The sequence below is a fragment of the Blautia sp. BCRC 81119 genome (assembly GCF_003184505.1).
Lineage (GTDB): Bacteria > Bacillota > Clostridia > Lachnospirales > Lachnospiraceae > Blautia_A > Blautia_A fusiformis.
This window is the reverse complement of record NZ_QJHD01000021.1, coordinates 1-89174: the sequence shown is the minus strand read 5'-3', so window position 1 is coordinate 89174 and position 89174 is coordinate 1. Positions and strand designations below refer to the sequence as shown.

Genomic DNA, 89174 nt, shown 5'->3' with positions numbered 1-89174 from the left:
CATTCAGCTGGAAAAGTATCGTTATCTTTTTCAATGCGCAAAGGAAAGCAATGATTTTGATTCATTTATGAAATTCGCAGTGTAGTTTTGTGCAATTTTTCAAATTTGCTCATTTATAGCTTATGAGATAATCACAAGGGAAATAAGGGAATTTTTTTAATCATTGCCTACCACTTTATCAAGAAGCCTAACTGATTTTCGTTTAGCATCTCTTGTGGAGTGAGCATAGACATTCATTGTGGTACTTACATCTGAGTGTCCTAACAGTTCCTGCACATCTTTTGGGGCAGCTCCATTTGCTAAAAGGTTGCTTGTATAGGTGTGACGTAACTGGTGGAAATGAAAGCCTTCAAATCCCTCTAATGTTTTTGCCACCTTTCTGCAAACAGTCCCCAAAGTAGTTGGAAGTTCCAGACAACCATCCGGTCTTAAACAGACGAAAGAAATTTCTTTATAATCTGCCGGGACTTCCTCTGTTCTGTCTAAGCAATAATATTCGTAGTACACTCTGTTTTTCTCTTTGACCGCTTTGTAGTAGTTCGTGTGATAAAGTTCTCCGTACTGCATTCGATTTTTTAACTGCTCTTTCCGGGCATTACGGAAAATCTCTACCAGCGTATCTCCAAAATCAACAATCCTCACTTTTTTCCGCTTGGTTGGTCCGATGATATATTTGCGCTTTGAGCCATCGTATCGGATGCTACGTCTTATGGTAAGGCATTGTTCTTCCAGATTTACGTCCTGCCACGCCAAACCGCAGGCTTCTCCAATACGAAGCCCGGCATAATAGGCTATCTGGATTGGAAGTATTGCGGCTGGGTTCTTTTTTTTCAGATAAGCAAGCAATCTTTCATAATCTTCTCGTGAAATTGGTTGGATATTTCCGTCCATGTCCTCGTCTGAAAACAAATCAACTTCATCCGTCTGATACCGCAGTTTAATATACTGCATGGGATTAAACGTAATATACTGTTTTGGAAATACTGCAAAGCGGAAGGACTGCTGCATGACTGCGGAAAAAGAATGGATGTAATCTTTGCTGTAACCCTTTCTCTCTTTTCCGTCGGGATGAACTCCCCCGAAGGAAAGCAAATCAAAAAAGGATTGCAAATGCTCAGAGGTTACATTTTTTAATTTCCGTTCTGCCAGCGGATGTTTCTTAATATTTCGGATTGTTCCGAGGTAATTCTCCACAGTACCATTGCTGAGCGTACCTGTTTTTAATTCCTCCTCTGCCCACACATCCAAAAGTTGTCCGACTGTGAGATTTTCCGCTTTGGCAACAAATTTCTTTTTCTCATAATCATCCATTGCCTGACGGAGCAGTTTTTCAGTTTCACTTTTGCTTTCTGTTCCAACGCATTCTTTCTGAACAAGATTGCCGCTTGCGTCCTCTACATAGAAGCGGTAGTACCATTTCTTTCCTTTTTTTCTTACAGATCCTTTTGCCATAATCGTATGTCTCCTTTCGATATTAGACAATCGGAACTGATGAAATGCTTCGTGCGTGTAAGTATATCATAACTCCGGCTGTCTTACTATACCGATTCGGAATCTTCGTATAAGACTTCTGATAAAAGATTTGCAAGCCTTTGCTCTGCTGTTTTGGGTTTCTTGGAATAGAGCCTTACGATGTCTGCCATCTCATTAAAAGCATTGATGGTGTGAGTGATTTCCCTTAAGAACATAATCTCATTATATTCATCATTCGATTCAAACCCTATTGTTTTGGCAATATCCGTCTGACCATCATTCCCCTTAAAGTTTTTGCAGGCGAACTGAAAGGAATCCAAAAACAGACCATATTGTTTTAACATCAGCAGTAATAAATCTTTTGAAAAAGCATCTTCTTCTTTGGTAAGGGCAAGTGGTAACTGTTCCAGAATATCTCCCATCGCATCACGAATCTGTAATTCTCTCTTATCCGTAATATCGGTTTCATATTCATCTGTTTCCCCTTTGAGCCATTCCACAGATACATGGAGTGCTTCCGAAAGACCTTCCAACACCATTTTTTTCGTATTGTCAATCGAACCATTCTCATAACGCAGGATTGTAGAAGCGGTAACACCCATCTTTTCTGCGACATAAGGCTGTGTCAGATTCAATTCCAGACGGCGCTGTTTTACTCTGCTCCCTATCAGCTTGCGTAATTCTTTATCTTTCATGCTGACTGCCTCCTTTTTCGGTATGTATGAATTATAGCATTGTTTTTCTGAAATTGCAATATGCAATATAAAGTTTATTTTTAACATTTCGTAACGCTTGACAAAAAGATGTGAAAAGGATATACTTACATCACAAGAATTGCATAATGCAATTTGTAAGGAGGTGATTATATGACGCAAAGAAAAATTGCATTATCCATCGAAGAAGCTGCTGACTATACGGGAATCGGCAGAAACACCTTAAGACAGCTTGTAGAATGGAAGAAACTTCCAGTATTAAAGGTTGGTCGCAAAGTCCTGATTAAAACCGATATTCTGGAAATGTTTATGGAAGCTAATGAAGGTCGTGATTTGAGGGATAGAGGAAATGTAAAAGCTGTAACAAGAACTGTGGCAAATTAAAAAGGCGGCTTCCAAAGAAACCGCCAAAGGTTCTATCAGACCAAAGCCATGATATACCTACACGCAAGAAGATTATACCATGTGCTTCTTCTGATACGCAACCGAGAACTTATGTTTGCAAAAGAAAGGAGAATGTAATAATGGCAAAATCAACAAAAAGTTATGAAGAACGAATGCTTGAAATGGAAAAAAGGGAACAGGAAAGCCTTGAAAAAGCAAAACGATATGCAGCACAGAAGAAAGAACTTCTGAAACGAAAGAAAACCGAGGAAAGTAAAAAACGAACCCATAGGCTCTGTCAGATTGGCGGTGCGGTGGAATCCGTTCTTGGTGCTCCTATTGAGGAAAAAGACATCCCAAAGCTGATTGTTTTTCTGAAAAGGCAGGAAGCCAATGGGAGATTTTTCTCAAAAGCAATGCAGAAAGAAACCAATACCGATATGGAGGAAGTGTAATGGCAGAGGGGATGAGTTTTTCATTCCCTTCATTGCTTTTTCATGAAGGGCGCACTTATGGACAACCAGAGGTCGTCCCAATAAGTTTGCCACAAGTGTCAACCGGTCTGCGCTCACGCTTGCCGGGCTCGTTCCGTCGGCGGGGCTTTCAGCCAGACCTGCTCATGCCGCAGGAGGCACTCTTCGCCAGAGAGGCGCATTCCATGCAGGCTGCTATGCGCAGGGCACTCTTACGCAGAGGGAGTTCCGGCAATGCTGCTTTTTCTAAAACTGAAAGCAATGTTGCCGGAAATCTATGCCGGATACGTCAGAAAGGAGGAATCCAGACATGGCGATTTTTCATTACACAATCAAAATAGTCGGACGAAGTAAAGGGAAATCTGTTATCTCCGCTTCCGCATATCTCAATGGGGATGTGATGAAAAACGAGGAAACAGGGAGAATCAGTTATTACACTTCTAAAAAAGAAGTGGTCTACACCCGGCTGATGATGTGCGAAAACGCACCTCCTGAATGGCAGATAGTACCAGAAGAAAATATAAAACGCTTTCAAAAATCTGTCCGATACAAAAGGTCAGAAGATAAAGAAGCTGCTTTAAAAAAATTCAAAATCACATTTCAGAAACAGAGGTTATGGAATGAGGTATTGAAGATTGAAAAAAATGCAGATGCCCAACTTGGCAGGTCATTTGAATTTGCCCTCCCCAAAGAATGGAGCAGACAGGAACAAATTCAATATACAACCGACTATATCCAAAAAACTTTTGTAGATAGAGGAATGTGCGCTGATTGGAGTATCCACGACAAAGGGGATGGCAACCCCCATGTCCATCTGCTTCTAACTATGCGTCCTTTTAACCCGGATCATTCTTGGGGAAAGAAAGAAGTCAAGGATTGGGATTTTGTCAGAGATAAAAACGGAAATATCGTGATTGATGAATCCCATCCGAACTGGTGGCAGGATAAGAAAAACCCTGACCGTCATGGAATCCGTATCCCTGTATTAGACGAAAACGGAATTCAGAAGATTGGAGCAAGAAACCGCCTGCAATGGAAACGGGTGCTGACCGATGCTACTGGATGGAACAATCCAAAAAATTGTGAACTGTGGCGGAGTGAATGGGCAAAGGTATGTAATGAACATCTGCCTTTGCATAATCAAGTTGATCATCGTTCTTATGAAAAGCAGGGAAAACTCCAGATTCCTACCATCCATGAAGGAGCTGACGCAAGAAAGATTGAACAAAAGTTTTTTGCCGGGCAGGAAATAAAAGGCTCGTGGAAAGTAGCGGAAAATCAAATCATAAAACAACAAAACACGTTATTGCAAAAGATACTAAACACCTTTGGGAAAGTATCGGGTGCATTATCATTATGGAAGGAGCGATTAAATGACATTAGAAGAAAGCCGGGAAATTATACCCTTAATGGAATCCATGATTGGTCAAATCGAAGAACAGCAGAACCTAATGGCAGAAATGATTCTGGAAATGCAGAACCGGGACACTCAACTCTCTCTTATGCAAAAACAGAATCAGAAATTACAAAAATTAAACAACGAGTTATCCGAGCTGCTCAACATTTTGCCAAATACCGAGGAACTGCTTTCCAAGATGGAAGAACAGAAAACGAAGATAGAGCTTTTGGAAAACGAAAATCAGCAATGGCAGAAATTGGCACAGAAGCTGAACAGCGAAAACAGTTTATTACTGAAACAGAACACCGAATTGCTGAACTGGAACAGCAGATAGAGAAAGGACGTGATATAGATGAACGAATCCAGAGAATCAAAGAACGCCGAACAGTTGGAAGAACTTCTGCTCTTGACCGAGGAGATACAAGAAGAACTAGAACAGAAAGAACAGCTTATCGTGGAACTGAAGACGCAGCTCAGCGAATCTCTGACCTTGAACGAGAAATTAAACAAAGAGAACAGAGCCGGGAATATTCAAGCATTAAAGAACGACTTGAAGCTGGCAGACAGAGCATTGCGGATCGAGAAAGAGAAGTTGCGAAGCGCAAACGTCATGATAGAGGAATGTCAAGATAAAATATGCTATTTAACACAGGAACGGGATTATGCCCGGACACATCAGAAAATCGTAGAAATACCGGTAGAAAAGCCGGTACTCTATGAAAAATGTGAAGCCTGTAACCGGACAGCCTATCAGAATGCAAAAGCAAAATACGAAACACAAAAAGAGCGACTTGCAGGACAGTATAAAGCAAAAACGGTAATGTTCCAAACAACCTTGTTCCTTCTTGCATGGTATTCGTTGACAACCACTCTTTTTCAGGCAGTACAGTCAGATATGTTCCTTGTCGATTGTAAATCATTCTTCAATGATTTAGCATCATTCATACAAACCTTTGTCGGATGGACGATTGATGCCGGGCATTCTGCGGCACAGATTAGTACAAAAATTCCAAATGCTTTTATAGCCGGAATGGTATATTGGTTATTGCTAATATTGATTGTAGGAATATGTATGGCAGGAACAGAGATGCTGGCGATACTGATAGAAATAAAGGTTATAGAATTATATAAGAAAAACTGTTGGGATGTTATTACTCTACTAATGATACTGACAAGTGTTGCTATTGTCATTTATTTTGGAGAATCAATCAAAAAAGTACTGTCAGTAAATCTTCTATTGCTTTTCGTACTTTCGCAGGGCGCATATGTTGGAATTAGATGTTATCTTAAAGTTTGGTTAGAAAAAAGACCATATTAGTATTTTCAACTTACTGTATAGACAGTAAAATTACTCCATACCAGCCTAGTGAAAATTTACTGTATGAAAAGAAGTATTACAGAGAAAAAAGGCTGTAAAAACAGGAACAGCCAGCCCGAAAGAATTTACGGACTGGCTGTATCAGCAGAGTAATGTAATTGTGGAGCTGACCGAGATATGAAAAGCTTTCTATCATCAATTTCGCATTATTGCAATAACAGATTGCTTCTTCCATGAATGAATAAGCAATATTGTCATCAAACTTTCAAGCATAAACATAGCAACAGCAAAAAGAGTAAAAGCAACAACCGGAAATACAAATCCCGTAGACATGCCTGCATTTTTCAAAAATATACCGATTGCATATCCGCCGGGGATTCCAACAACAGCAGTTATAAGCAATGCAATCAAAGTAGTAAAAAGACCTTCCATCATAAATGCTTGCTTCAACTGCTTATTTGTCATACCAATAGATTTTAGTGTGCCCATTTCCTGTTTCTGTGATAAAAGATTTGTCACAGTAAGATTGATTTGATTGATGACCGCAAATATCCACAAGATGGCTGCAATCGCATAAGCTAATGTAAAACCTGCACGATTGTCTGATTGGTGTTCTACAATAAAATCTTGAAGGGTTTGTAAGCGAACATCCCTATTGTCAGAAACGAGTAATTTGAGTTCTTGCTCGATTATCTCCTGATATTCAGCTTCTGCTTGTATTTCGATTGCGTATGTACAGTCATAACCTGCAAGTTCTTTGAGCATATTTTCCGGCATTCTGAAAATATAGCCACCCATTCCATCATTGCTGGAAGTGATTGCACCAATTTTGAATGCTTTTGTTATTGTTTTACCACTATGATTTTTGAAATTAAAGGTCACAGTATCCCCAATTTGAGGTTTCCAATGGTAAACATCATAAATACGTTCGGGATCACTTACAACTAATTCTGTATCATCAGTAATATTTCCAGACAAAACCGCTGCATTTAGCGACGCCAAATCCTTTTCATTATAGCCGAGCATCAAGGTGCTATCTGAAATATCATTGTCTGTTGAGAAATCAACTGGTACGGTAGCATAAGTAAATATATTGCTAACTCCCTCTATATCTCCAACACGCTTTACATAATCAGAAAAATATTCTTTCTGCAAGAGAGCATCCAAATTTTCACTTTCGTTTTCTAAATCAATGCTGATTTTGAAATCTCCGTACTTCATATCCCAATAACGAGCCATACTCTCGGCATTAAAAGAACTCTGATAACTTGCTGCAAGGAAAAATATAACTCCGCACAGTCCCAATGATAAAATGGTCAATAGAGATTTTTTTCTGTTTCTGGAAAAGCTGATTTTCGCTAAATATACAGGCGTAATACGATGTCTTTTGTGAGTGCGGTAATTTACAATTCCCACTGGATTTTTCAGGGCGGAAATTGGAGAAGTATTCGCTGCAATTTTTGCTGGTTTACGAACACTAATATAAACAAGCAGTATTCCAAAAAGGCATGCGCCACATAGAGAAACAATAAATGCAAATACTGACCAGCCTTTTGATTGCAGACAATAGCTGATGATCGTTCCCATGATACTACCAATTAAAATCCCCGGAACTGCAAGCATATAACCCTGTTTAAGAACTATTTTATAAATTTGCTTTTTACTTGCCCCTATTGTCCGAAGCTGTCCGAACTCAGCAACTTTTTGTCCAACCGAAATATAGAAAATGCTGTAAATTACAAGTGCGGCAGCTAAAAACAAAATGGCAGCAACTACACCATATACCGCATAATTACTGAAGGACAAAGTTGTATTTACATAATCATAGTAACTGCTGACTGTCCAATTATTCAGTCCAGTCTCCTCTGAAATTTGAGATAATATTTCTGTTGCTTCGTCTTTTGTAAGGGTATCTGCATTTTCAAGCCAAACATATCCATTAAGCAGGTTATTTCCACGTAATTCCCGGCATTTTTCAAGTGAAACAAAAACAGGATAAGCGGTAGAAGTTTTATCATGATAAATACCAACAATAGTATAATTCTTCAAAGTACCATCCAGATTCAACTGAACTATGGCGTTGATTTCCGGAGACTTATTTTCACTGGCAAAAAAGGCATCTGTAACAGCAATTTCACTTGCTTTCTCTGGATATTTTCCGTCAAAGGCAGGAATCAAACTAAGCATGTCATCATCATAATAAATCAGAGACAGTTCTTTAGAATTTTCTTTCACTGTTTTGATATTACAGGAAAGTCCTACACTTTTTACTTCTTCGTTTGCTAACAACTTTTCTTTACTGTCCTGCGTAATGTCAAAGAAAATCCCTTGATGTAATCCTTCGATTTCTTTCTGATTTTGATAAATGATATTTTGCACTGTGAGCAACGACATCATTATCATAGCAACGGCTACAATAATTGCCGAAAGGCAAAATAAGTTTTTCTTCTTATCAAAACGCACACTTTTTCGTGCTAATTTTTTAATTACTGCACTGGTATCATTTTCAAAAGGATAATTCATAATTCCCACCTCCTTTAGCCAACAATTTTACCATCTTCAATCCGTACAATGCGGTCTGCGAGTTGAGCGATCTCGTTGTTGTGAGTAATCATTACAATGGTCTGATTAAATTCTCCGCTGGTATGCTTCAAAAGCCCTAACACATCTGCACTGGTCTTGCTATCAAGATTTCCGGTCGGTTCATCAGCAAGGATAATCGCAGGCTTCGTAATTAAAGCTCGTGCAATCGCTACACGTTGCTGTTGACCGCCTGAAAGATTGTTCGGCATATTTTCCAGTTTATCTTCTAAAGCCAACATATACACAACTTCGTCCATAAATTTCTGGTCTACTGTATCGCCATCCAGTTCCACAGGCAGGACGATATTTTCATATACATTCAAAATCGGAACCAGATTATAATTTTGGAAGATAAATCCGATGTTACGACGGCGGAAAATTGTCAATTCATCATCATTCTTTTTTGCGAGTTCTTCTCCCCGTACAATCACGCTGCCGGAAGTGGGGGTATCAAGTCCTCCCATCATGTGAAGCAATGTAGACTTACCGCTGCCGGAAGTTCCAACTACGGCAACAAATTCTCCCTGTTCCACAGTAAAATTTACACCATTAAGGGCACGAGTAATATTTGGTTCTGTGCCGTAATACTTCTTTAAGTCGATTGTTTGTAAAATGCTCATATTCAAATGCTCCTTTCAAGGCTTTCTATCTGTTGATAAAGCCATTGTAAACCACAAATGTTACACAAATGTCCGAGATAGAAAAAATTTTTATCGAAAATCAGAGTGAAATGTTACAACGCTCGGACATTTCAAAAAAAGTGGTTATATCTTACCTTACAGGAAGCATAATAGAAAATTCTGAGCCTTGCCTCAGCTCTGAAACAACCTTGATATAGCCCCCTTGCCTTGTTACAATCTCACGAGCCAAATACAAACCTATTCCCACACCCTGTTGATCGTGTACTTCTTCCTCACGATAGAAGCGCCGGAAGATGGCAGCCTGATTGCTTTCTGAAATGCCCTTGCCGGTGTCGGTCACTTTGACCTCTACGTACATTTCCCACTGAACCACTGATACAGAAATCTTTCCACCTGACGGAGTGTATTTTACTGCATTGTCCAGCAGATTGAAAAGGGCTTCGCTTGTCCACTTGCTGTCATGGGAGATTATCAAATTTTCCGGGCAATCCACGGATACAGCAATTTCTTTTTTCTCTGCGGCATATACAATACTGCTCATGGCTTGTGCAAGCGTATGGAATAAGCTGCTGTCTTTCTTTTCTAATCGTATTGCTCCGGTTTCCAACCGGGACGTTTTAACCAGTGCTTGGAACAGAAAATCCAGTTTATCAGTCTGACTACGTATGCCTTGTAAAAAGTCCATCCGTTCTTCTTCTGAAACAGGCTTTGTTAAAAGTGTGTCCGTTACCATTTGCAAATTGCTGACAGGCGTTTTAACTTGATGTGAAATATCAGAAATCAGCATTTGAAGCTCCTGTCGTTCCATGTCTACCTTGTGCCGGTTTTTCTGCATAATCTCATACAACCGAATTAAGCGGTGGTTGATACGGGCAAAAAGAGTTTCACTATCATTTGACTTTTGTAATTCCTCGTTTCCATCAATCATGTTGTCCAGCGTCCGGCACAAATTAGAAGTAAAATGAGAAAGGCGTTTTCCAAAAATCAGCACCAATAGCCAAATCCAGAAAAACGCACAGAGTGTCAATGTTCCACCCACTATAAAAATTCGTATATCCTGCATTATACCGCCGAAAATACCGGTAATTACCAGCATAGAGAAAACCATGCCAGCACTAACCAGTCTACAAATTTTCTTAGCAGAAAGGTTATTCAGATTCATTTCTTTTCGCCTCCTGTCCATTGATACCCCATACCATAAACCGTTTTGATATATGTGTCGCCATCCGCTTCAATCTTACTGCGAATACGGCTGATAGAAGTAGTAAGGGTATGTTCATCTACATATTTTTCATCAACATCCCACAGTTTTTCTAAAAATTGTTGGCGAGTAAGTACCTGCTTCGGATTTTTAAGAAATAGGTTCAACATTTTATATTCCATCGCAGAAAGTGCTAATGGTTTCCCGTTCAAACTTGCAAATTGTTCCGAAAAATCCAGAAACAAGCTACCATCCTCGTAAATATCCTTAGCTGGTTTGTGATGCTCCAACATAGCGAACATGGCTTTGATTTTTCGCTGCAAAGCACTAATCGAAAAAGGTTTCGTGATATAATCCACTGCACCAGCTTCATATCCCCGTATCTGATTGCTTTCCTGATCGTTGGCAGTTAGAAATATAACTACTGTATCAGGATGCTCTGGCTTGATAAGACGGCATAGGTCATAACCATTTCCGTCTGGTAAATTTATATCCAGCAATACCAAATCAAAAATGTTTGTTTTTAATGATTCAGCGGCTGTCCTTGCATTCAGAACAGAAGTTATTGTGTAACCGTCCAATTCCAAATTATAAGTAAGCGTTTTATTCAAAAGATTATCATCTTCGACAATTAAAATATGCTTCATATTATCACTTCCTTTTCTTTTTGCAGATAGTATAACAGGCAAATGTCCGAGAATTGTTACAAGGACAAATATATTTTTCATTTTACAGCTTTTTTCTGTGTACTGCAATTTTATAAAAGAAAGGACAGCAGTGTCAAATTGCTGTCCTTTCTTTTATCATAGCTGGTAGTGTAGAAGCGTGGGTTCATCATATCGGGTGTGGTATCTTTAACTACAGGAAACTCCCTACAACACTATCTCACTTCTTGCTTAATAAAGTTCTAATGAATCTTCTGTATCCACCCACATCTGTAAATTGCCATCAAGATATAATCTTGCATATTCCAAAGGCTCATCCACAGCCAATGAAGTAAGCGCACATTCTGATCCATATGTGGTTTTTAAATTTTTTTCAGCTTCCCAGCAATCAATGCGAAGCATATATCCAGCACTTGTGTAAACATCAATACTATCGTGGTTTATATTATATTCTGCATAAATTGTTCTCATCGTATCTTATCTCCATTTTCTTTTGATAATCAGTTACAGAGTTAAATATCGAAAACATTTCAATCAGTTCACCATGTCGTTATTGTTATATGTTATATTGTGTTATGAAATTTTCTTTCCCTTAATTTTTCCCATATTAAGGTTCATGAAAAGCAATGGGAAAATGTAACACAAGGGAAAGAGTAAGGGAAAGTTCACTTGCTACAAACTTAGTATTTTCAAGGGTTTGCGAAGAATTTGATAATCAAATATAACAGTTATTAAATTTCCTAAAATATGTGAAATATCAACTGGAATTTGACTTGCCTATTTTCTTAAAATCTCATGTGGAGCTTCTATTTCATTTGCCAAGGTATGCTCTGTTAACTCTGACATTCCATTGTGCATTGTTGATTTCAAAACATTGGAAATTTACTCACTACATGATTACTGGAGATCATATTTTGTCCGAGATTATTATGTAGAAATGGATTTTGATGATAATATAGTAAGAACAGAAGTATTTTATTTGCCAGAACGTCAATAACAAATATGGGAAAGAGATGGTACTACATGGGAATAATTAAATATTTTAGAAAAAAGTACTGGGAAGCAGCCATTTTCAGAGGTGGGCGACGTATACCATTTACCTGTGATGGATTAACAGCTGTTCCTGATAGCGCCTATGCATTGTTTACTGAAAAAGAGTTAGAAAAAATTTACGAAGAAAGAGATATTTTTCATGAGCGGCTAATGCATATGATTGATTCTTTTTAATCACATGTACATCAGAGTTTTATATATTACTTATGATATTGTGCCGGCTTTGTCGCTTTGTATCAGCCGAATGAATACAAGAAAAGGAGCTGTCGGGAAATAGACAGCTCCTTCAAAGAAAATCTGCAGGATACCTTTCTTCTTTCCTTCTGTAAGTTCATTCCACCCACACTTTTCTCTGGATCTTTTCACCTGTTCACTTGTAAGCCCAGATTTCTTGCCATTCACCCTTTCAAGAACCTCTTCTACCGTCTGCTGATAAATTTCCTTCATCACTTCCGCCTCATCGTTTCTAAGTATTTACTACCTGAATTTCTTATGCAATGAAAGACCTCTTTGAAAAAAATATAAAAAAAAGACCTTCATTGCATAATAAAAAATGCAATAAAAGTCTCACCATTTCCTTATGATACCGGATGCTTCCACCGTACTGACAACATCACAAACGCAATTTGTTAAGCGCAGGTTACTCCCCTTTATTGGATAAAATCATATACCCAAAGTAACATGATTGTCAAGATACTTTATCATTACTTTTTCATTTTATGTTATACTTTTTACATCGTTAACACTATTAAAATAAATTCTCCGGAGGTGAATCAAATGGATCATACGAATAATTCCTGTTGTTGTGGTGAAGCGGAACATTTTTCCGGATGTCTGATTTGTGGTGCTCCTATTACGTATCGTGCTGAAAGCTCTATTCAGACGTGTAGTATCTGCCATAAAGAGCAATTAACCAATGCGGTCTGTGAAAATAGTCACTTTATCTGTGATGCCTGTCACAGCTATGGCACATATGCTCCGGTAATCGCAGCGCTCAGAGACAGTACCGAAAAAGATGCTTTGCTTCTTCTGGAAAAAATTATGGATCTTCCATCTGTACATATGCATGGACCAGAGCATCATGCAATTGTTCCGTGCGTTCTTCTGACAGCGTTTCGCAATAATGGAGAACATATGGATTACGATGCTGCACTATCTGAAATCTGTAAAAGAGCGAAGCAGGTTCCGGGCGGTACCTGTGGTTACTGGGGTGTCTGTGGAGCTGCTGCCGGAGCCGGTATTTTCATGTCCGTTATGACTGGATCCAGTCCACTTCACAAAGATGCATGGCCGTTTCCTCAAAAACTTGTTTCCATTATTTTATCCAGACTGGCAGATGTTGGTGGACCTCGCTGCTGCAAACGTACCAGCAGAATTGCCATTGAAGAAGCCGTTCATTTTTACAGTCAGTTTTGTTCTGTAAACATTCCGTTGTCTTCTATAACGTGTAAATACTGCGAAGATAATCGCGAATGTATCCAGGAAGATTGTCCATACTATCCCGAATAACAGGCAAGGCAGTGATTCCATGATACCACGAAATCACTGCCTTGTAACTCGTTTGCCAGGATACAGCGCCCCATCTTCCCACTTTGCTTTTTTGCAGTTCCATGAACGAATATCCTTCTCTTCCAAAACACTCCTGATTCGTTCTTCTCCATTGTCCGATGTAAAAAGCGCTGTAATTTCCTTTTTTCCATCTACAATTTTCACACAATAATCTACCAGTTCCGGAATCTCAAACAGTAATTCATCCATCTCTCTGATACTTCCCAATGGATCCATCCGCTTTACAAAGTCCAGGCGTTTTATTTCACTTCCACAGAGGCATCTTCCTGGAATGATCCTTGACCAGTCACCGGTTCGATATCGAATCAACGGCTGTGCTTCCATTCCAATGGTTGTAATCACCAGTTCTCCCCATTTACCGTCCGGCAGCACATTTCCGTTCTCATCTATAATCTCTGTAATACAATGGTTTTCCCGCATATGCATGCCCTCATGCGCCGTGCAGCAAATGGCACCTCCAAGCCCCATCTCTCTAGAACCATAGTGCGGCCAAAGTCGTGTTTGCAGAATTTCTTCGATTGCTTTCATGACAGTTTTCGGACAGGCATCTCCGGATACCAGTGCTCTTTTTATACTGCCTTTTCCGCACATTCGAAGCATGGAAAGCAATGCCGTCGGCATTCCCACATACGTATCCGGCTGCTCCTCTTCCAGAATCCTGTTCAGTTCGCCATAAGTTCTTCCTGTCCCGGTTGAAAGAGGTTTTGCTCCCAGACGTCTGATTGCCTCCGCGATCAGTTCTCCTAATCCAAAAGGACCTGAAAATGGCATAGCCACCATCGTTATACTTCCAGGATAAATAAATTCACCCAGACCTGCCATAAAAAGTTCTATGGTGTGTTCACAGTCTCCCTCTGTATAGAATACACGTTTACCGGCACCGGTAGTTCCGCTTGTCTGTTCTGATATCACTTTCTGGACTTCCCCCTGGGAGCAAAGCAGCATCCTGCCTCCATCTCGTGCCAGATCTGTTTCTGTCGTAAAAGGAAGGCTTCTCAAATCTATCAGGCTTTCCAGTCTTTCCGGCAAATCTCGGTAAAAACCCTCTCGTTCTTTCTCTCTCTTCAGTACAATATTTAATTTCTCCAGCTGTATTCTGTGTATTTCATCTCTTGTAATCTCTGTAATACCTTCCTGCTTACAGATCATTGCATCTATATTCGATCGTTTCACTTTCTGTATAAATATATTCCTTTCGAATTCGTCAGATTATATGCACAAAACGGCACCATTCCATAATCAGAATCCACCTCGCAGATATAACATCTTTTCAGACGTTCAAGATCCAGATTCCATGCATCCTGAAAAATCATCCCTGATACTGCAAAAGTTTCATTATGAACCCGGATCAGGAATTCATCCAGCGCATCTGTCTGTGTCATTTCTCCATCATCAAATTTTTTTGTGCTATAGCTCCACTGATTTTCCACATACTGTCTGGAATTATCGCTGGTAGTACAACAACATCCTCTGCCTGATTTCTTTTCCAAAAGTTTCAGTTCCCTCTCACCTTTTTTCAGATAACTTGCATGAAAAGAACAGTATGGATTCTCTGCTCCACCACCGGCGAAATCCTTGCTTTTCATAAGCCCGTCAGTCTGTTCCTCGATCAGCTTCAACATCTTTGGTATGGTAATCGGAGCTTGTGGACGCTGCTGAGAACATCTGCCAAAATAGCTGATCGGCTGGAAATGTACTCCTCTTACAAATGGCATATGATCCATCGCAAACTTCAGAATATCTCCAACCTGCATGTCATTTACTCCTGGCGCAATGACAGGTACCAGGGCAATTCCCAGTTCCGCTTCCGAACAGTTTAACACAGCCTTTTCTTTCAGTTCTATCATAGAGCGTCCGCGCAATGTCTGATACACATCATCTGTGACACCGTCAAACTGAAGAAATACTGTATTCAGTCCTGCTTTTTTTAGTTTTCTGGCATATCCTGCTTCCTGCGCAAGACGGATTCCATTGGTATTCAATTGAAAAAATGTAAACCCTTTTTCTCTACCCATATGTATGATCTCCGGAAGATCCTCCCGCATGGTTGGTTCTCCACCTGAGAGCTGAATATTGAATGGTCCTCCATGATCCATCAGAAAATCATATTGCTTTTCTATTTCATCAATTGAAAGATCACCGTTTTCCAGACATTCTCCTGCCGAAGCAAAGCAGACCGGGCAGTGTATATTGCAGCGCTTTGTCACTTCCAGTATCATACAACAGCCTTTTCGTTCGTGCTCCTCACAGAGTCCACAATTATCCGGGCAGGATTTCTCTTTGATTTTGGGATTTACCGGAGTCTCCGCAGACAGGTTTTCTCTTCCCCAGGAAAGATACTCTGCTGCCGTTCCTTCCCAGATCAGTGTCTGAAACTTTCCGTGGATATCACATTCTTTCACCAGATAAATGCCATCTTCACCGATACATTTTTTAGCCGTAAGTACTTTCATACATATCGGGCATACACTTTTTGTTTTACCCAGCGTAATCATAGTTCCAATATTCCCCGTTCTGTCAGTATTTCTATCACTTTCGTATAAGTATCTGCAATCAGCGCAGGACATTGCTCCATAATCACTCCCCAATCCAAATTAGAAGTGATATCCTTACAATAAAAAGCACCAAATTCTTCTTCGGTCTTCTTATGGAACCACTGATATAATTCCTGCACAGCCGGTTTCATCTGTATATCTTCTTTCTCCTGCGGAGCCAGATTGCCAAGGAACAAACCTATCGCACAGGCTCCTCCTGTCAGGCAGCCACAGGTATCTCCACAGTAACCGATCCCACCGCCAAGACCTCCCAGAGCCTTTACAAGCTGTGGATTTTCCTCACCTATGGCTTCCAGTGTCATAATCATAACCATTTGTGAGCAATGATAACCCATACTGCTAAGTTCTATGATTCTTTCATAAAGATCCATGTGCTACTCCTTTCTGCCAACCAACATGGTATAGCGCAGCTTCTTTCCTTTATATTCTTTCTGCAGAAGCTTATACTCTTCGCAGCAGAACGAATCATTCCAGATTGCTTCCAGATAATATTCCCGCCAAAGTAACGTCTGATCCTCCTGCCGGAGAATGGTAAATCCTGTCTGTTCTGCCATTTTCAAAAGATTTCCGGTATCCAGATCTGACAATAAAAGAAAACCTCCCTTTTTCAAAACGCGCCAGCATTCAGATAGTGCATTTTTCTGATCTCTGCTAACAAAAAATGCACACTGGCTGATGCAAAGATCTATACTGTCTGATGAATACTGCAAATGCAGAAAATCGCCAATTTCCACATCACTGCCCCGTGGGAAAAGATCCACGCCATGTGCTTCCAGCCCAAATGATTTCAGGATTCGAACCGTGTCTCCTTCTCCTGCTCCAAGATCCAGTGCTTTCATTTCTTTTTTCCATTCTATGTTCTCCAGAAGATGAAGCGTCTGCGCTTCCCCTCCCGGATGCCTGTTCATCTATTTATCCTCCAGTGCACGCTCCACCGCGAGCACTTTTCCAAGTGCGAGTTCTTCCGGAACATACACAAACCCACACTTTGGACAGACAGGCATTTCCACAGGAAACCCATTTTCCAGATACATAAATTTTGCTTTTCCTTTTACAAGAGGAACCTTACATTTCATGCAGGTCAGCTTTCCTTCCGGATCAATCGTATAATATGTTCTTTCTACTGCCATTACTGTCCCACCCTTTTCATAATATTCATTCGATGACTGTATGCTCTGTGTACCAGATATCCGTCTTCTGTTTCCACAAACCGCACCCAGAATGTGACATTTCCCAGTCTGCTTCTTGTCACCAGTTCTTTTGTTTCTTCATCCAGGATTGCTTCCTGATTTTCTCTGTAATCTGATAACACACGTTCCACATCACTTTTCAGTATCATGCGCTCATCCATCATATGGATTGCCTCTTCTGTATAGGCAACAGTATAGTCTTTTTTCTCCATGATCGGTTCCTCATTCCAGATGTTTTTTAAAAGTGTCTGTTTCAATATGAGCCTGTTGTAGCGTTTCTCACTGATATCAGGCATGTTGCTGGCATTTGCACCATACAGAAGTTCCATGATATGTCTGGATTCTCTTCCCTCTCTGGCAAATCGGTCTCTGCATGCCATGCAGTATGTAATATATGGTGCATCGGAACGTTCCAGACACTTTTCTGTCATTTTCGCTGCCATATCTTTATTGGCATATGCCGTCAGACCTCCATATCCACAACATGGAGACAAATCTCTGGAATATTCTGTATCTTCAACGATACATCCCATATCCGACAAAAGTTGTCGTATCATATCTTGTGTCTGTGCATCCCCTCTGGCACCACAGGCATCATGTATGGCAACCGGTATCTCCAGTCCTTTCGCCTGCTGTGGAAGTCCGATTTCTCTCAAAATTTCCCAGATTCCTATAACATGTGCTCCAATACTTTCTTTTAGCTGCTTCATGCAGCTTGGACAGCCTGCAATGATGATCGGATCACCAAGCTTGGCCAGTTCCTGTTTCAGCTGCTCATTTACTTTTTCTGTCATTTCATAGCGGCCCGCCCATTCGCTGATTGCACCACAGCATCCCAGCATCAGAGCAACACCTCTATCTACCCGATTACTTAAATCTTCGTATGCCTGCATAACCACATCCGGCGCTATCGCCCCTGCCTGACAGCCCGGGAAAAATACATATCTGCAAGTTTCATATCCCGGCTGGGGTCTGCTTAAAAAAGCCTCTGAATTTGAAAATAACATGTCCATCAGTGCAAATTCATGTGGCGCCAGCGGCATCTTATCTGTGGATACCATATTTTCTCTTGCTGACTTACACACCTGACTCATATCAAATCCATTCGGACAGATCACCGTACACTGTCCACAGAGGGCACAGGCATTCATCGGTTTGTTCATCGGATGATCTCCCATGATAATCTGAGTATTATTATAGATCTCACGGGCTAATAAACCCGGATGTTTTTGATATTCACTTAAATACACACAGCCTTTCATGCATTCGTCACAATGACACTGAATACATCGTTTTGCTTCTTCTACAGCTTCTTCTTTTGAATACCCATCCTGACCACAGAAAATCTTATTCGATCCATGGATTCCTTCCATGTTCGTATAAAGCTTGGTAGTCACTGCTCCTTCACTGCCTCTGTTGCTGTGCGGCGATAAATTCTGTACCAGAAGATCCACTGTCAAAGCTGCCCGCTTTGCGGCAAAAGCCGCATCCATCACAGATTCCGCAGGTCCGCTGACAATCTTTGCCTGTTCTCTTAACATAATCTCGACATCTGCTGCTTCTTCCGGAGCTAACATTTTTGCCACTTCTTCTGATGCGCATACCACATCTGCCAGTTCCATTTTTTCTCTGATAAACGAAAGATTCAAACTGCATCCAAATTCAAAAGAAAGATCCATAGATTTCAGACGTTTCGCTTCATTGCTGCGGTCTGATTCCAAAAGATGTCCGGCTGCCGCTGCAATATAGCTTTCATAATCTTCTTCCTTACAATAAATCGTCGTAGGATACATTTTCTTTTCCAGTTCCCCCGCAAGAAACAGTGGAAATAATCCAGAACCAAAGATTGCTGCCTTTTTCTTCTTTCTCATGCGGAATACACTGCTTCTTCTTCCCGGTTCTCCATACCGGACAATCGCACGTTCTACTTCTCGTATGGAGACACCATCACCAAGTTCACAAAGCTTGCAATTATCTTCGCAAGGTGCCGTACATCCATCACAGAGAATCATTGGAAATGGTGTAATTTTCTCATAAATTGCCAACGCTTTCTTAAAATTTCCTTTTGCAGCATAATACAGCATCTCTTTTGTATCCATTTTGAAAGGACAGGCTGCAACACAGTAGGCCGGCTGTTCATGGACGCAGAGACTGATCATATGATCCATCTCTTCTTTTGACATTCGATTTACATGATAAACGTGAGTAGAACCTCTCTCCTGTATGTATGTCATAACCTGATACTCCTTTCGTCTGTAAAGGGGAGGCAGTTTCCCGTCTCCCCTGATTATATCACAGTTGGCAGCTTTTACTCCAACCACATTATGAATTAAGCTTATTTCTCAAGTTCTTTTAATGCTGCAAGAACCCTTTCCGGACGGGCAGGGATACGTGTAATACGTGCACCTGTCGCATTAAAGATTGCATTCAGGATTGCAGGATGTGGAGCATCCAGTGGAGCCTCACCACAACCAGCCGCACCGTAAGGACCACTTGGACGATATGTTTCATTGAAGTGAAGTTCAATATCATCCGGAGCATCCTTTGGATATGGAATACCACAATTCTTCAAAGTGGTGTCATGGTTCAAATCTTCAAAATCTTCCGAAAGAGCAAGACCGATACCCTGTACAAGACCACCATAGAAATTACCTTCTACAAGAAGTCTGTTCATGATCGTACCTACGTCAGCTACGCAAGTAAATTTCTCAACGGTAACTTTACCTGTTTCTATATTAACAGCAACTTCCGGCAGGAAGATAGTATACATATAAGTTGCAAATGGATCGCCCTGTGCGGTATCCTGATCGATCGGATGATCTGCACAGAATGTAGTTACCCAGTTACCTTCATATTTTGTTGCAAGCCCTTCTGCTACCATCTCATCATAAGTACGGAATGTTCCGTCTTCTTTCTTCATTGCTGCTACAAGATTTTCTGCAGCCAGACGACATGCATTACCTGACATAACCTGTGAGCGTGATCCTCCTGCAGGTCCTGCATTCGGACATGTCTTCGTATCATTCATAACCAGTTTAATCTGTTCCGGTCTGATTCCTGCCTGACGCAGTGTTTCATGAGATGATACAAGAACACCCATATCAGCCCCCTGTCCATGATCTTCCCATGCAGCATACATCGTAACGGTTCCATCCGGATTTAATTCTGCAAATGCATTTGATGTATCAACACCATCAAGACCACAACCGTATACTCCAAGAGATACACCGATACCATATTTCATCTTTCCGTCAGAAGCTGCATTCTTTTCGGCAACACGTTTTTTCGCCGCTTCATACAATGGACGTGCTTTCTTAAACAAATCTTCCTCACAATATACCTCCGGTGGATAACCTGTCGGGATGGTAGTGCCCTCTGATTCTTTATAGCAGTTCATTTCACGGATATCAAACGGATCGATTCCCATCTTAGCTGCCAGCACGTCAATCGCAATCTCAGATCCCATATAAGACTGTGGTGAACCATAAGCACGGAATGCGGAGCCCCATGCATGGTTTGTAAATACGGTTGTTGATTTATTACGAATAGAATTAATTCCATAACCTGCGCCTGTAAACTGAGAAAGTCTCATGGTAAGCAGATCGCCAAATTCTGAATATGGACCGTGATCTACATAGTTGTTACCCCAAAGTGCTAAGAGTTTACCATTTTCATCTGCTGCAAGCTTAATATTCATAAATGCAGGAGATCTCTTTCCTGTATAAGTAATGTTCTGGAACTGATTAAATACCAGCGATACCGGACGTTCCAGAATCTTAACAGCTGCACCAATCAGAGCCTCATTTGTCGGTGAGAACTTGTAACCAAATGTTCCGCCTGCATGGTTCTGAACAAGTCTTAAGTTTTCCATTGGTACACCGATACCATCTGCGATCATAGGCATATGAAGATGTATACCGATAGATTTGGAATGCACTGTTATCATACCGTCTTCATCAATATATCCATAACCACAGTCCGGCTCAAGGTGAAGATGAGGCTGGCGTGAACAGTAGGACTCGATCTCAACCTGCTGTGAATCCGGAATGCTGTCCCAGTCAAAGTCCGGTCCCTTGATACAGTTTGTCTCAAAAAATGCGTTTGGAGTACCAGGATGGATCTCTGCTGCATCCGGTGCGATTGCATCCATTGCGTTCATATATGCAGGAAGTTCTTCGATCTCCACCTTAACTGCATCTGCTGCTGCACGTGCATGCTCTTCTGTGTCGGCAGCTACGATCGCAATCGCATCACCAAACTGAAAGATCTTTTCGTCGCAGAGTACAGGACGCTCAAATCCGTCTGTCTTATTGTGTTTCGGAAGCATTACAAGACCATTGATCTTGTTGGTTCCGCCTGCTGCCTTAATGTCCTTCGCTGTAATAACACGAACAACTCCCGGCATACTCTCTGCTTCTGTTGTATCGATACTGAGAATATTTGCGTGAGAAACCTTGGCCTGTGTAAGTGCAAGACGAAGAGTTCCCTCCGGCATCTTTAATGCATCATCTGCACCGAAATCCCAGGTACCTGTTACCTTCTGTGCTGCTGATGGACGGATATAGTTTGTACCGACAATAGAATCACCTGTCTGCTTGAATACGAGGTCTTCTTTGGTCATCTCGCCACGCATAACTGCTGCTGCCGCCATGGTCGCATCGATAAGCGGCTTGTAACCTGTACAACGACAGAGATTACGCTGCTTGTTAAACCAGTCCCTCACTTCTTCACGGGTAGGGCTCGGATTATTATCGAGAAGAACCTTTGCTGAAATAATAAAACCTGGTGAACAGAAACCACACTGTGCACATCCATATGCCATCCATGCAACCTGTATCGGATGCATATCAGAAATTGTTCCCACACCCTCGATTGTTGTGATCTCTGCATTGTCCGGAACACGGCTCATCTTGTAAATACAGGATCTTGTAACTTTTCCGTTCATAATAACATTACATGCTCCGCAATGACCTTCTCCACAACCGATCTTACATCCTGTAAGAAGAAGATGCTCACGAAGTACCTGAGCCAGTGTCTCATCCTTATCAAGAATAAGGATTCGCTCCACACCATTGATCTTCAATGTCTTTTTAATCATGTTTCATTCCTCCTTTAAAAAATACACGTTCCGATGTTACAAATCTTCTGACTTATGTGTTCCGCATGGATCATGATCGGCTCCCTTACCCGTCAGATCTTTAAGTCTTTCCATTCCTCTGACAGAATAGAAAACAATGGAAGAGCTGCTTCCGTCCAGATTCTCACCGCTGAGTTTTAAAACATTCGCATTCTCATAATAATCAATCGGAAGTGTCCGACTGTATTGCTCTCCTGTGCGCTCATCTTTTACCTGTATCGTAACTTCTTTTGCGGTAATTTCAAAAATCTTATCCATGGAAACGTTCTCCTGTTTACATTATTTTGTATAATTTCATGTTATCATAATTTTGTACAGTTTTACAAATTGTAAATAATTATTAGTTGGCTATTTTCGTCCTTTTTTATATTGTTTTTATTACTTTATTTAAAAATTTTACTATTTATCCTCACTTTTCATGCTATAATAATGTCAAATTTGTACAATGTTATTTTTAGGAGGTATCTATGATGCAGACAGGTGCTCTCATCGTAGCTGCAGGGAAATCGTCACGAATGGGAGACTTCAAGCCCATGCTTCAGCTTGGATCCATTTCCATCGCGCAGCGTGTGATTAATAACTTCCGGCAGGCCGGAATCTCTAAAATAGTAGTGGTAACCGGATACAATGCGGATGCTCTAGAACGCCACCTTGCTTCCAATCATGTTATTTTTCTTCGAAATGAGGACTATGAAACTACTCATATGTTTGATTCTGTCAGGATTGGACTGGAATATTTAAAAGACAAAGTGGATACGGTACTCTTTACACCTGTAGATGTTCCACTATTCACAGCACATACCGTTACACAAATGCTTTCTCTTGGACAGCCTCTTGTCACTCCGGTCTGTAACGGAACTCCAGGTCATCCGATCCTGATTCGTTCCTCATTAATTGAGTCCATTTTAAGCAATGATGGAAACACTGGTCTGAAGGGTGCTGTAGAACATTGTGGAACTCCCATGTATTGTTTAAATGTAGAAGATCCTGGAATCATTCATGATGCGGATACACCAGAGGATTATGCAGAACTTCTTCGTGCACACAATCAAAGTCTGATCCGTTCAGAGATTCAGATTCAGCTGGCACGGGAAAAGGTCTTCTTTGATGAACAGCTCTATTCGCTGCTTACACTGATTCATGAAACAGGATCTGTTCGTGATGCCTGCGAACGCATGCACATTTCCTACTCCACCAGCTGGAATCTGATCCATACATTAGAATCTCAGCTTCATGAACCGCTGATTATTCGAAGTCAGGGCGGTGTAAAGGGCAGTCACAGTGAGCTGACACCATACGGAGAAGAATTTTTGAAGCGATATGCCCGTTTTTCAGAGGAAACACGTACCTGTTCCGAAGCAATATTTGAAAAGTGTTTCAGAGGATTTTTCAATGCGTAATCTTTATCTTATTCGACACGGAAAACCACAATATCCAGATGAACATTCTTACTGTATCGGTCAGACTGATTTTTCTTTATCTATGCTTGGACATCTGCAGTCAGTCCTTCTTCACGGAGAACTGGATGATAAAATAACTGCTGTTTACTGCAGTCCTTTGTCAAGAGCTATGGAAACGGCTGCACATATCACACCTGATCTTCCACATATCACTATCTCAGATTTAACAGAACGAAATCTGGGAGAATGGGATGGTCTTTCATTTGATGAGATACGCAAAAGATGGCCGGACATATATGAAGCACGTGGAATGAATCCTGATTACCCGATTCCAGGAGCAGAAACTCCTTTCGCATCTGGCATGCGTTTTTCGCAGGCAATTTATGAGATTCTTCGTTCTTCTGAGGGTGATATTGCGATTGTTGCTCATACAGATGTAATTTCTTCTTATCTGTATTTGCTTGATTCAAAACAGCATGCCAGACAGTATTTTCGTCTTCCATGTGGTTCCTATTATCATCTGAACACAGACGATAACGATCATGTTGTCTTATCCGATTTGACTTACCTGCTGCCTCATCCTGACTTGCATGACGAACTATGCCGGATGCTTCGCGATTCGGTGTCTCTTCCTCATCATGTACAAGCGCACAGTGATGCAGTGACTGAATTGGCTTGCCATTTCTGCGATCTGCTGGAATCTCATGGTTACTTTTTTAATAAAAAACTGATTCGCTCCGGAGCACTCCTTCACGATATTGCCAGACTTCAAAAACATCACACCAAAACAGGTGGTGATCTTTTCTTACAATTAGGCTATACTGAAATCAGTCAGATTATTTCACAACATCATGGTTTACAGAAGACACTTCTGAATGAAGCGGCTATCGTCTTTTTATCAGATAAACTAATTCAGGAAACCGAACGTGTAACCATCGAAAAACGATTTGCGGAAAGTCTGTGTAAATGTAACAGTCCCGAAGCTTTGAAATCTCATGAACGACAGCTTAAACAGGCTCTTGATCTGCAAAATATGATACAGACCATCTGTCACATGACGATATGACTTATAGAAAATTACAGGAGGTGTTTTATATATGAGAACTTTATTTCAGATCATACAACAAGAATTTCAAAAAGGAAACGACCTTGTGCTTGCATCCATCGTTGCTTCCTCAGGATCAACGCCAAGAGGTGCCGGTTCCCGTATGTTGGTTGGAAAAAAAGGCCGAATTGCCGGAACCATAGGCGGAGGTTCTGTCGAATATCGTGCAGAGCTTATGGCACTTGATATTCTTGAAAAGAAAGAATCCTGTGAACATGAATTCCGGTTGAATCGCAAAGATGTTGAAAATATCGGTATGATTTGTGGTGGTGATGTTACCGCATTTTTCCAGTATCTGGATCATAATGACCCTATTATTATGGAACTTGCCGTAACTGCTGAGACATTATATAAAGAACGAAAAGATTTCTGGCTGATCTGTGATCTTCATGTTACATCCGGTATGAGTCTTTACAGTGCATCCTATGGATTGACTGGAAATGCTGATGTTCCTTCTTCCATCTTATCTTCCTTATCTGCAAGACCATGCCGTCATCGCAATGAAACCTGTGACCTGTTTACAGAACAAATCGGTACATCCGGAACTGTCTATGTATTTGGAGGCGGGCATGTTTCACAAAAGCTGGTACCAATACTTGCAAGTGTTGACTTTCACTGCATCGTTCTGGATGACCGTCCGGAATTTACAGATCCTGCTCTTTTCCCGGATGCAGCGGAGACAATCCTTTGCGATTTTGATCATCTGGATCAGAGCATTTCTATCACAGATGCTGATTATTGCTGTGTCATGACACGAGGTCATGCCTATGATACGATTGTGCAGGCACAACTTCTTGCCACACCTGCATGCTATATCGGCGTCATTGGAAGTCTCGCCAAAAGAGCTGGTGTATTTCATCGTCTCGTAGAAGAGTATGGAATCGATGAGCGAGAATTAGACCGTATTATCACGCCTGTGGGACTTAATATTAAAGCAGAAACACCTGCTGAAATCGCAATATCTATCACAGGACAAATGATTCAGGTTCGAGCTGAAAGAAAGGCTGCTATGAAATGATGACAAAACATGTCTACAAAACTATTATATTCGGTGCCGGACAGATTGGGCAGATGACTGCCCGACTTCTTGGAAATTCCTATCAGATCATGTGCTTTGCCGATAATGATCCGCGCAAACATGGACAATTTATTGGTAATATCCCAATCTGTTCTCCATCAAAGGCCGCTGCTCTTCTTCCTGATCTGATTATTCTTGGTGTATTGGATGAAGAGCGGCGTGGTTCTATGATGCAGCAGATGGAGCACTTGGGCTATCACGGTTCATTTTGTGATCCTTCTGCACTTCGCATGTTCGATGCACGGGTTGCGGTTATGCGCCTTTTAGCCGAACAGATGCATCAACAAAATATCCCTGGAGATGTGGCAGAACTTGGTGTTTTCCAGGGTGATTTTTCTTGCCTGATCAGTACGGCCTTTCCGGATCGAAAAATACATCTTTTTGATACTTTTGAAGGCTTTTCAGAAAAAGATATTGCCGTAGAAACCTCCAGGCATCTGTCTCGCGCTAAAACAGGTGACTTTTCTTCTACAGATGTAGATTCTGTTCTTCGCATCATGCCTGATCCATCACATGTGATCATCCATAAAGGATGGTTTCCGGATACTTTTTCCGATATTACCGATGAAACTTTCTGTTTCGTATCATTAGATGCAGATCTCTATGCTCCAACTGCTGCTGCATTACCTCTGTTTTATGAACGTCTGTCTATCGGCGGAGTTCTCCTGATCCATGACGTATACAGTACCCAGTTTTCCGGATGTAACAAAGCTGTAGACGAATTCTGCCTGAAACACCACCTGTTTGCAGATCCTGTATGCGATCTGCATGGAAGTGCTATTATCCGAAAAATCATTTAAAACCTAATTGGAAGCCTTTCATAATCCTATACGCCTTCTGTATTATACTATTTTACGAGATACCCTTCAGTCTTTAAATATGTATCAGAATCGTTAATATTCTGAAAATATCCCTCATTGGATTCCGTATAACAAACAAAAATTCCTACAGTATTTAAAAATCTATAGTTTAACGGATTCCTTTATGAAAATATCAGCAATTTCGCATTCCGTGCAGACTTTCTTATAGATTTCCGGATCATTGATATTCTGAAAATAGTTTTCCGGTGCACTGGTATGGTATAGGGAATATCCCACTGTATTTAAAAAACGATACACCGATGATCTTCCTGATTCCAGAAAATCTGTGATCTCTTTATAAAGTCTGGCATCATATACCGCTATCAGCGATTCTTCTTTTCCATTATGACACAGCATAGTCACCGGTTGGTCGGCTTTTTCCATTGCGAACTTCAACAGATTTTGAAGTTCTTCCACAGGTACCAGCGGCGTATCTACCCCCAGCACCAGGCATTTTTCTGTCTTTGCCCTTCGAAAACAGCTCTCCAGACCGCCAAGTGGACCCTGACCGGAAATTCGATCCGGCACAATCTCTTCCCCACACTGTGTTCCACGATATCCAGAAATTAAGATCTGTTTTGCTCCCAACTGACATCCTTTTCCGATCTGTATCTCCAAAAATGTCTGTCCATCTAAAAGCAGATCTGACTTCTCCCTTCCCATATGGCTGCTGGCACCACCTGCCAGGACTACCAGCATAAAATCTGATGGCAATTGCTGTTCTGCCAACTGACCGTTTTCTAATTCAGATATATCAGTCTGCATTTTCCGATTATTTTCTGGCACAGTTCGTTGCCTCCCCGGTCAGGATCTGTAATCCATGTTCCAGCGCTGGAATAATATATTCCAGACTTTCTCTGACTGCTTTCGGGCTTCCCGGCAGATTCACGATCAGTGTTCCTTTTCGAATACCTGCTGCTGCACGACTGAGCATAGCTCTTGGTGTAATCGTCATACTATATGCTCTCATTGCTTCCGGAATCCCCGGCACTTCACGTTCTATAATATCCTTTGTTGCCTCCGGCATACAGTCTCTCGGCGAAAATCCGGTTCCACCCGTAGTTACAATCAGCTCTGCTATTCCCTCATCTGCTATACGAGCCATCTCATCTGCCAGCATCTTTCTGTCATCCGGCAAAAGAATGGTATGCACCACTTCGTAATCGTTCGCTTCCAAAATTTCCTGGATTACCGAACCACTTTTATCTTCTCTCTCTCCTGCATATCCGGAATCACTGGATGTGATAATCGCAGCTTTCATAATTCCTTATCCTCCTATCTGGGACATTAATTTACATTCATCTGTCTCAATCTCTTCCGATGTAAAATGATGACTGACCGGTTTTTCCCATATTACTTTCTGTATTGCCTCTGTCAGTTCATCATCTGTGCATCCTGAACGCATCAAATTCTTCAAATCCGTTCCAGTCTGATATTGCAGACAGGCTTTTAAAAATCCTTCTGCTGTCATACGCACACGATTACACTGGTCGCAAAACTTATGCGTCATCGCACTGATAAATCCTATTTTACCCTGAAATTCTTCTATTTTATAATAATGACACGGTCCATTCCCATATCGTTCTTTTATTGGAGTCATTCTTCCATATGCTTTCTCTAATATTTCGCATATTTCACTTTCTCCCCGAAACTGAAAATCCTTTCCATATCCAATCGGCATCATTTCAATGAAACGAACATGAATCGGATATTGCTTTGCAAGTCTCGCTATCGATACCAGATTTTCCTGCTCTTCCACTACCGGCACACAATTAATCTTCAATCCAATCTGCGGATACTGTAATGCCGCCTGGATTCCCTCCAGCACCCGATCCAGACTTTCTCTCCTGGTTACCTTTGCAAACTCTGCTGCATTTAAAGTATCCAGACTGATATTTATATCATCAAGCCCCGCTTCTGCCAGATCTGCTATCTGTTCTTCGAGCAATACACCATTGGTCGTTAATGTCACTTTTTCGATGCCAGGAAGTTCTTTTAACATTCGAACCAGTGTGGCACAATTCTTTCTAATTAACGGTTCTCCTCCGGTCAGTTTGATCTTACGTATACCTAAACCAGTCATACATCTGCTGATTCTGGTAATCTCATCATAAGTCAGAATTTCTTCATGCGGGATCTGCACAACTCCATTTTCCGGCATACAATAGACGCACCTGAGATTACATCGATCTGTAATGGATATCCGCAGATAGTCAATCTCTCTTCCAAATCTATCCTTCATACTATTCTTTCGGGTTTCGATATAACCCGCTTTTTCCTCCGCTTTTTTCTACCAGATGAATGTCCGTCAGCTCCATGGACTTGTCAATTGCCTTACACATGTCATAAATTGTCAAAAGTGCCACATTCACACCAGTAAGCGCCTCCATCTCCACACCGGTCTGACCTTCCGTTTTGGCTGTACAGATTGCCGTAATTTCAAGATTTTCTTCATCCAGTTCAAAATCTACCGAACACTTCTAAATCATCAGCGGATGACACATCGGAATCAGATGAGATGTCTGTTTTACCGCCATAATGCCAGCCACTCTTGCTATTCCAAGTACATCTCCTTTTTTCACAGTCCCCTGTTTCACTGCATCCATCACAGCCTGACAGGCACAAATCTTGCCTTTTGCTACTGCTGTTCTGGATGTCGGTATCTTTCCGGACACATCCACCATAACAGCGTTACCCTTCTGATCAAAATGATTCAGCTTATTCTCCATCTGCCTCACCTGCTGCCTTCTCTATCACAATTTCATCGCCTTCTGTCAATACGCCACCATGAAGTACTCTGGTAAAGATACCTTCTCTTGGCATAATACAGTCACCCATAATTTTATAAATCTCACATCCACTATGACATTTTTTCCCGATCTGTGTCACTTCTAATAATACCTCTCCGCTGCGAAGTCTGGTGCCAACCGGCAATGCCTTCAGATCGTATCCACTTACAATCAGGTTTTCTCCAAATGCTCCGTCTTCGATCGGTGCTCCCTTTGCCTTGAATTCTTCTATTTTTTCATAAGAAAGAAGACTCACCTGGCGATGCCACTTGCCGGCATGGGCGTCCTTCTCGATTCCAAATTCTTCCATCAGTCTGGCACTATGTACATTCTTTTTCTGTGTACCTTTCTTCTCACTGATATTTACCGCCATAATCTTTCCCATTTTATTTCCTCCTTCATCCCTCAATTCACTCTTTCGAAATAAAGAGATGTCTGTTATACTAAATCTAGTATAACACATAGTAAACATGATAAAAGAATTGTTTTTTCAATTGGAGAAATTATGTATATTAACGAACAATAACAAAATCTGTCTCTGCTAGAGACAAAAACATATCAATATATCGGAAGAAATGGAGAATCCCGTACGGAACAAGAAGAAGTATTGAACGAACATATGATGGATGTCTATATAAATGATCATCTGACTATGAAACTTGTTTGCCTGCCCCAGCATCTGACTGAACTGGTTCTTGGAAGATTGCTGACAGAACAAATCATCACGTTTTCCATATTCACAGATGTAGATCATATCTATATCTGTGAATATGGAAAACGTGCAAAAGTCTATTTAAAAAATTCGGCACGCAGCACACAATCCTCATCGGATGCCTTTGTAGAAGTAACTCCTACCTGCTGTACCGGCAATCATATTTTAAATGATTACTTTGTTACATCCAAAGAGCCGCAGTCACTTACACCGATTTTCTGGAAACCAGAATGGATCTTTCATATGGCGGATGCCTTTGCGGATGGTTCTCCTCTCCATGGCATTACCTTTGCCACACATAGCTGCATTCTCGCTCAAAAAGATCACATTCTGTTTTCCTGCGAAGATATCGGACGGCACAATGCTTTGGATAAAGTGATCGGCTACGCTCTGCGGCACAATATTGACCTGCATCAATGTATGGTATATTCCAGCGGCAGAATACCAACTGATATGACTTTAAAGGTCATCCATGCAGGGATTCCAATTCTCTCCAGCAAGGCTTCTCCTACTTCTGAAGCAATTGATCTTGCAAAAAAATATCACCTGACCCTGATCTGTGCAGCCAGAAGGGATCGAATGAAAGTATTTACGAAATAATGTTTGACAACCGCATATTAAACCACCGGAACTGGATATTGAAAGCTTTTTCGCATTTTTCACGAAAGAATCACCGTATCATAGATTACCTCAACCTTGATACGGTGATTCTTTCATTTATTTTAATAACATCACATCTTTTTCATCTATCCCAATCCATATCTTATTTCCAGAAATATGCTTTTGGTACTGCTGCCATTGTTCTTTCGTCACATCTACGCGAATCCTGGCTTCTTCTTTCGTAGATACGATCAAGATATACGAAAACACGTCCTCAATCACTCTTTCCACTTTACATGGAAATACGTTTTTCGTTGTGCCATCTGCTTCCGGTAGTACCGGATATATAAAGTGACTTCGCACTCCTACACTGCTGGCGTCTTCTTTTCCTGTGGTATCACACTGCAATGTAATTCCCCAGTCCAGAGCCATGACTTCGCCTGCTGCTGTCATAGCCTGCGGGCGATCCTCTATGGCTGCCACTTCCACCAGTTCTGCACCAAATTCTTTCATGCGAACCGCCAGAAGTCCCTGATTACAATCATAAATCTTCCCCGGAATCAATCTTTTTCCGGGTGCCATTACTTCATCTCCGATAGTCAGAACAGCTGCTCTTACCCGACGATAAACCTTCACTTTTATGACTCCCATACTGGCCAGTATACCTGCTTCAATAAATCCGATTTTGTCACCCTTTTTCAAAAGAACCGTTCCATTTTTAAAATTCTCTCCCTGATAACAGTAATTCTGCCACTGTCCGGTCGGACGGAAGATTCTGACAGTCTCTTCTCCATAATCTGTATCCTCCTGACGGACACAGCAGTCACAGCCTTTCGGAATAGCTGCGCCTGTCATAATCCGAACCGCCTGCCCCCTTTTCCACTGTGACTCTGGAATACTGCCCCGCATCAATCTCTTCCAATACCGTCAACTGTACCGGATGACTTTCTGATGCATCCGTTATATCCTCCGCTTTGCAGGCATAACCATCCACAGGTGATCTGTCAAACGGCGGGTTATCAAATCCTGCAATCATATCCTTTGCCAACACTCTTCCACATGCCTGCAAAAGTGGTACAGTTTCCGTTTCCTCTATTACTTTTGTATGTTCCAGCAGTGCTTCCAGTGCCTACTCTACCGTAAGCTTTTCCATGCTTATTCCTCCTGTCCTGCTCTTATACGCCCTTTCCAAAGCTGCAGTTCGGATAATGACATTCTTTGCAGCCAAGACAGAATCCGCCATTTCCCATATGTGCCAGATCTTTTTTTGTCACTTCTATACCTGCGATAATACGTGGCAGAACAAGATCAAATACGGTGGCTTTTGCATACATCACACATCCCGGCAGTCCCATTACCGGTGTGCCATCTTCCAGATAGGATAACAGGAACATCGCTCCCGGAAGTACCGGAGCACCATAAGATACGATTCTCGCTCCTGTATTTTTGATCGCGCCCGGTGTCTTATCATCTGGATCCACGCTCATACCACCGGTACAGACAATCAGATCTGCCCCTTCTTCTTTTAATTTCATAATAGCGGCAGTGATTTTTTCCATATCATCATTGCACAGAATATGTCCGTGAATTTCAGCACCGTAAGATTTCATTTTTTCGATGATTACCGGTGTGAAAGTATCCTTAATTCTTCCATAAAATACTTCATTTCCGGTGGTTACAATTCCTACCTTCCGTTTCTTATAAGGTGCCAGCGATACCAGCGGTTTTTCTCCTGCTGTTTTCTTCACCAAATCCATTTTTTCTTTTGCAATCACCAGCGGAATCACACGGGTTCCTAAAAGACGGTCACCTTTTTTTACCGGGAAATTTGTATGACGGGTGGCAATCATAATCTCATCGATCTCATTAATAGCATCCAGCCTCGGCACATCCACCTGAAATACTCCGTCACAATCTGCAATCAACTCAATTTTTCCTTCTTTTACATCCGTTGGATGCATATTCTCATTGATGCACACATCACACAGAATCTGCGCTGCTTCATTTTCATGCAAAGTATTTTCATCCTTCTCCCACACATAAAGATGGTCTTTTCCCAGAGATAGCAAAACCGGAATATCTTCTTCCTGTACAATATGTCCTTTACGAAAGGCTGTATCTTTTACCACATCCTTCACAATTCTGGTAATATCATGGCACAGTACATGTCCTACCGCGTCCGTTGTTTTAATACACTTCATGACGTTCCCCTTTTACTTTCTGTCTAGAAAAGTTATAAATTTATATGGAGTAATTGTAACATATTGCCAAGAAAAACACAACTTTCATAAACACGGGAGTTTGACACATTGAAATCCGAAAAAATACCGCAAAGCCTTGAACACGGGATGTAATTATTCTTCTACAGCGAATAAATATGGTTGCTCCTACGGACAAGTTTATGCATAGGTTAGAAAATATAAAGATAAAGGAATCGAAGGATTATATGATCGACGAGGTAAGAACAAAGCGATTTCTCAATTATCAGATATTGAGAAGTTGAAAGCTGAAAACCGACTACTAAAAGCTCAAACACAGCAGCAACAAATGGAGATTGATTTCTTAAAAAACTCGACGAAATAGAGAGGAGGTGAACCTGACCAAGACACGCAATACAACAAAATACCTTGCAATCAAAGAATTATAGATTATTTCTGGCTTTCCATACTGGCAGTCATAATTGTTATCTCCATAATCATCGCATATATCATAGTATGAACAGGATCTTTTTATAATGATTTATTTTCTATGTGAACTACTCGGCAACTGAGTTACCAGAGCATCTGAATTAAGGCGGGATACCGCCTTTTCAGGGTGCGTCCATGACACCACTACTGTTTGCTCTTTAGAGCTATACAGCTACTTTTATTATTTCTGGCGTTTTTAGTCCGGTTACGGACAGTTCCTTTTTCTCTCCGGATACGGAGAGATATTTTCTCAGGATGTTATATGCACCTACAGCATCTGCGTTATACTTCCGGTTTCTGTCCCTGTACAGTCCCCTTTGTTTTCGGTTGCATGGCTGTGCATATCTTTTTTCCACCTCTGGTGACAGCGGACTGCACTGGCTGGTATAGCTTTCTTCCTGTCTTACAAAACGGATCCCGTACATCTTAAGCTTATATTCCATCATGCTATAGAGCCTGTTATACGGCAGATTGTGGAACTTCTGGTTTGTTCTGTGTCCCAGGTCTTTTCCTTTCCGGATATTCCGGATATCCCCTGCCACAACACAGGTAATTCCCTGTTCACGGCAGTATTTTGCAAAGTATCTTGTGATCTTGTGCAGATAATCCGTTACCGAGTTCTGCTTTTTCTGATATAATCTGCGAATATGTTTTGATGTGACTGGATGTTTTATTTCCTTCACAGACTGCTGTCCATACCATTGTGCCTGCACCCTTGCAATCTCTTTATGAAAATATCTTTCCAATGCAAGATATCTTCTGCCCAGGATAAATGTATTCCCATTCCCGGAATCATAGCATGTCATAAGATTATGAAGTCCCAGATCAACTGACAGATAGTGTCCATTCTGCGAAAGTTCTTCCCTCTCTGAAATCTCATAAACAACAATAACTTTACATTCACCTTTTTCCGGTGGGTAGATCCGCAACTGTTTGATCTGATCCATGCCCCTGAAAATCTTATTTTCAAGATAAAGAAAGTTCTCATGGATCTGATACGTTTCTTCCATATATCTTTTTAATGCTTTTGGAAGGGACAGACGGACTTTTTCTGTGTCCCATTCATGTACAATTCCCATCTGCATATAGGTAATGGGGATACTTTCCTGTTTAAACCGCGGTGGTCTGGGATTCTCAATCCCTCCGGATCTTTTCAAGGCGTAAAAAGATTTCCATGCTTTATCCAGCAGCTTGCAGACTTCCTGGGCTGTCTGAGATGGAAGCTGTTTATACCACAGATCCTCTCTATGGGATTTTTTCTGATAATACCAGTCCGGGTATTTCTCCATTCCCATTTCTTTGTAATGCTGACGTTCGTAATTACAGACATTCCAGAGCTTGGATGCCGCATAACACATATGTCCGATGACGTTTGCATATTCCTGACTGACCTTTATGGATGTTTTCTTTGACAGCAGCATTTCCCACCTCTATGATCTCAATAAACTTTACTCTGATGCTCAATATATCTGCGGATGTTTTCTTCCGACACAGACCCGACCGTTTCCACATAATAGGAATGGTTCCACAGCTCTCCTTTCCAAAGCTGTTCTCTTATTTCCGGAAAACGTTCGAATAATTTCCTGCCGGTGATCCCTTTCAGATATTTCACGATCGCAGTTATGGATAATTTGGGAGGAGCAGACACAAAACAGTGCACATGGTCTCCTTCCCCGCATTCAAACAAATGGACGGTAAAACCTTTATCCGCTGCGATCTCCTGCACCAGCTCCTGAAGATATGCTTCAATCTCCGCATTCAATATCTTCCGCCAGTATTTCACTGACCATACCATATGGTAATTAATATTGCACACACAAGTGCGGTAATGTATAAGATTCTCCTTCATACATATAGTATAGCATAGTATTAAGAATATCACAATAAAATGCCGAACATATTTTCTTTTTTAATAAAGCTGGATACAGCATTTTTTAGTAAAAAAATAAATATATTTTACTTATAATGTGCAGATATGCACAGTTTACGCTTTCATCTCGGCAATTGAATTACCGAGGATTCCCGCTTATCTTCCTAAATATTTTTCTAGTCATTGCAATATAAAATTGCTTATACAGTCTCTCCCTTAAGAGTCCTGGTATTCTGGATAATATACAGAGCGACCGATATGACCATCATTATAGCGCACAAACCAATCAACAGATCTGATACCATCGGTGTAATGTGGAACCATATAATATGCACCGCTGCAGTTCCATATAATAAAAAGGTTACTATCTTTCCATGCCAGTCTGCACCATGTACTTTTCCTGTCTTTCGTATCACAAGACATCCACTGACTACCATATACAGCTCCTTACCTGCCATTATTACGATTAAAAGAAGCACATGCGGAAAACGAGTAAACAGACAGATTAACATCGCTGCCTGTGTCAGCTTATCAGCCACCGGATCAAGTATTTTTCCTAAATTACTAATCCTATGGAATCTTCTTGCGATATATCCATCAGCAAGATCCGTAAGCCCAGACAGCAATAAGATTTCACCAGCTAACAGAGGATTTTTCTTTACACAATAACTCCATATAATTACCGGAATCAGACAAAGCCGAAAAAAAGAAAGAAGATTAGGAACCGTAATAATTCTATTCAAATTTTCTTCCTGATTCACTTCACTCTGCATGTACGGTCACCTCACTTTCCTTTTTTTAGACATAAACCAATAAAATATAACACAAAATGCTAAAGCAAACACAACACCAAAAACATTTTGAATCACTCTAAGACTAACCGCTCCTTGTAGTCCATAAGTCTCTGCAGCAATGGCTAAAGCACCAAATGTGTTAAATACTGCCTGCCAGCCATATTGTGCTGAAAATCCTACACCGATTCCACCAAGAATTCCTATATATGCATAGATTGACGAAGGAAGCAGAAAATATAATACTGTAAAACATATAACACCTGCAATATTTCCGACAATCCTTTTACGGACTCTGTAGTGCATATCTTCCATAAACGGCAAAATCGCGGACATGGCCGCAATACCAGCCCACATTGCACGTGGCATATTACAAATTTCTGCAATGCAAAGGACAATCGGTACGCATAAAATCTGACATATCTGCCATTTTGTTCTGGAAGAAGTGATATCAAATTCTTGTATCAGATCTTTCAGATTTCTTTTATAAGTTCTGTTTTTATGATTTCGATAAAATACGAAGCAGGTAAGTGCTGCACCTAAAGCCATCCCGACTAATCGCATCTGATAGCTTTTTCCCGTAACATCATAACCATATAGCAGCAGATACCCAAGAACCAATGTAGATTGATTAAACATGAATGGATTATGGCATCCGAACAGAATCAACACAGCCAGTGCCGCAATATTTAACAGCATTCCCAATACCGGTGAAAACTGATTTGCTAAATGCGGACATACAGTCATAATTACAAAGAACAAAGCCAAAAGCATCGTAGATTGTCCGGTGTGGATCCCCAGATCCGCATTTCTAAACACCATGAGACATAATAAGACTACTACACCTACAATGCTGTTCTCATTTCCAAATAGGATGCTGAAAATACTAACAAAGAAAAAACAAAATGCCATTGTAACAGCTATCTTCACCAGATATACCCACATATGATATAATTTTTCTTTTAGTGTTTCACTCTTTTTCAACAGGTTTTTAGAACCTGCCTGATTTAACTGCAACTCCTGATAAAATGTCATATAAATCCTCCCATCTTCTAATTTATCTTAAAACTATATAATCTCATCTTTCTGCTTTGGCAGCTCTATAACAAATCTGCATCCACCATATTCACGGTTTTCTGCTTTGATTGTTCCTCCGGCACTATCTACAATCCGTTTTACAAGTGCAAGACCTAGGCCATTTCCTTCTGCTTTATGAGATCCATCTACCTGATAGAACTTGTCAAATATTCTGGATTTTACATCATCCTCTATTCCTGGTCCTTCATCTTCCAGAATGAACTTAACAGAATCCTGTTCTTGTTTCAGAAACATCGTAATTGTCCCCTTTGAAGGGCTGAACTTAATCGCATTATCCAAAAGATTTATCCAGATATGCATAAAAAGTCCTTCATTCCCAGTATATTTAACTTCCTCCAATTCTACCTGAAAACCAATTTCTTTTTCTGTCCATTTTGTTTCCAATGAAAGAAATGCCTGGCGGATCTGTTCATCCAGACGATATTCTGTTTTTTTCATTGGTATATTCTGATTCTCTAACTTGGATAACAGCAAAATATTTCCAACCAATCCGGAAAGCCTTTGGGTATTAAACAGGATTTTTTCTACATATTCCTCTTGCTCCTGAGACAATTCTTCTCCCTGAAGAAGCATTGTATACCCTTCAATGGCATTGATCGGGGTCTTAAACTCATGAGAAACATTAGATACAAAATCCATCTGCAGCACCTCTGTTGCACGAAGTTCTTTTGTCATAACGTTAAAACTTTGATAAGATTCTCCAACTTCTGCTATACGGCTGTTCGTTTCCAAATGCTGTTCAAAATCTCCCTGAGAAACTTCCTTCATTGCTTTACTAAGTCTGGTAATTGGTTCCAGTAACTTTGCATTGATAAAGGAAGTGATCAGCCCTGCAATCAATGTATTGAAAATCAAAAGCCAGCCAAGCACAGGTATGCTGCCCGGCAGATTAAAAAAATGATTCAAAAAAGCAAATAATAACGCAGATATGACTGTTGAAAATACAAGTGCCAGCCAGATTGCACCAGTCAGACAGGATCGGATCCGCAATCCTTTTTCTTTCTTTTGTTCCATTATTTTTTCACCACCTTGTATCCAATTCCACGCATTGTTACGATTTCAAAATCCGGGGTATCTTTAAAACGCTCTCTGATTCTTCCTATATGTACCTCTATTGTATGTGGGTCTGCCTCCGTCTCGTATCCCCATACTTCATCCATCAACTGTTGTTTTGTAAATGTTCTGCCTGGCGAAGCTGCAAGCTTATATAAAAGCAGGAATTCTTTTTTAGGCAAAACAAGACTTTCCTTATCAGTTGTAATCGTCATTGCATCATAATCAAACTCTGTTGAACCGATCACAATTTTGTGTTCATTCAGTATCTGTGCACGGCGAAGCAGTGCTCCGACTCTTAAAACCATTTCATTCACATTTACCGGTTTTACCATATAATCGTCACTTCCCGAAAGAAATCCCTGGCGCATATCATCAAAGGAACCTTTCGCAGTGATCATAAGTACCGGTATCTGATATCCTGCTGAACGAAGTTCTGACACCAGTTCATAGCCATCCATAACCGGCATCATAATATCGGAAATGATCAGATCAATATACTCTTTATCCAATATTTCTAATGCCAGTGCTCCATCCGATGCACTTTTGACCTGATATCCATTCTTCTCAAGCACTTTTTGGAATAGCTGGCTTAATTCTTTATCATCTTCTACAATTAATATTTGAAACACGATCTTCTTCCTCCTTTATCAGAACAGATATCTTGCCCATCCAAGCAGATGCTGTACCAAAAGTACGTTTCTCTGACGTTTCTTTGTTAATTCGATTGGCTCTACATGATATGGATCATTATAAGTTCCGCCTTCTAATATCTGGCGGGACACTTTTTCATATTCCATCATGCCCTCTTCCAACTGTTTATTAATATCTTTACTGCGAATTACAAGCATCAGTTCCGTATCCAGATATGCACTTCTCATGTCCATATTAAAGGAACCGATTACAGACAGATCATCGTCAATCAGAATACTTTTTCCGTGGTATGAATAACCGCCTTCATATTCCCAGATATTAATTCCTGTACTTAAGATTCTATTTCTGTTTTTCGCATAATCGGCAGCCCCAAATGGATTCCCATTATTCGCAACTGAATTTGTCATGATAGAAAAATCTGAAACGTTCTCTGCAATTTCCTCCCATGTATTATACATCATATCATTACAGATAATATATGGCGTGTGGATCTTCACACGATTTTTTGCATTTTTCATCAATTCTCCCAACTGATACCACACTACTGGTTCTTTGGAACCTGTGTGAATAGGATTTGACACTAATGTAATCTTTTCTGTCTCAAAAGTTTCGTCCGTATAATTGGTCTCGCAGATTCTTTCCTTATTCTCTTCAAAATATTTCTGATAGCTGTTCTGCAGCTCTAAAACTGCGTTCTTTACAGATTTTCTATTTGCCAGTTTTTTATTGTTATGAAAATAACCACAGTCTTCCTGATTCCATATGGTTTCAAAATACTCTGACAACTGGTTAACTGAATTTTCTTTCTCAGGTTCATCGCAAACCACTAACACGTCTCTGTCATAGTTCTTATGTCCCGGAAAATCACCCAGGAAATAATTGTATGTATTTCTTCCCCCAAGAATATATCTCTTTCCATCTGCAATCAAATATTTATCATGCATTCTACCCATCATTTTCCACGGTTTCAACGGATTGGCCTTATTATACAGTTTAATTTCAACATTCTCATGGGAAGATAATCCATAGAAATACGGATTTCCTTCCATATCAATCCAGCTCTCCATTCCATCTACTAACAGACGAATATGTACACCTCTGTCTGCCGCATCATGCAGTGCTCCTAAAATCAATTTTCCACTTTCATCGGATTGAAATGCAAAAGTAGAAAGAATAATTTCCTTTTTTGCATTCTTGATCAAACGCACTCTTTGTAAAAGTGCTTCTGGATTCTTTTCTATGATTACTGCCCGTTCTGTATTTTCACTGCATTCGTTCCATGACCCATTTTTTGTTTCTTTTTTGGTTGTATTGGACACTTCCGGCTGCTTTTTATATGCAACGCAGATTCCGAGCAATTCATAAAAAGCCACACATAAAAAAATTGCCAGTATAACAAGAAGGATTTTACATATTTTATGCTTTTTCATTGTACATCACCTGATTCCTTTTTATTTCATACTTATACAATACAAAGTCAATCTCAATTTAACCTCAACAAGGTTTGTTTTTTTCATCCATGCAAAATCTTCTTTGTACAACAGACTGTTAGATATAGCAAAAACGGCCTTTCAAAAACAGTTAACTTCTAAATCAACTGTTTTTTGAAAGGTCGTTTCATCAGATTCTTATAGCAATCCAGCAAATAATCTCATAAATAATTGTCCCAGTCGCAAATATGCACTTCGTCCGGTTTGATATTGGTCTGTCACATCACGACATTCTCCCAGCGTTCTTATCAGATCATTTTTTATTTCCACAACTGCCTGACAATCTGCCATAAAACAGCCGTTTTCAAAATGGTGATATAAACTTCGATAATCCAAATTAATTGTTCCACAAGTTGCCATACAGTCATCTGCCACACTCATTTTTGCATGACAGAAACCAGGAGTCCACTCATAAACACGAACACCATGTTTAACTAATCCATGATAAAAAGAACGAGTTATATTATAAATGAATTTTTTATCAGGGATACCAGGTGTGATAATTCTTACGTCTACCCCTCGCTTAGCAGCCAGACATAACGCATGCGTCATTTCATCTGTTATGATTAGATATGGAGTCATAAACCAACAATATTTTTCAGCTTTATTTATCATACTGATATAAACTTCTTCTCCTACTTGCTCATTATCCATAGGGCTGTCTGCATAAGGTTGAACAAACCCAGTTTGCTGTGCCGCATAATCATAGTGGAAAAGGTATTTACTAAAATCAGAATCATTAGCATCCTTATCACTTACTGCATTCCACATTTCCAAAAATGTCACCGTAAGCGACTGAACAGCATCTCCTTCTAAACGAATACCTGTATCTTTCCACTGTCCATACGGGTGTGTGTAATTAAAATATTCGTTTGCTAGATTATATCCACCTGTAAATCCGACTTTTCCATCAATAACTGTTATTTTTCTATGATCACGATTGTTCAAAAACAGATTTAAACCTGGCACAAACGGATTGAATACACGGCAATGAATTCCTATTGCCTCCATCTTTTTCACAAAATCTGTGTTAATAAAGCCTATAGAACCCATATCATCGTAGAATACTCTAACTTCCACACCTGCTTTTACTCGCTCTTCCAGAACATCTTGAATCTTATGCCATGCTTCAGCGTCTTCTATCGCATGATATTCCATAAAGATAAACTTCTGTGCTTTCTCCAAATCCTTAAGCTGTGCCTCTAATCCTTTCACTGCTTCATCAAAATACACAATATCCGTATTCTGATAGATTGGATACTGCGAATTTCTTTGTATGTAACTTGCTATATTTCCTGCTTTCGGAATTGTTTCTTTTATTTTGCTCAAACACTCCTGACCGTCCGGAAGCATTGGTAACAATTTGCTATCAATTTCTGCATATCGCTCACGCATTTTATGTGTGCCACCATTCAAACCAATCAACAAATACAGGCCTACACCCATAATTGGGAAAATTAGAATTAAGATGACCCAAGGCATTTTCATAGAGGATGTCTTATTTGATGCGTACAATCCCAAAACCAAGATCCCACTCAAAATCCTTGTAAATAAATTTATGATTTCTGCATATTCATTCAAGCGTGTTACGATAGTAATAATAAAAATCACTTCCAGAAGAATGCAGATTATGGAAAAACACAGTCGTTTTACCCCATTTTTTGTTTTTGCTTTGCCCTCTAAAGTATCTTGTTTCATATATATTCCACCTTCCTACGTGCTCAGTTTTCTCCCTAAATTTCGTGAAACATACCAATTTTGTCTTTTATTCTCTGCATTTCATTATCTGCTTCAATGATAGCTCTTGCAGAATGAAGTAATTCTTCACTTATCTCATCATAGCCAGGCATTTCTTCAATTCCTTTTTTATAGCGAAGTTGATGTTCCAATGTTGCCCAGAAATCCATACCATTGGTTCGAATCTGTAATTCTACACGCATAGGTGTTTTACCCTTAGCAAAAAATACTGGTATTTCGACAATCATATGATAGCTTCGATAACCATTCGATTTTGGATTTTTTATATAATCTTTTATTTCAATAACTTTAATATCATCCTGTTGGGTAATCAAATCTGATATCATATAAATATCGTCAATAAACGCACAAACTATTCGAACGCCTGCTACATCATTGAGATATGTCTGTATATTTTCTGTTGTAAATTCATATCCCATCTTCTGCAGTTTATCGTAAATACTATTGGGCTTCTTAATTCTTGTTTTTATAAAAGAAATAGGATTTCGATTGTTCTCAACTGAAAATTCATCATCCAAAACCTCAAGTTTAGTTTGTATCTCCCGAATAGCACAACGATACATCATCATTAAATTATAAAATTTTGTAGCATTATTTAAAAACTGTAGTGATTCCGGACTGTTCATCCTGAGTTTTTTTACTTCATCTTTTGTCATGGAACTTTCCTTTCTACCTCATCCCTGATTTCAAAACATTATTTATTTTGATAGTTGATTCGTTCTCCTTGAATTACTGGATAACAAATCATTTTATCACTATCCAGATTTTCTACATGCATATCTACTGCACTGATCTGATGGTTTTCATAAGTATTGTAATAATAAATACCTTTTGTAACATTACAACACGACGTATACAATGTGATTTCATATTTTCCATCCGCTACTTCGCAACATCCTCGTTGCTGATCCACAGATCCGAGAATGTGGAAGAATTGGCTAACGCTTTCTTCCTCTGATTCACCTGAAATTGCATTTACCTTTGTAAAAGCTACACGTACAAAGCGTGAGGAAGATGAGAGATCTCCCGGAAGACCTAATCCTCCCATACCTCTACTATATGCATCAAGAGCCAAATTTTCGCAGAAAGTATTTCTGGGCTGTTTAGGAGATAAATACATATAATTATTTAGTTGAAACATCTGCTGTGGAAATGGCGGATTATTCGTAAGCACTCCTACTGGATTGTCATAAATATGCAAACCATCCGACATAGATTCTACCGTAATTGACTCATTCTCATCAGAAATGATCCAGTGTAATTGTGCTAATGGTAATTGCTCGCTGAAAGGAGTATTAACAATATTAATTCGTTCAAGAAGCTCGCGAACTTCAACTAAAGAAGAACACTGACTTAAAATCCACGGAATAAATTCAAACTGTGCAATATTTTCCACATCTGGCTTAATCGCGGAATAAACAGCATTTCCGACAAAATTCAGTCCTGCCATTGCCACTCCTTTTTCATTCATAGCATCATAATACAAAGGATAATCCTCTGCAACATGAGCCATTCCAATAATTGCATAATGATTTTTCATATCGTCAACATGGCGAAAATTAAACGCATAATTACGTGGTGTAATTACTATCTGATCACCATAAGAGAATTCATAATCGAGGGTTCGTCCAAAGTAAAAATCTTTTGTTTTATAAGTTGCTGCTGTACACATGATCATTTATCCTCCTAAATAGATTGAAATATGTCAATGAGTTTTTTTCTTGAACAATAGTATAGCACAATCTTTTATTCTGTTCCAACTTCATACATGATCATAACATGTAAACTTTAAACTATTTTCCTAGATTATTTCTCCATCAGTTTTTCAAACCAGGTATCCATAGCTAGGATGAATTGACCTACGTCTGGCAATTCTTGCAGCATTTCGTTTAGGGTTTTGTGCTTCACATATTTCTGCACATACACCCAACAGGCAACGCTACTGGCTTCTGATACAATGTCAGCTATGGTTTTGCGCATAAGCTCTTCAAATTCAGCAATTTCTTCTTTTGGGACAACATCATACAGTGTTGGTGCCTGATGACTTAATTTTACGCCATTTTCATTTGCATCTTTAAGCAGATTCTTAACTTTTTCTCTTGAATTCTCCGGTACTTTCATGTACTACCACATAAATGCTACCACATCGGACGGTGTGTCTTTTTTAAGTGGTGGTAACTGAATATAATCATTGTTTTCGCTCATTTTCATATCCTCCTCACGATATAATAAAATCAATAATACGTTCTCTTGTCATGTCCAGTACAGTATCTACGAACACTCCTGCAAACAGGATCAGATACAGAATAACACTCAGCGCAAACAGGAATACAACCTGTACCCAGTCATGGTAACAGTATGCAGTTGCTATAATCAACAAAGTGAATATAAAACCAAGGATTCCCCTTACAACCGCATAAGTCTGTACTGTCATCTTCACTGCCAGGCCGATCACAAAAAGGATCAGCCATACCGGCAGTAATAATATCTTTCCAGCAAGTTTTAAAATAAACATGTGCACCTCCTATCTTACCAGTCCTGGCATATCATGGTTCACCTCTGCCTGATAATACCCGTTCATCGTTGACGGTGCATTAAACAGGGCTGCTAATAAATATTTCTTGATGTTCTTCACCTTTGTGGTGTTACCACTCATACAGTGTAAGACATACTCGATATGTGAATAGGTCAGCATCAGAAATTTTTTCTTCACCAGTGATGCCGGATACCAGTTGCTGGCAATCAAGATCTTGTCATTTTTACACATCACAGTCTCTACGATCAGGTTCACGATTTCATCTACCTGTCGCATATCGTCATGATGGGTTACTTCCAGTGATTCATAATCAACAATCTCTTTGACCAGTTTTTCATAAGCCTGATATTCCTCAGTGGAATTATCGCCATTGGATCGATTCTCATCTGCAGATACGATTTGATTAGATTTATTATCATTCATTTCAGTATCACTAAGATTAGTATTATTAGGGTTTGAAATGTAAACTTCTTGAAGTTTGTTTTCGGGACTTCTAGAAGTTTGATTTTGGGACTTCATGAAGTTTGAAATGTAAACTTCTGTAGATTCCTCATTTTCCACAGAAGTTTGTTTTCTAAATTTCTTTAATTCCTCTCCAAATTTTTTCTTATCTGTTTTCTCAGGCATAAAGGTTTTCACGTAGATAACGTTCACCTTTCCAAATCCCTGTCTGCGTTTCTCAATCAGACCAATTCCTGTTTCGTCATCCAGTTCTCTGACATTTCTTTGTCCTCTTTTCTTTGAATTATGAAAGAAAAATTATCCCTTCATATAACGAAACGCTCAGAGCCTGTTTTACAGTGGTCAAAAGCAAATTTTTTTACTTTTTTTCTTACGAGTTTTCTTGCGAGTTTTTTTTAATGCCACTCGTAAGAAACTCGTAACATTAGATTTCTGCATTTTCTTGAAATTAAGTAAAAGAAAAAGAGCATATGGAATTGAATCCATACACTCTATGATTACTGAAACTTTATTTCATTTTTAATTCAACAAACTGGAAGTTGACTATCAACTGATAATCAAAAATATCATTCCTAAAATTGCAAATCCTTCACAGATCGCAATTATCTAAAATCTGTCGAGCTCTTCGTATAGAAAAACAGTAATTTCATTCTTTCGAAATTTTTAATTCTACGTCTCCGTTACTCAGCAATTCTACAACCTCACGCTCTGGCATATTCATTTTTCCCAGTCTTACCTCTTGTTTATCATCGTTCACGGAATCCTTGTTAGAACTACCACATGCAACCAGACAGGCTGTGAGGATAATTTCCAGAATAACTGATAAATATTTCTTCATATGGCTACACCTAGTTCTTTATTATTTCTTTTCATCAAGCAAAATAACACCTTGTGCCGGATTTTTATCAATTGCACCAACTATCTCATGTGGAACATATGGCTCTTCAAGATATGCAAGGTCTTCGGCAGTTAATTTAATGTCAAATGCTCCGGCTGAATCATCCAGATACTGCGTTTTGGTTGCCCCAATAATAGGCGATAGAATTCCCTTTGCCCACTGCCATGCAATGGCTATCTGGGACATTTTGCAGTTATACTTTTCGGCAAGCTCCGCTACACGTTTAACTATCTGCATGTCTTCCGCTTCAGTCTTATCATATTTTCCCATGGCAACCCTATCCGTGGTTCCACGAAGAGACTCTGATTTCCACTGTGGTCTTGCCAGATGTCCGGCTGCAAGAGGGCTATACGGCATTAACGAAACTTTCATTTGCTTACAAATTGGTAGCAATTCTCTCTCATCCTCTCTGTAAAGCAAATTATAATGATTCTCCATCGCAGAAAATGGTGTCCATCCATTGTCTCTTGCGGCTAACTGCATATTATAAAACTGATATCCATACATGGCAGATGCACCAAGTGCCCTGACCTTTCCTGCTTTTACCAGATCGTGCAGTGCCTCCATAGTTTCTTCAATTGGTGTATCATAGTCAAATCTATGGATGATATATAAATCAAGATAGTCGGTTCCAAGACGTGACAGAGTTCCATCTATTTCCCTCATGATTGCCTGTCTTGATAAACGACCTTCATTAAAATATACCTTGGATGCAATCACAACCTGATTTCTCGCTACATTTTTCTTCAATGCTTTACCTAAATATTCCTCACTTGTTCCTGCTGAATATCCATTTGCTGTATCAAAAAAGTTATATCCCAAATCAAGTGCATGCTTGATAACATTCTCACTTTCAGCTTCATCCAACGTCCAGTTATGCATGGTTCCAGCTTTCCCAAAACTCATACAGCCCACACATAATTTTGACACTTCTATATCTGTATTTCCGAGTTTACCGTATTCCATAGTGCTCTCCTTATCTTAATCCAGCGTACTCTTTCTCCGATACCGCCTCACACCACTCATTGGAACAATCCACTCCCGGCACCTCAATTGCCAGATGGGAAAACCATTCATCCGGAGCGGCCCCATGCCAGTGCTTTACATCTACCGGAATGTTAATACAGTCACCCGGTTTCATTTCTACCGCATCCCTGCCTTCTTCCTGATAAAACCCTCGGCCGGCTACACATACTAAGATCTGCCCGCCACCGCTTTTTGCATGATGAATATGCCAATTATTCCTGCATCCGGGTTCAAATGTCACGTTGAAAATGCCAACCTGAGAAGTGGAAATCGGTGCAAGAAAACTTCTGCCAGAAAAATACTGTGCAAAGCCATCATTTGGTGCACCAATTGGAAATACCATCTCTTTTGCATGCGCCCGCATTGCTTCCTCTTCGTATGGTAAATCTCCTTCACCTGCCTCCCACACTTCCTTTGCAAGATTGAAAACAGCCCATGCTTTTGGCCATCCTGCATAAAATGCGACATGTGTGATTACTGCGGCAATCTCTTTTTGTGTTACACCATGATTTTTTGCATTTTGAAGATGATATTTTAAAGAAGAATCTGTAATTCCGGAAGCCATCAGAGCAACCACTGTGATGATACTTCTTGTTTTTACGTCGATGTCCTGGTTATTCCAGTTTTCGCCGAAAAGTACATCATCGTTAAAATGTGCAAATTCCGGTGCGAATTCACCAAGTGTATTTCTTCCTGCTGTCTGTACTATTTTTCCCATTTTCTGTATACCTCCATAGCACTGTTATTTATAAAGATTTTACCCACTCACTGATTTCCTGTTTTGTTCCACGGTTTAACAGGCTGCCTTCTGTGATAACCGCCTCCGGTGCAGATGGCTGTAATTCCTTTACAGTATTACCGAATCCACTTCCACCGGATGTTGCAAAGAGCACAATCTTTTTGCCACTGAAATCATAGGCTTCCAAAAATGTATTGACAATTGTCGGAGCTACATACCACCAGATTGGGAATCCCAGAAGGATCTCGTCATAAGAACTCATATCCATCTTTTTCTTCATAATCTCCGGTCTGTATTTCTTATCACTCATTTCCACACTGCTTCTGGATTTTTTATTCATCCAGTCAAGATCAGCCTTTGTATATGGAACTTTTGGCTCAATCTCAAATAAATCCGCTTTTACTTCCTCTGCGATCATCTGTGCTACTTTTTTTGTTGTTCCGCTTGCACTGAAAAATGCGATTAAATTTTTACTCATAATAAAAATCCCCTTTCTTTGCGAATTTTTCGTATAAAAATAGATGTATAAGATTTGAATTTCTCTTATACATCTATTTTATACCTGATATTTTTATTATGTCTAATGCTTATATTGAATTCCATTCTATGCCTGAAAAGCATTTATTTCTTCTATCATTTTACTGACCGCCAGAGAATATGGAATGTTTCGTCTCCAGGCAATCACAGTACTTGTTGTGATTTCAGGAGAAATTCTTCGCTGTACAAGAATATCCTCCCGCCAATACTTTGCAGCACCTTCGATGGATACCGGATAGCCCAGTCCATTTGCTGCCATAACTCCGGCATTCGTTCCAAGATTACTTGTAAAAGCAATCTGCAGTTTCGAAAAGTCTTTTCCAAACCAATTGGCAAGTTCACTTTGAACATTTACTCTTTCCGGCAGGATCAATGGTTTTCCAATAAGATCTTCTTTTCTTATAAACTCTTTTTCTGCCAGCGGATCATACGGCCGCATTCCAACACACCAGTGATCGCAATCTGTGATCCGGATATAATCCAGCCCTTCGGTGTCCACCGGCTCCATGAATAATGCAATATCTACAAGTCCTTTGTTCATCATCTCATACACTGCATCTGCTGTTGCAGTATGCAATACAATCTGAACCAGCGGGTATTTTTCTTTATATGTTTTACATATCTCCGCCAATGTCTCCACCGCTGCAAATTCACCGCATCCAATGGTTATATTTCCCTCTACAACATCTTCTTTTCCTTTCAGTTCCTCAAGTGTTTTTTCCTCAAGATTAAGGATCTCCAGGGCACGCCTTTTTAATAAAATCCCCTCTTCAGTAAGCGAAATTTTCTTCCCGCTTCGAATAAATAATATTACTCCAAGCTCCTCTTCAAATGCCGCCATTTGTCTGGATAGCGTTGGCTGGGTAATATGCAATTGTTCTGCTGCTTTTGTAAAGCTCTGTTCTTTTGCCACCGTCAGAAAATAGCGCAATAGTCTTAATTCCATATTTTTTTATTCCCACAACTTCCGATTTCTATTTTTGTTTCCATAGCATAGTGTACTCTTTTTCACCAGTATCTTCATCTAAACCTTCACATTGAATAATGAACCCTTCTCTTTGGTAAAAAGAATTTGCTCTGGCATTCTTCTGATATACATTTAATCGTAAGCTGACTTTTTTATCCTTAATATAATCCAATAAAAGCTTACCTATGCCACATGACTGCATTTCATCAGAGACAAAAATACCTTCGATATATTCATCATTTAGTCCTACAAATCCTTGTATCATTTTATCTGCTTCAAACACATAAACTTCGGATTGTGACAGCATTTCTTTCACTAATTCATAATTACTTTTCCAGTATTGATTGGAAATAAAATAATGTGCTTTCAGATTTGTCTTTAACCATATGTCAGCGACTCTATCGATATCTCTGTTCAGCAACTTTCTAATCATAACAAATATTCTCCACAACAACATCCTTTATGCTTTTCTCTTTTATCTATTCTATCACAAGCTCACCATTAATCATCAATTTTTTGATATTTTTTCTTTTCCCCCACTGCAAAACAGCATCTGAGCGTTTCGTTATATAGAGGGGTACACATACAGAGCAAAACTAAAATGTTAGCTGGAAATTGATCCTTTTGAATGGAATTTTGTGTCACGAACGTGATTAGAAAATAACAAAAGCGTTCGTTGTCAGCTAATCCAGCTAACATTTTCGAACGCTTTGAAGCCCGTCCATAAGAGGATTTGAACCTCCGACCCCTCGCTTAGGAGGCGAGTGCTCTATCCAGCTGAGCTATATGGACATATATGGTTGTGAAACATTTCGAACACTTCCAAAAGTTTCACAACCATTATTTTACTATATTTATTTTGAAATTACAAGAATTAATTCTAAATTCGAAAACTTAATAGTGCAGCTGACCCTGTAGCCAGATTGTTCCTTTGAAGCGGCGTCCAACTGCCGGTTCACCGAGAAGATCTTTGCTGTTGATGCAGATATCAAACTGTATATCATTGCTCTCTATAGTCATCTGGCAGATTTCTTCACCTGTCAGGATATTCTTAAATTTCATGATATCCAGAATCTCACCAAGAACATTATACTGATCACATTCAATTCCATAAGGCATGAAATAAGAATCCACGATCGTGAGAACATCATCTGTAACAATTCTCTGGGAAATCATGGAGTAAGTATCCATATCCTCCATTGTAAGGCTCTCCATAGCTTCCTCATCACCATTACGCGCTGCTGCGATCAGATTAGTCCTGTTTTTGGAAAGCTCTCTCTCCACCTTTACCGCTTCCTTATCCTTCTGCAGCGGAAACAGGATCTTTCCCTCAGAAGCCAGACCGGAAACCGTCACCGGACGGTCCCCCGGGTCTTTCAGGCCTTTGTATTTCTCCTGCATATATTCTGCCAGATTCTGCAGATAAAAGATCATAGTCACGCCAATACGCAAATCATCACATGCTCCTGCATAAGATTCCTTATCTGTATGACGTTCAACAGTCACTTTTTCCTTGGATGTGATTCCTGTTCCCCTGAAAAATGGGAAATAATATTCCACGTGAAACTCACCGTTCTCATCGTACTGACCACAAACGCTGATTCCACAGTCACAGCCATAATTCTTGGAAAACTGTACAAATACGCCTTCCGGATGATTTTCCACGCAAACCTTTTCATCGTAGCTTGCGATCACATCACGGATGATCTCTTTTATTTCACTTCTTCTGGTAATCTGTGAAAAACCAACGGTCTTTAAATAACTGTGCACAAGAACACCTCCCTGAAAAAGCCTGCGTTTCTCTTACGCGCGTGTCTTTTTCTCAATCTTTGTCATACCGCCCATATATGGCTGCAGAGCTTTTGGAATGTTTACAGATCCATCTGCATTCAGGTTATTCTCCAGGAAAGCAATGAGCATTCTCGGAGGTGCTACTACTGTATTGTTTAATGTATGAGCAAGATATTTCTTGCCATCTTTGCCGTTTACACGGATTTTCAGACGACGTGCCTGTGCATCTCCAAGGTTGGAGCAGCTTCCTACCTCAAAGTATTTCTTCTGACGTGGAGACCATGCTTCAACATCGAGGGATTTTACCTTAAGATCAGCAAGGTCACCGGAGCAGCACTCAAGCGTACGAACCGGAATATCAAGAGAACGGAACAGATCTACTGTATTCTGCCACAGCTTGTCGAACCACATCTTACTCTCCTCTGGCTTGCAGACAACGATCATCTCCTGTTTCTCGAACTGATGGATACGGTAAACACCTCTCTCCTCAAGTCCATGAGCACCTTTCTCTTTACGGAAGCACGGAGAATAGCTTGTAAGTGTCTTCGGAAGCTCTTCCTCCGGGATGATCTGGTCAATGAATTTACCGATCATGGAATGCTCACTTGTTCCGATCAGGTAAAGATCCTCACCTTCGATCTTGTACATCATAGCATCCATCTCCGCAAAGCTCATAACGCCTGTAACAACGTTGCTTCTGATCATGAAAGGCGGTACGCAGTAAGTAAATCCCCGGTTGATCATGAAATCTCTTGCATAGGAAATTACTGCGGAATGAAGGCGTGCGATATCACCCATCAGATAATAGAATCCGTTACCGGCAACACGTCTTGCGCTGTCAAGATCGATTCCATCAAAATTCTCCATGATATCTGTATGATACGGAACTTCAAAATCCGGAACAACCGGCTCACCAAATTTCTCAATCTCTACGTTCTGGCTGTCGTCTTTACCGATCGGTACAGAAGGATCGATGATGTTCGGGATCACCATCATATCTTTCAGAAGCTCTTCCTCAACCTCTTTCTCTCTCTGAGAAAGTTCCTCAATACGAGTTCCGGATGCAGCAACCTGTTTTTTAACCTCTTCTGCCTCTTCTCTTTTTCCCTGGCCCATAAGAGCACCGATCTGTTTGGAGATCTTGTTTCTCTCAGCACGGAGAGCCTCAACCTCCTGCTTGATCTCTCTGTTTTCTTTATCAAGTTCGAGAACCTTGTCAACCAGCTCCAGTTTGCTGTCCTGGAACTTATTGCGGATATTCTGCTTTACAACCTCCGGATTCTCTCTCACAAACTTAATGTCTAACATGATATTCCTCCTGTATTAAAAATATTCTTACTCTTTGCAGTTTTTTATTCCTTCTCAATCTCACCAAGGCCAAAGTTTACTGCTTTTCTCAAAGCTTCCACTTCTTCCTGACTAAGTACAACATAGGACTCACCTTTTACGATCTCCTTTAAATAAAGGAAACAGTTATCGCGGCTGTGAACCGCATTCAAGATCAGACCCGTATTGTTTTTATCAAGAAGCGCCAATGCAAAGCTGAGTTTTCCACCTACATCATCAAATGCATCATACTTTTCAACGCCATATTTGCTGAACATTACATTCATATTTTTTTTGATAAAGCTGATGTCATGATCATGATCTTCCTTTGCTTCATACAGCCGGTCGATCTGTGCAAATTTTCTTACAAAAACTTTTTCCAGTGACTGTGCATCTCCGCCTCTCATAAACATCTTGTACTTCCGTTCCAAACGGCTGAGACGCATATTGCTACTCACCACATTGATCAGAAGAATGATGGTAAGGATCAGCAAAACAATGATCACAATCCCGGAATCAATTCCCATGCTTTCAAAAATCCCGCTCATTCTGCCTCCTATCTGATAGATTCGAACAGATCAATGATCCTCTCCAGTTCATCTCTGGAATAATATTCAATTTCAATTTTACCTTTGTTGTTCTTCTTTCGCTGAATGGATACCTTTGTTCCCATGATACCTTTCATTTTTTCTTCCAGGCTCTCATAAATGGCATCTTCTGCTGTGTTTTTCTCTGTTTTTACTTTTTTCGCAGGAGAAACCAGATTCTTTACAAGTTTTTCCGTCTCACGAACACTGAGTTTTTCATCAAAAACCTTCATGGCTGTTGTTTCCTGAAGAGCTTCATCAGAAATTCCCAGAAGTGCTCTCGCATGACCAGCTGAGATCATATCTGCAATTACCATTTCCTGAACTTTTGAGGAAAGCTTCAGAAGACGCATGGAATTAGTTACTGCAGTTCTGCTTTTGGCAACTCTGTCTGCGATTTCATCCTGTTTCAGGTGAAACTCTTCCATCAGACGTTTGTATGCCATCGCTTCCTCTATAGGATTCAGGTCTTCCCGCTGAATGTTCTCGATCAGGGAAATTTCTACGATTTCCTGGTCTGTAAACTCTTTTACAACAACAGGAACTTCCTTGAGCCCTGCCATCTTGGCAGCTCTCCAGCGGCGTTCGCCTGCAATGATCTCAAAATAATCCTTCTTATCGGATACCAACAACGGCTGAAGAACACCGTACTGTTTAATGGATTCCGAAAGTTCCAGCAGCGCATCCTCATCAAAATGTCTTCTGGGCTGATTCAGATTTGGTTCTACGCTGGAAATTTTCACAAGTCGTTCTGCGGCCGGATTATCTTTTTCAGTTGGTTTGTCTTTTTTTACAACTGCAGATCTTGTCTTTTTTGCAGGTTCCTTTGACGGACCGCCTGCTTTGTTCGGGATCAGTGCGTCAAGACCCTTTCCAAGGCCTCCTGTTCTTCTTCCAGCCATCACTCGTCCTCCCTGCCTATAACTTCTTCTGCCAGGAGGCGATAACTCTCTGCTCCTGTAGATCGTGAATCGTACAGATTGATCGGTTTTCCATAGCTTGGTGCCTCTGCAAGTCGTACATTTCTCGGTATGATCGTTTTGTATATATTCTGGTCCAGGTTTTCTTTTACATTTTCTACAACCTGAAGTGACAGATTTGTTCTGGCATCATACATAGTAAAGACCACGCCTTCGATCTTCAATCTCTTATTCAATCGGTCTCTTACCAGTTCGATGGTATGTATCAACTGTGACAAACCTTCCAATGCATAATACTCACACTGAATCGGCACCAGAACGGAGGTTGCGGCTGTCAAAGCATTAATTGTAAGCATACTCAGTGACGGCGGACAATCCATGATTATGTAATCATATTTCCGGCGAAGTTTATCCGTGATCTTTTTCAGAATAAATTCTTTATCCTCAAGATCAACCAGTTCAATTTCTGCACCGGAAAGATTCATATTCGATGGTATCAGGTCAACATTATCTACAACGTTCTTTATAATGGTATCCTTGGTCTCTGCTTCTCCAAGCAGCAGCTCATAAAGGGTGTTTTCTACTGCATTCTTGTCTGCGCCAAGTCCACTGGTCGTATTTCCCTGCGGATCAATGTCGATGGCAAGAACCTTTTTCCCTTTTTCAGCAAGGCAGGCCGATAGATTGATGGCTGTCGTTGATTTTCCAACCCCGCCTTTCTGATTGGCAACTGCAATGATTCGTCCCATTGTACCCCTCCTTTTTATTTTTTTAAGGGATTTTTACTCATTGGATATCATTATAACACTTTTATTTTTAAACTGCCACATAATGTTTCACGTGAAACAATAGAAAATAGGTTTTGAATTATTTTATTTATTGTGTAGTATACCCAAACTCATTCCGGACTAAACAAAAGTTTGACAGTAACAGTACATCGATTATAAAGTCCATCAACTCCGCATAAACTTCCAGTTTTATTTGCTGTCAATCAGACTATATATTTTACGCCATTACGCCATAAAAACGTACCGAGAAATGAAGTTCCCATTTATAGATATTTTGCTGAAATTGTTCTGATTTATCGTAATCTCGAAAATAATTCGATTTTCTCGGTATAGATATTATCTTTTATGGAACCTTGCACACTGCTACATAGGCATCGAAATCCCTTTCTTTTACAGCATTTATAGCATTTTCAAATTTTATCTGAACACTAAAAACATTACTATTATTATCAAGCGAATAAAAGCATCTGTAAACATATTCGCTGTTCTACACTGAATAACTGCTTCGCGATTTACCAAAAGGACTACAAGCTACTCTTCCCTGATAAGAAGCAGTTCTTCAACCACTGCTTATCGTTTCTTGCAATTGAAGCCAAAAACAGGGGGGAACTCCTGATTCGAGTCATACAAACAAAAGCATCCGCAGTTGCTACGCAGCTTTACACCGAATAACTGCTCCGCAGTTTATCAAAACTTGCTTGTACTCTTCCTGATACAAGCAAGTCACCAACCGCTGCTTATTGCTTCTTACACTTGAAGCAGGGGACCTCCTGACGCGATTAAAAACTATATCACGCTACCGTAAAGCGCATATGAGTTGTCGTTGTTGCGAAACATTTTTTAAGTCAAGCGGATAAAAACATCCTCTTCACTACTGCTCATAGCTTAATAAATGCTTCGCAGTTTATCAGAAGGAGACTGTACTTCTCCTGATACAAGCAAGTCCCCAACCGCTGCTTATTGTAGTTCACAATTGAAGCAGGTGAATTACTTGATTCGATTAAAATCTATATTAAACCTACCATAAAACACATAAGCACGAACTACAGCTGTTTTTTATTTCTGCAATTGTCAAAGATGGTGTTATAACTCTTTATTCTTAATCTGTCTTCGGATGTTTCACGTGAAACATCCGAAGATGGATTATCAAACCAATATTCATAATTGAATCAAGTGACTTCCTCGATCCGGTTAAAAATGCCATCAACGAAATCGATCCAGGACACGGTTTGACTTGTAACTGCAAGGGTACTGAACAGTTACGAACACATTATAAAATCAATGAGAAATATCAAAAAAATACTCCGATATATTCTCTCTGGCATTATCTGTATCACGAAAGCATGTAAAAAATACAAGAAACTCCCTCCACAAAATAATGTGGCTGTTATCTTTATATTCTCCAAAAGCATCTATATATAGTAAATGGAAACTTCTTTTCCCGGAGTGTTTTTATAGTGTGAAATACATGTATCTCTCGTGAAAAAATATAATATTATGAAACTGGAATTTTCGATTTTTGTTTATTTTATTATGTTTACGAAAGATTTGCGTATTTATTTCATTTTTCTTCCAATCCTGTTATATATTCGTTATGTACATGTTAACTAAAGGCTTTTTCAAGCATAGTTTCATTTTGTAATATCCAATATAAAATGTACCTGAATAAGGTTCTGGCATAGAACTGGCATAAAATAAATTTCACTTAATAGGCTTTTTTCTTCTAAATCAAGCCATAAAACACTTCCCTGCCTTCCCTTTATCCCAGTCATGCGGACAAAAATTTTTGCATTCGATCATAGTTTTACACAAAATAGCTGTTTTACAGTTTATCAGGAAGAGCACAAGTATTTTCCCACCCACAGCTTATTGTTTTTTTGTAATCGAAGCAGCTGCTTTCTTTTATTCGATCAATCAAAATTTCACATGTTTAAAGTAGGAACGGATCTATATTTTATCTTTTTGCCGTATGTGTGCAGGTGCACACTTTGCATTTCAAGGCTTTTTTATGTGTGTATACGTGTAAAGTACGTTTTATCGTACTTTTTTTTTATTTAAAGTACTATAATTTGTACTTTAACACTTTTTTATTCGTAAATATCCTATTATTTCTATTTATTTGCCAGTATTTTCTTTCATAAAGTCCTTTTTATCGTACTTAACGTTTGTGCATTATCATAGTGTTCTCTTCGCAGAAATAATCTCTTATTTCTCTTTATTTCATCCTTACTCTTATATCGTTCTATAAAATCCCCCCATATTTTCCGCCTTACCCTCCGTTTTTTCATATAAATACACATTTTTATTACATTCACTTAACTTATTAATTCCCCATCCAGTTCACAAAAGCATCTAACCGAAATCATGCGGAATACTGATGACAGTATCTGGCAACTCACCTTCAAGTGTGCAAACATATCTATCCAATTTGGGATCAAACGAATAAAAATACCCGTATTCGCTACGCAGTTCTACACCCAATAGCTACTTTGCAATTTATCAGGACCTGCTTACAATGTACCCATAACAGTGGCCACATGAATTAGTGCAGTACCTTGTTTTCAGACATGCCCACTATTCCTTTCCCCGTTTCTAAACGCCGTCGCATTCTTCCTAATACACGCCACCCACTGCTTATTACTTATTACTTATTACTTTTTACTTTTTCGTAATTGAAGCAGGAGACTTACTGTTAACTGGTAATATTATCCTCCGAGTTTTTTTGTGAGCAAAGACCACTGAAAGCCCTGGACATACCATGCAAATTTATGTGATTAGCATAATTTCTGTGCATCGCGAAGTGTATTACCAAGAACGAAGTGATCAGTAATCAGGAAACTTCTTGATTTAATGCAAGCAGATAAAAGCATCCGCTTCACTACTTGCTCATAACCGAATAAGTGCTTCGCAGTTTATCCGAAGGAGCCTGCACTTCTCCTGATGCAAGCAAGTTCCCCTGATTATTGCTTTTCGAAATCGAACCAGGGGACTTATTTGATTCAGTTAAAAACACTTCTTCTCTTGCCTCATTTTCCCCTGAAATGCTATAATCCATAAAGAAAGCATCCGCAAACTCCTTGCAGTTTGCGGCTAATACATTGTTTCGTAAATAACTATACCAATCGCGTGGGATGTGGATTCGAATGTGCAGGTATAAAAATGCAGGCGTAGCTGGCTATGCTGAGGCTTTTAGATCTGTGCAGTCGGATTCACCAACAAGTAATTGGTATAGTTATTTCGAAAACAATGTACTAGTACAGCGAAAATTAAGTTTCTGCTATATTGACGTAGGATGATTTTCTCATATGCAAGGCGAAGGAATGAGGCGTAGCGGTGGCTACGGCGATTGACGACAACGCAGCATATGAAAAATCAGACAAGTCAATATGGCGGTTACTTAATATTCGCTGTACTAGTCATTTATCATCTGATTGAAAGGAATATTTTATACATGAACACCACAAATAATCGCAACGATTTCTATAAAGAACAATTAGACAAGACTTTAAATGGCAATGAAAAGATCGAAACTGCCATTGCAGCACTCCAAAAAGAAGCAACCGAAGAAATGCTTGCTCATACTCTCACCGTAATCCGTCACAGAATGCAGGAGCAGGCACAGCTGATCATTGCTGTAGAACCTCCAAAAGGTGATGGAAAAATTTCTCTTCATGCGATCAAAACAAACGATGGAAAGCAATGGTGGGCTGCATTTACCAGCTTTGACGAAGAGTTAAAAGGCAGTGATAAGATCATGTCCACATTTACCGCAGATATTGATAAGATTTTTTCTTCTGCATTGCAAGAGCCGTCTGTTGAGGGAGTAATTCTCAATCCATGGAACCGCACACTGATGCTGAACAAAACCCTTATCAACATCATCCTCGGCAATCCTGTATAGCATCAGCTCTGTCGGATAACAAGTCCAATGTTTCACGTGAAACACTTGGTATTCTTACTGAAGTATAAAAGCATTCCAGCGGATAACAGCATCCGCTTCGCTACTTGCTCATAACCAAATAACTGCTTCGCAGTTTATCAGAAGGAGCTTTTCTTTCTCCTGATACAAGTAAGTCCCCTGCTTATTGCTCTTCGCAATTAAAGCAGGGGACTTACTTGATTCGGTTCGAAATCTGATTTCTATGTATCATGAAGCATATTGGCGATGCTACTGTTCACTGATAATATTCCGTAAGTTTTTTTATAAACGAAGGTCGCAGAAAGCCCGAGACCATACCGCACCAATTTATGCGATCAACATAAATTCTTTGCATTGCGAAGCGCGTTACTGAAAGCAGAACGAACAGCAACTTAGCGATCATCGCCAAGAACAGAATGGACAGTAGCGTCAGCATACAATAACAAGGTTAGGGTTCCCACAAAAGCATTGTAAATTTTTCGTTCCTGTCGTATAATAAAGCAAAGAAATATTCAGAAAAAATCAGATCAGATACCTGAATTACGTTACATCTGTCCTGATTATTTTTACGAATTCCAGGAGGCTTTTTAATGAAGAAAAATGGACACAGACTACTTACTCTTGCAGCTTTAGTCGGAACTGCCGCAGGTGTTATTCATATTGCTAACCGTTTCATAGATGCCACATCTCAGCTTAAAGATATGCTGGAACAGCCACACAGCAGAACCTATGACTGGCGTTTTGGAAAGATTTTTTATACAAAACAGGGACATGGCACCCCTATTCTTCTTATTCATGATATCATGCCAGGTGCTTCCGGTTATGAATGGAATGCCATAGAGAAGCAGCTCGCAACCGAACATACCGTTTACACCATTGATCTTCTTGGATGTGGACGTTCCGAAAAACCGGATATTACTTATACCAATTTTGTATTTGCTCAGTTACTCTGTGATTTTGCCAAGAATGTGATTCGTGAGGAAACCGATGTTATTGCCAGTGGTTTCTCAGGTTCTTTTGCGATCATGGCTTACCGTAACAATTCCGACCATTTCCGCAAGATCATGCTGGTCAATCCACCAAGCTTCAGTTCCCTGAAGCAGGCACCTTGTAAAGACAACAAGCTCTTTAAGTATTTTATCGAGCTTCCGATTTTCGGAACTCTGATCTATCATATGGTAGCTTCCCGCGAATCCATCAGCAGTCTGTTTATGGAAAAGCTGTTCTACAATCCCTTCCATGTAACAGATACGCTGGTAGATACCTATTATGAATCCGCTCACAAGGGCGGTTCCAACGCTAAATATCTGTATTCCAGCTACATTGGCAAATACCTGAATATCAGCATTAATAATGCCGTAGAATCTTCCGATGCATGCATCTATATTATTTCCGGAGAAAAAGAAGCTTCCGCTTCTCTTATCGCAGAGGAATACCAGAAGCTGAATTCTTCCATTGAAACCGCTGTGATCCCGGAAACCAGACATCTTCCTCATCTGGAAGATCCGGAACATTTCCTGGAACAGGTAGCTATTTTCCTGTAAAAACAACTTATGATCCGGCATCAAAATTTATCTATAGTAATTTTGGAAATCAACGTATCAAAAGAACATTGTTCATGTTCGGAGCCGTTGAGCTTCATGCAGTAATTTGTGGAAATGCTATAAACCAACAAAAAGCCAATAAAAAAAGAGTACTGTTTCACGTGAAACATGAGTTTTCCCTCAAACAAACGTGAAACAATACTCTTTATTTTTTACCAGACTCACAGCATGCATCCGGACATTTCTCTTATCTAAGTGCCTGCTCCAGATACATGTGTGTTGTATTATCGATCAGCTTATGTGTCAGCTCTGCCATATGCTGTGTACTCTCCTGATTCTCAGAAGACAGCCATGTCTTGATCATTCCCACGCATCCATTCAGACAAAACGCATACGCATACTCAATATCACGGTTGTCTTTCGGCAGACGAATTGACAAGCGATGCAGCACTGTATCTGCGATCAGTTTTTCTATACGATTCACAAAAGCCATATCTCCATTCTTTCCAAGAAGTGCGATACAAATATCCTTATTATGATCCAGGATCGTAAATATCTGCTCAATAAAAGGATACGAGCTCTCCTTATTATTAAGAGGATCCAGAGGATAGTCTGCCACCAGATGCGTGATTTCCTCCATCAATTCAGCCTCAATGGATTCCAGCATCTGATAGATATCTGTATAGTGAAGATAAAATGTGGAGCGGTTGATATCAACTTCTTCCACCAGTTCCTTTACCGTAATCTCCTTAATGCTCTTCTTCTGCATAAGACGGGCAAGCCCCGCTCGCAACTGTGCCTTGGTCTTACGTACTCTTCTGTCAACTTTTTCCGCCATCTTAATTCCCCCTGCAATTCAAAAAAGCAAGCACGTTTCCTTCGCCTCAATCACTTATTACTTACGATACTCTGCAACTGTCATACAATGCATAATGCATCCTTCAAACGAATAAAAGCATTCGCTTTCTCTACGCCGATCTGCATGATACCAGATATCTGCTGTTGTTAAGAATTGACAAGATTAAAATTGTTAACGACGCCGACCTACACGATACCAGATATCTGCTGCATATTTGTGTTGAAACATAGGAATCCTGTCTGCATTTAATATTACCAACTGCACATAAATTCAAAGGAAATAACGTACTTTTTGTCTATTATGCAGTTTTTTATTTGTAATAGACACTTCCATTATTTCCGTCTATTAATATACATTCAGTAAAGATTTAATGGTTGTATCTGTGGTATGTGTTTAGTATAATACATCACGTAAAGAAAATCAATACTTTGTTTGATAATGGAATATAAAGCTATTAATAGATTTTAATATGATTAATAGATCTCGTCGCCATTACTGGAATAAAGTTTGATTAATCAACTATGTTTGATAATACAATTTAATAAGAAAGGGATAGGTAATATGATCAAAAACGAATGGAAAAGCTTACTTCGTAACAAGCTCATGCTTATCGTCGTAATCGCCATTATCGTAATCCCGATCATCTATGCAGGTCTGTTTCTGAAATCCATGTGGGATCCTTACGGAAACGTAGACAGCCTGCCAGTGGCCGTGGTAAACGAAGACAAACCTGTCGAGTATAATGACAAGACCTTAAGCATAGGTAAGGACATGACGGATGAGCTGAAAGACAACGACTCAATGGCATTTAACATTGTAGACAGCAAGACAGCAGAGGACGGTCTGGCCAATGGAACCTATTACATGGTTATCAAAATCCCGGAAAATTTCTCCGCAAACGCAGCCACTGTAATGGACGACGATCCAAAGCAAATGGAGCTATCCTATGAGACAAACCCTGGAACCAACTATATCGCCTCCAAGCTCAGTGAAACAGCAATGCTGAAGCTTCGTGATAACATTGCTTCCAAGGTTACGGAAACCTATACAGAAACCGTTTTTGATTCTATCTCAGAAGCAGGTGACGGAATGCAGGAAGCTGCAGACGGATCCGGAAAGATCGAAGACGGACTGAATACAGCAGCTGATGGTAACAAAACAATTACCAAAAACCTTAAGAAGCTTTCCACCAGTACTCTTACTTTCGTAAGCGGTGCTGACAGTCTCACCGAAGGTCTTAAGACCTACACCGATGGTGTTGCAAAGGTTAACGATGGTGCAAAGAGCCTGGACGATGGTGCAGATCAGCTGAACAGCGGCGTTGCAACTCTCACAGAAAAGGTTCCTGAGCTGACAACCGGTGTGGATACTCTGGATAAAGGTGTTCAGCAGTACACCGCTGGTGTGGATGAGCTTAATAAAAATTCTGATGCACTGAAATCCGGTGCAAGCAGCCTGGAATCCGGTGCAAACCAGCTGAACAGCGGCGTTGCAGCTCTGACAGAAAAGGTTCCGGAGCTGACAACCGGTGTAGATACTCTGGATGAAGGTGTTCAGCAGTACACCGCTGGTGTGGATGAGCTTAATAAAAATTCTGATACACTGAAATCCGGCGCAAGCAGCCTGGAATCCGGTGCAAATGCATTAAGTGCAGGTATTGATACTCTTTCCGACGGAGCAACACAGTATGTAGCTGGTGCTGACACTCTTGCAGATGGAACTACCACCTATGTGGCTGGTGCTGGCAAACTCGCAGCCGGTGCCAAAGAGCTTGCAAAACTTGAAGACGGACTCACAACAGTTTCCAATGGTATCTCTCAGCTGAATACCGGTGTTACCAAAGGAACCGATGACTCACAGTCACTGATATCCGGAACACAGCAGCTGGAAAACGGACTGAAATCCCTAAACGATAAGGTTTCTGCTCTGAAAGAGGGAACAACACAGGAATCCATCAACAAGCTTGCAGCCGGCCTTACTTCCGCAAAGGATGGTATGGACACAGCCGCAGCTGGTATGAACAGTGCTGCAGCTGGTATGAACAATGCCGCAGACGGAATCAACAACGCAGCCGGATATATCACTCAGGCCGCAGGCATCACAAGGCAGACCAGCAGCAGTATCACAGACAGTCTGATCCCTGCTCTCCAGAATGCAGGCACACAGTTCTCACAGGTAGGTGATCAGGTCAGCAGCATCCTTACAGGATACGGACAGCAGACAACGGAAGCACTTACTGATGCAAATACCAAGATCGGTACTGCCGGACAGACAATGACCGATTTAGCAGCACAGCTTCAGGCGATTCAGGCAACCGCTTCTGAGGACGGAACCATTTCCGCAGCAGCTCTGAATGATGTGATCAACGCTTTAAACAGCGTAGCCGGTGGAATGACTGGCGTGGACGGTTCTTACATGAGCAGCTATTCTGATCAGGTTTCACAGCTTGCAGCTGGTGTATCCGGTCAGCTCTCTTCTACTCAGGAAAATCTGAATACTGTTGCTTCCAAGCTTAACGAAGCAGCTTCCGGACTGACTCAGATCTCCGGAGGACTGACTCAGGGTGCCGGCACACTTTCTGAGGGTGCAACAACCATGACAGATGGTGCAAACCAGATGAGTGCAGGTGCAACAACCATGAGCGCAGGTGCAGAGCAGTTATCTGCAGCTACAAGTCAGCTTCCTACAGATCTGATCGCTCAGCTTTCTGCAGGTGTTACCCAGCTGTATCAGGGTGCACAGGCTGTAAACGCAGGAACCAAGAACGTTTCCGCAGGACTTCAGTCTCTGGAAGACGGCACAGTCGAAGCCTTCCCGGCTGCAGCAGCAGGAATCAAAGCTCTGAACGATGGATTTGACCAACTGACATCTTATGATAAGCAGCTCAACGACGGTGCAAAGAATCTGAAAACAGCCGGCAAACAGATCACTGGCGCACTTCCGGATATCAAATCCGGTGCAGGTCAGCTGGCAGATGGTTCTAAGGCACTGACAGATGGAATCACAACTTACACCGATGGTATTGCTAAGCTTTCCGAAAACAGTGCTGCTCTTACAGACGGCACCAAGAAACTGGCAACAGGAGCCAATGCTCTTTCCAGCGGTGCTACTACTCTTGCAGATGGAACAAAAGCATTAGCCGATGGTTCCGGAACACTGACAACCGGAATCACAACCTACACCGATGGTGTTGCTAAGCTTTCCGAAAACAGCTCCGCTCTTACAGACGGTACCAAAAAGCTCTCAACAGGAGCCAAAACCCTTTCCAGCGGTGCTACTACTCTTGCAAACGGTACTAAGACATTAGCAAACGGTACCTCAACGCTTCTCAGCGGTACCGAGAAGCTTGTAAGCAACAACAGCACACTTAACAATGGTGCAAAACAGCTTGCAGATGGCGCTGCCCAGATCCAGAGCGGTTCCTCTCAGTTGTATGATGGATCCAAGAAGCTTGGAAGCGGTATGAAAGAACTGAAAGACGGTTCCAAGACACTGACCACAAGCCTCAGCGATGGAGCTACCACTGTAAAAGACAATTCAGCAAGTAATGAAACGATCAAAATGTTCGCAACTCCTGTTGTGAACGATGAAACAAAACTTACCGATGTCCCGAATAACGGACACGCAATGGCACCTTACATGATGTCTGTAGGCCTCTGGGTCGGCGCACTGGCATTCTGCCTGATGTATCCTCTGGCTCAGTATAAAGGCAAACTGAAATCCGGTTTCGCATGGTGGGCAAGCAAAGCTTCCGTCCTTTATCCGGTAGCGATCCTTCAGGGAATCTGCCTGATCCTGCTGTTACGTGCATTTAACGGATTCACACCTGCAGAGATGGGCAAAACCGTACTCTTCGCCTGCCTGACATCAATGACCTTTACCTCTATCATGTACTTCTTCAACATTACTCTTGGTAAAGTAGGAAGCTTCCTGATGCTGGTATTCATGGTCGTTCAGCTTGCAGGATCTGCCGGAACTTATCCGGTTGAGGTTTCACCTTCATTCGTTGCAAAGATCCATGCATACGTTCCGTTTACTTATACGGTCGACGCATTCCGTGCAACGATCAGCGGTGGCCGGAGCATTACCACTTCCATTATTGTAATGGTTGCACTGTTAGTGATCTTCACGATCCTGACAATCCTTCAGTTCAATCACATGACCAAGAGAAAGAAAGCAGAAAAAGTTGTTCTCTTCGACTGGCTAGAAGAAAGAGGTCTTGCATAATACTTAGTTACTGACAGAAGCTCCCCCCGAACCTTCTGTTAGATATAGAAAAATTAAAACTGTACAGTTGCTCAGATGAGCTTCTGTACAGTTTTTTTATATTGTCCTCGTCAATTCTCCACGCTATAATTATAGCAGTTATAGAAAATCAAGCTCGCCAGTACACCGTGCCTGACCTATGCAGCAGATTTCAGTTCAGAAACACTCCTGTCAGATTCAGAAGAAGCGGCAATATGACTTCTCAGATCTACTCACAAACCGGAGCTCTTTCTGACTGCAAGCCTGCGGTTTTCAATGGAAAAGCAACCTGGTATGCATCTAATCCACTGACCGCAAAAACAGACGGAATCATCACCTATGCTACACCATTTACCGTCTTCAGGGTAAAATCTGGAAAGCTATCGGCAATACAAAAAATACAACCTACACCGATAAAAAGCCAGGCACCGCAACCAAATACCGTATCCGTGCATACCGCATCACAAACGGTAAAAAATATACGGACCGTATTCATCTGTAAGGGCCGTAAAATAACAGCAACATAAAAACACCCCGGAAAATCCTGATCTGTGTGGTGTCTCCGAATATCTGATCATCAAACGGATATTCGGAGATCACCTTATTGTTTGCGGATCTCCGAGGTGTTTTTATTTATTTTCTTAATATTTTATTTTTCCGCCTCAGCTGTTGGTGTTGCTGTGGCTTCTGTCTCTGTTTCACCGTTTACCATGGTTTCATATGCATTGAACATTTCTTTTACTGTCATTTTGTTTACAAGAAATACCTTGTCTCCAACGACAGCTGCATAATAGTTTGTGTCATATGTGTAGAAGGTAACGGTTGTCTGGTTCTTGTCAGAGTCTGTGAATACAGCGGTCATCTCCGGATCTGCAGCCGGTGTATAAGCGTCTGTCAGTCTCTTCTGTCCTGCCATGTTTATCAGCTTGTTGTAGAAGGTGGTAAAGGTTGTACTTTCTATTTCCTTACCATCTAGCTGATAGGTTGTTGTTTCTTTTTCGTTTCCGTCATCATCTGTGGATGTTTCACGTGAAACATTTACAGTACTTGTTGTTTCACCGTAAGTAACCTGGAGCTGATCCAGATTTTTTACAGACAGATAATTGACGATCAGTGACCAGAGATCTGACGGCGTCTTGTCAATAACTGCACTCAGTGTATCCGTTGACATTGTATAGATCTGTTTGTTATCTACCGTTACATATCTGCTACCATCTCCTGCCTCATCACCAACGTAAATGACAAGCTGTTTATCCACTGTGGTTGTCTTGCTGTCTGCATCTTCTGAGCTGCTGTCCGTGTCAGCGCTGTCACCGCTCTCAAAATCGCTCTCAGAGGCCGTAGAATCGTTTTCTCCGGATTCTGTACTGTCTGTGCTGTCATCCTTCACCTCTTCCTGATAATCCACTGTAATCGTCGCATAGGGCTTATCAAGGCCATACTTGGAAAGATCCTCTGCATCGTAGTTTACAAACTGGTCAAATGCAAAGCTTCCAAGTCCGGAGGTTACGTTTCCTGCTGCCGTTGTATCGGCAGACTCTTTATCGCTGCTTCCGTCACTGGAAACATTCCAGGTAGCTCCGTCGGAATTTTCTTCCAGGACATAGGAATCTTTATCCTCGCTGACCTGGACCTTTTTCACTGTGGAAGAATCAATTGTCGGGAAATCTTCTCCCTGTGCATAATCGTAAAGGGAATTCATAAACGGAGACACTGTATCCGCTGCCACTACATATACCGTGCTGTCATCATCATCCTTGGAAATGTAATACTGATTCGTAGACGCATTCTCATCTCCGATGTTGAGTTTCGTTGTCCCATCAGCGGTATCAACAGTTACCGTGTTAGATGGGGAATCCAGTCCATATTCCGTAAGATCCTCCACATCCTCCAGGACTCTGTCCGCTTCCACCGTTTCGATGGCGGAAGCTGCGGAATCCAGAGTTGTCTGATTTACAGGAAAAGCAGTCTCATCCTTTTTCACCCAGGAATCATCTTTTTTCTCAAAGGTCACTTCCTTCTTGTCTACGATAAATTCCAGGGATTTAATGTCATCCGTTTTCACGGAAAACACTTCTGTTTTGCTTTCCTCTTCGCTGCTCTCTGTCTTTTCTTCTTTGGATACGTAGGTGTTCAGTCCCACATAAACGCCGCCGAGAACTGCCAGAACAACAACTGCTGAAACAAGTTTGGTCGATTTTTTCATTATGCTTTTCTCCTCTTAAGCCAGATCAGGAATCCTGCAACAAGGAACACTCCCGGGATCAGACCAATGGTACAGATCTTCCAGAAGGCTGCATCATAATCGGTTACTGTCAGGCTTGTGGACTCAAGGCTCTTGGATGGAATAGAAACGGAATTACTGTCGTCTGTGCTGGTCATCCAGTTTAAGGACTCCAGAAGGAGCTTTTCATTTCCGCCGGATACCATCTGGTTTATCTGGCTCTCCATCAAATTTGCTGTGGAGTAGTAAACGATCTGTGTTTCCTTATCATCATCCAGTTTCTCAGTGATAGCAACACCAAGATCAAACGGTCCGTCTACATCTCCGTCTTCCTTTTCGATATTGCTGCTCTGCATATTTGTTTTGGAGTAAGCCTTGTCAGAGGTTGTCAGGATACTGTCGATGGTTACGGTATCTCTTACATCATCTGTTTTCTGAATGCCCTGTGCATACGGTGCCAGTACGTAGGAGCCTGCAGAAGCTGTCTCAGAGCTTGCATCTGTGTTGTTGACTGTTGGTACAAGATAATATGGCATTTGCATTCCATAATGCTGATTATCACCCTCAAATACGATTCCCTCTGCACACTTTACACCATAGTTTTCAAGAACCGCATCAAAGTTCGGCAGATCATCCTGTGTATAATCCGAGAAGATCATAGCTTTTCCGCCTGCCTCCAGATAATCCAGGAGCTCTGTTTTTTCTTCCTCGGAAATATCGCTGGTCGGAGATACGATCATCAGGCAGTCTGCATCATCCGGAACCTTTCCCTCTGTGAGAAGGTTCAGCTCCTTGATATCAATGTTTGCTTTCTGGATATCTTCTTTAAAGCTGGAATCCAGATCTTTTTCTCCGTGTCCGGATAAGGTGTACATGATCGGAAGATCCTCGGATGTTACATAACCGATCGCACTTGTGATCTGTCCTTCTCCATCAAATCCGGTAGTAGTCTGCTGCCAGGTATTATAGTCTACTGAAGAGGAATACATATCGTTGTAATTGATAACCTTGTTTCTGTCGCCGCAGACTACGATCAGGCTGTTTGACGCAAGATCATCGGTTGTATATTCCGATGCAAATTTCGGATTTACAACAGGGTCTTTCACCTCAACTTTAATATGCTTGGACTCATCTTTATAACGTGAAAGCAGATTGGAGATCGTGTCGTCCTCAGAACCGCTTGCCGCGATCTGATAAATGGTAACATCCTTATCCAGTGCCTTCAGTACCTTCTTTGTTTCATCACCGATGGTGTAAAGCTTGGATGAGCTTACATCCAGCTGTGAATATTTGGATGGGATCGCCCCGACGATCATATTGATCACAACCACGATCACGATAAAGACAGCTGCCATAGCCATGCTGTAGGAACCATTTTTGATATGTTTTTTGCTGATGGTGCCTACCAGCTTTTTCGGATCCGGTTTATGTTTCTTTTTGCCGGAGTCCTGTGCGGTCTCCGGTACGGCTGCCTCGCCTTTATTTTTCTTAAATTTCTCACTGAATTTCATTTCCCTTCACCCCCTAGTTCCAGCGTCTCTTCTGAATGGACTGCATGGTAAGGAACAGGCAGATCGCAATAACAGAAATAAAATAAACGATTCCTGTCACGTCAAACACGCCTTTTGTAAAATTATCATAATGTCCGCTCAGGTTAAATACGTTCAGTACCTTCTGGATACCACCCTGGAAAATACTGGATTTTACAACGTATACGATCACAAGGGCAATCTCTCCCACAGCTCCGATCACTACAGAGATCAGAACATTTTTGATCATGGTATAAATGATGATCGCAATCGCCACGATCAGAAGTCCGAATGCCACTGCGGTTGACATGGAGGTCTGTGAAAAGAATGAAGAAATTCCGTTCATCATATAGAAGGCGAACAGGAATACAAAAGTAAGTACTGCTGCAATTACCTGGCTTTCTGTAAGTGCTGACATAAATACACCGATCGCCAGATTCGCGCATCCCAGAAGGAAAAATCCCAGGATCCCGGTGTATGCGGAAGCATAGGAAATCGTTCCGAACTTGCTCATGATCAGAGGATAAACGCACATGATCACGACCGGAATAGCAAATACAGCTACCAGTGCAAGATATTTTCCAAATACGATATCCCATACAGATACCGGTGCGGTCAAAAGAAGCTGATCCGTTTTCTGCTTGCGCTCTTCTGCAAGTACACGCATGGAAAGGATCGGCACACCGATCAGGAACACAAAGGTCAGTGCGCTTAAGGTAGTTTCAAATTTTGAATAGCCGCCTGAAAGCTGATATGCGGAAAAATAAATTCCGGTCAGCACCAGGACAAAAAATATGAAGAGATATCCAACCATGGAGGTCAGATAGCTTTTCAGTTCTCTTTTAAAAATCGCTGTCATGACTGATCCCCCTCTTTCTCATCAGAAGCCTTCTCTGGTTCCTCAGTTTTTTCTTCCTGAGTTTTTTCTTTTCCCGATGATCTGTCTTCTACCGGTTTCCACTGTGAGCTTTCCGGTTTTCCGGCGGATTTTTTCTCTCCTTCGGTAAGCTCAAGGAATACATCCTCAAGGGAAACTCTCTTAACCTGCATCTCGTAGATCGGACAGTTCGCTTTTGCCATAGCGTAGAAGACTTTTTCACGGATATCCACATTTTCCTGAATGGAAAGTTTTGTTTTCCACAATTTCTCATCGCTGTCATAGGACATTTCCACCCCGGTTACGCCTTCGATCGTTTCCAGAGCTTTTCGAATCGTGTCTTTCTCGCCTTTTATCTTCATAAGGAGGCTGTTGGAGCCTGCTGCCAGACGTTCCAGATTATCCGGTGTATCGCTGGCTACCAGCTTTCCATGGGAAATGATCAGAACATAATCACACACTGCTCTTACCTCGGAAAGGATATGGGAGCTTAGGATAACCGTGTGCTTCTGCTTCAGGCCTTTGATCAGGTCACGGATCTCGATGATCTGCTTCGGGTCAAGTCCTACTGTCGGCTCATCCAGGATGATCACCTCCGGATATCCCAGGATTGCCTGTGCAAGGCCCACCCTCTGGCGATAACCTTTGGAAAGGTTTTTGATCAGACGGTCTTTCATGTCTGTGATCTTTACCATATCCATGACTTCTTTTATCTGCTTGTCTTTTTGGTTTCTTGGGATTTTTTTCAGATCAGCCGCAAATTTCATGTACTCAAGAACAGTCATATCAAAATAGAGCGGCGGCATTTCCGGCAGATAGCCGATACATTTCTTGGCTGCCTCCGGTTCCTCCAGAATATCATGACCATCGATCATCACTTTTCCTTCTGTGGAAGCAATGTATCCTGTGATCATGTTCATAGTTGTTGATTTTCCTGCACCGTTGGGGCCCAGGAATCCGTAAATTTTCCCCTTTTCGATCTGAAAGGAAAGATGGTCAACTGCAGTATGATCGCCATACTTTTTGACCAGATTACTTACTTCGATCACTTTACTCTCCTCCTTTTATTCTCAGGGAAATACTTTTTTTAATTATCGATTTCCCATTTTATAAGATGCCAGAGGCAAAAGGTCCTGAAACTGAAGCCCTTGACTCTGGCGTCTTTTCAACACCAATAGAAAATGCCCCTGGATGAAACAGAGAATGGGGGAATCCAGGGGCATCTCTATCGGATTATAGTGTAAAAGTAATTTGTGATAAAAGTAGGATAAATTTGTGATAATTTTGTGAAACTCCCGGACAAAAAAATCTCCTGTCGGACAGATTTTGCCTTTGTTCGACAGGAGGTATCTTATGCCAGTGGCTCTCTGAGCGGTGTTCCGGCTTTTCTCGGATATTTGCCCGGGGTGTTCTTTACCTTCTCGATAATGACCAGGGAGCGGCCGATCTCGGAGCCCGGAAGGTCAAAGTACTGAATATCCCTGATCTTTCCACCAAGGATCTTTACTGCTTTCTCTGCTGCTTCTGCTTCTTCCTTTACAGAACCGGATTTATAGGAGACAAAAAGCCCTCCGACTTTTACATACGGGAGACAGTATTCAGACAGGGTTGCAAGTCCGGATACTGCTCTGGATACGCAGAGATCATATTTTTCTCTGTAGGCTTTGTTTTTTGCATATTCTTCAGCTCTTCCGTGAATGGCGGAAATCCCCTCCAGGCCCAGGAGCGCAAAGGTTTCTTCCAGGAATTTTACTCTTTTATTGAGGGAGTCCAGAAGGCAGGCTTCCACCTCCGGGAAGGCAATCTTCAGGGGAACACCCGGGAATCCGGCGCCGGTTCCGATGTCCATAACGGTTTTTATCTTACCCATATCTACAGCCTTGACGCAGCAGAGGCTGTCCAGGAAATGTTTCACGAGAACCTCGTCAAATTCTGTGATACCGGTGAGGTTCATGACTTTGTTTTTTTCTACAAGATATTCGTAGAACCGGATAAACTGGTTTTTCTGCGTGTCACTGAGTGTGATCCCAAGCTCCTCGCAGCCTTTTTCCAGGATTTCTAAATTGTACATGCAGCTTCCTCTCTTATTTTCTGTGTTTTATTGTTATTCGTTGTATTATCCGTGTTTATGTCCGGATCTGCTTTCCAGATATACAAGAAGTACGGAAATGTCAGCCGGGGATACACCGGAGATACGGGACGCCTGACCGATGGACACCGGTCTGTAGGCTTCCAGCTTCTGGCGTGCCTCAATGCGGAGGCTTCCTACATCTTCGTAATCAATGTCTTCCGGAAGCTTTTTCTGCTCCAGTTTCTTAAACTGCTCTACCTGCTTCATCTGGCGGCGGATATAGCCATCATATTTGATGTTGATCTCTACCTGCTCACATACATCTTCCGGAAGCTCCGGTCTTTCTTTATCGATGGGTGCAAGCACCTTATAGTTAAGCTCCGGCCGACGGATCAGCTCTGCAATGGTGGTTCCGGATTTCAGAAGGGTACTGTTCAGAGATTCCAGAAGGCTCTGTACCTCTGCAGAACCACCTACGGTTGCATGTTCCACTCTCTCGATCTCTTCCTGGATCCGGCGCTCTTTTTCCTGTAATTTATGGTATGTCTCATCATCGATCAGGCCGACCTCCCAGCCTTTTTTGCGAAGACGAAGATCTGCGTTGTCCTGGCGGAGGAGCAGACGGTACTCAGCACGGCTTGTCATCATTCGGTACGGCTCATGGTTCTCCTTTGTTACCAGATCATCGATGAGAACGCCAATATATGCCTCTGAGCGGTCCAAAATCAGCTGTTCCCGGCCTTTTACCTCCATAGCTGCATTAATTCCCGCTATGAGGCCCTGAGCGGCTGCTTCCTCATATCCGGAGCTTCCGTTAAACTGTCCGCCACTGAAAAGGCCCTTGATCTTTTTGAATTCCAGTGTGGGATAGAGCTGGCGCGGATTGATGCAGTCATACTCAATAGCGTAAGCATTTTTTACAATCCTGGCGTTCTCCAGACCCGGTACGGAATGGTACATCTCGTACTGAACATCCTCCGGCAGGGAGCTGGACATTCCGCCGATGTACATTTCATTTGTGTAAAGACCTTCCGGTTCGATAAATACCTGATGGCGTTTTTTGTCTGCAAAACGAACGACTTTATCTTCGATAGACGGACAGTAACGTGGTCCGGTTCCTTCGATCATTCCGGAATAAAGGGGGGATCTGTCCAGATTTGCACGAATGATCTCGTGTGTTTTTTCGTTTGTATAGGTCAGCCAGCAGGATTTCTGCTCGATCTGTACAGCTTCCGGGTTTGTGGAAAAAGAGAACGGTACGACTCTTTCATCTCCGAACTGCTCTTCCATCTTAGAATAATCAATGGTGTTTCCGGCGATTCTGGCCGGAGTTCCTGTTTTGAAGCGGAACATTTCGATCCCCAGCTTTTTCAGGGAATCCGTAAGGTAATTGGCTGCCTGAAGGCCGTTCGGTCCTGTATAGTTGCTGACGTCGCCGTAAATGCAGCGGGCCTTGAGGTAGGTTCCTGTACAGAGGACTACAGCTTTTGCGTGGTAGGTGGCCCCTGAGAAGGTTTTTACACCGGTGATGTGCCCGTCTTCTACCAGAAGCTCGGTCACTTCACCCTGGCGGATGGTTAAGTTCTCTGTATTTTCCAGTGTCTTTCTCATTTCTGTGCTGTAGGCCTGTTTATCGGCCTGTGCACGAAGGGAATGGACTGCAGGGCCTTTGGACTGGTTGAGCATTTTGGACTGGATGAAGGTTTTGTCTATGTTTTTACCCATTTCCCCACCGAGAGCATCCAGTTCACGGACGAGATGCCCTTTGGAGCTGCCGCCTACATTGGGGTTGCAGGGCATAAGGGCGATGCTGTCTACGCTGACTGTGAACATGACTGTGTTGAGCCCTAAGCGGGCGCATGCCAGTGATGCTTCGCAGCCTGCGTGGCCGGCGCCTACTACTATGATGTCGAAAAACTGTTCCAGATTTTTCATGCTTTTTCTCCTTTATTTTTCTCTTATTTTTTCTCTTATTCTTTTTCTTTATTTTTCTTTGTGATTTTCTTTTTCTTTGTTTATTGTGTGGTTGGTTTTTGGTTTTATTTTTACTTTCTTGGCAGAGGGCCTGGTTTTTTTGCTTTGGGAAGCTGTGGAAAACCGCAAAGGGGCCGTAAAGCCACGGCCCCTCTGCACACCCCTCGGGCTTTTTTTAGGAGTTCTTGGGTTGTGGTGTGTGATACGGTGCTGACTTTTGTCTGTATGCTTCGGTATTGGATGTGAAACGTTGTGCCGAGGGGGTTGCAGTGGAACTGTAATGAGGTTCTCGACGTGCGATGCACGTCTGCGGGGTTATTCCTGCTTCCGTCTGCCATATTTCGGCTCAGTGTTGAATTGCCGATACAGAAGCATACAGGCACAAGTTAGTTTCTTTCAGCTTTCCACAATCGCTGCACTATATAAAAAAGGCCCAGGGGTGTGCAGAGGGGCGCGGCCTTGTGCCCCTTTGCGGTTTTCTCACATTCCAATGTGATCTACCCTCTGCGGGCTTCCGCAGTCCATGTGCCATACAGCCGAAGGCCGCAGCCTATGCGGCATATACGGCCGATGTTCCGCAATCCATGCGGCATATACGGCCGGGATTCCGCAATCCATGCGGGCATTCGGCCGGGGCCTCCGCAGCCCATGCGGTTATTATTTCCCCATACAAAATTTAGAAAATATCTCATTAACAAGGTCTTCCCCAAGTGATTCTCCCAGAATCCGTCCCAGACTTTCGTATGCATCTGTCAGGTCTATGGAATAAAAATCCTCCGGCATTCCGCTTTCTATGCTATTTTCTACCAGAGAAAGACTTTCCTGTGCTTTTAAAAGCTCCTGCCTGTGGCGTTCATTGGTGATGTAGACTTCATCATTGAAGTCAATCTCCCCACTGAAGAACATTTCCCGGATTTTTTCTTCCAGGTCTGTGATCCCGGTTTCTTCTTTTGCGGAAATTGGGATCACCGGCTGGTTTATTCTGCTCTTTAAATCCTCTATATCTATAGCAGATTCAAGGTCTGTCTTGCTGTAGAGAACAATTGTCTTTTTCTCTTGCAAAATTTTTATGATTTCTTCGTCGTTTTCATCTAACGGTACGGAGGAATCTACGACATAGAGGATCAGGTCTGCGTCTGCTGCCATTTCCTTGGCTTTGGATACGCCGATTTTCTCTACGATGTCTTCTGTCTGGCGGATTCCAGCTGTGTCAGCGATCTTTAATGTGATCCCATGCAGGTTGATATACTCTTCCAGTACGTCTCTGGTGGTTCCTGCGATATCGGTCACGATGGCTCTGTCCTCTCCCAGAAGCAGGTTCAGCAGAGAAGATTTCCCTGCGTTCGGCTTGCCCAGGATCACGGTCCGGATACCTTCCTGTATGATCTTTCCGTCTCCGGCTGTTTTTAACAGGTTCTGTATTTTTTCTTTTTCTTCTGCTACGATCTGCTCTAATTCTTCCGAATATCCTGTCAAATCATAGTGCTCCGGATCGTCTAATGCCGATTCAATGTACGCTATATGGTACAGTAGTTTTTCTCTGATCTGCTGTACAGTTTTTCGGACCGAACCTTTTAATTGTCCTACAGAATTCTTTAATGAGTACTCATTTTTGGACTGTATCACGTCCATAACGGCCTCCGCCTGGGAAAGATCGATCCTTCCATTGAGGAATGCACGCTTGGTAAATTCTCCCGGCTCGGCAATAATGGCTCCGTTTTTCAACACAGTTTCCAGTACCTTTTTCATGGCTAAAACGCCGCCGTGGCAGTCGATTTCTATGGTATCTTCTCCTGTGTATGTCCGTGGTCCGCGCATGGCCATGACCAGCACTTCGTCTACCATTTCTTCGTTATCATAAATATATCCATAATGGATGGTGTGGCTTGGGACGTTTTTCAGAGATTTTTTTCCACCCTTGGAACGGTATACTCCGGATGCGATCTCAAAAGCCTCCGGGCCACTGATCCTGACGATCCCGATTCCCGATGCGCTCATGGCTGTGGAAATCGCAGCAATCGTTGTCTCTTCCATTTTTCACTCTCCTTTGTCAAACGGATAAAAGCATCCGCTATATCACACTGCAGCTGATCGCTGCCATGCCGTTTATCCTAGTCCAGCGGATAAAAGCATCCGGTTAAACGCAAAAATGTTACTCCGGAAAAGCTTTTTACACGCAAAAAACACGTGTTATTCACGCTTTCACCTAGAATAACATCTTCTGTCAGTTTCCATATTTATAATGCTAGAGCGTGTTTGAAAAAGGCTTTCTGCAAGATGTGCGTCACAATTTGTGGGAGATTTTGTCCGGATGAAGGCGCCGTAGCGGGCTACGGCAACTGAATTCGGGCAAAATATACCGCAAAGTGGGGCGTGCAGATTGCGGGAATGATTTTTCAAATACGCTCTAATCTCTGCATTCCGGATGTCCGCTGCAGAAATATCTTTTTGTTATTTGCTCTTCAATGATTATAAAGAATTGTTGCGGAGATTGCAATGATAATTTTTAATTTTCAGTTCCATACAAAAAAGCCGTACCCACGGAGCTTACGCTCCGGGATACGGCTTATAGCTTTACCGATGGATCATCAATTATTGCGTTTCAGTTTTACTACTACATGTCTGTAAGGTTCTTCTCCCTCACTGACTGTCTCTACATAGCGGTTGCCCTGCAGAGATGCATGGATGATCCTTCTTTCGTACGGATTCATCGGTTCCAGAACTACCGGTTTTCTGGTTTTCTTTACCTTGAAGGCGATTCCCCTTGCAAGGTTCTCCAGAGTTTCCTTACGACGGCGTCTGTAGTCCTCGGTATCGAGTTTTACACGAATGTAGGTAGACTCGCCTTTGTTTACCACAAGGCTTGTCAGATACTGAAGAGAATCCAGTGTCTGGCCTCTTTTTCCGATGAGGATACCCATATCCTCACCTTCAAAATCCACATCCAGAGAACCGTCTGCAGTGTTGTATTTCGATGTGATCTCCACTTCTCCAAGATCCATGGAGCCGAATACGTCACGAAGAAATACGACTGCTCTCTCCTCAACCTCTCTGATCTTCTCCGGATCGCTGAGGATCTCTATCGGTCTGCCCTGCTTCGGTGCTCTCTCACGTGTTTCCTTCGGCTGACGCTCCTTTGGAGCTCTTGGCTGTTTCTCACGTGCAGGCTTTGCTTTGCCCTGGAAATCCCTTGCAGGTCTTTCCTTTGGTGCTGCTGCCTTTGCAGGTGCTTCTTCGGATGTCTTCTCCACCTGTACAGCTTCTTTCTTCACCGGCTTCTTCTCCTCTGCAGGAGCTGCTTTCGGTGCAGATTCTTTCTTTACATCCGGAGTAAAAGGCTTTTCTAATTTCTTCTCTTCTTTGATAGCGTCCAGTTTCACGGACTCTACCAGTTCATCGATTTCCTGCATATCAGAAACTGGCTCGATTCTGCGAACTTTGATCACGGCAGGTTTGCTGCCGATTCCGAAGAATCCGGAGCTGCCTTCACTGATAACCTGAATATCAAGCTGGTCACTGGAAGTTCCAAGCTCAAGACACGCTTTTGTGATAGCTTCATTCTTTGTTTTTGCTGAAAACTGAATGTAATCCTCCATTACGAACCCCTCCGTTCCTGATTATTTCTTCTTATTTCTCTCATCAAAGTCTCTTACGAGATTTGCTTTAGCTGTGATGCTGCCCGGTTTTGCACTTCTTGCCTTCTCATAAGCAGTATCAACCTTCTGTGCTCTGTCTGAAGCACCATTGTTTCCGCTGTTGCCCTTATTGATCACAGGTTTATTGATATTCTTGGCGGACTGATGAGCCTGATTGGTGATCTTCTGCGGCGGAAGTCCTTCCTTCGCACGCTTCGCTTCGATCTTCTTCATATTCTCATTAACCAGATCATCAATGTTCATCTTATCAAGATGACGATTGATCGCAAACTGCTGGGCACTTCGAACGACAGCACTGGCGATCCAGTAGATACCAAGACCAACCGGGAATGTGAAACAGAAGAATGCAGACATCAGAGGCATGACCATGTTCATGGTTTTCATGGAGTTTGCCATTGCACTGGCCTGATCATTTCCGTCTGCCGGCTGTGTTGCAGCCTGTGGCATAAGCTTCAGGTTCAGCATCTGAGTTGCCCATGCAAGAACCGGGATCAGAAGTGCTACGATCGCAAGTAACAGAGAACCATGATTTTTGAAGAATTCCATGATATAGTACAGCGGCTGGTCTGCGATATTCAGGCCACAGAAGCCCTGCATCTTGGAAATATTGCCGGATGCTTTTGTGATCGCATCAGAAAATCCTGAAAACTGATTCATCTGTGCCAGCTCTTTCCACTGGGAAGGAGAAAGTGCATACAGAAAATCAACAATCGAGTTACTTGTAGCATTTCCGGCACTATCCATAACGAGACGCACTCGTGTCATGGAATGGTCTGTGATAAACTGCTGCAAGATATCTGTGTATCCGTTTACAGCTAGCAGGTTGTCAACTACACCAGTAAAAATGTTCTTTACACTTCCAACGTAAGCAGGAATCCGGTAGATAACCTGATACAGAGCAAACAGAATAGGCATCTGAATGGCTAACTGTACACAGCTACCGGTTGGAGAAACACCATATTTCTGATAAACAGCCTGGGTTTCTTCGTTCATTTTCATCATAGAGGCCTGATCCTTTTTACCCTGATATTTCTTCTGGATCTTCTGGATCTCAGGCTGCATGATCGCACTTAACTTGGAGAATTTCTGCTGCTTGATCTGCAGCGGTGTCATAAAGGCAAAGATAAGAATACTGAAGATAATGATACAAAGACCAATGTTCTGGATTCCGAACAGGCCGTCAAGCATCTTATATATGCCATCCATGATCCATCCCATCACAGACGCGATCTGTCCGATAATAGGAGTTCCGGTTTTTGTTGCTAAAAACAGTTCCAAATTCATTTCCTCCTAGACTTCTTATTCAATTGTAAAAGTCCGGTAACTATTCATTCGTCCACTAACTGCGGAGGTACTGAACAGTTACAAATTCCGATAACTGCTCTGCCCGGGAAAAGGCTGAACAGTCACAAAATAATTCATGGCACAGGGTCATAGCCTCCGTGGGAAAAAGGATTGCATCGCAATATCCTCCATACCGCAAGAAGACTGCCCTTAAATGCGCCATATTTTTCGATTGCTTCCAAACCATATTGAGAACATGTGGGAATATAAGGACATTTCGTTCTCTTCATCGGCGATATATATTTTTGATAGAGCCTTATCATCTTAATCAGAAATTTCTTTATCATGTTCATTCCCTGTTATATGATGCTTTCTTGCAAGATGCAGAAAAGCACTCTCGATCTCGTGAAAGCTCTTGCCCTTGGCTGAGGCTCTCGCTACTACTACAATATCAAGGTTACTGTCAAAATCTGTTTCGTTGAGACGATAGCTTTCTCTGATCAATCTGGTGAGTCTGTGGCGAACCACACTGTTCCCTACTTTTTTGCTTACTGATATTCCCAGACGATTCTTCATGTGCTGATTCTTCAGCACGTACATCACCAGAAGCCGATTTGCGTACGATGTTCCGTTCTGATATACAACTTTAAAATCTTGATTTTTCTTTAAGGACTCTGATCTGATCAAACGAATCCTCCTTAATTAGATTCCGCCTGCGCGGATATTTCTCCGGATAGAAGAAAAGACCACATAAATGCGGTCTTGCAGCTTATGCTGATAACTGTTTTCTTCCTTTTAATCTTCTTGCAGCTAATACTTTACGTCCGCCCTTTGTGCTCATGCGAGCTCTGAAGCCGTGAACTTTAGCTCTGGATCTCTTTTTTGGCTGAAATGTCATCTTCATAGGTAAAGCACCTCCTTTATCTATTTTTAATTGTTATGAAATAACTTATCATTCAGAACATCGTTTCAATTATATAAATAAACCTCCTTTTCGTCAAGTAAAAATTGCAAAAAACCCGATAAAATCAAGGGTTCTATAAAATACCCCCACCTTACGGTATTTATTTTTTTCTCTTATGTGGAAAGCGCTTATGGTTTACGTAACATTATCCACATTTTGTGGATAACTTGTGGATAACTTGTGGATTGACCAGAAATCTATCCACTTTTTCGGAGGGTTTGTTCACATCGTTTTCAAAAAAACCCTTTATTTGCGGTATTTTTAAGGTGGATTTTTTTATACACATAATTCTTCCACATTTTCCACCAATTCTCGACTTATGGAAACCTCCAGGACTCTTATCCACAATAATCCACCCTAATCCACAGTAATTTCCTCACATTATCCACATTCTTTTCCCCAAAATCTCAAGGATTTTCCATTGCGAAAACCCCATTTTCATTGTAATATATAAAAGGATATCTATCTCCAGTCGCAGACTGGGGTTATTATAATACTCATGGGAGGAAAAAATGGACGCTGTTATTGAAAAATGGGAGGAGATCCTGCAAACTGTCAAATCTGAATATGAGGTGACTGATGTCCCTTTTAATACCTGGCTCAAGCCGCTGAAAGTTTATGAGGTTGACGGAAAGCTGATAACAGTGGTTGTTCCCTCTGAACAGGCAGCGATCGGAGTCAATTACATCAGTAAACGCTACAAAATACCCCTCCAGGTTACTATCTGTGTACTGACAGGCATGGAAGAATGCGAGGTTCGCTTCGTTCTGGAAAAAGATCTCCCCAAAAAAACAGAAAAAAACACTTCTTATGATAAACAGGTTCAGGATACACGTTACGAAGAGGCGCATTTAAATCCAAAATACACCTTCGACACCTTCGTTGTAGGAAGTAATAACAAATTCGCCCAGGCCGCAGCTCTTGCAGTTGCTGAATCACCGGGAGATACCTACAATCCACTGTTTATCTATGGCGGAGCCGGTCTTGGTAAGACGCATCTTATGCATTCCATCGCTCATTTCATTCTGGAACACGACGAAAACAGCCGTGTTTTGTATGTAACCAGTGAGGAATTTACCAACGAGCTGATCGAAACCATCCGAAACGGAAATAACACGGCAATGAGCAAATTCCGTGAAAAATACAGAAATATCGACGTTCTTCTTGTCGATGATATTCAGTTTATTATAGGAAAAGAATCCACACAGGAGGAATTTTTCCATACATTTAACAGTCTTCACAGTGCCAAAAAGCAGATCATCATATCCTCTGATAAACCACCGAAGGATATGGAAATCCTGGAAGAGCGCTTCCGTTCCCGGTTCGAGTGGGGTCTGATCGCAGATATCACGCTGCCTGATTACGAAACCCGAATGGCGATCCTTCATAAAAATGAAGAAATGAACGGCTACAACATCAGTGAAGATGTTATCAAATATATCGCTACCAATATCAAATCCAATATCCGTGAGCTGGAAGGTGCCTTCAACAAGGTCATGGCCGGAGCCAAGCTTGAGAAAAAGGAAGTAACTCTGGAGCTGGCAGAGCAGGCACTGAAGGATATTATTTCTCCGGATGAGAAAAAAGTGATCACACCGGAATACATCATCTCCGTTGTTGCAGAGCATTACGGAGTCACACCTGCGGACTTAAGCGGAAACAAACGAAACTCCAAGATCGTCATGCCCCGCCAGGTTTCCATGTATCTCTGCCGTGAGATCATATCCACACCTTTGAAAAATATCGGAAAAGCGCTCGGAAACCGTGACCATACCACCGTTATGCACGGTATTGAAAAGATCGAAAACGAATTGCAGAACGACGATAACTTAAAAAATACCATTGATATATTGAAAAAGAAGATTAATCCACAAGGTTAGGGAAGTTTTCCACATTACTGGTGTATAACGTGTTGATTGTATGTGGAGAGATGTGTACAACTTTTTTGCCAAAACGCGGCGGTAATTTTATCCCCGGGTTATTCACATGCGAAAATACCACTTTTACACAAAGTTATCCCAACGGAAAACCCCTGAAAACATCAGGCCTGCGGGAGTTTTTCACAAAATCTGGCCCCCTACGGCGGTTACTGCGGATTTTTTCTATAAATATATTTATAAAAACCACAAATTGTTCAGAAAGGGAGTTATACACACTATGAAAATCATCTGCTCCAAATCAAGTCTGTTAAAAAGTGTAAGTATCGCACTCAAAGCAGTTCCATCAAAAACCACAATGCCAATCCTGGAATGTATTCTCATGGATGCAACCACAAACCAGATCAAATTTACCACCAACGATATGGAGCTGGGAATTGAAACCATCGTTGAGGGTACTATTGAAGAAAAAGGTAAAGTTGCTCTTGATGCAAAAATCTTCTATGAAATCATCAGACGACTTCCGGATAATGATGTTACCATTAAGACCGATGATAAATATGCAGCAACCATTACCTGTGAAAAAGCAAAATTCAATATCCCTGGAAAATCAGGAGAAGATTTTGCTTATTTACCGATGATCGAGAAGGATGAACCGCTGACGATCTCTCAGTACACACTGAAAGAAATGATCCGCCAGACTATTTTTTCGATTGCTGTAAATGAAAACAATAAGCTTATGACCGGTGAACTTTTTGAGATCAAAAATAACTGTCTGAAGGTAGTTTCTCTGGACGGACATCGTATCTCTATCCGCAAAATGTCCCTTAAGAAAGATTATTCTGACCGTAAGGTGGTAGTTCCGGGCAAAACTTTAAGCGAGGTCAGCAAGATCCTTTCCGGAGAAGTGGATGATCAGGTCAGCATTTACTTTACAAAAAACCATATTTTATTTGAATTTGATCAGACTATGGTAGTTTCCAGACTGATCGAGGGAGAATATTTCAGAATTGACCAGATGCTATCCAGTGATTATGAGACAAAACTGAAGATCAACAAAAAAGAGTTCCTGGATTGTATCGACCGTGCCACACTTCTGGTACGTGAGGTTGATAAAAAACCGATCATCATCAACATCACGGACGATGATATGGAGCTGCGCATTGATTCTGCAATGGGTTCCATGAATGAAGAGATCGATATTGAAAAAGAGGGTAAGGATATCATGATCGGCTTCAACCCGAAATTCCTGATCGATGCGCTTCGTGTTATTGATGATGAAACCGTGACGATCTATCTTGTAAATCCGAAGGCACCATGCTTTATCCGTGACGATGAGGAGAACTATACTTACCTGATCCTTCCTGTAAACATCAATCAGAATCAGGCCAGATAAGACCTGGGAAATATAAGGAATAAGGGGCAAGAGATGTACGCAGCAGCTTCGGGAATGTGAGTGTACGTGTGAGACGCACATGCTTGAAGCTGTGAACAGAATTGAGCTCGGCAGTCAGGATATGTAAGTGTCCGTAGGGCACGTACAGCCTGACGGCAGATATCAGGATTGATATAAACGGATACACTAAAAATGTGTGACCGTTTTTGACCGATTGTGCATGGGAATGCGATCGTGTTCTGAAAATTGTTTTATGCGTAAACTGCTGGAAGGGGGTATTTAAATTACCGCCTTCCGGTGAAATTTGTATTTTGGGGATTTTAAATACCGCCAGAAGATCAGAAAAGATCGATCTGACGGAGAAAATACCCCGGAGATAAGAGGAGAAAAAATTGGAGATCAGAATTAAAGACGAATTTATCAAGCTTGGTCAGGCGCTGAAGCTGGCCGGTGTTGTGGAGGACGGCGTTGAGGCGAAATATGCCATCAATGATGGTCTGGTACTGGTGAACGGTGAGGTGGAGAACCGCCGTGGCCGCAAGATCCATCCTGGAGATACCATTTCCTACGATGGAAAAGATATTTATGTGATCGGGTGAAGGAATGTACATTGAATCCATCAGACTGAATAATTTCAGGAATTATGAGTCGCTGGAGATGAATTTTGATCAGGGCACCAATATTCTCTACGGCGACAATGCCCAGGGAAAGACCAATATCCTGGAGGCGGTTTATCTGGCAGGTACCAGCAAATCCCACAAGGGAAGCAAGGACCGGGAGATGATCCGCTTTGAGAATGAGGAATCCCATATCCGAATGATGGTGAAGAAGGGCGATCTTTCATACAAAATAGACATGCACCTCCGGAAAAACAAAGCAAAGGGAGTTGCCATCAACGGGCTGCCGATCCGCAAGGCAAGGGAGCTGCTGGGGGTGGTGAATCTGGTGTTTTTTTCTCCGGAGGATCTTAATATTATCAAGAATGGACCGGGAGAGAGAAGACGTTTTCTGGATTCGGAGCTTTGTCAGCTGGATGGTGTTTATATCACGGAGCTGGCCGGCTACAATCACATCGTGAACCAGAGAAACCGTCTTCTCAAAGACTGTTATATGAACCCCGGGCTGAAAAGTACCCTGGATGTCTGGGATATGCAGATGGTCGATTACGGAAAGAAGATCATCGGGAAGCGGGAAGCCTTTGTGGAGGAGCTTAACGAGATCGCAAGGGGGCTTCATAAAGGCCTTACCGGCGGGATCGAGGAGCTGGAGATCCTGTACGAGCCAAGTGTGACGGCGGCAGAGTTTGAGGATAAGCTTGCCCGGAACCGGGAGCGGGATCTTCGGATGAAGCTGACCTCCGTGGGACCGCACAGAGATGATTTCTGCGTAAAGGTCAACGGGATCGACATCCGGAGGTATGGTTCCCAGGGGCAGCAGAGGACTGCGGCCCTTTCCCTGAAGCTTTCGGAGATCTATCTGGTGAAGAAAAAAATCCGGGATACACCGGTGCTTCTGCTGGATGATGTTCTTTCGGAGCTGGATAGCAGCAGGCAGACATATCTGCTGGAAAGTATCCACGATATACAGACTCTGATCACCTGTACAGGACTGGATGATTTTGTCAGCCATCAGTTCAAGATCAACAGGGTTTTTCAGGTGGTAAAGGGGCATGTTTATATGCCTAAAGGGTTTTGACAAGCCCGTATGCATATGGTAAACTGATTCTGATTATGGAAAGTTGGTGAATATTTTGGATAAAGAGGAGTTTCGCGTTAAGCTGGGACAGATCAATAAGCTGGTCGAGACCCAGGATTACAAAGGCGCCATGCAGATTGTGGACAGCATTGACTGGCGTCGTGTGAAAAACGTCCGTACCCTTTGTGTAGTGGGCGAGATCTACGCGGCCAACAAGCGCTATGAAGAGAGCAAGGAAATTTTTCTTCTTGCCTACCACAGAGCGCCGATCGGCAAGAACATACTTTACCGTCTGATCGAGGTTTCTCTGAAAATGGGACAGATCAGTGAAGCCACAGAATTCTTTGATGAATACAGAGAAGTGGCAGGTAATGATAACAGCCAGTATATACTGAAATATAAGATCGCCAGAGCGAAGAATGCATCTCTGAATGAACAGATCCGTATTCTTGAGGAATATAAGGAGAAGGAATTTACGGAGCGCTGGTCCTATGAGCTGGCCAAGCTCTATTACAAGGCAGGAGACAAGCAGAAGTGCCTGGATCTCTGCAATGAGATGATCCTTTGGTTCAATGACGGAACTTATGTGATGAAGGCCCTTGACCTGAAACAGCGGATGGGTGTTCTCACTGGCGAAGAGAAAGAGAAATACGAACAGCGTTTTATCCCGAAGCTGATCCCGCCGGAAAAGGCGCAGGAGATCAGGGAGAGCAAGGAAGCATCCGGCGAGTATGAGGAGGCAAAACCGGTCACAGATACCATCCAGGTAGATGATGAGCGGGATCTGAACAGTGCGGAGACATTCCAGGAGAAGCTTTCCAAGGGATTCCGTGATATCTTTGGCGGACATAAGAAATCTGCGGAAGAGGATATGGAGGAAAAAGAAGCTGCGCAGGATGAAGAGCAGGATGAGGTTTCCACAGGCTCTGAGGATGTGACGGAACAGGCGGAAGCGCCGGAGGCTGAGACTGCTGCGGCAGCAGAACCGTCAGAGGAGTTTACAGATTCTGAGGAGATCGAAGCGGCAGAAGGAAGCGAGGAAGCTTCGGATGAGCCTTCTGAAGAGCAGGATGAGTTTTCCGGACAGGAAGCGGATGAGATCCCGCTGGCATCCGGTGTTGAGAACCTGTCATCCGGAAGTATGAAGCTGCAGGCTCAGGAACAGCAGGATAAAGAGGAAGAAGAGGCTTATCAGGAAGCGGAAGAAGCTGAGGCTGAGAAAGCTACAGAGATGTCTTTGTCCCAGAGTGTTGCAGAGATCATGAAGGAGAAGGCTGCCGGAAATGAGGAAAGTGAGGAGAAGCCTGCAGGGGTTCCGCTCAATGAGGAAGGCAAGCCTGATTTTTCCGCAACGATCCGTATGCCGGAGCTGAAGATCCCGAAGTCCATGATCAATGTGGACCCGGAGAATGCAAGCAGTTCCGCGGAGATCCCGGATGCGTCCGGAATTTTCGGAAATATCGAGGATATTGCGGCATCTGTAGGTGACAGGTCCGGGAAGGATAAAGATAAGGACTTCAACCTGGAGGATACTATTCTGGCAGCAGCTACACAGCAGGGAATCGATATCCCGGAGGAAGAGAAATCTCCGGATGTCCAGCAGTCCGACGTAACGGAAGAGCCGGCAGGTATTGAGGATCTGGATATTGCGGCTGATGAATTTGTTCCGGAGGAGCCGGATGCGGCAGATATCGAGGATATCATGGCGCAGATCTCCGCTCAGCAGGAGGAAGAGGTAACGGAGACTTCCGATACCAGACTTCCGGATATCGTATTTGATGAAGATGAGGAGCCGGTTACTGAGGAGGATCTTCAGGCTGCAGAAGCAGAGTTTCTGAATGGTCCGTCAGGAGTACAGAAGCCGGTGGAAGAAGAGGATGTGCTTCCGGAGATTCCTTCACTGGAATCTGAGGAGCAGGTGCAGAAGGCGGCAGCAGAGCCTTCAGCGAAGCTTCATCATGAGGAACCGGTGGCTTCAGCGGAAGAGGAAAATCTTCTTGATGAGGAAGAAGAATACAGTGATGACGCCTTTGACTTCCAGGATGAGGATGACGAGAATGAGGATGATTTTATCAGCAGTCTCATCGGTGATGATTCTGATGAAGCCATGGAAGAGGACGATGAGGAAGAGGAGCTCAGCGAGGAAGAGCAGCTTGAGAAATTTATCGCTACGATCCATCCGGAAAAGGATCCTACAAAGATCGTTTCCAGAAAGAAAGAGCTCACAGATGAAGAGAAACAGCTTTTCACCTATTTTGTTACAGTTCCCGGAATGAAGGAACAGCTGCTTGATGTACTCTGCGATGTGCAGATGGGCGCAGCAGACAAGACCTCCCAGACCGGAAATGTGATCGTTATGGGCGGCAGAGAAACAGGTAAGACGAGACTGATCTCAAGTCTGATCCCGGCAATCTGTAAAGAGCTGAATATCGAGGCTTCCAAGGTTGCCTATATATTTGCGGATGATCTCAACGGAAAGGATATTCCGGAGATCGTATCCAAGCTTGCCGGCGGTTTCCTTGTTATCGAGGATGCAAACCAGCTTTCCCAGGAAACAGCAGATGAGCTTGAGGAAGCTATGACCGGAAACACTAAGGGAATGATCGTGATCCTGGAGGATGAAAAGATCGGTATGCGTAAGCTGATCGCAAGATATCCGAAGCTTGCGAAGAAGTTTACATCCATGATCAACATTCCTGTATTTACAAACGATGAACTTGTTAATTTCGCTAAGGTCTATACCATGGAGAATGGATTCCGTATCGACCAGATGGGCATGCTTGCTCTGTATAATCTGATCGGGATCAACCAGAAGGAGGATCAGCCGATGTGTATCGGTACTGTGAAGACCATGCTGGATAAGGCTATGGAGAGAGCTCAGAGCGGATTGTTCAAGCGTTCCAAGAAGCGTGTGGACCGTGATGGCTACACGGTACTTTTTGAAAAGGATTTCAGCTGAAAATAAGAAAAAGCAGAGGTAAAAAATATGGCCAGACCTTATCTTGGTAACCCGAAATATACCATTGAAGTCCTTCAAAAGTATCATTTTGTTTTCCAGAAAAGGTTTGGTCAGAATTTTCTGATCGACGAGCATGTTCTGGAAAAGATCATTGAGTCTTCGGGTATCACGAAGGATGATTTTATACTGGAGATCGGTCCGGGTATCGGAACTATGACCCAGTATCTTGCGGAGGCTGCCAGAGAGGTGGCTGCTGTGGAGATCGACAGTTCGCTGATCCCGATCCTTAAGGATACGTTGAAGGACTGGGATAATGTTTCCGTGATCAATAACGATATCCTGAAAACGGATATCAAAAAGATCGCAGATGAGAAAAACGGCGGTAAGCCTGTGAAGGTGGTTGCGAATCTGCCGTATTACATTACGACTCCGATCATCATGGGGCTTTTTGAGAAGAATGTTCCTGTGGATTCGATCACTGTCATGGTGCAGAAGGAGGTTGCAGACCGTATGCAGGTTGGTCCCGGTACCAAGGATTACGGTGCTCTTTCCCTGGCTGTGCAGTATTATGCGAAGCCGGAGATCGTTGCGAATGTACCGCCGAACTGTTTTATGCCGCGGCCGAAGGTTGGAAGTGCGGTGATCAAGCTGACGCGTTATGAGAAGCCGCCGGTGGATGTGAAGGATGAGGGGCTTATGTTCCGTCTGATCCGTGCATCTTTTAACCAGAGGAGAAAGACGCTTGTGAACGGGATCAGAAATTCCGGAGATTTTTCCCTGAGTAAGGAGGAGATCGAGGATGTGTTCAACAGGTGTGGTCTTCCGCTGAACATCAGGGGTGAGGCGCTGACGCTGGAGCAGTTTGCGATGCTTGCCAACTGTATTTATGATGAGAAAAATTAATATATGATAAACGCAAAAAGAGCCCGGGCAGCTGTTCCGGGTTCTTTTTGCGTTTCCGGACGGGAATGTTGGAGAGGTTTCCTGTCCGGATCTATATATTTGTCATAGAAAGGAGGTTATGTCTGAGGTGTCAGACATAAGTAAGTAATGAAAAATTTACATTTTTTATTTTACTGATGAGATGTTAGGAAAGTTTGTTTAAAACTATAAATGAGCAAATTTGAAAAATTGCACAAAACTACACTGCGAATTTCATAAATGAATCAAAATCATTGCTTTCCTTTGCGCATTGAAAAAGATAACGATACTTTTCCAGCTGAAT

Annotated in this window: 82 protein-coding genes, 1 tRNA gene and 5 pseudogenes; 22 read left to right on the top strand and 66 right to left on the bottom strand. The window is 41.7% G+C overall.

Annotation, left to right across the window (positions count from 1 at the left end; translation table 11 throughout):
* Window positions 1–156: 156 nt before the first annotated feature.
* Window positions 157–1452 carry a tyrosine-type recombinase/integrase gene (locus tag DMI82_RS13280; protein ID WP_009265517.1) on the bottom strand — a complete coding sequence of 432 codons (1296 nt, stop codon included), beginning with the start codon at window positions 1450–1452 and terminating at the stop codon, window positions 157–159.
* Between the two features lie 86 nt (window positions 1453–1538).
* Window positions 1539–2168 carry a helix-turn-helix domain-containing protein gene (locus DMI82_RS13275; protein WP_009265518.1) on the bottom strand — a complete coding sequence of 210 codons (630 nt, stop codon included), beginning with the start codon at window positions 2166–2168 and terminating at the stop codon, window positions 1539–1541.
* A 171-nt stretch (window positions 2169–2339) separates the two neighbouring features.
* On the opposite strand from DMI82_RS13275, the gene DMI82_RS13270 reads away from it, so the two are divergent.
* From DMI82_RS13270 to DMI82_RS13250, 5 genes are all read left to right on the top strand, one after another.
* Window positions 2340–2570, top strand: coding sequence for a helix-turn-helix domain-containing protein (locus tag DMI82_RS13270; RefSeq protein WP_008704241.1), 231 nt, complete (start codon window positions 2340–2342; stop codon window positions 2568–2570).
* Window positions 2571–2710: 140 nt separating this feature from the next.
* A complete protein-coding gene (locus tag DMI82_RS13265) occupies window positions 2711–3025 on the top strand; it encodes a hypothetical protein (RefSeq protein WP_008704242.1) in 315 nt (104 codons plus the stop codon).
* Window positions 3025–3384: a hypothetical protein gene (locus DMI82_RS13260; RefSeq protein ID WP_015515801.1), complete on the top strand. Its 360-nt coding sequence runs from the start codon at window positions 3025–3027 to the stop codon at window positions 3382–3384. Before DMI82_RS13265 ends, DMI82_RS13260 begins: the two co-directional genes overlap by 1 nt.
* Window positions 3354–5075 carry a MobA/MobL family protein gene (locus tag DMI82_RS13255; protein ID WP_020993872.1) on the top strand — a complete coding sequence of 574 codons (1722 nt, stop codon included), beginning with the start codon at window positions 3354–3356 and terminating at the stop codon, window positions 5073–5075. Before DMI82_RS13260 ends, DMI82_RS13255 begins: the two co-directional genes overlap by 31 nt.
* The gene (locus DMI82_RS13250; RefSeq protein ID WP_110103579.1) at window positions 5053–5760 is read left to right on the top strand and encodes a DUF6040 family protein; all 708 of its coding nucleotides are present in this window, start codon (window positions 5053–5055) and stop codon (window positions 5758–5760) included. Before DMI82_RS13255 ends, DMI82_RS13250 begins: the two co-directional genes overlap by 23 nt.
* A gap of 195 nt (window positions 5761–5955) precedes the next feature.
* Here the strand turns inward: DMI82_RS13250 and DMI82_RS13245 are convergent, their stop codons facing one another.
* From DMI82_RS13245 to DMI82_RS20720, 6 genes and pseudogenes are all read right to left on the bottom strand, one after another.
* Window positions 5956–8283: an ABC transporter permease gene (locus DMI82_RS13245; RefSeq protein WP_006859032.1), complete on the bottom strand. Its 2328-nt coding sequence runs from the start codon at window positions 8281–8283 to the stop codon at window positions 5956–5958.
* 14 nt (window positions 8284–8297) lie between these two features.
* Window positions 8298–8963: an ABC transporter ATP-binding protein gene (locus DMI82_RS13240; RefSeq protein ID WP_006859033.1), complete on the bottom strand. Its 666-nt coding sequence runs from the start codon at window positions 8961–8963 to the stop codon at window positions 8298–8300.
* 151 nt (window positions 8964–9114) lie between these two features.
* Window positions 9115–10146: a sensor histidine kinase gene (locus DMI82_RS13235; RefSeq protein ID WP_006859034.1), complete on the bottom strand. Its 1032-nt coding sequence runs from the start codon at window positions 10144–10146 to the stop codon at window positions 9115–9117.
* Complete coding sequence (locus DMI82_RS13230; RefSeq protein WP_009265522.1) at window positions 10143–10832, bottom strand: response regulator transcription factor; 690 nt, start codon at window positions 10830–10832, stop codon at window positions 10143–10145. Before DMI82_RS13230 ends, DMI82_RS13235 begins: the two co-directional genes overlap by 4 nt.
* A gap of 249 nt (window positions 10833–11081) precedes the next feature.
* Complete coding sequence (locus tag DMI82_RS13225) at window positions 11082–11321, bottom strand: DUF6061 family protein (protein WP_006859036.1); 240 nt, start codon at window positions 11319–11321, stop codon at window positions 11082–11084.
* 306 nt (window positions 11322–11627) lie between these two features.
* Window positions 11628–11696: pseudogene (locus DMI82_RS20720) on the bottom strand (LPS biosynthesis protein); the annotation flags it as partial.
* Between the two features lie 177 nt (window positions 11697–11873).
* Here DMI82_RS20720 and DMI82_RS13215 point away from each other — a divergent pair.
* Complete coding sequence (locus tag DMI82_RS13215; protein ID WP_044960377.1) at window positions 11874–12077, top strand: hypothetical protein; 204 nt, start codon at window positions 11874–11876, stop codon at window positions 12075–12077.
* Between the two features lie 30 nt (window positions 12078–12107).
* On the opposite strand, the gene DMI82_RS13210 is transcribed toward DMI82_RS13215, so the two are convergent.
* Window positions 12108–12350 carry a cation-transporting P-type ATPase gene (locus tag DMI82_RS13210; RefSeq protein ID WP_015526489.1) on the bottom strand — a complete coding sequence of 81 codons (243 nt, stop codon included), beginning with the start codon at window positions 12348–12350 and terminating at the stop codon, window positions 12108–12110.
* 330 nt (window positions 12351–12680) lie between these two features.
* Between DMI82_RS13210 and DMI82_RS13205 the strand changes: the two genes are divergently transcribed.
* Window positions 12681–13412: a DUF5714 domain-containing protein gene (locus tag DMI82_RS13205; protein WP_059086549.1), complete on the top strand. Its 732-nt coding sequence runs from the start codon at window positions 12681–12683 to the stop codon at window positions 13410–13412.
* Between the two features lie 33 nt (window positions 13413–13445).
* On the opposite strand, the gene DMI82_RS13200 is transcribed toward DMI82_RS13205, so the two are convergent.
* The 8 genes from DMI82_RS13200 to DMI82_RS13165 form a co-directional block, all read right to left on the bottom strand.
* Window positions 13446–14621, bottom strand: coding sequence for a DVU_1553 family AMP-dependent CoA ligase (locus DMI82_RS13200; protein WP_015526491.1), 1176 nt, complete (start codon window positions 14619–14621; stop codon window positions 13446–13448).
* Window positions 14622–14641: 20 nt separating this feature from the next.
* Entirely contained in the window at window positions 14642–15967 is a 1326-nt protein-coding gene (gene trsS, locus DMI82_RS13195) for a radical SAM (seleno)protein TrsS (RefSeq protein ID WP_110103578.1), read from the bottom strand.
* Window positions 15964–16398 (bottom strand): DVU_1555 family C-GCAxxG-C-C protein, encoded by a 435-nt coding sequence (locus tag DMI82_RS13190; protein ID WP_021650124.1) that lies wholly within the window; start codon window positions 16396–16398, stop codon window positions 15964–15966. Before DMI82_RS13190 ends, trsS begins: the two co-directional genes overlap by 4 nt.
* A gap of 3 nt (window positions 16399–16401) precedes the next feature.
* Entirely contained in the window at window positions 16402–16935 is a 534-nt protein-coding gene (locus DMI82_RS13185) for a class I SAM-dependent methyltransferase (protein WP_110103577.1), read from the bottom strand.
* Window positions 16936–17157 (bottom strand): DVU_1557 family redox protein, encoded by a 222-nt coding sequence (locus DMI82_RS13180; protein WP_005427475.1) that lies wholly within the window; start codon window positions 17155–17157, stop codon window positions 16936–16938.
* Window positions 17157–19451: a pyridine nucleotide-disulfide oxidoreductase/dicluster-binding protein gene (locus DMI82_RS13175; protein ID WP_110103576.1), complete on the bottom strand. Its 2295-nt coding sequence runs from the start codon at window positions 19449–19451 to the stop codon at window positions 17157–17159. Before DMI82_RS13175 ends, DMI82_RS13180 begins: the two co-directional genes overlap by 1 nt.
* Window positions 19452–19552: 101 nt before the next feature.
* On the bottom strand, window positions 19553–22315 hold the full coding sequence (locus DMI82_RS13170; protein WP_110103575.1) for a molybdopterin-dependent aldehyde oxidoreductase: 2763 nt from the start codon (window positions 22313–22315) through the stop codon (window positions 19553–19555).
* Window positions 22316–22351: 36 nt separating this feature from the next.
* Window positions 22352–22612 (bottom strand): hypothetical protein, encoded by a 261-nt coding sequence (locus DMI82_RS13165; protein ID WP_015526497.1) that lies wholly within the window; start codon window positions 22610–22612, stop codon window positions 22352–22354.
* 209 nt (window positions 22613–22821) lie between these two features.
* Here DMI82_RS13165 and DMI82_RS13160 point away from each other — a divergent pair, with 209 nt between their 5' ends.
* From DMI82_RS13160 to DMI82_RS13145, 4 genes are read left to right on the top strand one after another with little or no spacing between them, the layout of a single operon-like run.
* Window positions 22822–23754, top strand: a complete 933-nt coding sequence (locus DMI82_RS13160; RefSeq protein ID WP_227573955.1) for an NTP transferase domain-containing protein — start codon at window positions 22822–22824, stop codon at window positions 23752–23754.
* Window positions 23747–24820, top strand: coding sequence for a histidine phosphatase family protein (locus DMI82_RS13155; RefSeq protein ID WP_110103573.1), 1074 nt, complete (start codon window positions 23747–23749; stop codon window positions 24818–24820). The genes DMI82_RS13160 and DMI82_RS13155 overlap by 8 nt, the downstream gene beginning before the upstream one ends.
* 31 nt (window positions 24821–24851) lie before the next feature.
* Window positions 24852–25877, top strand: coding sequence for an XdhC family protein (locus DMI82_RS13150; protein ID WP_110103572.1), 1026 nt, complete (start codon window positions 24852–24854; stop codon window positions 25875–25877).
* Window positions 25874–26737 carry a TylF/MycF/NovP-related O-methyltransferase gene (locus tag DMI82_RS13145; protein WP_110103571.1) on the top strand — a complete coding sequence of 288 codons (864 nt, stop codon included), beginning with the start codon at window positions 25874–25876 and terminating at the stop codon, window positions 26735–26737. Before DMI82_RS13150 ends, DMI82_RS13145 begins: the two co-directional genes overlap by 4 nt.
* Window positions 26738–26899: 162 nt before the next feature.
* Here the strand turns inward: DMI82_RS13145 and mobA are convergent, their stop codons facing one another.
* From mobA to DMI82_RS13120, 5 genes and pseudogenes are all read right to left on the bottom strand, one after another.
* Entirely contained in the window at window positions 26900–27583 is a 684-nt protein-coding gene (mobA, locus tag DMI82_RS13140; RefSeq protein WP_110103570.1) for a molybdenum cofactor guanylyltransferase, read from the bottom strand.
* Window positions 27570–28058: a MogA/MoaB family molybdenum cofactor biosynthesis protein gene (locus tag DMI82_RS13135; RefSeq protein WP_021976150.1), complete on the bottom strand. Its 489-nt coding sequence runs from the start codon at window positions 28056–28058 to the stop codon at window positions 27570–27572. The genes mobA and DMI82_RS13135 overlap by 14 nt, the downstream gene beginning before the upstream one ends.
* 6 nt (window positions 28059–28064) lie before the next feature.
* Complete coding sequence (moaA, locus tag DMI82_RS13130) at window positions 28065–29039, bottom strand: GTP 3',8-cyclase MoaA (protein ID WP_044960389.1); 975 nt, start codon at window positions 29037–29039, stop codon at window positions 28065–28067.
* A 1-nt stretch (window position 29040) separates the two neighbouring features.
* A pseudogene (moaC, locus tag DMI82_RS13125) lies at window positions 29041–29526 on the bottom strand (cyclic pyranopterin monophosphate synthase MoaC).
* Window positions 29516–29971 (bottom strand): MOSC domain-containing protein, encoded by a 456-nt coding sequence (locus DMI82_RS13120; RefSeq protein ID WP_015526506.1) that lies wholly within the window; start codon window positions 29969–29971, stop codon window positions 29516–29518. The pseudogene moaC and the gene DMI82_RS13120 overlap by 11 nt, the downstream one beginning before the upstream one ends.
* 222 nt (window positions 29972–30193) lie before the next feature.
* Here DMI82_RS13120 and DMI82_RS13115 point away from each other — a divergent pair, with 222 nt between their 5' ends.
* Complete coding sequence (locus DMI82_RS13115) at window positions 30194–30898, top strand: formate dehydrogenase accessory sulfurtransferase FdhD (RefSeq protein WP_227945558.1); 705 nt, start codon at window positions 30194–30196, stop codon at window positions 30896–30898.
* A 117-nt stretch (window positions 30899–31015) separates the two neighbouring features.
* Here DMI82_RS13115 and DMI82_RS13110 read toward each other — a convergent pair whose 3' ends face one another.
* From DMI82_RS13110 to DMI82_RS19835, 29 genes and pseudogenes are all read right to left on the bottom strand, one after another.
* On the bottom strand, window positions 31016–31753 hold the full coding sequence (locus DMI82_RS13110; RefSeq protein WP_059086544.1) for a molybdopterin-binding protein: 738 nt from the start codon (window positions 31751–31753) through the stop codon (window positions 31016–31018).
* Window positions 31722–32015, bottom strand: coding sequence for a hypothetical protein (locus DMI82_RS20475; RefSeq protein ID WP_287082736.1), 294 nt, complete (start codon window positions 32013–32015; stop codon window positions 31722–31724). Before DMI82_RS20475 ends, DMI82_RS13110 begins: the two co-directional genes overlap by 32 nt.
* 58 nt (window positions 32016–32073) lie before the next feature.
* Window positions 32074–33099, bottom strand: coding sequence for a molybdopterin-binding protein (locus DMI82_RS13100; RefSeq protein ID WP_021650138.1), 1026 nt, complete (start codon window positions 33097–33099; stop codon window positions 32074–32076).
* Window positions 33100–33749: 650 nt separating this feature from the next.
* Window positions 33750–35006, bottom strand: a complete 1257-nt coding sequence (locus DMI82_RS13095) for an RNA-guided endonuclease InsQ/TnpB family protein (RefSeq protein ID WP_015526510.1) — start codon at window positions 35004–35006, stop codon at window positions 33750–33752.
* 17 nt (window positions 35007–35023) lie between these two features.
* Complete coding sequence (gene tnpA / locus DMI82_RS13090; protein WP_180211310.1) at window positions 35024–35434, bottom strand: IS200/IS605 family transposase; 411 nt, start codon at window positions 35432–35434, stop codon at window positions 35024–35026.
* 221 nt (window positions 35435–35655) lie between these two features.
* Window positions 35656–36228, bottom strand: coding sequence for a CDP-alcohol phosphatidyltransferase family protein (locus DMI82_RS13085; RefSeq protein WP_005335451.1), 573 nt, complete (start codon window positions 36226–36228; stop codon window positions 35656–35658).
* A gap of 6 nt (window positions 36229–36234) precedes the next feature.
* Window positions 36235–37281 (bottom strand): FUSC family protein, encoded by a 1047-nt coding sequence (locus DMI82_RS13080; protein ID WP_110103567.1) that lies wholly within the window; start codon window positions 37279–37281, stop codon window positions 36235–36237.
* A 33-nt stretch (window positions 37282–37314) separates the two neighbouring features.
* Complete coding sequence (locus tag DMI82_RS13075; RefSeq protein WP_059086534.1) at window positions 37315–38358, bottom strand: HAMP domain-containing sensor histidine kinase; 1044 nt, start codon at window positions 38356–38358, stop codon at window positions 37315–37317.
* Window positions 38358–39029 (bottom strand): response regulator transcription factor, encoded by a 672-nt coding sequence (locus tag DMI82_RS13070; protein WP_021650144.1) that lies wholly within the window; start codon window positions 39027–39029, stop codon window positions 38358–38360. Before DMI82_RS13070 ends, DMI82_RS13075 begins: the two co-directional genes overlap by 1 nt.
* 18 nt (window positions 39030–39047) lie before the next feature.
* Window positions 39048–40481 carry a phospholipase D family protein gene (locus tag DMI82_RS13065; protein ID WP_015526513.1) on the bottom strand — a complete coding sequence of 478 codons (1434 nt, stop codon included), beginning with the start codon at window positions 40479–40481 and terminating at the stop codon, window positions 39048–39050.
* A gap of 198 nt (window positions 40482–40679) precedes the next feature.
* The gene (cls, locus tag DMI82_RS13060; RefSeq protein WP_021650145.1) at window positions 40680–42239 is read right to left on the bottom strand and encodes a cardiolipin synthase; all 1560 of its coding nucleotides are present in this window, start codon (window positions 42237–42239) and stop codon (window positions 40680–40682) included.
* 35 nt (window positions 42240–42274) lie between these two features.
* On the bottom strand, window positions 42275–42955 hold the full coding sequence (locus DMI82_RS13055; RefSeq protein ID WP_005347231.1) for a GTP pyrophosphokinase: 681 nt from the start codon (window positions 42953–42955) through the stop codon (window positions 42275–42277).
* Window positions 42956–42993: 38 nt separating this feature from the next.
* Window positions 42994–43971, bottom strand: coding sequence for a choloylglycine hydrolase (gene bsh, locus DMI82_RS13050; RefSeq protein ID WP_015526515.1), 978 nt, complete (start codon window positions 43969–43971; stop codon window positions 42994–42996).
* A gap of 134 nt (window positions 43972–44105) precedes the next feature.
* Window positions 44106–44420, bottom strand: a complete 315-nt coding sequence (locus tag DMI82_RS13045) for a hypothetical protein (protein WP_110103566.1) — start codon at window positions 44418–44420, stop codon at window positions 44106–44108.
* 97 nt (window positions 44421–44517) lie between these two features.
* The gene (locus DMI82_RS13040; RefSeq protein WP_015526518.1) at window positions 44518–44814 is read right to left on the bottom strand and encodes a hypothetical protein; all 297 of its coding nucleotides are present in this window, start codon (window positions 44812–44814) and stop codon (window positions 44518–44520) included.
* Between the two features lie 9 nt (window positions 44815–44823).
* Window positions 44824–45555, bottom strand: a pseudogene (locus DMI82_RS20715) (DUF6017 domain-containing protein); the annotation flags it as partial.
* Window positions 45556–45943: 388 nt separating this feature from the next.
* Complete coding sequence (locus DMI82_RS13030; protein ID WP_015526519.1) at window positions 45944–46135, bottom strand: hypothetical protein; 192 nt, start codon at window positions 46133–46135, stop codon at window positions 45944–45946.
* Window positions 46136–46156: 21 nt separating this feature from the next.
* The gene (locus tag DMI82_RS13025) at window positions 46157–47161 is read right to left on the bottom strand and encodes an aldo/keto reductase (RefSeq protein WP_015526520.1); all 1005 of its coding nucleotides are present in this window, start codon (window positions 47159–47161) and stop codon (window positions 46157–46159) included.
* A gap of 10 nt (window positions 47162–47171) precedes the next feature.
* Window positions 47172–47939: a carboxymuconolactone decarboxylase family protein gene (locus DMI82_RS13020; RefSeq protein WP_015526521.1), complete on the bottom strand. Its 768-nt coding sequence runs from the start codon at window positions 47937–47939 to the stop codon at window positions 47172–47174.
* Between the two features lie 28 nt (window positions 47940–47967).
* Complete coding sequence (locus DMI82_RS13015) at window positions 47968–48438, bottom strand: flavodoxin (RefSeq protein ID WP_110103565.1); 471 nt, start codon at window positions 48436–48438, stop codon at window positions 47968–47970.
* 126 nt (window positions 48439–48564) lie between these two features.
* Window positions 48565–49443 carry a LysR family transcriptional regulator gene (locus DMI82_RS13010; protein WP_110103564.1) on the bottom strand — a complete coding sequence of 293 codons (879 nt, stop codon included), beginning with the start codon at window positions 49441–49443 and terminating at the stop codon, window positions 48565–48567.
* A 28-nt stretch (window positions 49444–49471) separates the two neighbouring features.
* On the bottom strand, window positions 49472–49897 hold the full coding sequence (locus DMI82_RS13005) for a GNAT family N-acetyltransferase (protein ID WP_059086530.1): 426 nt from the start codon (window positions 49895–49897) through the stop codon (window positions 49472–49474).
* 285 nt (window positions 49898–50182) lie between these two features.
* Window positions 50183–50256, bottom strand: a tRNA-Arg gene (locus tag DMI82_RS12995).
* Between the two features lie 102 nt (window positions 50257–50358).
* Window positions 50359–51234 (bottom strand): DUF3881 family protein, encoded by an 876-nt coding sequence (locus tag DMI82_RS12990; protein ID WP_021650156.1) that lies wholly within the window; start codon window positions 51232–51234, stop codon window positions 50359–50361.
* A 33-nt stretch (window positions 51235–51267) separates the two neighbouring features.
* Window positions 51268–52563: a serine--tRNA ligase gene (gene serS, locus DMI82_RS12985; RefSeq protein ID WP_015526534.1), complete on the bottom strand. Its 1296-nt coding sequence runs from the start codon at window positions 52561–52563 to the stop codon at window positions 51268–51270.
* A gap of 44 nt (window positions 52564–52607) precedes the next feature.
* Window positions 52608–53129: a DUF4446 family protein gene (locus DMI82_RS12980; RefSeq protein ID WP_015526535.1), complete on the bottom strand. Its 522-nt coding sequence runs from the start codon at window positions 53127–53129 to the stop codon at window positions 52608–52610.
* An 8-nt stretch (window positions 53130–53137) separates the two neighbouring features.
* Complete coding sequence (locus DMI82_RS12975; RefSeq protein WP_015526536.1) at window positions 53138–54070, bottom strand: ParB/RepB/Spo0J family partition protein; 933 nt, start codon at window positions 54068–54070, stop codon at window positions 53138–53140.
* Window positions 54070–54837 carry a ParA family protein gene (locus tag DMI82_RS12970; RefSeq protein WP_015526537.1) on the bottom strand — a complete coding sequence of 256 codons (768 nt, stop codon included), beginning with the start codon at window positions 54835–54837 and terminating at the stop codon, window positions 54070–54072. Before DMI82_RS12970 ends, DMI82_RS12975 begins: the two co-directional genes overlap by 1 nt.
* Window positions 54838–57754: 2917 nt before the next feature.
* The gene (locus tag DMI82_RS19835) at window positions 57755–57931 is read right to left on the bottom strand and encodes a hypothetical protein (RefSeq protein ID WP_015526538.1); all 177 of its coding nucleotides are present in this window, start codon (window positions 57929–57931) and stop codon (window positions 57755–57757) included.
* Window positions 57932–58327: 396 nt separating this feature from the next.
* On the opposite strand from DMI82_RS19835, the gene DMI82_RS12965 reads away from it, so the two are divergent.
* Together DMI82_RS12965 and DMI82_RS12960 are read left to right on the top strand one after the other, a co-directional pair.
* Window positions 58328–58777, top strand: a complete 450-nt coding sequence (locus DMI82_RS12965) for an SseB family protein (protein ID WP_110103562.1) — start codon at window positions 58328–58330, stop codon at window positions 58775–58777.
* Window positions 58778–59385: 608 nt separating this feature from the next.
* Complete coding sequence (locus DMI82_RS12960; protein ID WP_015526540.1) at window positions 59386–60339, top strand: alpha/beta fold hydrolase; 954 nt, start codon at window positions 59386–59388, stop codon at window positions 60337–60339.
* 247 nt (window positions 60340–60586) lie between these two features.
* Here the strand turns inward: DMI82_RS12960 and DMI82_RS12955 are convergent, their stop codons facing one another.
* Window positions 60587–61177, bottom strand: coding sequence for a TetR-like C-terminal domain-containing protein (locus DMI82_RS12955; RefSeq protein WP_015526541.1), 591 nt, complete (start codon window positions 61175–61177; stop codon window positions 60587–60589).
* A gap of 582 nt (window positions 61178–61759) precedes the next feature.
* Between DMI82_RS12955 and DMI82_RS12950 the strand changes: the two genes are divergently transcribed.
* Window positions 61760–65425 (top strand): YhgE/Pip domain-containing protein, encoded by a 3666-nt coding sequence (locus tag DMI82_RS12950; RefSeq protein ID WP_110103561.1) that lies wholly within the window; start codon window positions 61760–61762, stop codon window positions 65423–65425.
* 667 nt (window positions 65426–66092) lie between these two features.
* Here DMI82_RS12950 and DMI82_RS12940 read toward each other — a convergent pair.
* The 8 genes and pseudogenes from DMI82_RS12940 to DMI82_RS20710 all read right to left on the bottom strand — a co-directional run.
* Window positions 66093–67649 carry a DUF4340 domain-containing protein gene (locus DMI82_RS12940; protein ID WP_110103559.1) on the bottom strand — a complete coding sequence of 519 codons (1557 nt, stop codon included), beginning with the start codon at window positions 67647–67649 and terminating at the stop codon, window positions 66093–66095.
* Entirely contained in the window at window positions 67649–69178 is a 1530-nt protein-coding gene (locus DMI82_RS12935) for a GldG family protein (protein ID WP_110103558.1), read from the bottom strand. Before DMI82_RS12935 ends, DMI82_RS12940 begins: the two co-directional genes overlap by 1 nt.
* Before the next feature lie 13 nt (window positions 69179–69191).
* Complete coding sequence (locus DMI82_RS12930; protein WP_015526545.1) at window positions 69192–70055, bottom strand: ABC transporter permease; 864 nt, start codon at window positions 70053–70055, stop codon at window positions 69192–69194.
* Window positions 70052–71122 carry an ABC transporter ATP-binding protein gene (locus DMI82_RS12925; RefSeq protein WP_110103557.1) on the bottom strand — a complete coding sequence of 357 codons (1071 nt, stop codon included), beginning with the start codon at window positions 71120–71122 and terminating at the stop codon, window positions 70052–70054. The genes DMI82_RS12930 and DMI82_RS12925 overlap by 4 nt, the downstream gene beginning before the upstream one ends.
* Window positions 71123–71424: 302 nt before the next feature.
* The gene (rsmG, locus tag DMI82_RS12920) at window positions 71425–72144 is read right to left on the bottom strand and encodes a 16S rRNA (guanine(527)-N(7))-methyltransferase RsmG (RefSeq protein WP_059086520.1); all 720 of its coding nucleotides are present in this window, start codon (window positions 72142–72144) and stop codon (window positions 71425–71427) included.
* A 45-nt stretch (window positions 72145–72189) separates the two neighbouring features.
* A complete protein-coding gene (gene mnmG / locus DMI82_RS12915; RefSeq protein WP_110103556.1) occupies window positions 72190–74079 on the bottom strand; it encodes a tRNA uridine-5-carboxymethylaminomethyl(34) synthesis enzyme MnmG in 1890 nt (629 codons plus the stop codon).
* A 696-nt stretch (window positions 74080–74775) separates the two neighbouring features.
* A complete protein-coding gene (mnmE, locus tag DMI82_RS12910; protein WP_022427294.1) occupies window positions 74776–76152 on the bottom strand; it encodes a tRNA uridine-5-carboxymethylaminomethyl(34) synthesis GTPase MnmE in 1377 nt (458 codons plus the stop codon).
* Window positions 76153–76320: 168 nt separating this feature from the next.
* A pseudogene (locus DMI82_RS20710) lies at window positions 76321–76458 on the bottom strand (DUF6783 domain-containing protein); the annotation flags it as partial.
* Between DMI82_RS20710 and DMI82_RS20705 the strand changes: the two are divergent.
* Window positions 76396–76587: pseudogene (locus tag DMI82_RS20705) on the top strand (DUF6783 domain-containing protein). The pseudogenes DMI82_RS20710 and DMI82_RS20705 sit on opposite strands and share 63 nt — an antisense overlap.
* A 119-nt stretch (window positions 76588–76706) precedes the next feature.
* On the opposite strand, the gene jag reads toward DMI82_RS20705, so the two are convergent.
* The 6 genes from jag to DMI82_RS19660 all read right to left on the bottom strand — a co-directional run bounded on the left by jag (window position 76707) and on the right by DMI82_RS19660 (window position 80368).
* Window positions 76707–77714, bottom strand: a complete 1008-nt coding sequence (gene jag / locus DMI82_RS12900) for an RNA-binding cell elongation regulator Jag/EloR (RefSeq protein ID WP_110103555.1) — start codon at window positions 77712–77714, stop codon at window positions 76707–76709.
* A 21-nt stretch (window positions 77715–77735) separates the two neighbouring features.
* Complete coding sequence (gene yidC, locus DMI82_RS12895) at window positions 77736–79052, bottom strand: membrane protein insertase YidC (protein ID WP_227588498.1); 1317 nt, start codon at window positions 79050–79052, stop codon at window positions 77736–77738.
* A gap of 140 nt (window positions 79053–79192) precedes the next feature.
* A complete protein-coding gene (yidD, locus tag DMI82_RS12890) occupies window positions 79193–79405 on the bottom strand; it encodes a membrane protein insertion efficiency factor YidD (protein WP_092072376.1) in 213 nt (70 codons plus the stop codon).
* Window positions 79383–79745 (bottom strand): ribonuclease P protein component, encoded by a 363-nt coding sequence (rnpA, locus tag DMI82_RS12885; RefSeq protein ID WP_110103554.1) that lies wholly within the window; start codon window positions 79743–79745, stop codon window positions 79383–79385. The genes yidD and rnpA overlap by 23 nt, the downstream gene beginning before the upstream one ends.
* Window positions 79746–79827: 82 nt before the next feature.
* Entirely contained in the window at window positions 79828–79962 is a 135-nt protein-coding gene (rpmH, locus tag DMI82_RS12880) for a 50S ribosomal protein L34 (protein WP_005423866.1), read from the bottom strand.
* Between the two features lie 205 nt (window positions 79963–80167).
* Window positions 80168–80368 (bottom strand): hypothetical protein, encoded by a 201-nt coding sequence (locus DMI82_RS19660; protein ID WP_146207161.1) that lies wholly within the window; start codon window positions 80366–80368, stop codon window positions 80168–80170.
* Window positions 80369–80534: 166 nt separating this feature from the next.
* Between DMI82_RS19660 and dnaA the strand changes: the two genes are divergently transcribed.
* The 6 genes from dnaA to rsmA all read left to right on the top strand — a co-directional run bounded on the left by dnaA (window position 80535) and on the right by rsmA (window position 88852).
* Entirely contained in the window at window positions 80535–81902 is a 1368-nt protein-coding gene (gene dnaA / locus DMI82_RS12875; RefSeq protein ID WP_015526555.1) for a chromosomal replication initiator protein DnaA, read from the top strand.
* A gap of 277 nt (window positions 81903–82179) precedes the next feature.
* Window positions 82180–83295, top strand: coding sequence for a DNA polymerase III subunit beta (gene dnaN, locus DMI82_RS12870; RefSeq protein WP_015526556.1), 1116 nt, complete (start codon window positions 82180–82182; stop codon window positions 83293–83295).
* A gap of 392 nt (window positions 83296–83687) precedes the next feature.
* Window positions 83688–83894: an RNA-binding S4 domain-containing protein gene (locus tag DMI82_RS12865; RefSeq protein ID WP_021650164.1), complete on the top strand. Its 207-nt coding sequence runs from the start codon at window positions 83688–83690 to the stop codon at window positions 83892–83894.
* Between the two features lie 4 nt (window positions 83895–83898).
* Entirely contained in the window at window positions 83899–84990 is a 1092-nt protein-coding gene (recF, locus tag DMI82_RS12860) for a DNA replication/repair protein RecF (protein WP_059086514.1), read from the top strand.
* A gap of 55 nt (window positions 84991–85045) precedes the next feature.
* Entirely contained in the window at window positions 85046–87949 is a 2904-nt protein-coding gene (locus tag DMI82_RS12855) for a hypothetical protein (protein WP_146207160.1), read from the top strand.
* A gap of 27 nt (window positions 87950–87976) precedes the next feature.
* Window positions 87977–88852 carry a 16S rRNA (adenine(1518)-N(6)/adenine(1519)-N(6))-dimethyltransferase RsmA gene (rsmA, locus tag DMI82_RS12850; RefSeq protein ID WP_110103552.1) on the top strand — a complete coding sequence of 292 codons (876 nt, stop codon included), beginning with the start codon at window positions 87977–87979 and terminating at the stop codon, window positions 88850–88852.
* Window positions 88853–89174 lie beyond the last annotated feature (322 nt).

What these genes read in the sequence shown, in the direction of transcription:
- DMI82_RS12960 (WP_015526540.1), top strand. Translation starts at nt 59,386, where the DNA reads ATGAAGAAAAATGGACACAGACTACTTACTCTTGCAGCTTTAGTCGGA.
- DMI82_RS13265 (WP_008704242.1), top strand. Translation starts at nt 2,711, where the DNA reads ATGGCAAAATCAACAAAAAGTTATGAAGAACGAATGCTTGAAATGGAA.
- DMI82_RS12955 (WP_015526541.1), bottom strand. Translation starts at nt 61,177, where the DNA reads ATGGCGGAAAAAGTTGACAGAAGAGTACGTAAGACCAAGGCACAGTTG.
- DMI82_RS13135 (WP_021976150.1), bottom strand. Translation starts at nt 28,058, where the DNA reads ATGAAAGCTGCGATTATCACATCCAGTGATTCCGGATATGCAGGAGAG.
- DMI82_RS13210 (WP_015526489.1), bottom strand. Translation starts at nt 12,350, where the DNA reads ATGAAGGAAATTTATCAGCAGACGGTAGAAGAGGTTCTTGAAAGGGTG.
- DMI82_RS13015 (WP_110103565.1), bottom strand. Translation starts at nt 48,438, where the DNA reads ATGAGTAAAAATTTAATCGCATTTTTCAGTGCAAGCGGAACAACAAAA.
- DMI82_RS13240 (WP_006859033.1), bottom strand. Translation starts at nt 8,963, where the DNA reads ATGAGCATTTTACAAACAATCGACTTAAAGAAGTATTACGGCACAGAA.
- DMI82_RS13030 (WP_015526519.1), bottom strand. Translation starts at nt 46,135, where the DNA reads ATGAAGAAATATTTATCAGTTATTCTGGAAATTATCCTCACAGCCTGT.
- DMI82_RS13170 (WP_110103575.1), bottom strand. Translation starts at nt 22,315, where the DNA reads ATGATTAAAAAGACATTGAAGATCAATGGTGTGGAGCGAATCCTTATT.
- recF (WP_059086514.1), top strand. Translation starts at nt 83,899, where the DNA reads ATGTACATTGAATCCATCAGACTGAATAATTTCAGGAATTATGAGTCG.
- DMI82_RS13005 (WP_059086530.1), bottom strand. Translation starts at nt 49,897, where the DNA reads ATGATTAGAAAGTTGCTGAACAGAGATATCGATAGAGTCGCTGACATA.
- DMI82_RS13080 (WP_110103567.1), bottom strand. Translation starts at nt 37,281, where the DNA reads ATGACATTTTATCAGGAGTTGCAGTTAAATCAGGCAGGTTCTAAAAAC.
- DMI82_RS13110 (WP_059086544.1), bottom strand. Translation starts at nt 31,753, where the DNA reads ATGACAGGCGCAGCTATTCCGAAAGGCTGTGACTGCTGTGTCCGTCAG.
- DMI82_RS13100 (WP_021650138.1), bottom strand. Translation starts at nt 33,099, where the DNA reads ATGAAGTGTATTAAAACAACGGACGCGGTAGGACATGTACTGTGCCAT.
- DMI82_RS13045 (WP_110103566.1), bottom strand. Translation starts at nt 44,420, where the DNA reads ATGAAAGTACCGGAGAATTCAAGAGAAAAAGTTAAGAATCTGCTTAAA.
- rsmA (WP_110103552.1), top strand. Translation starts at nt 87,977, where the DNA reads ATGGCCAGACCTTATCTTGGTAACCCGAAATATACCATTGAAGTCCTT.
- jag (WP_110103555.1), bottom strand. Translation starts at nt 77,714, where the DNA reads ATGGAGGATTACATTCAGTTTTCAGCAAAAACAAAGAATGAAGCTATC.
- DMI82_RS13275 (WP_009265518.1), bottom strand. Translation starts at nt 2,168, where the DNA reads ATGAAAGATAAAGAATTACGCAAGCTGATAGGGAGCAGAGTAAAACAG.
- DMI82_RS12965 (WP_110103562.1), top strand. Translation starts at nt 58,328, where the DNA reads ATGAACACCACAAATAATCGCAACGATTTCTATAAAGAACAATTAGAC.
- DMI82_RS12940 (WP_110103559.1), bottom strand. Translation starts at nt 67,649, where the DNA reads ATGAAAAAATCGACCAAACTTGTTTCAGCAGTTGTTGTTCTGGCAGTT.
- DMI82_RS13270 (WP_008704241.1), top strand. Translation starts at nt 2,340, where the DNA reads ATGACGCAAAGAAAAATTGCATTATCCATCGAAGAAGCTGCTGACTAT.
- DMI82_RS13145 (WP_110103571.1), top strand. Translation starts at nt 25,874, where the DNA reads ATGATGACAAAACATGTCTACAAAACTATTATATTCGGTGCCGGACAG.
- DMI82_RS13150 (WP_110103572.1), top strand. Translation starts at nt 24,852, where the DNA reads ATGAGAACTTTATTTCAGATCATACAACAAGAATTTCAAAAAGGAAAC.
- DMI82_RS13160 (WP_227573955.1), top strand. Translation starts at nt 22,822, where the DNA reads ATGATGCAGACAGGTGCTCTCATCGTAGCTGCAGGGAAATCGTCACGA.
- DMI82_RS13245 (WP_006859032.1), bottom strand. Translation starts at nt 8,283, where the DNA reads ATGAATTATCCTTTTGAAAATGATACCAGTGCAGTAATTAAAAAATTA.
- DMI82_RS12970 (WP_015526537.1), bottom strand. Translation starts at nt 54,837, where the DNA reads ATGGGACGAATCATTGCAGTTGCCAATCAGAAAGGCGGGGTTGGAAAA.
- DMI82_RS13120 (WP_015526506.1), bottom strand. Translation starts at nt 29,971, where the DNA reads ATGGGAAAGATTATGGCGGTAAATATCAGTGAGAAGAAAGGTACACAG.
- DMI82_RS13215 (WP_044960377.1), top strand. Translation starts at nt 11,874, where the DNA reads ATGGGAATAATTAAATATTTTAGAAAAAAGTACTGGGAAGCAGCCATT.
- rpmH (WP_005423866.1), bottom strand. Translation starts at nt 79,962, where the DNA reads ATGAAGATGACATTTCAGCCAAAAAAGAGATCCAGAGCTAAAGTTCAC.
- DMI82_RS12950 (WP_110103561.1), top strand. Translation starts at nt 61,760, where the DNA reads ATGATCAAAAACGAATGGAAAAGCTTACTTCGTAACAAGCTCATGCTT.
- DMI82_RS13025 (WP_015526520.1), bottom strand. Translation starts at nt 47,161, where the DNA reads ATGGAATACGGTAAACTCGGAAATACAGATATAGAAGTGTCAAAATTA.
- DMI82_RS13230 (WP_009265522.1), bottom strand. Translation starts at nt 10,832, where the DNA reads ATGAAGCATATTTTAATTGTCGAAGATGATAATCTTTTGAATAAAACG.
- DMI82_RS12975 (WP_015526536.1), bottom strand. Translation starts at nt 54,070, where the DNA reads ATGGCTGGAAGAAGAACAGGAGGCCTTGGAAAGGGTCTTGACGCACTG.
- DMI82_RS13260 (WP_015515801.1), top strand. Translation starts at nt 3,025, where the DNA reads ATGGCAGAGGGGATGAGTTTTTCATTCCCTTCATTGCTTTTTCATGAA.
- DMI82_RS13155 (WP_110103573.1), top strand. Translation starts at nt 23,747, where the DNA reads ATGCGTAATCTTTATCTTATTCGACACGGAAAACCACAATATCCAGAT.
- moaA (WP_044960389.1), bottom strand. Translation starts at nt 29,039, where the DNA reads ATGAAGGATAGATTTGGAAGAGAGATTGACTATCTGCGGATATCCATT.
- DMI82_RS13055 (WP_005347231.1), bottom strand. Translation starts at nt 42,955, where the DNA reads ATGACAAAAGATGAAGTAAAAAAACTCAGGATGAACAGTCCGGAATCA.
- serS (WP_015526534.1), bottom strand. Translation starts at nt 52,563, where the DNA reads ATGTTAGACATTAAGTTTGTGAGAGAGAATCCGGAGGTTGTAAAGCAG.
- DMI82_RS13020 (WP_015526521.1), bottom strand. Translation starts at nt 47,939, where the DNA reads ATGGGAAAAATAGTACAGACAGCAGGAAGAAATACACTTGGTGAATTC.
- DMI82_RS13180 (WP_005427475.1), bottom strand. Translation starts at nt 17,157, where the DNA reads ATGGCAGTAGAAAGAACATATTATACGATTGATCCGGAAGGAAAGCTG.
- DMI82_RS13075 (WP_059086534.1), bottom strand. Translation starts at nt 38,358, where the DNA reads ATGGAACAAAAGAAAGAAAAAGGATTGCGGATCCGATCCTGTCTGACT.
- tnpA (WP_180211310.1), bottom strand. Translation starts at nt 35,434, where the DNA reads ATGAAGGAGAATCTTATACATTACCGCACTTGTGTGTGCAATATTAAT.
- DMI82_RS13010 (WP_110103564.1), bottom strand. Translation starts at nt 49,443, where the DNA reads ATGGAATTAAGACTATTGCGCTATTTTCTGACGGTGGCAAAAGAACAG.
- DMI82_RS12980 (WP_015526535.1), bottom strand. Translation starts at nt 53,129, where the DNA reads ATGAGCGGGATTTTTGAAAGCATGGGAATTGATTCCGGGATTGTGATC.
- DMI82_RS13165 (WP_015526497.1), bottom strand. Translation starts at nt 22,612, where the DNA reads ATGGATAAGATTTTTGAAATTACCGCAAAAGAAGTTACGATACAGGTA.
- DMI82_RS13095 (WP_015526510.1), bottom strand. Translation starts at nt 35,006, where the DNA reads ATGCTGCTGTCAAAGAAAACATCCATAAAGGTCAGTCAGGAATATGCA.
- DMI82_RS13205 (WP_059086549.1), top strand. Translation starts at nt 12,681, where the DNA reads ATGGATCATACGAATAATTCCTGTTGTTGTGGTGAAGCGGAACATTTT.
- DMI82_RS13235 (WP_006859034.1), bottom strand. Translation starts at nt 10,146, where the DNA reads ATGAATCTGAATAACCTTTCTGCTAAGAAAATTTGTAGACTGGTTAGT.
- rsmG (WP_059086520.1), bottom strand. Translation starts at nt 72,144, where the DNA reads ATGTACAATTTAGAAATCCTGGAAAAAGGCTGCGAGGAGCTTGGGATC.
- DMI82_RS19835 (WP_015526538.1), bottom strand. Translation starts at nt 57,931, where the DNA reads ATGGATTATAGCATTTCAGGGGAAAATGAGGCAAGAGAAGAAGTGTTT.
- DMI82_RS13225 (WP_006859036.1), bottom strand. Translation starts at nt 11,321, where the DNA reads ATGAGAACAATTTATGCAGAATATAATATAAACCACGATAGTATTGAT.
- DMI82_RS13190 (WP_021650124.1), bottom strand. Translation starts at nt 16,398, where the DNA reads ATGGATCTTTATGAAAGAATCATAGAACTTAGCAGTATGGGTTATCAT.
- DMI82_RS13200 (WP_015526491.1), bottom strand. Translation starts at nt 14,621, where the DNA reads ATGATCTGTAAGCAGGAAGGTATTACAGAGATTACAAGAGATGAAATA.
- bsh (WP_015526515.1), bottom strand. Translation starts at nt 43,971, where the DNA reads ATGTGTACAGCAGCAACTTATAAAACAAAAGATTTTTACTTTGGACGA.
- DMI82_RS12930 (WP_015526545.1), bottom strand. Translation starts at nt 70,055, where the DNA reads ATGACAGCGATTTTTAAAAGAGAACTGAAAAGCTATCTGACCTCCATG.
- DMI82_RS13065 (WP_015526513.1), bottom strand. Translation starts at nt 40,481, where the DNA reads ATGAAAAAGCATAAAATATGTAAAATCCTTCTTGTTATACTGGCAATT.
- DMI82_RS13040 (WP_015526518.1), bottom strand. Translation starts at nt 44,814, where the DNA reads ATGTTTATTTTAAAACTTGCTGGAAAGATATTATTACTGCCGGTATGG.
- dnaN (WP_015526556.1), top strand. Translation starts at nt 82,180, where the DNA reads ATGAAAATCATCTGCTCCAAATCAAGTCTGTTAAAAAGTGTAAGTATC.
- cls (WP_021650145.1), bottom strand. Translation starts at nt 42,239, where the DNA reads ATGAAACAAGATACTTTAGAGGGCAAAGCAAAAACAAAAAATGGGGTA.
- DMI82_RS13280 (WP_009265517.1), bottom strand. Translation starts at nt 1,452, where the DNA reads ATGGCAAAAGGATCTGTAAGAAAAAAAGGAAAGAAATGGTACTACCGC.
- DMI82_RS13175 (WP_110103576.1), bottom strand. Translation starts at nt 19,451, where the DNA reads ATGACATACATACAGGAGAGAGGTTCTACTCACGTTTATCATGTAAAT.
- mnmE (WP_022427294.1), bottom strand. Translation starts at nt 76,152, where the DNA reads ATGGAAGAGACAACGATTGCTGCGATTTCCACAGCCATGAGCGCATCG.
- DMI82_RS13185 (WP_110103577.1), bottom strand. Translation starts at nt 16,935, where the DNA reads ATGAACAGGCATCCGGGAGGGGAAGCGCAGACGCTTCATCTTCTGGAG.
- trsS (WP_110103578.1), bottom strand. Translation starts at nt 15,967, where the DNA reads ATGATTACGCTGGGTAAAACAAAAAGTGTATGCCCGATATGTATGAAA.
- dnaA (WP_015526555.1), top strand. Translation starts at nt 80,535, where the DNA reads ATGGACGCTGTTATTGAAAAATGGGAGGAGATCCTGCAAACTGTCAAA.
- yidD (WP_092072376.1), bottom strand. Translation starts at nt 79,405, where the DNA reads ATGATAAAGAAATTTCTGATTAAGATGATAAGGCTCTATCAAAAATAT.
- DMI82_RS13250 (WP_110103579.1), top strand. Translation starts at nt 5,053, where the DNA reads ATGATAGAGGAATGTCAAGATAAAATATGCTATTTAACACAGGAACGG.
- DMI82_RS12935 (WP_110103558.1), bottom strand. Translation starts at nt 69,178, where the DNA reads ATGAAATTCAGTGAGAAATTTAAGAAAAATAAAGGCGAGGCAGCCGTA.
- DMI82_RS13255 (WP_020993872.1), top strand. Translation starts at nt 3,354, where the DNA reads ATGGCGATTTTTCATTACACAATCAAAATAGTCGGACGAAGTAAAGGG.
- DMI82_RS13085 (WP_005335451.1), bottom strand. Translation starts at nt 36,228, where the DNA reads ATGCAGAGTGAAGTGAATCAGGAAGAAAATTTGAATAGAATTATTACG.
- mnmG (WP_110103556.1), bottom strand. Translation starts at nt 74,079, where the DNA reads ATGAAAAATCTGGAACAGTTTTTCGACATCATAGTAGTAGGCGCCGGC.